The 114,567-nt window shown below is 41.1% G+C and carries 116 protein-coding genes (2 of these 116 running past the window's edge); 76 read left to right on the forward strand and 40 right to left on the reverse strand.

Annotated features, from left to right (window positions below; all coding sequences use genetic code 11):
* The 4 genes from tkt to ACSC9N_RS07010 all read left to right on the forward strand — a co-directional run.
* Positions 1-795, forward strand: the 3' end of a protein-coding gene (gene tkt, locus ACSC9N_RS06995; protein WP_010326883.1) for a transketolase. The gene continues 1,194 nt to the left of window position 1, outside the view; 795 of the gene's 1,989 nt are visible here — the last part of the coding sequence; the start codon falls outside the window, past its left edge; the stop codon is at positions 793-795.
* 116 nt (positions 796-911) lie between these two features.
* Positions 912-1,127 (forward strand): hypothetical protein, encoded by a 216-nt coding sequence (locus ACSC9N_RS07000; RefSeq protein ID WP_004696769.1) that lies wholly within the window; start codon positions 912-914, stop codon positions 1,125-1,127.
* A 114-nt stretch (positions 1,128-1,241) separates the two neighbouring features.
* Complete coding sequence (locus ACSC9N_RS07005) at positions 1,242-1,691, forward strand: GNAT family N-acetyltransferase (RefSeq protein WP_010326882.1); 450 nt, start codon at positions 1,242-1,244, stop codon at positions 1,689-1,691.
* A 123-nt stretch (positions 1,692-1,814) separates the two neighbouring features.
* Positions 1,815-2,411 (forward strand): YceI family protein, encoded by a 597-nt coding sequence (locus tag ACSC9N_RS07010; RefSeq protein ID WP_004696771.1) that lies wholly within the window; start codon positions 1,815-1,817, stop codon positions 2,409-2,411.
* Between the two features lie 103 nt (positions 2,412-2,514).
* Here ACSC9N_RS07010 and ACSC9N_RS07015 read toward each other — a convergent pair whose 3' ends face one another.
* Both ACSC9N_RS07015 and ACSC9N_RS07020 read right to left on the reverse strand, forming a co-directional pair.
* Entirely contained in the window at positions 2,515-3,216 is a 702-nt protein-coding gene (locus ACSC9N_RS07015; RefSeq protein ID WP_010326881.1) for a glutamine amidotransferase, read from the reverse strand.
* Between the two features lie 116 nt (positions 3,217-3,332).
* Complete coding sequence (locus ACSC9N_RS07020) at positions 3,333-3,896, reverse strand: TetR/AcrR family transcriptional regulator (protein ID WP_010326880.1); 564 nt, start codon at positions 3,894-3,896, stop codon at positions 3,333-3,335.
* Between the two features lie 79 nt (positions 3,897-3,975).
* Between ACSC9N_RS07020 and ACSC9N_RS07025 the strand changes: the two genes are divergently transcribed.
* Complete coding sequence (locus tag ACSC9N_RS07025; protein ID WP_010326879.1) at positions 3,976-4,743, forward strand: SDR family oxidoreductase; 768 nt, start codon at positions 3,976-3,978, stop codon at positions 4,741-4,743.
* Between the two features lie 11 nt (positions 4,744-4,754).
* Positions 4,755-5,351: a 2-hydroxychromene-2-carboxylate isomerase gene (locus ACSC9N_RS07030; RefSeq protein ID WP_010326878.1), complete on the forward strand. Its 597-nt coding sequence runs from the start codon at positions 4,755-4,757 to the stop codon at positions 5,349-5,351.
* Positions 5,352-5,416: 65 nt separating this feature from the next.
* On the opposite strand, the gene eutC is transcribed toward ACSC9N_RS07030, so the two are convergent.
* From eutC to exaC, 4 genes are all read right to left on the reverse strand, one after another.
* On the reverse strand, positions 5,417-6,232 hold the full coding sequence (gene eutC, locus ACSC9N_RS07035; protein WP_005401128.1) for an ethanolamine ammonia-lyase subunit EutC: 816 nt from the start codon (positions 6,230-6,232) through the stop codon (positions 5,417-5,419).
* Between the two features lie 10 nt (positions 6,233-6,242).
* A complete protein-coding gene (locus ACSC9N_RS07040) occupies positions 6,243-7,628 on the reverse strand; it encodes an ethanolamine ammonia-lyase subunit EutB (RefSeq protein WP_005401129.1) in 1,386 nt (461 codons plus the stop codon).
* A gap of 13 nt (positions 7,629-7,641) precedes the next feature.
* Complete coding sequence (gene eat / locus ACSC9N_RS07045) at positions 7,642-9,087, reverse strand: ethanolamine permease (protein WP_005401130.1); 1,446 nt, start codon at positions 9,085-9,087, stop codon at positions 7,642-7,644.
* Positions 9,088-9,303: 216 nt separating this feature from the next.
* Complete coding sequence (gene exaC / locus ACSC9N_RS07050) at positions 9,304-10,815, reverse strand: acetaldehyde dehydrogenase ExaC (protein ID WP_005401131.1); 1,512 nt, start codon at positions 10,813-10,815, stop codon at positions 9,304-9,306.
* 198 nt (positions 10,816-11,013) lie between these two features.
* Between exaC and ACSC9N_RS07055 the strand changes: the two genes are divergently transcribed.
* The gene (locus tag ACSC9N_RS07055) at positions 11,014-12,189 is read left to right on the forward strand and encodes a helix-turn-helix domain-containing protein (protein ID WP_005401132.1); all 1,176 of its coding nucleotides are present in this window, start codon (positions 11,014-11,016) and stop codon (positions 12,187-12,189) included.
* 29 nt (positions 12,190-12,218) lie between these two features.
* On the opposite strand, the gene ACSC9N_RS07060 is transcribed toward ACSC9N_RS07055, so the two are convergent.
* Positions 12,219-13,190, reverse strand: a complete 972-nt coding sequence (locus ACSC9N_RS07060; RefSeq protein WP_005401133.1) for an alpha/beta hydrolase — start codon at positions 13,188-13,190, stop codon at positions 12,219-12,221.
* 192 nt (positions 13,191-13,382) lie between these two features.
* Entirely contained in the window at positions 13,383-14,594 is a 1,212-nt protein-coding gene (gene mdh / locus ACSC9N_RS07065) for an iron-dependent methanol dehydrogenase (RefSeq protein ID WP_004984892.1), read from the reverse strand.
* 239 nt (positions 14,595-14,833) lie between these two features.
* Between mdh and ACSC9N_RS07070 the strand changes: the two genes are divergently transcribed.
* The 3 genes from ACSC9N_RS07070 to ACSC9N_RS07080 all read left to right on the forward strand — a co-directional run bounded on the left by ACSC9N_RS07070 (position 14,834) and on the right by ACSC9N_RS07080 (position 19,727).
* Positions 14,834-16,795 carry a hypothetical protein gene (locus ACSC9N_RS07070; protein ID WP_058869753.1) on the forward strand — a complete coding sequence of 654 codons (1,962 nt, stop codon included), beginning with the start codon at positions 14,834-14,836 and terminating at the stop codon, positions 16,793-16,795.
* A gap of 131 nt (positions 16,796-16,926) precedes the next feature.
* Positions 16,927-18,642, forward strand: a complete 1,716-nt coding sequence (locus ACSC9N_RS07075; protein ID WP_058869752.1) for an AAA family ATPase — start codon at positions 16,927-16,929, stop codon at positions 18,640-18,642.
* A gap of 101 nt (positions 18,643-18,743) precedes the next feature.
* A complete protein-coding gene (locus tag ACSC9N_RS07080) occupies positions 18,744-19,727 on the forward strand; it encodes an ion transporter (RefSeq protein WP_004984887.1) in 984 nt (327 codons plus the stop codon).
* A gap of 363 nt (positions 19,728-20,090) precedes the next feature.
* Here ACSC9N_RS07080 and ACSC9N_RS07085 read toward each other — a convergent pair whose 3' ends face one another.
* Both ACSC9N_RS07085 and ACSC9N_RS07090 read right to left on the reverse strand, forming a co-directional pair.
* Entirely contained in the window at positions 20,091-21,311 is a 1,221-nt protein-coding gene (locus tag ACSC9N_RS07085) for an MFS transporter (RefSeq protein WP_005401136.1), read from the reverse strand.
* A 245-nt stretch (positions 21,312-21,556) separates the two neighbouring features.
* Positions 21,557-22,015 (reverse strand): DUF441 domain-containing protein, encoded by a 459-nt coding sequence (locus tag ACSC9N_RS07090; protein WP_004696797.1) that lies wholly within the window; start codon positions 22,013-22,015, stop codon positions 21,557-21,559.
* 135 nt (positions 22,016-22,150) lie between these two features.
* Here ACSC9N_RS07090 and ACSC9N_RS07095 point away from each other — a divergent pair, with 135 nt between their 5' ends.
* The gene (locus tag ACSC9N_RS07095) at positions 22,151-22,885 is read left to right on the forward strand and encodes a pseudouridine synthase (RefSeq protein ID WP_005401137.1); all 735 of its coding nucleotides are present in this window, start codon (positions 22,151-22,153) and stop codon (positions 22,883-22,885) included.
* Between the two features lie 10 nt (positions 22,886-22,895).
* Here the strand turns inward: ACSC9N_RS07095 and ACSC9N_RS07100 are convergent, their stop codons facing one another.
* From ACSC9N_RS07100 to ACSC9N_RS07110, 3 genes are all read right to left on the reverse strand, one after another.
* Positions 22,896-23,336 (reverse strand): GNAT family N-acetyltransferase, encoded by a 441-nt coding sequence (locus ACSC9N_RS07100; RefSeq protein WP_004696801.1) that lies wholly within the window; start codon positions 23,334-23,336, stop codon positions 22,896-22,898.
* A 93-nt stretch (positions 23,337-23,429) separates the two neighbouring features.
* Positions 23,430-23,765, reverse strand: a complete 336-nt coding sequence (locus tag ACSC9N_RS07105; RefSeq protein ID WP_005401138.1) for a type II toxin-antitoxin system RelB/DinJ family antitoxin — start codon at positions 23,763-23,765, stop codon at positions 23,430-23,432.
* A 112-nt stretch (positions 23,766-23,877) separates the two neighbouring features.
* Positions 23,878-24,792, reverse strand: coding sequence for a pseudouridine synthase (locus ACSC9N_RS07110; protein ID WP_005401139.1), 915 nt, complete (start codon positions 24,790-24,792; stop codon positions 23,878-23,880).
* A gap of 121 nt (positions 24,793-24,913) precedes the next feature.
* On the opposite strand from ACSC9N_RS07110, the gene tsaE reads away from it, so the two are divergent.
* The 4 genes from tsaE to hfq all read left to right on the forward strand — a co-directional run bounded on the left by tsaE (position 24,914) and on the right by hfq (position 28,886).
* Positions 24,914-25,390, forward strand: coding sequence for a tRNA (adenosine(37)-N6)-threonylcarbamoyltransferase complex ATPase subunit type 1 TsaE (gene tsaE, locus ACSC9N_RS07115; RefSeq protein WP_010326867.1), 477 nt, complete (start codon positions 24,914-24,916; stop codon positions 25,388-25,390).
* Complete coding sequence (gene mutL, locus ACSC9N_RS07120) at positions 25,383-27,323, forward strand: DNA mismatch repair endonuclease MutL (protein ID WP_010326866.1); 1,941 nt, start codon at positions 25,383-25,385, stop codon at positions 27,321-27,323. Before tsaE ends, mutL begins: the two co-directional genes overlap by 8 nt.
* A 6-nt stretch (positions 27,324-27,329) precedes the next feature.
* Complete coding sequence (gene miaA / locus ACSC9N_RS07125; protein WP_010326865.1) at positions 27,330-28,274, forward strand: tRNA (adenosine(37)-N6)-dimethylallyltransferase MiaA; 945 nt, start codon at positions 27,330-27,332, stop codon at positions 28,272-28,274.
* Positions 28,275-28,367: 93 nt separating this feature from the next.
* The gene (hfq, locus tag ACSC9N_RS07130; RefSeq protein ID WP_063454285.1) at positions 28,368-28,886 is read left to right on the forward strand and encodes an RNA chaperone Hfq; all 519 of its coding nucleotides are present in this window, start codon (positions 28,368-28,370) and stop codon (positions 28,884-28,886) included.
* Positions 28,887-29,003: 117 nt separating this feature from the next.
* Here hfq and ACSC9N_RS07135 read toward each other — a convergent pair whose 3' ends face one another.
* Complete coding sequence (locus ACSC9N_RS07135) at positions 29,004-30,308, reverse strand: peptidylprolyl isomerase (RefSeq protein WP_010326863.1); 1,305 nt, start codon at positions 30,306-30,308, stop codon at positions 29,004-29,006.
* Complete coding sequence (locus ACSC9N_RS07140; RefSeq protein ID WP_010326862.1) at positions 30,308-32,767, reverse strand: LPS-assembly protein LptD; 2,460 nt, start codon at positions 32,765-32,767, stop codon at positions 30,308-30,310. The genes ACSC9N_RS07135 and ACSC9N_RS07140 overlap by 1 nt, the downstream gene beginning before the upstream one ends.
* A gap of 121 nt (positions 32,768-32,888) precedes the next feature.
* Between ACSC9N_RS07140 and ACSC9N_RS07145 the strand changes: the two genes are divergently transcribed.
* From ACSC9N_RS07145 to pyrF, 28 genes are all read left to right on the forward strand, one after another.
* Complete coding sequence (locus ACSC9N_RS07145) at positions 32,889-33,905, forward strand: aminoglycoside phosphotransferase family protein (RefSeq protein ID WP_010326861.1); 1,017 nt, start codon at positions 32,889-32,891, stop codon at positions 33,903-33,905.
* Positions 33,902-34,591, forward strand: a complete 690-nt coding sequence (gene murU, locus ACSC9N_RS07150; RefSeq protein ID WP_010326860.1) for an N-acetylmuramate alpha-1-phosphate uridylyltransferase MurU — start codon at positions 33,902-33,904, stop codon at positions 34,589-34,591. The genes ACSC9N_RS07145 and murU overlap by 4 nt, the downstream gene beginning before the upstream one ends.
* Positions 34,592-34,675: 84 nt before the next feature.
* Positions 34,676-35,308, forward strand: a complete 633-nt coding sequence (rsmG, locus tag ACSC9N_RS07155; RefSeq protein WP_004984861.1) for a 16S rRNA (guanine(527)-N(7))-methyltransferase RsmG — start codon at positions 34,676-34,678, stop codon at positions 35,306-35,308.
* Between the two features lie 25 nt (positions 35,309-35,333).
* Entirely contained in the window at positions 35,334-36,116 is a 783-nt protein-coding gene (locus ACSC9N_RS07160) for a ParA family protein (RefSeq protein ID WP_005401148.1), read from the forward strand.
* Entirely contained in the window at positions 36,113-37,000 is an 888-nt protein-coding gene (locus ACSC9N_RS07165) for a ParB/RepB/Spo0J family partition protein (protein ID WP_004696828.1), read from the forward strand. Before ACSC9N_RS07160 ends, ACSC9N_RS07165 begins: the two co-directional genes overlap by 4 nt.
* Positions 37,001-37,035: 35 nt before the next feature.
* Positions 37,036-37,689: a MotA/TolQ/ExbB proton channel family protein gene (locus ACSC9N_RS07170; protein WP_005401149.1), complete on the forward strand. Its 654-nt coding sequence runs from the start codon at positions 37,036-37,038 to the stop codon at positions 37,687-37,689.
* Between the two features lie 8 nt (positions 37,690-37,697).
* Positions 37,698-38,120, forward strand: a complete 423-nt coding sequence (locus tag ACSC9N_RS07175; RefSeq protein ID WP_004696832.1) for an ExbD/TolR family protein — start codon at positions 37,698-37,700, stop codon at positions 38,118-38,120.
* Positions 38,120-39,847 carry a lipid A export permease/ATP-binding protein MsbA gene (gene msbA / locus ACSC9N_RS07180; RefSeq protein WP_010326858.1) on the forward strand — a complete coding sequence of 576 codons (1,728 nt, stop codon included), beginning with the start codon at positions 38,120-38,122 and terminating at the stop codon, positions 39,845-39,847. Before ACSC9N_RS07175 ends, msbA begins: the two co-directional genes overlap by 1 nt.
* 3 nt (positions 39,848-39,850) lie before the next feature.
* Positions 39,851-40,855: a tetraacyldisaccharide 4'-kinase gene (lpxK, locus tag ACSC9N_RS07185; RefSeq protein WP_010326857.1), complete on the forward strand. Its 1,005-nt coding sequence runs from the start codon at positions 39,851-39,853 to the stop codon at positions 40,853-40,855.
* Positions 40,856-40,863: 8 nt separating this feature from the next.
* Entirely contained in the window at positions 40,864-41,625 is a 762-nt protein-coding gene (kdsB, locus tag ACSC9N_RS07190; protein ID WP_010326856.1) for a 3-deoxy-manno-octulosonate cytidylyltransferase, read from the forward strand.
* 19 nt (positions 41,626-41,644) lie between these two features.
* Positions 41,645-42,628, forward strand: a complete 984-nt coding sequence (locus ACSC9N_RS07195; protein ID WP_010326855.1) for a DNA polymerase III subunit delta' C-terminal domain-containing protein — start codon at positions 41,645-41,647, stop codon at positions 42,626-42,628.
* Positions 42,629-42,642: 14 nt separating this feature from the next.
* Positions 42,643-42,984, forward strand: coding sequence for a PilZ domain-containing protein (locus ACSC9N_RS07200; protein ID WP_010326854.1), 342 nt, complete (start codon positions 42,643-42,645; stop codon positions 42,982-42,984).
* 26 nt (positions 42,985-43,010) lie between these two features.
* Positions 43,011-43,784, forward strand: a complete 774-nt coding sequence (locus tag ACSC9N_RS07205; RefSeq protein WP_010326853.1) for a TatD family hydrolase — start codon at positions 43,011-43,013, stop codon at positions 43,782-43,784.
* Positions 43,785-43,829: 45 nt separating this feature from the next.
* On the forward strand, positions 43,830-44,444 hold the full coding sequence (locus ACSC9N_RS07210) for a TetR/AcrR family transcriptional regulator (RefSeq protein WP_004696845.1): 615 nt from the start codon (positions 43,830-43,832) through the stop codon (positions 44,442-44,444).
* A gap of 12 nt (positions 44,445-44,456) precedes the next feature.
* On the forward strand, positions 44,457-45,026 hold the full coding sequence (locus ACSC9N_RS07215) for a type II secretion system protein (RefSeq protein ID WP_010326852.1): 570 nt from the start codon (positions 44,457-44,459) through the stop codon (positions 45,024-45,026).
* Positions 45,027-45,060: 34 nt separating this feature from the next.
* Entirely contained in the window at positions 45,061-45,462 is a 402-nt protein-coding gene (locus ACSC9N_RS07220) for a type IV pilus modification PilV family protein (RefSeq protein ID WP_005401157.1), read from the forward strand.
* Positions 45,459-46,079, forward strand: coding sequence for a type II secretion system minor pseudopilin GspJ (gene gspJ, locus ACSC9N_RS07225; protein ID WP_005401158.1), 621 nt, complete (start codon positions 45,459-45,461; stop codon positions 46,077-46,079). The genes ACSC9N_RS07220 and gspJ overlap by 4 nt, the downstream gene beginning before the upstream one ends.
* A gap of 78 nt (positions 46,080-46,157) precedes the next feature.
* Complete coding sequence (gene gspK, locus ACSC9N_RS07230) at positions 46,158-47,108, forward strand: type II secretion system minor pseudopilin GspK (protein ID WP_010326849.1); 951 nt, start codon at positions 46,158-46,160, stop codon at positions 47,106-47,108.
* 122 nt (positions 47,109-47,230) lie between these two features.
* Positions 47,231-47,827: a 6-pyruvoyl trahydropterin synthase family protein gene (locus ACSC9N_RS07235; RefSeq protein WP_004696854.1), complete on the forward strand. Its 597-nt coding sequence runs from the start codon at positions 47,231-47,233 to the stop codon at positions 47,825-47,827.
* A 41-nt stretch (positions 47,828-47,868) separates the two neighbouring features.
* Positions 47,869-48,582, forward strand: coding sequence for a uracil-DNA glycosylase (gene ung, locus ACSC9N_RS07240; protein ID WP_004696856.1), 714 nt, complete (start codon positions 47,869-47,871; stop codon positions 48,580-48,582).
* Positions 48,579-49,700: an enoyl-CoA hydratase/isomerase family protein gene (locus ACSC9N_RS07245; protein WP_005401160.1), complete on the forward strand. Its 1,122-nt coding sequence runs from the start codon at positions 48,579-48,581 to the stop codon at positions 49,698-49,700. Before ung ends, ACSC9N_RS07245 begins: the two co-directional genes overlap by 4 nt.
* 5 nt (positions 49,701-49,705) lie before the next feature.
* Positions 49,706-50,206, forward strand: a complete 501-nt coding sequence (tadA, locus tag ACSC9N_RS07250; protein ID WP_005401161.1) for a tRNA adenosine(34) deaminase TadA — start codon at positions 49,706-49,708, stop codon at positions 50,204-50,206.
* A gap of 75 nt (positions 50,207-50,281) precedes the next feature.
* Positions 50,282-50,713: an SRPBCC family protein gene (locus ACSC9N_RS07255; RefSeq protein ID WP_010326848.1), complete on the forward strand. Its 432-nt coding sequence runs from the start codon at positions 50,282-50,284 to the stop codon at positions 50,711-50,713.
* A gap of 17 nt (positions 50,714-50,730) precedes the next feature.
* On the forward strand, positions 50,731-51,414 hold the full coding sequence (cmk, locus tag ACSC9N_RS07260) for a (d)CMP kinase (protein WP_005401162.1): 684 nt from the start codon (positions 50,731-50,733) through the stop codon (positions 51,412-51,414).
* Positions 51,415-51,527: 113 nt separating this feature from the next.
* On the forward strand, positions 51,528-53,204 hold the full coding sequence (gene rpsA, locus ACSC9N_RS07265) for a 30S ribosomal protein S1 (protein ID WP_004696863.1): 1,677 nt from the start codon (positions 51,528-51,530) through the stop codon (positions 53,202-53,204).
* A gap of 161 nt (positions 53,205-53,365) precedes the next feature.
* On the forward strand, positions 53,366-53,671 hold the full coding sequence (locus tag ACSC9N_RS07270) for an integration host factor subunit beta (protein WP_004696865.1): 306 nt from the start codon (positions 53,366-53,368) through the stop codon (positions 53,669-53,671).
* 17 nt (positions 53,672-53,688) lie between these two features.
* A complete protein-coding gene (locus ACSC9N_RS07275; protein WP_004696867.1) occupies positions 53,689-54,054 on the forward strand; it encodes a lipopolysaccharide assembly protein LapA domain-containing protein in 366 nt (121 codons plus the stop codon).
* Positions 54,055-54,292: 238 nt separating this feature from the next.
* Positions 54,293-54,973, forward strand: a complete 681-nt coding sequence (gene pyrF, locus ACSC9N_RS07280) for an orotidine-5'-phosphate decarboxylase (RefSeq protein WP_004984814.1) — start codon at positions 54,293-54,295, stop codon at positions 54,971-54,973.
* 127 nt (positions 54,974-55,100) lie between these two features.
* Here the strand turns inward: pyrF and ACSC9N_RS07285 are convergent, their stop codons facing one another.
* Together ACSC9N_RS07285 and ACSC9N_RS07290 are read right to left on the reverse strand one after the other, a co-directional pair.
* The gene (locus ACSC9N_RS07285) at positions 55,101-56,009 is read right to left on the reverse strand and encodes a lysine exporter LysO family protein (protein ID WP_010326845.1); all 909 of its coding nucleotides are present in this window, start codon (positions 56,007-56,009) and stop codon (positions 55,101-55,103) included.
* Between the two features lie 45 nt (positions 56,010-56,054).
* Positions 56,055-57,560: a flavin-containing monooxygenase gene (locus tag ACSC9N_RS07290; RefSeq protein ID WP_010326844.1), complete on the reverse strand. Its 1,506-nt coding sequence runs from the start codon at positions 57,558-57,560 to the stop codon at positions 56,055-56,057.
* Positions 57,561-57,708: 148 nt separating this feature from the next.
* Here ACSC9N_RS07290 and ACSC9N_RS07295 point away from each other — a divergent pair, with 148 nt between their 5' ends.
* From ACSC9N_RS07295 to ACSC9N_RS07310, 4 genes are all read left to right on the forward strand, one after another.
* Complete coding sequence (locus tag ACSC9N_RS07295) at positions 57,709-58,716, forward strand: AraC family transcriptional regulator (RefSeq protein ID WP_010326843.1); 1,008 nt, start codon at positions 57,709-57,711, stop codon at positions 58,714-58,716.
* Positions 58,717-58,801: 85 nt separating this feature from the next.
* Positions 58,802-59,953 carry a cell division protein ZapE gene (gene zapE, locus ACSC9N_RS07300; RefSeq protein WP_010326842.1) on the forward strand — a complete coding sequence of 384 codons (1,152 nt, stop codon included), beginning with the start codon at positions 58,802-58,804 and terminating at the stop codon, positions 59,951-59,953.
* Positions 59,954-60,315: 362 nt separating this feature from the next.
* Positions 60,316-62,478 (forward strand): malate synthase G, encoded by a 2,163-nt coding sequence (locus ACSC9N_RS07305; protein WP_010326841.1) that lies wholly within the window; start codon positions 60,316-60,318, stop codon positions 62,476-62,478.
* 260 nt (positions 62,479-62,738) lie between these two features.
* Positions 62,739-63,401 (forward strand): SOS response-associated peptidase family protein, encoded by a 663-nt coding sequence (locus ACSC9N_RS07310; protein ID WP_010326840.1) that lies wholly within the window; start codon positions 62,739-62,741, stop codon positions 63,399-63,401.
* A gap of 5 nt (positions 63,402-63,406) precedes the next feature.
* On the opposite strand, the gene ACSC9N_RS07315 is transcribed toward ACSC9N_RS07310, so the two are convergent.
* Both ACSC9N_RS07315 and ACSC9N_RS07320 read right to left on the reverse strand, forming a co-directional pair.
* Complete coding sequence (locus ACSC9N_RS07315) at positions 63,407-63,871, reverse strand: MarR family winged helix-turn-helix transcriptional regulator (protein ID WP_004696885.1); 465 nt, start codon at positions 63,869-63,871, stop codon at positions 63,407-63,409.
* 153 nt (positions 63,872-64,024) lie between these two features.
* Positions 64,025-64,342 (reverse strand): hypothetical protein, encoded by a 318-nt coding sequence (locus ACSC9N_RS07320; protein WP_010326839.1) that lies wholly within the window; start codon positions 64,340-64,342, stop codon positions 64,025-64,027.
* Between the two features lie 540 nt (positions 64,343-64,882).
* Between ACSC9N_RS07320 and ACSC9N_RS07325 the strand changes: the two genes are divergently transcribed.
* On the forward strand, positions 64,883-66,409 hold the full coding sequence (locus ACSC9N_RS07325; RefSeq protein WP_010326838.1) for a TerC family protein: 1,527 nt from the start codon (positions 64,883-64,885) through the stop codon (positions 66,407-66,409).
* A gap of 246 nt (positions 66,410-66,655) precedes the next feature.
* Positions 66,656-67,387, forward strand: coding sequence for a hypothetical protein (locus tag ACSC9N_RS07330; protein WP_005401169.1), 732 nt, complete (start codon positions 66,656-66,658; stop codon positions 67,385-67,387).
* 24 nt (positions 67,388-67,411) lie between these two features.
* Here the strand turns inward: ACSC9N_RS07330 and thiM are convergent, their stop codons facing one another.
* From thiM to ACSC9N_RS07345, 3 genes are all read right to left on the reverse strand, one after another.
* Positions 67,412-68,287, reverse strand: coding sequence for a hydroxyethylthiazole kinase (gene thiM, locus ACSC9N_RS07335; protein ID WP_005401170.1), 876 nt, complete (start codon positions 68,285-68,287; stop codon positions 67,412-67,414).
* A gap of 11 nt (positions 68,288-68,298) precedes the next feature.
* Positions 68,299-69,456, reverse strand: coding sequence for a hypothetical protein (locus ACSC9N_RS07340; protein WP_439036128.1), 1,158 nt, complete (start codon positions 69,454-69,456; stop codon positions 68,299-68,301).
* A gap of 186 nt (positions 69,457-69,642) precedes the next feature.
* Positions 69,643-69,900, reverse strand: a complete 258-nt coding sequence (locus ACSC9N_RS07345) for a hypothetical protein (protein WP_005401172.1) — start codon at positions 69,898-69,900, stop codon at positions 69,643-69,645.
* A 423-nt stretch (positions 69,901-70,323) separates the two neighbouring features.
* Here ACSC9N_RS07345 and pepN point away from each other — a divergent pair, with 423 nt between their 5' ends.
* Positions 70,324-72,933 carry an aminopeptidase N gene (pepN, locus tag ACSC9N_RS07350; protein ID WP_010326837.1) on the forward strand — a complete coding sequence of 870 codons (2,610 nt, stop codon included), beginning with the start codon at positions 70,324-70,326 and terminating at the stop codon, positions 72,931-72,933.
* Positions 72,934-73,181: 248 nt separating this feature from the next.
* A complete protein-coding gene (locus ACSC9N_RS07355) occupies positions 73,182-73,400 on the forward strand; it encodes a hypothetical protein (protein ID WP_010326836.1) in 219 nt (72 codons plus the stop codon).
* 63 nt (positions 73,401-73,463) lie between these two features.
* Here the strand turns inward: ACSC9N_RS07355 and ACSC9N_RS07360 are convergent, their stop codons facing one another.
* Complete coding sequence (locus ACSC9N_RS07360) at positions 73,464-73,907, reverse strand: universal stress protein (RefSeq protein ID WP_004696899.1); 444 nt, start codon at positions 73,905-73,907, stop codon at positions 73,464-73,466.
* Positions 73,908-73,992: 85 nt separating this feature from the next.
* Positions 73,993-74,436 (reverse strand): universal stress protein, encoded by a 444-nt coding sequence (locus ACSC9N_RS07365; protein ID WP_010326835.1) that lies wholly within the window; start codon positions 74,434-74,436, stop codon positions 73,993-73,995.
* A gap of 302 nt (positions 74,437-74,738) precedes the next feature.
* Here ACSC9N_RS07365 and ACSC9N_RS07370 point away from each other — a divergent pair, with 302 nt between their 5' ends.
* The 3 genes from ACSC9N_RS07370 (at position 74,739) to ACSC9N_RS07380 (ending at position 76,743) form a co-directional block, all read left to right on the forward strand.
* Positions 74,739-75,752 carry an alpha/beta hydrolase gene (locus ACSC9N_RS07370; RefSeq protein WP_010326834.1) on the forward strand — a complete coding sequence of 338 codons (1,014 nt, stop codon included), beginning with the start codon at positions 74,739-74,741 and terminating at the stop codon, positions 75,750-75,752.
* Between the two features lie 83 nt (positions 75,753-75,835).
* On the forward strand, positions 75,836-76,180 hold the full coding sequence (locus tag ACSC9N_RS07375; RefSeq protein ID WP_005401176.1) for a DMT family transporter: 345 nt from the start codon (positions 75,836-75,838) through the stop codon (positions 76,178-76,180).
* A gap of 5 nt (positions 76,181-76,185) precedes the next feature.
* The gene (locus ACSC9N_RS07380) at positions 76,186-76,743 is read left to right on the forward strand and encodes a TetR/AcrR family transcriptional regulator (protein ID WP_010326832.1); all 558 of its coding nucleotides are present in this window, start codon (positions 76,186-76,188) and stop codon (positions 76,741-76,743) included.
* A 65-nt stretch (positions 76,744-76,808) separates the two neighbouring features.
* On the opposite strand, the gene ACSC9N_RS07385 is transcribed toward ACSC9N_RS07380, so the two are convergent.
* From ACSC9N_RS07385 to ACSC9N_RS07400, 4 genes are all read right to left on the reverse strand, one after another.
* The gene (locus ACSC9N_RS07385) at positions 76,809-77,984 is read right to left on the reverse strand and encodes a benzoate/H(+) symporter BenE family transporter (RefSeq protein ID WP_010326831.1); all 1,176 of its coding nucleotides are present in this window, start codon (positions 77,982-77,984) and stop codon (positions 76,809-76,811) included.
* A 125-nt stretch (positions 77,985-78,109) separates the two neighbouring features.
* The gene (gene leuE, locus ACSC9N_RS07390) at positions 78,110-78,760 is read right to left on the reverse strand and encodes a leucine efflux protein LeuE (protein WP_010326830.1); all 651 of its coding nucleotides are present in this window, start codon (positions 78,758-78,760) and stop codon (positions 78,110-78,112) included.
* 70 nt (positions 78,761-78,830) lie between these two features.
* A complete protein-coding gene (gene tal / locus ACSC9N_RS07395; protein WP_010326829.1) occupies positions 78,831-79,817 on the reverse strand; it encodes a transaldolase in 987 nt (328 codons plus the stop codon).
* Between the two features lie 92 nt (positions 79,818-79,909).
* Positions 79,910-80,797, reverse strand: a complete 888-nt coding sequence (locus ACSC9N_RS07400) for a LysR family transcriptional regulator (RefSeq protein WP_063454283.1) — start codon at positions 80,795-80,797, stop codon at positions 79,910-79,912.
* A 99-nt stretch (positions 80,798-80,896) separates the two neighbouring features.
* On the opposite strand from ACSC9N_RS07400, the gene aceI reads away from it, so the two are divergent.
* Complete coding sequence (gene aceI, locus ACSC9N_RS07405; protein WP_010326827.1) at positions 80,897-81,331, forward strand: chlorhexidine efflux PACE transporter AceI; 435 nt, start codon at positions 80,897-80,899, stop codon at positions 81,329-81,331.
* A gap of 46 nt (positions 81,332-81,377) precedes the next feature.
* On the opposite strand, the gene ACSC9N_RS07410 is transcribed toward aceI, so the two are convergent.
* Together ACSC9N_RS07410 and ACSC9N_RS07415 are read right to left on the reverse strand one after the other, a co-directional pair.
* Entirely contained in the window at positions 81,378-81,929 is a 552-nt protein-coding gene (locus ACSC9N_RS07410) for a hypothetical protein (protein ID WP_010326826.1), read from the reverse strand.
* Positions 81,930-82,036: 107 nt separating this feature from the next.
* Positions 82,037-83,554 (reverse strand): acetyl-CoA C-acetyltransferase, encoded by a 1,518-nt coding sequence (locus ACSC9N_RS07415; protein WP_029575037.1) that lies wholly within the window; start codon positions 83,552-83,554, stop codon positions 82,037-82,039.
* Between the two features lie 240 nt (positions 83,555-83,794).
* Here ACSC9N_RS07415 and ACSC9N_RS07420 point away from each other — a divergent pair, with 240 nt between their 5' ends.
* The 5 genes from ACSC9N_RS07420 (at position 83,795) to dnaX (ending at position 90,394) form a co-directional block, all read left to right on the forward strand.
* Positions 83,795-85,186, forward strand: coding sequence for a 3-oxoacyl-ACP reductase (locus ACSC9N_RS07420; RefSeq protein ID WP_010326824.1), 1,392 nt, complete (start codon positions 83,795-83,797; stop codon positions 85,184-85,186).
* A 149-nt stretch (positions 85,187-85,335) separates the two neighbouring features.
* Positions 85,336-86,190 (forward strand): MaoC family dehydratase, encoded by an 855-nt coding sequence (locus tag ACSC9N_RS07425; RefSeq protein WP_010326823.1) that lies wholly within the window; start codon positions 85,336-85,338, stop codon positions 86,188-86,190.
* 68 nt (positions 86,191-86,258) lie between these two features.
* Positions 86,259-87,509: a serine hydrolase domain-containing protein gene (locus ACSC9N_RS07430; RefSeq protein WP_010326822.1), complete on the forward strand. Its 1,251-nt coding sequence runs from the start codon at positions 86,259-86,261 to the stop codon at positions 87,507-87,509.
* 72 nt (positions 87,510-87,581) lie between these two features.
* Positions 87,582-88,037: a copper resistance protein NlpE N-terminal domain-containing protein gene (locus tag ACSC9N_RS07435; RefSeq protein WP_395475125.1), complete on the forward strand. Its 456-nt coding sequence runs from the start codon at positions 87,582-87,584 to the stop codon at positions 88,035-88,037.
* A 260-nt stretch (positions 88,038-88,297) separates the two neighbouring features.
* Positions 88,298-90,394 carry a DNA polymerase III subunit gamma/tau gene (dnaX, locus tag ACSC9N_RS07440; RefSeq protein ID WP_395475126.1) on the forward strand — a complete coding sequence of 699 codons (2,097 nt, stop codon included), beginning with the start codon at positions 88,298-88,300 and terminating at the stop codon, positions 90,392-90,394.
* On the opposite strand, the gene ACSC9N_RS07445 is transcribed toward dnaX, so the two are convergent.
* Together ACSC9N_RS07445 and ACSC9N_RS07450 are read right to left on the reverse strand one after the other, a co-directional pair.
* Complete coding sequence (locus tag ACSC9N_RS07445; RefSeq protein WP_010326819.1) at positions 90,387-90,830, reverse strand: acyl-CoA thioesterase; 444 nt, start codon at positions 90,828-90,830, stop codon at positions 90,387-90,389. The genes dnaX and ACSC9N_RS07445 overlap by 8 nt on opposite strands.
* Positions 90,831-90,882: 52 nt before the next feature.
* Positions 90,883-92,043 carry an iron-containing alcohol dehydrogenase gene (locus ACSC9N_RS07450; RefSeq protein WP_439036129.1) on the reverse strand — a complete coding sequence of 387 codons (1,161 nt, stop codon included), beginning with the start codon at positions 92,041-92,043 and terminating at the stop codon, positions 90,883-90,885.
* Positions 92,044-92,157: 114 nt separating this feature from the next.
* Between ACSC9N_RS07450 and ACSC9N_RS07455 the strand changes: the two genes are divergently transcribed.
* Genes ACSC9N_RS07455 through ACSC9N_RS07470 form a run of 4 tightly spaced genes read left to right on the forward strand, consistent with a single transcriptional unit; the run spans position 92,158 to position 95,866 of the window.
* On the forward strand, positions 92,158-92,667 hold the full coding sequence (locus ACSC9N_RS07455; RefSeq protein ID WP_010326817.1) for a low molecular weight protein-tyrosine-phosphatase: 510 nt from the start codon (positions 92,158-92,160) through the stop codon (positions 92,665-92,667).
* Between the two features lie 13 nt (positions 92,668-92,680).
* Positions 92,681-93,718 (forward strand): UDP-N-acetylmuramate dehydrogenase, encoded by a 1,038-nt coding sequence (murB, locus tag ACSC9N_RS07460; RefSeq protein WP_010326816.1) that lies wholly within the window; start codon positions 92,681-92,683, stop codon positions 93,716-93,718.
* 4 nt (positions 93,719-93,722) lie between these two features.
* Complete coding sequence (locus tag ACSC9N_RS07465) at positions 93,723-94,835, forward strand: YdcF family protein (RefSeq protein WP_010326815.1); 1,113 nt, start codon at positions 93,723-93,725, stop codon at positions 94,833-94,835.
* The gene (locus ACSC9N_RS07470) at positions 94,835-95,866 is read left to right on the forward strand and encodes an alpha/beta hydrolase (RefSeq protein WP_010326814.1); all 1,032 of its coding nucleotides are present in this window, start codon (positions 94,835-94,837) and stop codon (positions 95,864-95,866) included. Before ACSC9N_RS07465 ends, ACSC9N_RS07470 begins: the two co-directional genes overlap by 1 nt.
* Before the next feature lie 58 nt (positions 95,867-95,924).
* On the opposite strand, the gene ACSC9N_RS07475 is transcribed toward ACSC9N_RS07470, so the two are convergent.
* Positions 95,925-97,595: an FMN-binding glutamate synthase family protein gene (locus tag ACSC9N_RS07475; protein ID WP_010326813.1), complete on the reverse strand. Its 1,671-nt coding sequence runs from the start codon at positions 97,593-97,595 to the stop codon at positions 95,925-95,927.
* 298 nt (positions 97,596-97,893) lie between these two features.
* Between ACSC9N_RS07475 and ACSC9N_RS07480 the strand changes: the two genes are divergently transcribed.
* Positions 97,894-98,580 carry a LuxR C-terminal-related transcriptional regulator gene (locus ACSC9N_RS07480; RefSeq protein WP_004696942.1) on the forward strand — a complete coding sequence of 229 codons (687 nt, stop codon included), beginning with the start codon at positions 97,894-97,896 and terminating at the stop codon, positions 98,578-98,580.
* Positions 98,577-100,475, forward strand: a complete 1,899-nt coding sequence (locus tag ACSC9N_RS07485; RefSeq protein ID WP_010326812.1) for a sensor histidine kinase — start codon at positions 98,577-98,579, stop codon at positions 100,473-100,475. Before ACSC9N_RS07480 ends, ACSC9N_RS07485 begins: the two co-directional genes overlap by 4 nt.
* Before the next feature lie 26 nt (positions 100,476-100,501).
* Here ACSC9N_RS07485 and ACSC9N_RS07490 read toward each other — a convergent pair whose 3' ends face one another.
* A complete protein-coding gene (locus tag ACSC9N_RS07490) occupies positions 100,502-101,668 on the reverse strand; it encodes a ribosomal protein uL16 3-hydroxylase (protein WP_010326811.1) in 1,167 nt (388 codons plus the stop codon).
* A 193-nt stretch (positions 101,669-101,861) separates the two neighbouring features.
* On the opposite strand from ACSC9N_RS07490, the gene ACSC9N_RS07495 reads away from it, so the two are divergent.
* Positions 101,862-102,284 carry a hypothetical protein gene (locus ACSC9N_RS07495; protein ID WP_010326810.1) on the forward strand — a complete coding sequence of 141 codons (423 nt, stop codon included), beginning with the start codon at positions 101,862-101,864 and terminating at the stop codon, positions 102,282-102,284.
* A 114-nt stretch (positions 102,285-102,398) separates the two neighbouring features.
* Here the strand turns inward: ACSC9N_RS07495 and ACSC9N_RS07500 are convergent, their stop codons facing one another.
* Both ACSC9N_RS07500 and ACSC9N_RS07505 read right to left on the reverse strand, forming a co-directional pair.
* Positions 102,399-102,992, reverse strand: coding sequence for a Maf family protein (locus ACSC9N_RS07500; protein WP_010326809.1), 594 nt, complete (start codon positions 102,990-102,992; stop codon positions 102,399-102,401).
* Positions 102,989-103,375: a DUF2237 family protein gene (locus ACSC9N_RS07505; protein WP_004984725.1), complete on the reverse strand. Its 387-nt coding sequence runs from the start codon at positions 103,373-103,375 to the stop codon at positions 102,989-102,991. The genes ACSC9N_RS07500 and ACSC9N_RS07505 overlap by 4 nt, the downstream gene beginning before the upstream one ends.
* Positions 103,376-103,514: 139 nt before the next feature.
* Between ACSC9N_RS07505 and ACSC9N_RS07510 the strand changes: the two genes are divergently transcribed.
* The 4 genes from ACSC9N_RS07510 to ACSC9N_RS07525 all read left to right on the forward strand — a co-directional run bounded on the left by ACSC9N_RS07510 (position 103,515) and on the right by ACSC9N_RS07525 (position 107,235).
* Entirely contained in the window at positions 103,515-104,705 is a 1,191-nt protein-coding gene (locus tag ACSC9N_RS07510; RefSeq protein ID WP_010326808.1) for a phosphoglycerate kinase, read from the forward strand.
* A 148-nt stretch (positions 104,706-104,853) separates the two neighbouring features.
* Entirely contained in the window at positions 104,854-105,129 is a 276-nt protein-coding gene (locus ACSC9N_RS07515) for a hypothetical protein (protein ID WP_004696954.1), read from the forward strand.
* A 121-nt stretch (positions 105,130-105,250) separates the two neighbouring features.
* Positions 105,251-106,288, forward strand: coding sequence for a class II fructose-bisphosphate aldolase (fba, locus tag ACSC9N_RS07520; protein ID WP_004984718.1), 1,038 nt, complete (start codon positions 105,251-105,253; stop codon positions 106,286-106,288).
* Between the two features lie 89 nt (positions 106,289-106,377).
* A complete protein-coding gene (locus ACSC9N_RS07525; protein WP_010326807.1) occupies positions 106,378-107,235 on the forward strand; it encodes a DMT family transporter in 858 nt (285 codons plus the stop codon).
* 293 nt (positions 107,236-107,528) lie between these two features.
* On the opposite strand, the gene nfsB is transcribed toward ACSC9N_RS07525, so the two are convergent.
* Entirely contained in the window at positions 107,529-108,182 is a 654-nt protein-coding gene (gene nfsB, locus ACSC9N_RS07530; protein WP_063454281.1) for an oxygen-insensitive NAD(P)H nitroreductase, read from the reverse strand.
* 301 nt (positions 108,183-108,483) lie between these two features.
* On the opposite strand from nfsB, the gene ACSC9N_RS07535 reads away from it, so the two are divergent.
* Positions 108,484-108,717, forward strand: a complete 234-nt coding sequence (locus tag ACSC9N_RS07535) for a hypothetical protein (RefSeq protein ID WP_004696964.1) — start codon at positions 108,484-108,486, stop codon at positions 108,715-108,717.
* 252 nt (positions 108,718-108,969) lie between these two features.
* Positions 108,970-109,197 (forward strand): hypothetical protein, encoded by a 228-nt coding sequence (locus tag ACSC9N_RS07540; RefSeq protein ID WP_010326805.1) that lies wholly within the window; start codon positions 108,970-108,972, stop codon positions 109,195-109,197.
* 61 nt (positions 109,198-109,258) lie between these two features.
* Here ACSC9N_RS07540 and ACSC9N_RS07545 read toward each other — a convergent pair whose 3' ends face one another.
* Entirely contained in the window at positions 109,259-109,978 is a 720-nt protein-coding gene (locus ACSC9N_RS07545; protein ID WP_010326804.1) for a UDP-2,3-diacylglucosamine diphosphatase, read from the reverse strand.
* Between the two features lie 118 nt (positions 109,979-110,096).
* Positions 110,097-110,606 carry a peptidylprolyl isomerase gene (locus tag ACSC9N_RS07550; RefSeq protein WP_004696971.1) on the reverse strand — a complete coding sequence of 170 codons (510 nt, stop codon included), beginning with the start codon at positions 110,604-110,606 and terminating at the stop codon, positions 110,097-110,099.
* Positions 110,607-110,841: 235 nt separating this feature from the next.
* Here ACSC9N_RS07550 and ACSC9N_RS07555 point away from each other — a divergent pair, with 235 nt between their 5' ends.
* The 3 genes from ACSC9N_RS07555 to ACSC9N_RS07565 all read left to right on the forward strand — a co-directional run bounded on the left by ACSC9N_RS07555 (position 110,842) and on the right by ACSC9N_RS07565 (position 114,135).
* Positions 110,842-112,560 (forward strand): glutamine--tRNA ligase/YqeY domain fusion protein, encoded by a 1,719-nt coding sequence (locus tag ACSC9N_RS07555; protein ID WP_010326803.1) that lies wholly within the window; start codon positions 110,842-110,844, stop codon positions 112,558-112,560.
* 82 nt (positions 112,561-112,642) lie between these two features.
* Positions 112,643-113,554, forward strand: a complete 912-nt coding sequence (locus ACSC9N_RS07560; protein ID WP_010326802.1) for a bestrophin family protein — start codon at positions 112,643-112,645, stop codon at positions 113,552-113,554.
* A 119-nt stretch (positions 113,555-113,673) separates the two neighbouring features.
* Positions 113,674-114,135 carry an SRPBCC domain-containing protein gene (locus ACSC9N_RS07565; RefSeq protein WP_010326801.1) on the forward strand — a complete coding sequence of 154 codons (462 nt, stop codon included), beginning with the start codon at positions 113,674-113,676 and terminating at the stop codon, positions 114,133-114,135.
* On the opposite strand, the gene ACSC9N_RS07570 is transcribed toward ACSC9N_RS07565, so the two are convergent.
* Positions 114,129-114,567, reverse strand: partial view of a lecithin retinol acyltransferase family protein gene (locus tag ACSC9N_RS07570; RefSeq protein ID WP_010326800.1) — the 3' portion only. 101 nt of this gene lie beyond the right edge of the window; the window shows 439 of its 540 coding nt (coding positions 102-540); its start codon lies off the right edge, out of view — the gene reads right to left on this strand; it ends in the stop codon at positions 114,129-114,131. The two genes, ACSC9N_RS07565 and ACSC9N_RS07570, sit on opposite strands and share 7 nt — an antisense overlap.

Genomic DNA, 114,567 nt, shown 5'->3' on the forward strand with positions numbered 1-114,567 from the left:
CAGGACAATCCTGCAGGTAACTACGTACACTATGGCGTACGTGAGTTTGGTATGACTGCCATTGCAAACGGTGTTGCGCTTCACGGTGGTTTCATTCCTTACGTTGCAACATTCCTTATGTTTATGGAATATGCGCGTAATGCAGTACGTATGTCTGCGTTGATGAAACAACGTGTAATCCATGTATATACACATGACTCAATTGGTTTGGGTGAAGATGGTCCAACGCACCAACCTGTAGAGCAAATTGCGTCTTTACGTGGTACACCAAACTTAAATACTTGGCGTCCATGTGACACGGTTGAAGCAGCTGTGTCTTGGAAGTCTGCACTTGTACGCTCAGAAGGCCCAACTGCGTTGATCTTCTCTCGTCAAAACCTACCATTCCAAACACGTACAGATGCACAAATCGCAAATGTAGCGAAAGGTGGTTATGTATTGGCTGAAGAAAAAGGCGAATTAAAAGCGATTATTATTGCGACGGGTTCTGAAGTTTCTTTAGCAATGGAAGCGCATGCACAACTTGACGGTGTGCGTGTCGTGTCTATGCCATGTGCTGAAGAATTTGTGAAGCAAGATACAGCGTACCGTGAAGCGGTTCTTCCATCAAACATTCGTGCGCGTGTTGCTGTTGAAGCAGCACATGTAGACTACTGGTGGAAGTTTGTAGGTTTAGATGGTCGTGTAATTGGTATGACGACTTATGGTGAATCTGCACCTGCGAAAGACTTATACCAATACTTCGGTATTACCACTGAAGCAGTTGTTGCTGCGGTAAAAGAATTGACAGCTTAATTTTTAAAAATTGACTGTTTGAAGGACGCTCCAGTTTAGGGGCGTCTTTTATTTTGAATGGTGTATATAATATGCAAGCTGCTGCTGAAGTAGCTGCATAAATTTTAGGTGATGATATGAGCTTGTACGATCAAATTCATGATGAAGTTGTATTGATGGATGCGGGCGAACAGAAGTGGATTGGACCAGATCTACCTTTGGAGGCGATGGTTGCTGTTGAACTGTTATTGCAAGATTTAGCAGAAGATAAGCAAATTAAGATCCGTCGTAAAAACCATGAAAAGCAGACAGGTATGAAGTTGATTGATCGGATTCTGATTGAAAAACTATGATGGTTGTCACGTCTAAAAGAAGCCTTATTGAAGCGATTCAATAAGGCTTTTTCTTTGTGGTGATTTCAGTTTAAATATAAGCCTTACAAAAATAAACATCACTTTGAGAGCAAAATGGAAGTAGCAAATATTCATATTGTGTCACTGACAGAAATCGATCAGTCGATCTGGGCTACATTATGGCAAGCTTATCAGGCATTTTATCAGGTTGATTTATTGGAGCAGATATCTAAAAACACGTGGCATAAATTGACTGATTCTAAGCGTGAGCATATGTATGGTTTTGCTGCGCTTATAGCAGGTCGGGTTGTAGGCATTGTGCATGTGATAGAGCATGATAGCTGTTGGACGTTAAAGCCTTATGCCTACTTGCAAGATCTATTTACGCATGAGGACTATCGTGGGCTAGGGGTTGCAAGAGCTTTAATCGAACACGTCAAAATGCATACCGAAAAGCGAGCATGTGATCGGGTTTATTGGCTGACCCATCAGGACAATTTGGTCGCACAACAACTTTATAATAAAGTCGCGAAGAAGACTGGTTTCATTCAATATCGGGCATAGCTAAGTTGCTACATTTAAAAACAATTATATCGTTCTAAAGTTGCAACATATCGTTTTATCTTTATAGATGTATTCGTTGTAGAACTCTATAGACTAAGCAGTATTCCAATGTGAGATAAAAACATGAACTTTAAAGCTTTAACAATCGGTTTGGCTGTTGCAACTGCGACTACATTTGCTATGGCAAAACCTGTGGCATATCAAATTGACCCTACACATACAGCAACAGTTTTCACATGGAGCCACTTTGGTTTTTCAACTCCATCTGCAAATTTCAGCGACATTCAGGGTGTGATTAATGTTGATAATGCAAAACCTGCAAATTCGTCGGTGAATGTAACGATTCCTTTATCTAGCTTAAACACTAACGTAAAAGCTTTAGATGAACACTTACAAGCGGCTGATTTCTTTGATGCAGCAAAATACCCAACCATCACCTTTAAAAGTACAAAAGTACAAGCTGTTGGCGCGAATAAGTACAAAATCACAGGTGATTTAACCATTAAAAATGTGACGAAGCCTGTCGTTTTAGATGCGGTGTTGAATAAACAAGGTGAGCACCCAATGACCAAAGCGCAGTCAATTGGTTTCAACGCAACCACTTCATTTGACCGTTCTGCTTTTGGTGTAGGTGCATACGTGCCAAATGTGGGTGATAAAATTACTGTAAATATCACCACTGAAGCATCAGTTCCACAGCCTAAAGCTGCTGCAAAATAAGCGACATCTACCAAAAAGCACCTTATCAGAGGTGCTTTTTTATGTCCGCTGTAAACTTAAAAGTTAGAGCAATAGGCGCATTGAGCGGATTATGGCTGAATTATTAAGCCAGTGCTTTTAAATACGCTGCTAAAACTTGTCCAGAGGCATGTTCTAGTTGAGCTGCAAAGCGTTGGTTGTCTGCACGCAATGCGGGAATATTGATGCTCGCTTGACGCAGTTCAGCAGTATGCCCGATTAGCCATTTTTCTAAACCGTCCGCTGCGACCTCAGGATGGAACTGTAAGCCAAGAATATTTTTGCCTACACGAAAGGCTTGGTTGGGATAAACTTCTGAGCTGGCCAACAGTTCAGCTTGAGCAGGGAGTTCAAAGGTGTCGCCATGCCAATGTAGCACTTCAGTTTCTACCAGTGCTTGCAGTGGGTTCTGTTCAACGGCATTGAGCTGTAACTGACTCCAGCCAATTTCTTTGCTATGACCTGCATATACTTTTGCACCGAGTGCATGTGCAATCAACTGTGCACCTAAGCAAATGCCTAAAGTCGGTAAATTCTTTTCTAAGCGAACTTTTAGTAAGTCTATTTCTTGTTGTAAGAAAGGGTAGTCTTTAGTTTCATATACCCCAATTGGTCCACCTAAGATCACAGTTAGACCTGTGTAATCCAACGCTTTAGCTAAGTCATCTTTGCCGGCTTCAAAATATCGTACCCGATAACCCAATTGATATAACACATCTTCCCATGCACCCAAATCTTCAAAAGCAAGATGCTGAATCGCGTAAATGGTATCGGGTAGTGTCGTCATAGTTGGCTCGTTCACAGGGGTTAAAGGAGTGTAAAAATGTACAGGGAAATGCGTAGAAGTTGAAGGCAATAAATCAGAAAATATGTAGAAAAAAACTATAAATTCAATCCAAGGTTTTACTTGAGCTGAAGCATGTTTTTAATCATCCATTTGCTTGAGCTTAAAATTTCTCTTTGTAGATGTTCATCCGCCATGCTGCGCGCCATGACGATTGCACCGACCAGTTGACACAGTACCGCCCAAGCTTGTGTTTCACTGCCTAGATGTTGTGTAAAGAGTGCGTGACCACGAAGCATTTCCTGTTGAAAACACAGTTTTGTTGTTTCACTACTACGTGCTACTTCGGCTGCAAGAGAGGGAATAACACAGCCTTGATCTGGACGTTGCACATGAGACAGCGCTAAATAACGTTCAAGTTCGAAGTCAATCCACTCTTCGAGGTTGTCATGCGGATTGGCTTGCCATGCTTGAAAGCTGTGTTGTAACTCGGACTGGATCAGTGCTTCAAATAATTCATGTTTTGATGAAAAATGCGAATAAAAAGCACCGCTGGTCATTTGAGCCGCTTTCATAAAACCATCGACGCCAGTATTGGCAAAGCCTTGCTTCTTGGCCAGTTGAGCACTAATTTTAAGCAGCTCTTGACGTTTTTCTTCTTTATAGCCTGTTTTATAGCGCATAGGAGTTTCATCAAAATAAAATTGACTGATGCTGAAAACTATAACATAGTGATCGTTATTTTATAAAGGGAGTATATTTATGGATGGATTACAGCCAGAACAGCAGTTGCAAAAGACTGATGCTAAAAAGAAAGTCGCGTTAGTGATTGGCGCAGGAGATGCTACAGGGGGCGAAATCGCAAAACGGTTTGCACGTGGTGGATACATCGCCTGCATGACGCGAAGAAATGCCGAAAAACTCCAGCCCTTAATTGCAGAAATAGAAGCCGAAGGTGGCCTTGCATATGGTTTTGCGTCTGATGCACGTAAAGAAGAGCAAGTCATCGCTTTGGTAGAGGAAATTGAAGCCAATATTGGTGAAATCGATGTTTTAGTGTTTAACATTGGGGCGAATGTGCCATGTAGTATTTTAGAAGAAACTGCACGTAAGTATTTTAAAATTTGGGAAATGGCTTGCTTCGGTGCGTTTTTGACTGGACGTGAAGTGGCGAAGCGTATGGTCGTGCGTGAACACGGCAGCATTATTTTCACGGGTGCAACTGCAGGAATAAGAGGTGCAGCAAACTTTGCCGCTTTTGCTGGGGCGAAACATGCACTGCGTGCCTTAGCCCAAAGTATGGCACGTGAGCTTGGCCCGAAAAATATTCATGTGGCACACGTGGTGGTGGATGGGGCAATTGATACCGATTTTATTAAAGACACTTTTCCTGACATGTACGCGCGCAAAGAACAGGATGGCATATTAAATCCCGTGCATATTGCAGAAAATTATTGGCATTTGTCGCAGCAACCGCGCGATGCATGGACGCATGAGTTAGATTTAAGACCTTGGATGGAAACGTGGTAAAAGGACAAAGCATGAAAAGCGTAGAATTTTATTTTGATTTAGGCAGCCCATATAGCTATTTGGCCTACTATCGTTTACTGCAAATAGCAGAGCAGCAAGAGATTCAGATTGTATATAAGCCTATTTTATTGGGCGGGGTGTTTAAAGCAACAGGCAATCGTAGTCCGATAGAGATTCCCGTCAAAGGGGTTTATTCAATCTTAGATATGCAGCGCTGGGCGGAGTATTACCAGATCCCAATGCAAATGAATCCGCATTTCCCGATGAACACTTTAACCCTAATGCGGATTTTGACAGGCGTTCAATTGTTGCATCTAGAAAAGTTTGAGCAAGTTTTGAAACTGTTATTCGATGCGATGTTTGGTACACCACAAAATCTGAATGAACCTACTGTCTTGGCAGAAGTGCTAAAACCAAGTGGCTTTTCTGTAGAAGATATTATGAGTATGGTTCAGTCGGATGTTGTGAAACAAAAACTGATCACTGAAACAGAACAGGCCATTCAACGTGGCATTTTTGGCGCACCGACATTCTTTGTGGGTGATGAAATGTATTGGGGCCAAGATCGCCTACATTTTGTAGAACAAGCGCTAAACAAAGCTAGCTAAAAACCTAAGTTAATAGAACGCATTATTTAGGATCAGCCGTAAAATAACGGCTGATTTGCTTCAAATTAAAATAAACGCTTAGGCGTATGTTCCGTGTCTAGACTGACCATTTCATGTTCATCTTTTAAGTCTACACCTGAGTAGCCGAGTTTCTTGGAGCCACGCATCAGAGACATTAGTCGTTGTACTGCAACAAGAATGCTTAAGCCCGCAGGTCGAACATTTGAAATACAGTTCCGTTTAGCATCCAAAGTGCCCGAGGCAGCTTTCCAAGTATAGTAAATGCCCATACTATCAGGTGAGCTTAGGCCAGGCCTTTCTCCAATTAGCATCACGAGCATAGTCGCGTGTAGGCACTCTGCAACTGGATCACCCAAAGCGACTCGGCTTCCAGTAGCAATAACCATCGGTGCAATGCTCCAGTGTTCTGCTTGCAGCTGCGGGATAAGGTGCTGAATAAAAGGAACTGCATTTTCTTCAATCGCCCGTGCAGATAGTCCATCACCAATCACAATACAGACATCATAGTTTTGCGGGTTACTGGCTTTAAAAACCTCTAAGCCATGTTGTGAAGCTGCACTTAACAGGCGACCTAAGTCAGGACGTTTTAAGTATTCTTGCTTATTTTCAGCTTGACTGTGTACCGTTAGACTATCCAAACCTAGTGTATTAAGACTCGCAACTAAGTGTTCGACATCTAAAGGTTGATGTACGGCATCTTGCGCTTCCGCATGCGCCAGTTGAAATTTCAGCAGTTCATGGGTCGGGATACTACAACCAGCACGACCAATGGCGATACGAGCATCGGTAAATTTCTTTAAGTTTTCCCAAGCATCCTGATGCTGTTCAGTTTGATAATTTTCTAGAGGAACAAGTGACATAAGCTGCTCCTTATATATGCAAAAGTTTTTCAAATTGTGGCGGGATATGCTCAGGCCAAAGAATGTGCTGCTGCTGTTGTTTAAAGATGCCTTGTTCAGCCAACCACAGATCAAATTCAGGTGCTGCTTTTAAGCCCAAAAGTTGCCTTAGATACAACGCATCATGAAACGACGTGGTTTGATAATTCAGCATGACGTCATCCGAACCCGGAATGCCCATAATAAAGTTCAGACCTGCTGTACCGAATAGGGTGAGTAGTACATCCATGTCGTTTTGGTCGGCATCGGCATGGTTGGTATAGCAAATGTCGCAGCCCATAGGTAAGCCTAGGAGCTTGCCACAAAAATGGTCTTCCAAGCCTGCACGGATAATTTGTTTGCCATTGTATAAATACTCTGGGCCAATAAACCCAACTACAGTGTTCACTAGCAGCGGCTTGAATTTACGAGCCACAGCATAGGCACGGACTTCCAAGGTTTGCTGATCTACGCCGTGATGCGCATTACTAGATAAAGCACTGCCTTGACCTGTTTCAAAATACATCACATTTTGTCCCACAGTCCCACGCTTGAGAGCCAGTGTTGCTTCATAGCCTTCACGTAATAATTCAAGGTTAATGCCGAAACCTTCATTGGCGCGCTGTGTGCCTGCAATCGATTGAAACATTAAATCAATCGGCACATTTTTCTCAGCCAGTTGAATCCCCGAACTGATATGCGTCAGTACACAAGACTGGGTTGGAATGTGATGCTCTTGGATCACATGATCGAGTAGTTTGAGCAGCTCCGATAAATTTTGTAGGTTATCGGTTGCAGGATTAATCCCAATGACGGCATCACCATTGCCATACATCAAGCCATCCAAAATACTGGCCGATATTCCCAAGAGATCATCGGTCGGATGATTCGGTTGTAAACGGGTCGAGAGATGACCTTTCAATCCGATGGTGTTGCGAAATTGGGTGATGACTTCACATTTACTTGCAACCAAGATGAGGTCTTGGTTGCGCATAATCTTACTCACCGCAGCCACCATTTCAGGGGTTAAACCGAGCGCAAGTTGTTGTAATTTCTGCGTAGTCGCATCTTCACTGAGTAGCCAGTTACGAAAGTCTCCTACGGTAAAATGTGAAATTGGTGCAAATAAATCACTACGGTGCTCATCGATAATCAGGCGGGTTATTTCATCCTGTTCATAGCTGATCAGCGCTTCAGTTAAAAACTGCTTCAATGGAACATCGGCCAATGCCATTTGTGCGGCAACACGTTCAGTGGCATTTTCCGCCGCAACACCTGCAAGTTGATCACCTGAGCGCAGCGGGGTTGCTTTTGCCATTAAAGTTTTTAAATCATTAAACACATAGTGCTGATGTCCAATCAATGTTTTATAAGCCATGTTATAGGTCCTTCTATAAGTCTTGTTCGGCCTTACGAATACTTTCAAATTCTTCTTCAGGTGTACCTTGAACGAGTCGATGGCGACTATGGAAAATAAAGTAGGCAATAAATAGCGCATAGATGCCTGCGGCCATAAACCAAACTTTAGGATCCACCACAAAACCAGCTATCACCGCAATACTGGCTAATACCAAAGCAATCGATGAGGTGACAATTCCACCTGGGGTTTTATAGGGACGATGTAATTCTGGACGGCTGATGCGCAGTTTAATGTGAGAAAGCATCATCAAGACATAAGAAATGGTCGCACCAAATACCGCCATCAGGATGAGCAGATCACCTTCACCTGTTAGAGACAATAAAAAACCAATGATGCCGGGAATAATAATCGCTAAATAAGGCGCTTTGTTTTTATTGGTCAGTGATAACGAGGTCGGTAAATACCCCGCACGAGATAAGGCGAAAATTTGACGTGAATAGGCATAAATGATGGAGAAGAAACTTGCAATTAAACCTGCCAGACCTACAAAATTGACAAAACTGCCTAACCAACTGTTTTGACCATAGACGGCTACCAGTGCATCAACTAAGGGTGCGCCTGATTCTTTAAGTTGTTCTGCGCCAGCAGCACCAGCACCTAAGAACAGAATAAGTAGGGCAAAAGCGGCCAAAATTAGCATCGAACCGATCAAACCACGTGGTAAGGATTTGGATGGATCTTTGGCTTCTTCTGCTGCTAGTGGTACACCTTCTACCGCTAAAAAGAACCAAATGGCATAGGGTACGGCCGCCCAAATGCCGATATAACCCATCGGTAGGAAGCTACTTGCACCGATATTTTCAGTTGGTGCAATGTTAAATAAGTTGGCGCTGTTAAAATGTGGCGCCATTGCGATGATAAAGACAAAAAGAGCGACGGCTGCAATGGCGGTAATGACAAACATAATCTTGAGGGCTTCACCTGCACCTTTAAGATGAATACCCATAAAAACCAGATAGCAGATGAGATAAATGATCCATCCACCGACACCAAATAAGGCCTCGCAGTAGGCACCAATAAAGCATGCGATAGCCGCAGGGGCGATGGCATATTCAATTAAAATCGCCGTGCCAGTGAGATAGCCACCAAATGGGCCAAATGCGGTACGCGCAAAGCTATAGCCACCTCCCGCAGTGGGCAGCATGGTGGCCATTTCAGACATAGACAGGCACATGCATAAGTACATGATGGCTACGACAACCGTTGCGATAAACATACCGCCCCAGCCACCTTGAGCAAGACCGAAGTTCCAGCCAGCAAAGTCGCCAGAAATGACATAAGCCACGCCTAAACCGACTAATAATAGCCAGCCTACAGCACCTTGTTTCAGTTGCCTTTTTTCAAAATAGTCGTCAGATGTGCTTACAGTTGAAGTAGAGAGTGGAGTCGTTGAGCTGTTAATGGGAGAATCGGTCATATGAAGCTCCATATCTTGAGTTTTTATAGATGGCTTGATGGATGCAATATTTATGATTTATGCAATTTCAGTACCAAGCGACTAGACGTCCTGTCTAATGTTTATATGACACAGTTTTGAATTATTGTTTTGATGGTTGATGGTTGATAGAGAAAATGTTTAGGGTAACGAATCACCCTAAACACATAGAGAACTATATATGAATAGACTAAGTGCTTAGAAGAAGCCCATAGGCTTAGTTGCATAGCTCACAAGTAAGTTTTTAGTTTGTTGGTAATGATCGAGCATCATTTTGTGGTTTTCACGACCAATCCCTGACTTTTTATAACCACCGAAAGCGGCATGTGCAGGGTAGATGTGGTAACAGTTGGTCCAAACTCGACCCGCTTGAATTGCACGACCTGCACGGTAAGAGGTATGTGCTGAACGTGACCATACACCAGCGCCTAAACCATAAATAGTGTCGTTGGCAATTTTAATCGCATCGTCAAAATCTTTGAATGTTGCCACAGAAAGTACAGGTCCAAAAATTTCTTCTTGGAAAATTTTCATGTCATTGGTGCCTTTGAAAATGGTTGGTTCAATATAGAAACCAGAACCCACTTCATTACGCTCACTACCACCTGTCAGTACTTGTGCACCTTCACCGCGACCTGTTGCGATACAACCCAAAATTTTCTCTTGTTGTTCAAGTGAAGCTTGCGCACCAATCATCGTTTCTGTATCGAGCGGGTGACCCGTTTTAATGCGTTTCACACGTTCAACTGCCATTTCAAGGAATTTATCTGCAATACTTTCTTGAACTAAAGCGCGTGATGGACATGTACAAATTTCACCTTGGTTAAGTGCAAACATGGCAAAACCTTCAAGGGCTTTGTCTAAGAACTCATCGTCTTGATCCATAATGTCTTCAAAGAAGATGTTTGGAGACTTACCACCTAATTCCAACGTTACAGGAATTACGTTTTCAGTGGCATATTGCATGATCATTTGACCCACAGCAGTAGAGCCAGTGAATGCAATTTTAGCAATACGTGGATTGGTTGCGAGTGGACGACCCACTTCAACACCATAACCGTTGACGATGTTTAAAATACCGGGTGGTAGTAAGTCTTGAATGAGTTCAATTAAAACCAAAATGCTCGCAGGGGTCTGTTCAGCAGGTTTTAAAACAATACAGTTACCCGCAGCAAGTGCAGGAGCAATTTTCCATGTCGCCATCAAAATTGGGAAGTTCCATGGAATGATTTGTCCTACCACGCCTAATGGTTCGTGGAAGTGATAGGCAATAGTATCTTCATCAATTTCAGAAATGCCGCCTTCTTGCGCACGGATACAGCCTGCGAAATAGCGGAAATGGTCAATGGCTAAAGGAATGTCCGCTGCGAGCGTTTCACGAATCGGTTTACCATTGTCCCATGTTTCAGCCACAGCCAATTTTTCTAGATTTTGTTCTAGACGATCTGCAATTTTAAGGAGTAAATTTGAACGTGTAGTAGGAGAAGATTTGTTCCATTGTTCTTTGGCTTTATGCGCAGCATCCAGTGCAAGCTCGATGTCTTCTACAGATGAGCGAGGGACTTTTGTAAAAACTTTACCGTCGACAGGAGAGATATTTTCAAAGTATTCACCTTTTACTGGAGCAACCCACTCGCCACCAATAAAGTTGTCATACTGTGCTTTAAATTCTACTTTAGAACCAGATTGGTTAGGGTCTACATAGCGCATATTGAAGTTCCTTTGCTTATTGATTTTTTAAAAGCATCTACAGCTTTGGTATAAGGTACATCTGTACAATATTTAAGTAGCATAACTAATATAAGGTTGGAAAAAGGTTGGAAGGAAGGAGGTTTACAAGCCTTTGACAAATGTTTACAACCAAGTAATACAGTGGACGTATATCAGGAATTGTTTTGAGAATAAGGAATGATGGCAATGCAACATTTAATACAGAAAAGACAAGAAATAGAAAAGCTTAGAACCAGTAGCAGTATTTCGACGGTACAAGCTGAACAACTGGGAAAAAGTATTGCAAGTTCATGGCAGCGCTCTAACTCCGCAGAAATTCCAAAAGATCGCTTTGCTGCGCCCATTTCTGAAGGTTCTATGTCACAAGGTTCAGCGCTACAACATGCTTTGAGTTACTGCGCAGATGAACTAAGACATATTGCACAACAGTCTTCGATGGTGGTCGCTGTAGGCGATATTGGGAGTACGATTATTTGGAGTGCGTCCAGCAGACAAATGCGTAATGCGGCAGAAAGTGTACATTTTGTTGAAGGCGGGCAGTGGCGAGAGGAATTGGTGGGGACCAATGCATTGGCCTTGTCCTTAAAAACGCAACAGTCCAGTTGTGTCTTTTCAAATGAACACTACATGAGCTCCATCCATGATTGGGTCTGTTATGCGGCGCCGATCATCGACCCTTACTCAAAACACGTCCTTGGGGTGATTGATTTATCCACCACATGGAAAAATCATAATAGCCTTGGTCTACTCGCAGCAGAGCGCTGTGCATCTATCATCCAAACGGCACTGTTAGAATATCAGCGTCAACAGTTATATATCCGTGCTTTTGGTGTGCCGCAAGTACATTTCAATGGCAAAGTGATGGTGCTCACACCGCGACAAATTGAAATTCTGACCATCTTAGCGCTGTGCCCACAGGGCATGACTTTAGACACTTTGCATCAGGCCTTATATGGTGAGCGCAAGGTAAGTGTGGGAACACTTAAGGCCGAAATGTCACAACTGCGTGACTTGCTCGGTGGTATGTTGGGATCTCGTCCCTATCGAATTTTGGCGCATATCGAGGCCGATTTTTTACAAGCCGAGCAAGCCTTAGATGCTGCATATATCGAAACCGCGTTAAAACTTTGTTCAGGTGTTTTACTGCCTAAAACGGAAAGTCCATTTCTATGTGCATGGCGCGACTGTTTGGAGTCACGTTTAAGCAGTGCGATTTTTAAAGCCAATGAAACCGATATGTTGTTTAAACATGTCGCACGTTACCCAGAGGCGATTGATGCTGTTGAGCGACTCATTGAGCTGACACCGAATGGACATCCTGCGCATCAGCTACTTGAGAAATATAAAATTTAAGAATTCTTAATTGTGTTGGAAAGGTATATTTACACTATTTTTTGCTCGAGCCATTGGAACAGCTTAGTATAAACTTCGGTACGAACTTCAGGTGCGGAGAGTACTAAGTCGTGTAAACCGTTTTGAATGGTCACGACACTGACGTCACCTTGTAAATTTTTAGCCTGCTTTTCAATGTCTTTAACATCTAAAATCACATCACTGGTTTGCGCGGCTAGGCCCCATTTCTTCGGGTTAAGCGTTTGATGTGAATGCATAATGAGTGCAGGAACAGAGAGCTTTAAACCACCGCGATGAATTTCTTTCTGTGCTTCATGAATTGCACGTACAAAGCTGATGCGAACCATAGAGTAGCTTGGTTGTTTCCACTCCAAATCAAAGTTCCATTCACCATGCTCGTTTTGATGCAGGCTCGGTACATACCATTTATTCAGTTCACTTGGAAACTTGATGTCAGGAAAATGCTTTGCGAGTCGGCTGAGCTGCGGCACGCCAAGTTTGCGCTTAATGGGATGCATATTAAAATCATAAAAAGGGCTATTGGCCCAAAGTGCTTTGATCAGCGGATGCTTAGGATTGTGTGCAGCGTATAAAGTCGTGATTAAGCCACCCGTAGAGTGTCCTGCAAGCAGCACCGTAGTATGGCCTTCATTGCCAATGATCTCTAAGGCTTGGGTAATTTCAGCATCGTATTCGCTGAGATCACGGACATTGTAGTATTTTTGATGACTTAAATAAGAGCGCCCGTATTTACGTAAATCCAGCGCATAAAAATCATAACCATGTTGGTTAAATTGTTCAGCCATTTCGGTTTGAAAAAAGTAGTCAATAAAGCCGTGGATATACAGCACAGCTTTTTGAGTATTTTTCGGGGCTTTTTTGCGCACGAGGGTTGCGCAGACTGCACCTTCATAATCGTCTGGGAAACTGAGTTTTAATTGTTCATAGCCTTCGCCGAGGACATCAGGTGTATACGCAGGATGAGTTTGATTTTCTGACATAATTTGCTCTGGTTGTTATTGTCATGAGTTTTCTTATCCTTGATGAAGTGCAAAACTTTGTCAACCACAAATAAAAAAAGACAATTTAAGTGCACGGGTAAGCAAGGATTAGGCTTACCTGAATGAAACAGTATGGACGTCTGTTTCATTCCACTTAAATTGTCAAAGCAAACTAAAAGTTAAGGAGAGAACTTATACCGCTGCTTTAAAATCGACCACTGAAGCACCAGATTTGAGTGCAGCTTTGAAGATGTCGACCACTTGAGCATGGTTTGCTTTACGTGGGTTCGTCAGCATGCAGGCATCTTTTTGCGCATTTTCAGACATAACACCCAAATCTTGCTCTTTCACACCCAGTTCAGATAAGCTCGATGGAATACCAATCGATGCAGATAGTTCACGAATCGCGTCAATGGCAGCATATCCAGCTTCTGTCACAGTTAAACCTGTGATGTTAACTCCCATCAGTTCAGCAATACGTGCATAACGGTCAGGGCAGGCAATTAAGTTGAACTCACAGACGTGTGGGAGTAGGACTGCATTACATACGCCGTGAGGTAGGTTATAGAAGCCACCGAGTTGGTGAGCCATAGCATGGACATAACCTAGTGATGCATTATTAAATGCCATACCTGCTAAATATTGTGCATAACTCATGGCATCACGTGCTTCTAAGTTTTCGCCGTTCGCAACTGCTGGACTTAACCATTCGCTAATCATCGAAATGGCTTTTTCAGCACAGGCATCGGTGATTGGATTTGCCGCTGTTGAAACATAAGCTTCTACCGCATGGGTTAAGGCATCCATACCTGTTGCTGCTGTTAAGCTTGCAGGTTTTGCAATCATCAGTTTAGGGTCATCAATTGCAATCAGTGGAGTGCAGCGCCAGTCTACAATTGCCATTTTTACGTGCGTATCTGTATTGGTAATAATACAGAAGCGCGTCATTTCTGATGCTGTACCTGCCGTGGTGTTGATGGCAATAAGAGGAGTCATTGGAACCGTACTTTTATCAATTCCTTCGTAGTCACGAATATGACCGCCACCCGCAGTCACGAGTCCAATACCTTTAGCGCAGTCATGGGAAGAACCACCACCTAAGGACACAATAAAGTCACAACCTTGTTCGTTATACGCAGTCACGCCGTTGTGGACATTGATGTCAGTTGGGTTCGGTTCTGCACCTGGGAAGATGTGGCTATCAACACCTGCATCTTTGAGATATCCTGCAATGGTGTCGGCTACGCCAAATTTAAATAAACCTGCGTCGGTCACAATCAGCGCTTTCTTTGCACCGAGGTTTTGTGCTTTGCCACCAATTTCTTTGGCACAGCCTGGGCCAAAAAGTGAAACACAAGGGATATAAAAACCGTTCGTTTGATCTGCAATATTTTTAAAAGCCATGGTGCGATTCCTTCTACCATTATTTATGTTGTTATCGGTGCTCATTACCGTTTTTAGAGTATTGAATGATTCCAAAAACTTGTGTACCTACCAAATACCTACCATGAGTAAGGGAATGAGGAAAAATGGCTTCACCGAACAAAATGGCTATCGATAAAAGGCATAGCCTGTGGTTCAGGATTTGTTTATATTGGTTTTGAAGTTGTGGTGAAAATAGCCAAATTCAAAGAGGGCCAGCCGTGGAGAAAAACGATAAGCTTAAGCAATATCAAAGTCTTGCTATACAGTTAAGACAAGTTGTTCCGAGTATTCAGCAGCTTTATCACGAGCAGGCCGCTTTTCTTTCCACACTCAATGTGCAAAACGTTTTAAGTGTCGACGTAAAAAAACAACGGATTCAAATTTTAAATCATTGTTTTCATATTCAGTTTTATATACCGACGGAACAGGCGGAGCTGTGTGTTCCACAGTTTATCTATCAAGGGCACTATGCGGAAGCACTCGAAGAGTTTTGTTTACACGACATTGTGTTTTTAGTGGGTGATCAGTCCCCACAACATTCTTTGTATTTGCGTAATAAAGTTAAACAGTTGCGTCAGCTGATTCTTCAGCAGGTGTTTGTTTTGTTCGATGGGCCGAGTCGCGTGCAAACGATTTTGACTGAAATACGGCAAACGCAATCAGAACTCTTTCAACAGCTGTGCCAGCAAGTTGAATTCAATACAGATGATCCAACCTCTGAGCGAAGTTTGCTGGCCGAGTTGCAGCGCTTATGCAACTTAGATGTAGATCAGGCGGAAGATATTTTACCCTTACAGTCGTTGATGAATAGTTATGATGAGCTGTGTTGCAGTGCCAATCAATTCTTAGAACCACATGTTTATCGCATTATACAAACGGCATTTCCTGAACGGTTTTCTTTACAAGAGTTGATGGATCATACGCACGACATTCATTTGTTGTATCCGCATGCTAAAGAGCAGCCCCATATGCTTGGCTTTGTGCGGCTTATGCATCGGGATTTTTGGACATCGCGTGATTTGTTGTCTAAGCGGCATTTTTTAAAAACTGAGACCAAGACATGGCAAAAGAAGGTCGCTAAACTCCCGATTTTTGATGAAAGCCGTACCGTAAATTGGTTATTCAAACAAAAAGCGGTGGTGACAGACTGGGTTAGTCAAAATATTCAGCACAGTAGTATACGCGTTGCCGTAACGGCTTTAAGTTATCTCGATACTCAGTCTTATCATCCTGAGATTATTGTCACGACTTTAAAGTACTTCCAACATGTTGCGGCTCGCTTATTTATACAAAGTTGCTATGAGTATGCCTTACAACAGCACTGGTTTGAGCTGGAGGCCAACCAGCATGTGGTCTTAAAAAATAGACGCCAAGATATGGATGATCAGCGGATAGCGATCAGCCCATCTATTTTGTATTTAGATGAATGGCTCGAACTGCTGCGCCGTGTGGTCGAACAACAGCCCGAACGGGGGAAACGGGTCTACACAAAATTGAGTCGTGTAATGCAGGCCTATATTCAGCATCTAGATAAAATTGCGCAGAAACTCCCAGAAGACTTAGTGACTTATTTTAGCGAAGATAAGCAACAACACCGTGATTTTTATCTTCAGTTAAAGCAACATAAACTGTATATTGAAAGCTTTAGACAGTTGTTTTATTTAAATCATCCCCCTTTACGAGTTTCGGTGTTTGATGCATATGTGCGCGATTATTTGCCTGAACATTTCGAGACGCAAAAGGAGATTTTAAAAAATGTCACGTGGAAGAGCCTATTTCATCAGGCTGTGCAGTGGCATGATCAATTGCATAGCCAAGAGCTGCTTGCGGAACTGAAACGAAAGCTTGGTTATGTCTCATGGCAACCGATCAGTCATGAAGCTTATTATTTTATTGAGAGTTGGGTGCTTGAGGAGCTCAAAGATATGGATCGTATCATTGCAGAGTCACGTCGCTTTCAACATTGTTTAGCAGCCAGTTTTGCCGAGCGAATTATTGTGCGCGAATATGCTGCATTTCATATGAGTCATACCGACGCACAGCGGCATTTGACGCTCGGTTGTCACTATATTGCAGGGCAACTGTTATTTGATCAGCTTGAATATCCAAACAACCAAAAAGCGCTACCGGATGATGTTGTCGTCGCTGAACAATTCATTGCCATGCTGAACCAAAACTAATAACCCAGCTCTTAAAAATTAAACAACAATGGACTTAATTTGTCGCACATCATTTACTGTGTGACGAGATCTGCTTAACTTTTTTGCAAAAACTCGGTAGGCTATAGCCGTTCATCAATGGTATAGGTCTTATGAAGCAAGAAACTGCACTCAAACTCTTAAAAGCGGGCGAAAATGTCTTTTTAACCGGTTCCGCTGGTGCAGGAAAAACCTATACGCTGAACCAATATATTAACTATTTAAAAGCCCGCAAAGTGCCTGTGGCGATTACTGCTTCTACAGGTATTGCCGCAACGCATATGAATGGCATGACTATTCATACTTGGGCTGGTATTGGAATTAAAGATGCGTTGGGGGAAGATGAACTCAAACGCATGAAAGAACGTAAATATTTAAAAGAGCATTTAGAGAATGCCCAAGTCTTAATCATCGATGAAATTTCGATGTTACATGCCAAGCAACTCAATTTGGTCAATAAAGTCCTTAAGTTCTTTAAAGAAAGTCAAGAGCCATTTGGCGGGATTCAAGTGATTGTTGCTGGTGATTTCTTTCAGTTACCGCCAGTTGGTAAAAATGAAGAACGCAACCGCGATAAATTCTGTTTTATGTCTGATGCTTGGGTCGAAGCCAAGTTTCGTGTGTGTTATTTGACTGAGCAGCACCGTCAGGGCAATGATTATCTCAATGATATTTTAAATGCCATCCGCAGTCAGAGTATTAACTCTCAGCACTTGCAGGCTTTACAAGCTACACGTCAGCAAGATATTGGAGAAATCTTTACACGTTTATATACGCATAATATGGACGTGGACACCATCAACTTCAAACATTTGAATGAAATTGAAAATGAAGGTCGACAGTTTGAGGCGGTGTGTGATGGCAATGACAAGCTTATTGAAACTTTAAAGTCTTCTGTGCGAGCACCTGAAAACCTAACCCTCAAGAAAAATGCCAAAGTGATGTTTGTAAAGAACAACTTTGATGTGGGATATATCAACGGTAGCTTAGGCGAAGTGGTGGGCTTTGAAGAAGATGATGACTTTGGGATCTTGCCTAAAGTCAAACTGACTGATGGCACGGTACTTGTAGTTGAGCCTGAAACATGGTCAGTGGACAATGATGCGGGAAAAACGATTGCCAGTTTTCAGCAAATTCCATTGCGCTTGGCATGGGCCATTACCATCCATAAGTCACAAGGGATGACTTTGGCGGCAGCGGAAATTAATCTTAGTCATACTTTTGAAAAAGGACAGGGCTATGTGGCTTTGTCGCGCTTAAAGACTTTGGATGGTTTAAGGTTACTAGGATTTAATGAACAAGCTTTGGAGTTAGATAGTCTTGCCATTAAGGCAGACCGTCGCTTCCAAGAACTGTCCGATGAAGCCGAGACACATTTCGAGGCCGTTGATCTTGACCCGCAGCACAAGGCATTTATCCGTCACTGTGGCGGAACGCTCAATGAAATTGAGATTGAGCGGAATGAAAAGAAAATTGCCCGTAATGCAGGTAAAGCCAACTATGCTTCTGCAACACTTGATGAAACACGTGAATTGTTTGAAGGTGGTTATGAAATTGCAGATATCGCACAAGAGCGCGGTTTGACGGCTGCAACTATTATCAACCATTTGGCAAAGTTGCATAAAGAGCAAGGCTTGGATATTTCCGTGGCACATCCTGGAGAAGAAGTAGTTGAGCAAGTGCGGAAAATTTATAAACGCTTAATGAAGCGTCAGCAAACAGAACACTTTAGCGAAGATGGTGCGATTAAGCTTCGTCCTATTGTGGAACTGACAAATCCACGTATGGGCTATGACCAAGTTCGTTTAGCGCTGTTATATATTGAATAACATCTTAAAACTAGGACATTTCGTGCAGAAATTTCTTACTTACTTTGCCCAGAACTTCAGTTAAACTGAATTTTAAGGGATAAGAATAACTTAGAATCGTAATGAAATTGACAGCTTGGTACACGCTTCGCAAATTTGTTTATAACAATTTGCATAATGAGGATTATGAGACGCCCTTAAGTCGAGGGTTAAACTATTTTCTCATTGCACTGATTATGAGTAATGCTGCTGCGGTCTTGCTGGAGTCGGTGCAAAAGTACTATGTGTTGTATCAAGACTTTTTCTATTATTTTGAAATCTTTTCTATTATCGTTTTTAGCGTCGAATATCTTTTACGTTTTTGGTCAATTGCTGAATCTAATAGTTTTGAGTCGGATTGGAAAAACCGTCTAAATTGGGTCAAAAGTGGTGGGGCGATTATCGACCTTTTGGCTATTCTACCTGCCTATTTAAACTTCTTTGTTCAGTTCGACTTACGATTCTTAAGAATTGTTCGTTTGCTCCGACTTCTCAAGCTCACCCGCTACTTTGTCTCTCTACAAATTTTATTACGTGTCATTGAGCGTGAAAAAGGCTCATTTCAAGCGGTTATTTTCATCTTAATGATTATGATCATTATGGCGGCTGCAGGGGTGTATTTGATTGAAAGTCAGGCACAACCTGAAGTTTTCAGTTCCATTCCTGCTTCAATGTGGTGGGCCGTGGTTACATTGACCACCGTCGGTTATGGCGATGTGACACCTATTACGCCGTTAGGACGCTTTCTTGGTGCGATTATTACTATCTTAGGTGTAGGTTTAGCGGCATTACCTGCGGGTATTTTGGCGAATGGTTTGGCCAATGAACTTGAGCAGCGTAAAGAAAAACTTGAACTCAGATTTCGAGAACTAATCCAAAATAGCGATATTGATTTTGTCTTGGAGACAGAAAAAATTGAAGAAGTTCGTAAAGAAGTTGGGCTGACCAAAGAGCAAACACACGATATTATTTTACAGCTCATTCGTGAACAAAAAGAAGAATCTTTAAGGCAAGAGCGTGAGCAATATGCCTATTGTCCACACTGCGGGAAAAAGCTACCTGAATGATTATGCCAGTCAGTTAAGGAGTTTCGTATTGAACTTCTTAACTGCGGAGTCTCACCGTTTTTAAGTTCAATTTTGGAGTTCTTTTTTTCGCCAAAAGAAACACATTGGTCATTTGAACAAACAGTCCATATTAAAGGCGATTACATCGCCTTGGGCTGCAAATAAAAGCTTTGCTTTTATTCTTACCGCAGCTTGCGGATGACGTTATCGCGTATCGAATAAAATTTAGAGTTTAAAAAAAATGCCATTAAGATTTTTAATGATCTGACATTAATCTGAATGATGGATTGTAAAAGCGTGCATAACAATACGATTGAGTTCTTACGCACGCTTATTGTTTTAGATAAAGTCATTTATTGGGGGTTAACAAGTCTGATTTGAATCGCTTTTACATGCGGATATCAACTTTTTCTCATGCTGAAAAGCCAACAATAAAATAATCAGCCCACCTAAACTTAGTAAAACTCCGACCCAGATTGGAGCTAGCCAACCTAAACCTTGGCTAATTAACCAGCCGCCCAGAAAAGCACCAAAAGCATTGGCAATATTAAATGCAGAATGATTCAGCGAAGCTGCTAAGCCTTGTGCATTACCAGCGACATCCATTAAGCGGGTTTGTAGTAAAGGCCCCAAGCCTGCAATACTGAAGCTAACCAAGAAGAGTGCAATAAAAGCAGTGGCAAGGTGATCCATAGACAGGGCACAAAGTACATAAGAGCAGGCATTGGAAACTAAGACCCAAATAATCGCCTTGTTTAAGTTTTTATCGGCAAAGTGTCCTGCGACAACACCGCCGACGACCAACCCGAGCCCAATACATGCCAGTGCAAACGGAATGACTTGAATGCTAGCATGGGTATATTCAGTCAAAATAGGTGATACATAACTATAGACAGAAAACAGCCCACCAAATCCAATTGCACCGACAGCAAGCGTGAGCCACATTTGTGTATTTTTAAGTCCACGCAGCTCATTTTGAATGCTGGCTGTGTGATCCAGTTGCATTTTGGGTAGGCCAAAACAAATTGCGACCACAGTCAAAAATGCGATAGATGCAGAAAACTCAAAACCTGCCCGCCAACCATACAGCTGACCCAGCCATGTCGCAAAAGGCACACCAATCACGGTCGCGACATTCAGCCCCATCATGAGCATGGCGACTGCCGAAGCACGCTTTTGTTTTCCAGCAAACTCTGCAACCACCAAAGCGGCAATACCAAAGTAAGCGCCGTGAGGGAAACCTGCAATAAAACGTGAGACCAACATAGACTCATAGCTGTTTGCGAGTGCTGTACTGGCATTGGCGATACCATAAAACAGCATGAGGCCAATTAAGAGCGTTTTACGCGGAACCTTTGCGGCCAAAATGGCAATCACAGGTGCGCCAATAGTCACACCTAAAGCATAGGCACTAATAAAATGCCCTGTGACAGGAATGCTGAGATTGAAACTTTGTGAGATCTCTTGGATGAGTCCCATCGCAACGAATTCAGTCGTACCAATACAAAAACCACCGAGTGCTAATGCCAAAATAATGACAGATAAGTGACTCGTTGGTGGGATGCTATTTTCTTGAGAGGACATAAATAGACGAGAAAATGAAAAGTATTATACGTTCTTTATCACATTAAAATTTGGTTGTTCAAAAAAGTTATAAGTGAACTAAGCAAGCGTATATTCATATGAACTCTGAAGGTTCTACACGATGAATATTTATTCATAGCGCTATATTGAGTGGACTTTCTATAAAAAGAAGTCAAATTTAAAGGCAGCAAATACAGATCAATCCAGCCTAGCTTGAGAATTTGGATTTTTTTGTATTCGCTAGGCTAGGGCTGTCCTGTACCAATGATTAGGGTAAGTAACCCAGCCGCAATGAGTGGGCCGACTGGAACGCCACGTAGTAAAGCCACTCCTGCAACGGTTCCGACTAGTAAGCCTGCAACAACATCGGGTTGGTTTGACATCAGTTTTACGCCGCGCCCGCCTAGCCATGCAACCAAAACACCAATGGCGATGGCAAGTAATGATTTGACACTTAAAAAAGATTTAAAAATACTTTCACCACTAATTCTACCACTTGCAATCGGCACTAAAACTGCAATGGTTAAAATGATGATCCCGATATTTAATCCATGTTGTTGGATGAGTGGGAAGTATTCACTCAGTGGTGTCATCCGCAAAATAATGAGTACTGCAGCAGCAATGGTTACCGCAGAGTTGTGACTGAAAATACCACAAGCCAGCAGGATCAAGAGGACGATCAGATTCAAATCTAAGTTCGGCATAGGGGAGAGACTGGTCAAAAAAACATGTGCATTGTAACGTTTTTTTAGCCACTTTGCCGAATGATCCAAGTACTTTGATTGATGTTCCTGTATTTCAGTATAAAATGAGCCTTTATTTAAAAATGTGGTGTGCTGATGCTGTTGGAAAAAATGTTGCAGTCGCAAGGATTTGGTTCGCGAAAGCATTGCCAACAGTTGATTAAAAATGCAGCCATTGAAATTGATGGGCAGATCATTACTGACCCTAAATATAAACTCAAATTGGATGCTTTGAACTACAAGGTACATGGCAAGAGCTTTGAATACCGCGAAAAAGTCTATATCGCCTTAAATAAACCTCAAGGCTATGAATGCTCACATCAGGCGACACATCATTTTAGTGTTTTTGATTTGTTTGACGATGTGCTCTTGAATCGTGGCATTCAGTGTGTAGGTCGTCTAGATCAAGACACCACAGGTTTATTGTTACTCACCGACGATGGTCAGTTTTTACAAGCATTGACACATCCTAAAAAGCATGTGGCAAAAGTGTATCGGATGAAAACTGCCGACCCTGTTACAGATGAACAGGTCCAACAGTTGGAGCAAGGGGTGGAGCTGCGAAATGAAAAAGGGAGCTTTGCTGCAACGGATGTAAAACGCTTAGCTGAATGCGAACTGCAAATGACCGTGCATCAAGGGGTATATCATCAAGTGAAACGTATGCTTGCGGCAGTGGGAAATAAAGTTGAGAGCTTGCATCGTCAGCAAATTGGAGCGCTCGACTTAACGGGGATACCAGATTTAGTCGAAGGGCATTGGATCTATTTAAATGCAGAACAAGTGGCTTTAGCCAAGACACGCAATGATCTTGAGAGTGAAGGTCTTTAGACGCTGAATGCTATAGAAAGCAATGATAGGTCTTAAATTCATTATCCGCTACAAAGCCCATTGCTTCATATAAGCTGTGGGATTGATAATTATTTTTTTGCGTTTCAAGCGTAATACGAATGGCTTTTTCGTGTCGCGCAAACAAAATCGCGGTATCAATCAATTGTTTTGCTGAGCCATGGCGACGATGCGGTGGAGAAACATAAACATCATCTAAAATATAATAAGTTGCACAGGCCACAGAAGAAAAGCCTAAATACAGCAGCACAAAACCTGTAATCACATCGTCTTTGACATGAATGAAGATGACGCTTTGTTCGTTTTCAAGGCGAAGTTTAAGGAACTTTTGGGAAAGCGCTAAGTTGGAAGATGCACCATAAAATTGGCGATATTCATCAAATAATACAGCAAGTTTTTCTAAGTCTTCTAAAGTGGCACGTCTAACGATCATGTATTACTCCATGCTGTATTTATAATATTTACATGAAGCATACCTAAGTTTTGAAAGGGATATTTCTAAAATTTGTTTAGAAATGCAACACTGTTAAGTTTTGTCACTTTCTCCCAAGATTGCCGCTAATTCTTCAAAAAGATCACTATGTTCATCGTCTGCAAATAAATCATTGGTTGCAGTTGAGTCTGCGCTGGTGATGTGATCAACCGCTTTTTGTTCTTGCTTGAGCTTACGTAGCTTAATCAGCTGTTCAAGATTGATGTTCTGGTTTTCAATTGAGAATGGGATGGATTTGGTTAAAACCACTTGTCTGAAGAACAAACGAACGGCTTGCGCAGGCGTAATTCCCAGTTGTTTAAACACTGCAAAAGCTTGTTTCTTTTCTTGGGAATCGAGTCGAATTTGATAGACTTCTGTTTTTCTCATGATTTTTTAAATAATTTGAACGACTTAAGGGTAGAAGTTATTTTAATCAATTCCATTGTAATTTCAATATTCATACAATGGAATTTTAAATTATTTTGTAATGACAAGCAGATTACAATGTCAATTCAGAATTGGAGCTAAACTGCATAAGCTGTTGAGTTACTGGATCTTTAAATGAAAGATGCTTAGCTAATAGCTGTAAAGGCTGACTAAAATCATAGTCGGCTTTATGTACAACTTTAGGATAGAACGGATCATTTTTAATCGGAAGACCTAAGAAGTTGAGGTGTACACGGAGTTGATGTTGCTTCCCTGTCTCGGGTTTAAGCTCATATTTTGCCCATGTTTCATCATGTTCTAAAAGCAAGATCTCAGTTTCACTGTTCGGTGCTTCGTCTAGGACTTGCATGGTGTAGAACGGTTCACCTTTTTGCATATGTAGTTTTACTATGCGTGGAAATTTGAGTTCGCGGTTAAAAGGTGCAATCGCATGATAGGTTTTTTGAACCTGTCGCTCTGCAAACATTTGCTGATACATCCCTCGACTGTGAATGCATTTGGAAAACATCACTAAGCCAGCGGTTTCACGGTCAAGGCGGTGGATGGGCGTTAAATGCTCAATGCCTGTTTGTTTTTTCAGGCGCACCAATAGGGTTTGTTGAACATATTGCCCCGTTGGACTGATGGTCAAAAAGTGCGGCTTATCCACCACTAAGAAATGATCATTTTCAAATAAAATCTCATGCTGAGATGGCACTTCAATTTCGTGCGCTAAAAAGCGGTAATAAAACACATGCTGATTTTCAAGATATGCCGAATCTGTATGGAGTACATTACCTACAGCGTCATAGACCAAACCATCATGAAAACGTTGCTGCCACTCAGTTGCTTCAATATGCGGAAATTGGTCAGATAAATAAGCCAATACGGTGTGTGGTGCTGGCTTTAATTTAGGCAGAAACACTTTACTTGCGCTCACGCCATTGAGCATGGGAGGGCAAAATTCAGCAGGTTTTATGGTGAACATGATGTGCAGGCAATATCTAATCGGTTGGTGCAGTTAAATACGAGATTTCAAGCTTGTGGCTTGGGCATTTTGTGAGTCCAGTGCTATCATAATTGTTCTTTTGTCACTTGTCGTGAGTATTATGCAGTATTCATTTAATTTAACGCTCAATAATGAACAAGATACCCAAAATTTAGCACAAATTTTGGCACAGCATTTTACGACGGGTGTGGTGTATTTAATTGGGGATTTGGGTGCGGGCAAAACTACGCTAACACGCCATTATTTACAGTATTTAGGTCATCAAGGTTCCGTGAAAAGCCCAACCTATACCTTGGTTGAACCGTACCAAGTTCAAGAGCGTGATATTTTTCATTTTGACTTGTATCGTTTAAACGATCCGTATGAACTGGAGCTAATGGGCATTCGTGACTATTTGGAAACGCCCAATGCATTGTTTTTGTTTGAATGGCCGTCTAAAGGGGGCAATGAAATCCCTCAGGCAGACATAATTATTGATATTCAAAAATCTGAAGATGAACTGACACGGTCTGCTACCTTAAGTTTCCATTCAGTAGCATTATTACAAGCTTTAGAGAGCCAATTAAACAATGCATGATGATTTAAAGATACGCCGTATTCATACTTTGAATCCTGCTTTAGCCAACCAAATTGCAGCAGGTGAAGTCATTGAGCGTCCAGCGTCTGTGGTCAAAGAGTTACTTGAAAACTCGATTGATGCAGGTGCGACAGAGCTGATTATTCGGGTAGAGCAAGGCGGCAGTACTTTAATTGAAATCATGGACAATGGTCGAGGGATTCACGCTGAAGATCTCCCTTTGGCGGTGATGCGACATGCGACCAGTAAAATCCAAACCGCTGAAGATTTACATGCAATTGTCAGTTTAGGCTTTCGTGGAGAGGCTTTGGCTTCTATTGCAGCGGTTTCGCGTTTAACCTTGACCAGTAGTCAGGTGGATGATGGAATTGGCTATCAAGTTGAAGTCAATGGAACTGCATTTGATCGTCAAGAGATTCAGGCTGTAGCTGCGCCTAAAGGTACGCATATTCGGGTACAAGATTTATTTTTTAATGTGCCTGCACGTCGAAAATTCCTCAAAAAACCTGGCACAGAGTTTGGTCATATTGAGGAAATCGTCCGACGTTTAGCGCTGACGCATTTCGATATTCGTTTTGTGCTTGAACATAATCAAAGCATCAAATTGAATTTGCCGATTGCAGATAGTGGTGAGCTACGTTTTCAGCGCGTACAGCAGTTGCTAGGGCGTGCATTTACTGAAAATGCTTATTGGATGGATGCAGATAGCATCAACATGCGTTTAACAGGTTGGTTGGGACATCCCTCGGATGCGCGGGCTCAGGCTGACTTACAGTATGTTTATGTGAATGGTCGAATTGTTAAAGATAAAACCATCTCTCATGCGCTGCGTATGGCTTATGATGGTATTTTGCATGGACATCAGCATGCGGGTTATTTGCTTTTTCTGGAAGTAGACCCTGAAAATATTGATGTCAATGTACATCCGACCAAACATGAAATTCGCTTTTTGAATCAACGTGAAGTACATGAATTTGTACGTCACTATGCCAAAGAGACTTTATCGCAGTTTCAAACGGCAACCGCAGATTTATCTGATGCAATGAAGATTGCAGAGAATCAAGCTTCGATGTCTGTGCAGCCTCGTTATCAAGAGCCTTTGCAGTTGCATCGTCGTGTTGAGTCTGCACAAACTGGTGAGCAAGCCCCATCGGATGTGCTCACTGACTTTAGTTCAAATCAACCACAAGGTGTCCATTATTCGGCGCAACCTTCACGCTATCAGGGCTCACAACAGCTCAATAATGCCTTGCAAAGCTATTTAGCACCTCTGCGTGATGCTTCATCTGCTGTTGATCAAGCTCAGTCTTTGGCTGATTTTACAGTGCAAAGCACTAAAGTCGATGAGCATCCGTTGGGAATTGCCATTGCACAATTGCATGGTATTTATGTGCTGGCTCAAAATACAGAAGGGCTGATTATTGTTGATATGCATGCAGCGCATGAGCGTATTTTGCTACAGCAAATGAAGTCAGCGTGGGATAAACCAGAGTTTTGGACTTCTCAGCAGTTACTTATTCCCAAAGTGATTAATATCACGCGAATGCAAGCGATACGAGTGGAAGAGCTCAAAGATCAATTGGCGCGTTTAGGTCTTGAAATTGATCAATATGGCGATGAGCAGGTCATTGTTCGTGGTGTGCCTGCGATTTTACATAAAGCCAATTTTGAGGCGCTGGTACCTGAATTACTGAACGATTTAGATCCAAATGATGAAGCGCAGGGCTTACTGCAAAAGCGTGATCAAATTCTAGCGGGTATGGCCTGTCATGGTGCTGTTCGCGCCCATCGCATTTTGGGTCTTTCTGAAATGAATGCTTTGCTTCGTCAAATGGAACAAACTGAATTTGCCAGCCAATGTAACCATGGTCGCCCAACTTGGCGTGCGTTTCCATTGGCTCAACTAGATAAGCTTTTTGCTCGAGGAGAGTAGTTTTACATGTCAACTCAATTGCCGGTCATCAATTTAATGGGGCCAACTGCAAGTGGTAAAACTGCTTTGGCATGTCAGCTCTATGAGCAAGGAAATTTTGAACTGATATCTGTAGATTCAGCATTGGTTTTTAAGGATATGGATATTGGTACAGCAAAGCCGACTAAAGAAGAGTTGCTGCAATATCCACATCACCTTATCGATATTATTAGCCCATTAGAAGTCTATTCGGCTGCAAACTTTGTTGAAGATGCATGTGGTTTAATTGATGACATGCATGCGCGAGGTAAAACTCCGATTTTGGTGGGTGGGACTATGCTCTATTTCAAGGCACTTTTAGAAGGTCTTTCAAGCAATTTACCGAGCGCAGACTATGCTGTTCGTGCTGAAATAGAAGCAAAAGGTGAGAGTGAGGGTTGGTCTGCGGTCTATGCTGAATTATGCAGTGTGGATCCACTGGCGGGCGAAAAATTTAAAGTGAGTGATAAACAACGGATTATTCGCGCTTTAGAAGTTTACAAATTGACAGGGCAGCCTATTACTAAACTTCAAGCTGAACAACCTAAAAACGTGCCTTATCGCTATAATTTTCATAATTATGCTTTGATGCCAGACCGTGCCGAATTGCACCAAAGAATTGCACAACGATTGAAAATTATGTGGGACATCGGATTTTTAAATGAAGTGGAAGCACTTATGAAAAAATACGATTTAGATGAAAATTTACCCTCTATGCGCTCAGTTGGGTATCGACAAGCACTCGAATTTTTACAGAAAGGAGATAAAACTGTCGAAAAACAACGTAAAATGGAGGATAAAGCACTTTTTGCGACACGACAACTTGCCAAACGTCAATACACTTGGTTAAGATCTTTGCAAGAGGCACATAAATTTACAACGTATTGTACTATCACGCAGGCACAAGAAGACTTGCGAAACTGCTACGGATAAAGCAAAATTTAGCTACTATCTTTTTTATAATTTTTAATTGAAAAATAAAGATAGTTTTTTGCGCTGATTTTTAAATTTTTTTGGAGTTATAACATGTCTAAAGGTCAAACTTTGCAAGATCCGTTCTTAAATTCTCTCCGTAAAGAACGTATTCCTGTCTCTATCTTCCTTGTAAACGGTATTAAGTTACAAGGTCATATTGAATCTTTCGACCAATATGTTGTTTTATTAAAAAATACAGTAAGCCAAATGGTTTACAAGCATGCAATTTCTACAGTTGTTCCTGCACGTAACCCGCGTCCTGCTGGTGCACCTGCTGGCGCTGGTCAACAAGGCGGCTTTGGCGGTCAACAAGGTGGCTTCGGCGGTCAACAAGGCGGCTTCGGCGGTCAACAAGGCGGCTTTGGCGGTCAACAAGGCGGCTTTGGCGGTCAACAAGGTGGCTTCGGTGGTCAAGGTGGCTTTGGTGGTCAAGGTGGTGGCTTTGGTAGTCAAGGTGGCTTCGGTGGTCAAGGTGGCTTCGGTGGTCAAGGTGGCTTCGGTGGTCAATCGACTGGTTTTGATGGCGAATCAAAATTTGAAGACACTCAAGATGACGAAAATAATCGTTAATTGATTGTTTAAAAAAGCCTCTCACATGAGAGGCTTTTTTTATACCTAATTTTTAGTTTTCATCCAAGTGGAAAATAAAAAACCAGCATAAATGCTGGTCTTTCTATGTATCCAAACTTATGACTTGTTGTTCTTACGGTCTAAGTTCGGATCTTTAATTTCAACATAAGCTCTGTTACGGGTTTCACGTAACCAGCTATCAAGCTCTGCATCAAATTGACGCTCACCTAAAATTTGACGTGCCATACGCTCTTGGTATTCAGCAGTCATGTCTTGTTGACGTGTTTCAGTCACTTGAAGAATATGCCAGCCAAATTGGGTTTGGAAAGGTTTACTAGTTTGACCTACCGGTGTATTTTTCATGGTTTCTTCAAACTGAGGAACCATCACACCTGGGCTGACCCAACCCAAACTCCCGCCATCACGTGCTGAACCTGTGTCATTAGAGTAGGTTGAAGCTAAGACTGCAAAGTCTTCACCTTTTTGAACGCGGTTATACAGGCTTTCGATCATTTGTTTAGCATTTTCAGGGCTAACCACTTCAGAGGGTTGGATCAAAATATGGCGTGCTTTGTATTGAGGCACAATCGCTTTTTGCTCAGCACCTTTACGTTCAACTAGTTTTAAAAGATGTACACCATCTCGTACTGTAATTAAATCTGTGGTTTGTCCCACTTGGAGTGGACTCACACGTGCTGCAAGCTCGCTAGGGATGTCAGAAAGTGCTCTAAAGCCCATATCTGCACCTTCAACTTTGGTGCCAGCAGTACTGAGCTTTTTAGCAATTGCAGCGACGTCATTGTTGTTTGCTAGAACAGTTTTGACTTGCTTCGCCACAGCGTCAGCATTGTCACCTGAAACACGCACATGTAGCACATGTACTTGATTGCCAAGTGCTGCTTGACCTTGTGGGGTATTTAAGAAGTTTTTAACATCTTGGTCTGAAATTTGGATACGGGAGGTAACGATTTGTTGGCGCAAACGATTGATTGCTAAATCTTCAGCAACGCGACTACGCAAAGAAGCATAGGTTCCCGGTGCCATTTTATCGAGCTTTTGTTGGAATGCTTCTAGGCTTGTGCTACCAGATTGTTTTGCAACATTTAAAACCGCTTCATTCAAGCTTTTTTCATCAGGTTGAATGTTGTAACGCTTCACTTGTTCAAGCTGAGTCTGACGAATAATCAGTTGCTCTAATGCTTGTTGTGCCAAATATTGCTCTGGTGGGACTTGTTTCTTTTGGCTCTCAAGTTGATGTTTGAGCTCAGCCATGCTTGCTTCTAAGTCACTCTTCAAAATGACACTGTTATCGACAACAGCAACAACTTCATCCGACGCATGTACAAAAGTTGGAATAGCGGTTGCGAGAGCTAAAGCCAAAGCACTCGCTTTAAAAAATTGTTTGAACTGTTTTGTCTTCATTAACGGTCTGTCCAAGTCTGATTAATATTGTTAAAGCCTAGAATACGATTTTCTAGTAATGATGAAAGTTTACTGTTGAGTCCGCCTAAGCCTTTAAGCGTAATTTCGGCCATAATTGCACGTTTAGGTTCTACACCTGCAGCATTGACGTCATCCAAGTCGTTATAGTACTCACGACCATAAACGGAGATCCCCCAACAGCAAGACTCGTAATTGACACCAAGGAGGTATTCACGAGCGACATTGTTGTCTAAGTCATATTGAGCGTGGCCCATAATACGCCAGTTGTTATGGATAGGTTGTACAAAAGATGCAACCACTTGGTCGTAATGTTCTTGACGATCTGCAATTTCTTTACGATAGAAATAGCCAACGTTATAGAGGTTGCCTTTATCACCCGTAAAGTAAAGTTGTAAGTCGCGTTGCGCATTATCGCCATTCGCCATCCATGCTGAGTTTGCACCGAGGGTAAAGTTTTGCGAGAGCTGGCTAGATACGCTGACAATCGGCCCAGAGTGATTTTCTCTGTCAAAGACATCTGCTGTTTGGTCAAGCGTTACGCGGCGGTCTTCGAAATAATAGCTTTGGCCCACACTGGCTTTTAAGCGTTCTAAACCCACAGTATCAAATAAGCTATAACTTAAGCCCAGTGACAAGAAGTTATTGTCTTCTAGACGGTCATGGCCATAGAAGCGATTTGCACTAAACAACTGATCATAGTTGATCGATGCTGTTGCAGAGTCAAAGTTTGGTGCGTCATCTTGATTTTTATAGGGTGCATAGGCATAGAACATACGTGGACTTAACGTCTGTAAGAAAGTGCCTTCTTTTTCAAAGGTTAAACCTGCATCAAAAGTCACCTGTGGCACGACATAAGATTTGTCGTTCGATGAGCGGTTGGTGTTGTCAAACTCATTGATGGTGTCTTGATCGTAGAATGTGTTCACATTACGAATAGATACTTCAGGAATGGCGAAAGCCCACGGTGTACGGTAGTTGTAGCGTACAGAAAAGTCATTATAGACACGGGTGCCGCTTGGTTCAAAGCTATCGTTGGTATCACCGTCGATAGCCCCAAAGTCCTTTTTAAAGTAAGCCGTATCGTTGTTGAACTCGTACTCTAAACCGAGAGCGTTGCCTGCTTTATAGTTGAGTAAGAACTGTGGTAAACGTGCATACGGACGGTCAACGTAGGGTGTAGTTTCGTCTAGTGTTTGGAAGTCTTCAACTTTCAGTTGGGCTTTTAGACCAGGAATTCCATTTTTATAGTTTAACTCCCAAGCACGACGCAGGTTTAAGTCTGTCTTGGTGTTTGGGTTATTGCTTAAGTCAGTAAAGTAGTCTTTGTCTGAAGCATAGTTATATTCAAGGTTGGTTGAGAACTGTTCATTGATTTGCCAGTTATGTAAAAAGTGCAAATCTTTACGGTCTTCATCGTCATATTTTCGGTCAGAAGCTAAGTAACCCCCCCAAATTTGACCTGAACCAAAGTTTTCGGTTAGATAGCGGAACTCACCCTCAAACATTGGGCCGCGGTCGCTGATATAGCGTGGCGTAGCAGTCGCGTCGTAGTTAGGTGCTAAGTTGAGATAAACAGGTACTGCAAGCTCGACACCACCATCATTGGTGAAGCCAAAACTTGGTGTCAAAATACCGGTAGTACGACGGTCATCAATCGGGAAGTTGAAATAAGGAACTGCGAGAACGGGTACATCTTTAACATAAAGTTTTGTGCCGCGTGTTTCACCACGGCCAGTTTCTTGATTTAACTTAATTTCGTCTGCTTGGATTTTCCATGTTGGCGATTGCTCTGGTGGGCAGGTGCTATAAGTTGCATTTTTTAGCGTGGTGGTCGTTTGTGACTCACGTAGGATTTGTTCAGCCCGCCCATGCGCATGTTGTTCTTCTGAAATATAGAAACTGTTTTTCAGATCGCCTTGTTGAGTTTTTAGGTTGTAATTGATTTGGTCGCTTTGCGCTAATAAACCACTTTGCGCCATTTGCACGCGTCCTTCAGCATTGGCAAAAGTCTGAGTCTGGTCAATGGTGATTTTATCGGCACGAATTTGACGACCTTCTTGATCAATCAGAACATTACCTTCAAGAACAGAGTCACCTTGTGGGTTGTAGTGACCATAGTCCGCTGTAATGGTGGATGTCGCATTGGCTGCGTCAGCAGCTTTGGTTTCAGGGCTTACAGGGGTTAACCATGTGCCTTGGCAATACGCGGAGCTTAAGTAACGACCTTGGCGCTGTTGAGCTTCAGGAGATGACTTATCGACATAGTATTGTTCAAAAAACTTTTGCCCAGGATAGCTTTCTTGTAGTGCTTGTTTTAGCGATTGTTGTTCGTCTGAAATAGACGTGGTTGGTGTTGCAGCATAGCTTGTGATTGAGCTACCACAAAGAAGGGTAAATATCGCAGTCGCTAAAGGATTAAATTTAAACTGATGCTTCATGTGTCTCATTTACCAAGTATGCTTAAAACGCAATTAATTATTGTCGCATCATAGAGAAAAAGTTGATAAGTGGCTACACTTAGCACTTTAAAAACTCAGCCTGTATTAGAATTTATCGCAAATGAATACACAACGTGAACAATTGATACAAACATGGATTTCATCTGTACTTGGTTCAGATCAATTTGAAATTAACTTTTTAGCAGGCGATGCAAGTTTCCGTCGTTATGCACGAATCAAGTTGAATAATAAAACATTTATGCTGATGGATGCACCACCAGAAAAAGAAGATTGTGTGCCTTTTGTGACGATTGATGAATTTTTTGATACGAACGGTGTTCGTGTACCACATATTGTGGCGAAAGATTTGGAGCAAGGCTTCTTATTGCTTGAAGATTTTGGTGATGTGCTACTGTCTACACAGCTCGATGACAAGACTGTCGATGCACATTATGAGCAAAGTTTTAAACAGTTGATTCAATTGCAATCTATTGATGGTGAAGGTCATTTCCCAGCTTATTCTTATGAGAAGTTAATGACCGAAATGTCGTTGTTGACAGATTGGTTATTGCCAAGTTTACAGATTCAACCTTCTGATGATGAGTCTGCGCTGATTAAACGTACATTTGCAATTTTAGCCAATGCTGCTTTGGCTCAGCCTCAAGTGATTGTACATCGTGATTTCCATAGTCGTAATCTCATGCTTTTGGTAGATGAGCAAGAGCAAGGCGTAATTGACTTTCAGGATGCTGTGATTGGTGCCGATACTTATGATCTGATCTCAATTACACGTGATGCGTATGTGCAATGGAATCCTGAGCGCGTTTATCATTGGTTTAAAGTGTTTTATGACCTATTGCCAGCTTCTGCCAAAGAAGGGCGTGATTTTGAACAGTTTAAGCAAGATGCTGACATGATGGCCATACAACGGCATATTAAGATTTTAGGTATTTTTGTGCGTTTATTTGAACGTGATGGAAAATCAGGTTATCTGAAAGATTTACCACGTGTGATGTGGTATTTACTCGAAGAAAGCAAACCTTATGCAGAATTACAACCTTTCATGCAATTTATTTGCGATAAAGTGATGCCGAAATTTGAAGCAAAATATGGCAAATATGAGGTTGTTGCAGCATGAAAGCAATGATTTTGGCCGCGGGGCTTGGAAACCGTATGCGTCCTTTAACATTATATAAACCGAAACCTCTGCTTGAAGTTGGTGGCAAACCACTGATCGTTTGGCATATTGAAAAACTCAAGCAAATTGGGGTCACAGAAATTGTGATCAATTCTGCATGGTTGGCCGATGTCTTGATTGGTGCACTTGGCGATGGTTCGCAGTTTGGAGTGACTATTCGTTGGACGCGTGAAGAAGAGGGGCTTGAAACAGCGGGTGGTATTATCAATGCTCTACCACTGTTGGGGACAGAACCGTTTATTTTAGTGAATGGCGATGTTTGGACCACTTTTGATTTTGCATCTTTACTTGATGTGCAATTGGACGCCGATTTTGCGCATCTCGTATTTGTACCCAACCCGACACAACATCCCAAAGGCGACTTTATCTTAAATCAAGGGCGTGCTTATACCTTTGAACAAGAGCAGTCAGGCGAAGCACTGACTTATAGTGGTGTTGCAGTTATACATCCACAGATGTTTAAGGGATTGGAAGCAGGTAAGCGTCCGTTGGCTCCATTGCTAAAAGAAGCGATGTCTGCTGGAAAAATTTCTGCCGAGAAAATGCAAGCCGCATGGGTGGATGTTGGCACACCTGAGCGATTAAGTGATCTAGATCTACAGATTCGTCAAGGTATGTACGTTTAAGTGCATAATCACTAAGCGTTAGCTACTGTTCCACGGCTGAGAAATCGGTATACTTCAGTTTAATTTTATTGAGATGTCTTCTTTATGCATCCATTTTTTCAAGACTTAAAGCAAGGTAGTCAAAAGCTTGGCTTAGATTTGAGTGAAGAAGCATTAAATTTATTGCTGAAGTATCAAGACGCACTTGTGCTGTGGAACAAAGCTTACAATTTAACAGCGATTCGCGATCCTAAAGAAATGCTGGTGAAGCATTTATTAGATAGTTTAAGTATTTTAAAAGATTTGCCGAAAGGTCGTTTGCTGGATATTGGTACGGGCGGTGGTATGCCGGGCATGATTATTGCTCTATGCCAACCTGAGCGCCAATGTGTTTTGCTCGATTCCAATGGTAAAAAAATTCGTTTTTTAAAGCAGTTTATTGCAGATCTAAAATTAACCAATGTAATTGCAGTTCAAACGCGTGTTGAAAATGAAGATAGCATCCATGATTTGGGTCAGTTTGATGTGATTACCAGTCGTGCATTTGCTTCTTTAACCGATTTTATCAATGCATCGAAGCCTTATATGCACCAAGACAGCATTATTGCGTCGATGAAAGGCTTGGTTCCGCATGACGAAGTTGAAGCATTCAAAAACGAATTTAGTTGTGACATTATTGCGTTAAAAGTTCCACGTTTGGACGAACAACGACACTTACTTTTATTAAAACGTATCTAAAAAAATTCAAAGGATTGGGCGGGTCATGGCACAAATTATTGCGATTGCGAACCAAAAAGGTGGTGTAGGTAAAACCACAACCGCAGTAAATTTGGCTGCATCTTTAGCAGTACTTAAAAAGCGTGTTTTATTGGTCGATATGGACTCGCAAGGCAATGCGACCATGGGTTCAGGCATTCAAAAAAATGACCTACTGTATTCAGTGACCGATGTTTTACTGGGTGAAGTGCCTATAGAGACTGCGATTACCAAGGCGGAAGTGGGTTATAAGGTCTTGGGTGCAAACCGTGATTTGGCGGGAGTTGAACTTGCGATTGCTGAGCAAGAAGGGCGTGAATTTATTCTGCGTGACGCATTGCAAGAAATTGAACAAACATATGACTACATCATTGTGGACTGTGCGCCCAGCTTAAGCTTGATCACAGTTAATGCACTAGCAGCGGTGGATGGTGTGATGATTCCAATGCAGTGTGAATACTATGCTTTGGAAGGCTTGGCAGATTTAACACAGACCATTGATCGCATTCAACAAGCATTGAATCCTGAGTTAAAAATTATTGGTGTTCTACGCACCATGTATGATGCACGTAATGCACTGACACGTGATGTGTCTGAAGAATTAGAACAATACTTTGGCAAAAAACTCTATGACACGGTCATTCCACGTAATGTGCGTCTAGCTGAAGCACCTGCGCATGGTTTGCCTGTGATTTATTTTGAAAAAAGCTCGAAGGGCGCAGTTGCTTATTTACATTTAGCAGCTGAAATGATTAAGAAAAGCAAAGTGAAAAAAGGAAGTAACGCATGACCGTTAAGAAACGTGGACTAGCAAAAGGTCGTGGTTTAGATGCCTTACTCGGTTCCATTCAAAAAGAGAAATTACAACTTGAAGCACAAGCTCTTGATCACGGTCAGCTAAAACAAATTGATGTGCATTTATTGCAGCGTGGTGAATATCAGCCACGTCGTTTTATTAATGAGCAAGACTTACAAGAGTTAGCAGCATCGATTGAAAAACATGGTGTGATGCAGCCGATTGTGATTCGTCCAATTGATAATGAAAAGCATCCCTATGAAATTATTGCGGGTGAGCGTCGCTGGCGTGCGGCTCAACTTGCTGGCTTAACGCAAGTCCCAGCCATTGTTCGTGATTTAACAGACCAAGTTGCAATTGCACTGGCGTTGATTGAGAACATCCAACGTCAAGACCTTAATCCGATTGATCAAGCGATGGCATTACAACGTTTTCATGAAGAGTTTGGTTTAAGTCATCAAGAAATTGCGGATACGGTAGGTAAAGCGCGTACCACAGTCAGTAATTTGCTGCGTTTATTAAGTCTAGCTGAGCAAGTTAAAGACTTTATGCAGCAGGGGTTATTGGATATGGGACATGCTCGTGCCATTTTGACTTTGAAAGGGAAAGATCAACTGAAAGTCGCAGAATTGGTGATAGAGAAAAGTTTATCCGTTCGCCAAACTGAACAATATGTTCGTGATCTCAATGCGCCGAAACAAGAAAAATCGAAAACGGAAATTGCACCAGATCTTCAACAATTGACACAGCGCTTAACAGATCGTTTTAGTGCAAATGTCAAAATTGATCATAATAAACAAGGGAAAGGCAAGCTCACGATTCATTATCATTCACTAGATGAGTTGGATGGTATTTTGAATATTTGCTTAGCTGAATAATTTTATTTTCTATTTTAAATACTTGGGGAAGTGTTATGTGGGAATTGGTAAAAGCAGGTGGGTGGCTTATGCTGCCCCTTGTACTCTGTTCGATCTTTACTGTTGCGATTAGCTTAGAGCGTTTTATTCGCTTAAAGAAATCCGCTATTTTACCGAAAGATTTGCTATTAAACCCAGCGCAAAGCGTACAAATGGTTTTGCCTAAACTTAAACAAAATCAGGATTTACAGGCAACGACATTGGGTCGTATTTTGGAAGCTGGTTACCAAAGTAAGGCACAAGGTGAACAGTTTGCACGTGCGCAGATGGAAGCAACAGCTTCTCAAGAAATTGGTTATCTTGAAAAAAATATCAATTTTTTAGGAACATTGAGCGCTGTCGCGCCTCTTTTAGGATTGTTGGGGACTGTATTAGGTATTATCGAGTCATTTTTAATGATTGATATTGGGAATAGTAGTAATCCAACACTGATGATTCCAGGGATTTCTAAAGCACTGATTACAACTGCAGCAGGAATGTTCATTGCGATTCCTGCATTATTTGCTTATCGTTATTTTCAGCGTTTGGTTCAAGAGTACGTTGCTGAATTAGAGCAGCAATCGACTTTGTTTCATGCGGCTTTATTTTATAAGAAAACAGAAACTGTGCTTGAAAACCACGATGATGTTGTTGTGAAACAAGCGAGCTAAGGTGAAGTATGAAATTCAAACGCTCGCAAGTTGAAGATGTTCATATTAACCTTACACCAATGATTGATTGCTTATTATTTATTTTGGTGTTTTTATTGCTGACCACTACATTCAATCAATTTAGTCGTATGAATTTAACCTTGCCTGATGCGCAAGGGGTTCCGCCGAAAACATTTGATCATAAAATCGAAGTGGTGGTAGATTCCACAGGGCATTATTCAATTAATGGTCAGTCTATCGCATCGAAAGATGTTTCAGAATTAAATACCGCAATTAAACAGATTTCCAATGACCGTCGTGATCTAATGTTTGTGATTGCTGCGGATGCAAAAGCAACCCATCAGGATGTGATCCGTGTGATGGATGTGGCCGGTCAGTTGGGATTTGTAAATATCAATATTAGTACCAAAGTGCCTTCTCGAGGTTATTAGTGAAACACGATTTTAAAGTTTATCTACGTCTACTGAGCTATTTAAAACCTTATTGGGGCGTAGCAATTCTTGTGGTGGTCGGTTTTGCTATAAATGCCGCGACAGAGGTTTCTGTTGCTAAATTACTTGAAAAAATTATTGAAGCTATTCAACACCGTGATCAAGGTTTTACAACCTTGTTCCCAATTTTGGTTGTTGTGGTAATGTTTTTCCGTGGGCTGGGTTTGTTCATGGGGGGGTATTTTACGGCTGTCATTTCTAGAAACCTGGTCTTTAATATTCGCCAAGAAGTTTTTGCAAAATTATTGCGTCTTCCTGCACAGTATTATCTGGATAATAACAGTGGTCATATCACTGCGAAGATCATGTTTAATGTGGAGCAGCTTACCGCTGCATCTTCAGAATCATTAAAAACTATTGTTCAACAAGGTCTAATCACCATTGCACTGTTGGGGTACCTGATTTATAGCAATTGGCGTCTGACCTTGTGTATTTTGATTTTTGCACCGTTGATTGGTTTACTTATCCGTAAAGCGGCAAAGCGCATGCGTAAGCTTTCTATTCAAGTCCAAGATACCATGGGTGATGTCAATCACGTGGTACAAGAGACGGTCAATGGTCACTTGGTGGTAAAAGGTTTTGGTGGACAGGCTTATGAACAACAACGCTTTAGAGATACATCTTTAGAGAATTTACGTCGTGGCCTGAAAATGGTGGTTGTGCAGCAGCTGAACAGTCCTGTTGTCCAATTAATCATGTCCATTGCTTTGAGCATCGTCATGTGGATCGCACTACGCCCAGAGATTTTACAGGATACGAGTGCAGGTCAATTTGTGGCTTACATTACTGCAGCGGGTATGTTGAGTAAGCCAATTAAAGCGTTGACTGACGTGAATGAAAAGATTCAACGGGGTATGGCTGCAGCACATTCAGTTTTTGAAATTTTAGATTTACCAGAAGAAAAAAATACTGGGGCTTTAACTCCTGTACTGAAAGGTAATATTGACTTTAAACATGTGAATCTGGTTTATACCGATGGCCATCACGCATTGCATGATTTTAATCTGAGTGTAAAAGAAGGTGAAACAGTCGCTTTAGTAGGGCGTTCTGGTGCTGGTAAAACATCTTTAGTGAATTTACTGGTGCGTTTTCAAGATACGACCTCTGGCCAAATTCTCTTTGATGGTGTTGATATTCATAATATTGAAATCAATAGCTTGCGTACTCAAGTGGCAATGGTTAATCAGCAAGTGGTTTTATTTAATCGCACTGTACGTGACAATATTGCGTATGGTCAGCTTGAAAATGCCTCGGATGAAGAGGTGATTGCAGCGGCAAAAGCAGCTTATGCACATGACTTCATTATGGCTTTACCACAAGGCTACAATACCAAGTTGGGTGCACAAGGTCTCAATTTATCGGGCGGTCAACGCCAACGTATAGCCATTGCTCGTGCGATTTTGAAAAATGCGCCTGTATTGATATTGGATGAAGCCACCAGCGCGCTTGATAATGAATCAGAGTACTTTATTCAGCGTGCCTTCGACGCTGCAATGCGAGATCGTACCACGATTGTGATTGCACATCGATTATCCACCATTGAAAATGCAGACCGTATTGTGGTGATGGACAAAGGGCGTATAGTCGAGCAAGGTACACACGCTGAACTTATTGCTAAGCAGGGTGCTTACTATCAGCTACATCAGCGTAATTTTGAGGAAAACTAAGTCATGTCAGGTGCACAGTTTATTCAGGATGCTTGGAACTCACAGGCAAAGTGGTTAATTGTGCTTCGTCCGCTGTCTTGGCTATATCGTGGCGGTTTTCTTTTAAACCGTAAGTTGTATCGGTGTAATATTAAAAAAGCCTATACGGCTCCTGTACCTGTCATGGTGATTGGTAATATTACCGTGGGTGGAAGTGGTAAAACTCCTCTGCTCATTCACTTGGTGAGTTATTTACAAAGTAAAAATATTCGAGTGGGTGTGATCAGTCGTGGTTATGGTGCCAAGGGCCCATTTCCGACTATGGTGGATCTGAACTCATTACCTGAAAATGTAGGTGATGAGCCAACGCTCATCGTGCAATCCACTGATGTACCGATGGCAGTGGGTCCCAACCGCCAAGAAAGTATTGAACTGCTTTTATCTCACTATCCCATTGATTTGATTATTAGTGATGATGGGCTTCAGCATTGGGCATTGAATCGTCAAATTGAATGGATTGTCCTAGATAATAATCGTGGACTAGGTAATGAAAAGTTATTGCCTGAAGGTTATTTGCGAGAGCCGAAGTCTAGACTGGATCAAGGCATAGTGATTGAACATGCAGATCATCCTACTCGTACTATGCACATGCACTTAGAAGTTGCAGAGCCTTATTTGTTGAACAGTATTGAAGCAAAAGCTTTCAATCCGCAAGATGATTTTTATGCGGTCGTGGGGATTGGGTTTCCGCAGCGTTTTTATCGTACTTTAGAGCGTATGGGGGTGCAGCAGTTCCAGTGTCATGAGTTTGCCGATCATTATGAATATGAGTTAGAGGATTTGGTCTTTGATGATGCCAATCCTATTATTACCACTGAAAAAGATGCAGTGAAAATTTTAGCGTTGCTCAAACAAAATCCTAGTTTTGCCCGTGATATTTGGGTTGTTCCTGTCGATGCAGTGTTATCGACGGCGTGTTATGACACCTTACATCAACAGCTCGCCGCTGTAGGTATTGAAATTTCTTAAGGTCTTTTATGAAGCATATTGTTATTCCTGCGCGTTTCGCAAGCACACGTTTATCTGGAAAACCACTCCTTAAAATTCATGGCCGTGAAATGATTTTACGGGTCGTTGATCAGGCGAAGAAAGTGGAAGGTTTTGATGATCTCTGCGTCGCAACGGATGATCAGCGAATTTATGACCTTTGCATGGCAGAAGGCGTGGATGTGGTGTTGACCTCAGCGGATCATCCTTCGGGAACAGACCGCCTAAGTGAAGTGGCAAAAATTAAGGGCTGGGCCAGTGAAGATATCATTGTCAATGTTCAAGGTGATGAGCCTTTATTGCCAGCGACTTTAGTCAAGCAAGTCGCACAACTTTTAGAGTCACAAGCTGAGTGTTCAATGTCGACCTTGTGCGAACCAATTCAGCAGTTAGATGAATTTAAACGTGACAGTATTGTTAAAGTGGTGATGTCGAAGTACAAACAAGCACTTTACTTTAGTCGTGCTACTATTCCATATGACCGAGATGCTGCAAAACAAGTGCAACAAACGTTGCATAACCAAGCCTTCCGTCATTTGGGCTTGTATGCTTACCGCGTGAAATTGCTCCAAGAGTATGTGACATGGGATATGGGTACACTTGAAAAGCTCGAAAGCTTAGAGCAACTGCGTGTTTTGGAAAATGGACATCGTATTGCTATTGATATCGCAGAAGCAAACTTACCACCGGGTGTGGATACACAAGAGGATTTAGATCGTTTAAATGCCATGGATGTGGCTCATTTTGCATAATAGAACTTAGGTCGTATACATGAAGCAAACGCTGCCTGAGCAGATTTATCCGTGGCATCAAAATGTTTGGGAAACTTTAACCACGCGATTTCCCAATATTGGTCATGGCTTATTGTTTTATGGAAAAAAAGGTTGTGGTAAAGAGATTTTTGCTGAGCAGTTTCTTGCTTGGGTCTTATGTGCGAAGCGGCAGCCAAATCATTTGGCTTGTGGGGAGTGTGGGAGTTGTCAGTGGTTAAAGGCGGATACACACCCCAATTATGTGCACATCACTACCGATGAAGACAATAAGAAACAAAATGCCAAGATCAAAATTGAGAAAATTCGTGATCTGCTGCCTTTTGTGCAGCAAACGGTAGATGGTTGGCGCGTCATCATTATTGAACCAGCCGAAGCTTTAAATACAGCTTCAGCCAATGCTTTATTGAAAACGCTTGAAGAACCAGGTGATCGTGTTGTTATCATTTTATTGGCAGATCATTATTTAAAACTGCCTGCAACCATTCGCAGTCGTTTGCAACATTTTGCTTTGGATCGCATAAATGAACAGCAAGCAGAGCAATTTTTAAATCAGCATTTGTCCCATAACGATTTGGCACAGCAACATTTGTTGATGAATTTGTCCAATCATATGCCGTTGCAGGCAATTACATTGTCCGAGAGTGAATGGATCCCTCAACGTGCTGAATTTTTAAAAGATTGGCAAAAGCTGGTGATGGATAAAAATATGCCGATGGCAATTGCGACCAAGTGGAATAAAGCGCTAGCATTTAGTGATTTTAGTCAAATGTTTGAGTACTTGTTGTCAGATTTGATTTGTGTCAAGCTAAATCAGCAATTAAAAAACACTGATTTGGATTTCAGTGTGCTGGCAGAACGGTATTCACTTGAAACTTTGTTTTCAATTTATGCTGAGCTGCAACAGTCAAAACAATATATTGAACAAAACGTACAAACTAATTTAGTGCTCGACCAATTGTGTATTCGGTTGATGGATGTTTAAAACAGGGGAATTTTATGCAACCACGTATGGGCGGAATCATTCAAGCCAATATTCCAGATAAAGCAACATTATATGCAAGCTATATGCCTTTTGTGGTTGGTGGTGGTTTATTTATTCCATCCAAGCAACCTGTAAAGATGGGAGAAGAGGTCTTTGTTTTGGCAACATTGCCAGAGCAAGCACAGAAAATTCCTCTAACCGGTAAAGTGATTTGGATTTCGCAAAAGCAAAATGGAATCAAACTCCAAGGATTTGGTATTCAACTTTCTGGGGAGAAAGGGGTTTATTACAAATCAGAAGCGGAAAAGTTGCTTGCAGGTCTTAAGTCTGAAGGGCGAAGTAGTTACACTATGTAATTAAGTACATGAAGTAGGAAACGCCTGTGTTTGTAGATACGCATTGCCATTTAACCATGCTAGATTTAATCCCTTATGATGGGGATTTGGATTTAGCATTAGCGCAAGCACGTGCAGCGGGCGTTCATCGCTTTATGAGTATCTCGGTTGATATTGATGATCATATTGAGCTAGCAAAAATTGCGGCACGGCATGATGATGTGGGCTATAGCGTCGGGGTACATCCTTGTGAAGATCCTGAAACCATGGCTCGTGCGACCACAGACTATTTAATTGAGTTGGCGCAGCCTGAAAAAGTTTGGGCAATTGGTGAGACTGGGCTCGATTATTTTCATAGTACAGATTTCATCGCTGAGCAAAAAGACTGTTTTGCACGACATATTCATGCTTCACAAGCTGTAAAAAAACCAGTTGTTGTGCATACCCGTTCTGCCAAGCACGATACTGTCGATATTATTCGTGCTGAAAAATCGACCCATGGAATTTTGCATTGCTTTACAGAAGACTGGGAAACGGCCAAAGCTGTCTTAGACTGCGGTTACTATGTGTCATTTTCAGGGATTGTATCTTTTAAAAATGCGCAAGACCTGCGTGATGTGGCGAAGCAAGTTCCTTTAGATCGCCTATTAATTGAGACAGATAGTCCTTATTTAGCACCGATGCCATATAGAGGAAAGTCTAATGAACCAAAGTACGTTCCTTATGTAGCCAAAGCCTTGGCAGATGTATATGATAAGTCCTTGGAAGAGATGGCTTTCATCACAACACAGAACTTTGAAAACCTTCTCAACATGAAGTAAATAAATTGAAACGATAAAAGCGTATAAGAGAGTACTAGGGTGAAAATGGATCGTCAGGCTCAGTTTCGAGCAAGAGAAGCGTTAATTTTCCAAGTGGCTGAACAGTTGCTTTTAGAGAATGGCGAAGCAGGGATGACCCTTGATGCATTGGCTGCGGAATTAGATCTAGCAAAAGGTACGCTCTATAAACATTTTCAAAGTAAAGATGAACTCTATATGTTGCTCATTATTCGTAATGAGCAAATGTTGCTTGAAATGATTAAAGATACAGACAAGCAGTTCCCTGAACATCTTGCTTTTTTTATGTTACATCATTTGCATCATCCTGAACGCACGGTGCTGTTTCATCAAATAGAAGAGCGATTATCGACAACGGGTGTTGGGATCTATCATTTATTTACTGAGCTTTATCAAATTCGAAAGCAACGTCTACGTTTAATTATCCGTATGACCGAGCGGTATTTGGAGTCGATAGAAAGTCAAATGACAGTTCGTGATTATTTGGCATCGATTTGGTCTTTAACGCATGGTGCAGCTGCGATTTTGAACTCTAGTTTTTATCAACGGTATTTGGGTTCGCGTGATACTTTGCGCGTGGCCTACATTGACCAAGCTCTGGCGATGCCTAAACAAACGGGCGCAGCAGGATATCTTGCTTAGCGGATAGGATGTATGAAACAGAAACCACCTTCAAGGATTCAAGGATTTACACTGGTTGAATTGATGGTGGTTATTGTTATTATGGCCATCATGGCGTCATTGGTGATGTTGAATATCAATGGGGTCGATCAACGTAAAGCAGCGCAAGCCCGTGATTTTTTTATCATGGATGTACAGAAAATTGCACGTGAGGCAAATGATCAAGCACGTGTTTTGGCACTAGAGGTTCATCCTGCGACCGATGTGGCTGATTTTTCTTATGCTGTTGTTGAATATAAAAATCCTCAATTTACCATACCCACAGAACAACAAAATAATGCAATGCTGAATCATCAAAAATGGCAAAAATATAATGAGTTCCCGCAGCAAGTGTTAGCCAAAAATGTTTCTTTTGCTGTGCAATCCTTAGACTATGATGTTTCCCCAGCCCGAAACGATGATTTAACCCAAGAGAGTGCACCTAAACTGATTTGGTTGGGGAATGGCGAAGCAAAACCTGTTCGTATTCAATTTTATTATGCCAATGAGCCCGTGGGTGCAGAAATTGAAATTGATCATTTGGGTAAAATAAATGCGAGCTAAAGATTTAAAGAATAGTCTGCCAGCTTGCGCTCGGATGAAACATTATTTCATTAATCCTCACTCAGGATTTACATTGCTGGAAGTGATGGTGGCACTGGCTATTTTTGCTACAACAGCGGTCGCTTTAACCAAAGTGGGTATGCAATATACTCAGTCTACTGGACATGCGATTTTACGTACTAAGTCACAATTTGTTGCCTTGAATGAAATTTCGATGATGGAAATCAATCGTGATTGGCTACAAGGCACGGCCTCTAAACAAATCACCCAACAAGGTGAAACTTGGCAAATTGATAAATCAGCGCAAGCAACGATCAGTACTAATGTGCAACGCGTCAATGTACAAGTGAGCTTGGTGAATACTGAAACTGGAAAAGTAGATTCGGGTGTTACGAGTTTAGTTTTTTTCAACCATCGTGATGGAAGCCAACCATGAAAAAACGCTCAGGCTTTACTTTGGTTGAGTTATTGGTGGCAATCGCGATTTTTGCTGTGCTTTCAGCTTTGGGTTGGAAGGTTTTTGATTATCTGATCAAGATTAAAGAGCGTAATACCCAACATGAACAGCGCTTAGGTCAGCTACAAGAAGCATATCAACAAGTGTTACGTGACACTGTGCAAATTGTACCAGTTACTGCCAATGTTGCGGGGCAGGTTCAACCCGCAGTCATGTTGCAAAATGGTCAGTTGACCTTTAGTAAAACTGGCGTGACTGATCCTTTAATGCAAGGCATACCGCCTGAAGAGCGAGTTGAATATATTTACAAAGCAGATGAAAAAAAACTGTACCGTTATAAATATAAAAATTTAAATCAAACCGGTAATGATCAACCAGAAACCAGTGTTTTACTTGATTCAGTTGATCAATTTCAAATTATGTTACTCAATCCCAATGAAATGGCACAATGGCCTGAGGTGGCATTGAGTGAAAATGATGTAACTCAGGCAAAAATACTACCGCGCGGTTTAAAAATAAACCTCACTGTCAATGAAGTGAGTTATGAATGGGTGTTTAGTTTATTAAATACAGACTTTTTAAAACAAAAAAATTAAGTTGCAGGATATGAAACTCACGGACTCTATGCAAAACCATTTTTCCTTAAATGTCTTCGTTGTAAATAGGTGGATGTTTTGAAGCGCTCTCAGCATGGCATTGCATTGATCACCATTTTGGTGATGGTGGCTTTAGCAACCATCCTTGCGGCTACGATTGCGCAACATCAGCGCAATACCGCAGAGAGTACGGGTTATTTAATGCGACAAAACCAAGCTCTGTTATACGCAAAAAGTGCTGAAGCTTTTTTTTCTGAGCTGTTGGTGGATGATGCTCAAAATGCAGCAGAGGTCGATCATCTACAAGAAACGTGGGCGAAGCCCATGCCTGCTTTTCCAGTGGAAGATGGTTTTGTTTCTGGGCGTTTAGAAGATGAGTCAGGAAAATTTAATTTAAATGCTTTAGTTAAGTCGGATAAAAAGCCGAATGAGGCTGCAAAACTTTGGTTTGAAAAACTGTTGGTACGTGTGGGGTTGCCTGCGCAACTTTCAGAAGCAGTGATTGATTGGCAAGATGAAGATGATGAAGTCAGTGGGCCGATGGGTGCTGAATCTGCTTATTATCAAAGTTTAGCTCAGGGTTACTTGGCGCCAAATCGTGCTTTTTATAATGTTGAACAGTTGAAGTTGGTGCGTGGGTTTGAGGGGCGTAACTATCAACTGATTGCACCTTATGTGAGTGCTTTGCCGAATAATGAATTAAAGGTGAATGTAAATACTGCACCTGCACTGGTGTTGGCTAGCATTGATCCTAAGTTGGATGTATCTGCTATTCAAAATTTACAAAAGCAAAGACAGGCCAATCTGGAGCATTTTTCCAATGTTAATGAACTATGGGAGGTTGATCCATTTAAACAAGTGGACGAGGCTCAGCGGGCTGCTGTTAATGATTTTCTCGGGGTTCAATCGAACTATTTTAAAGCTAGAATTGAAGTATTGCTGAGTGAGCGTAAGCGTCAGTTTAGTGCTGATTTGGTGCGAAAAGATCAGGCGGTATATGTGGCCTATCGGAGCATGTCAGCGTTTTAAAGGATAGATATAAGACTGATATGATTTACCAATTGGATTGAACAATAAAATAAATGAGCATAGGTTTACTTTTGCTTTATAATTAAAGTCAATTCTCAGAAAGTTTGATTGCATTACGGCATATGTTAATTCGTAAGTTATTTAAGTTTGAAAATGCCCATATTGTACGTAACTGTACATCGGATCGTTGTAAACGCTCCATTCATGGTCACAGTTATAAAGTTGAATTACTCCTCAAAGCATCAAAATTAGATCATGGTCAAATGGTTTATGATTTTGGCTTGCTGAAAGGGGTGATTAAAGACCTTTATGACTCTTTTGATCATGCGATTTGTTTTTGGCAAAACGACGATCCAGAATATATCCAAGCATGTAAAACATTTAGTGCACGTTGGGTGTCGCTGCCTGTTTCGCCATCGGCTGAACAATTTTCACGTATTTTCTTTTATCTTGCACAGCAAGTACTCGCGTCGACCGTGACTCAAAACGGTGAAGGCGATGTGGAAGTGTACTCGGTGATTGTGCATGAGACTGATACGGGCTATGCGCAGAGTTTTATTGAAGATATTGAAAATACACAGATGGGGCTTTTAGATTTAAGCCAGATCGAGTTTTCAGAACAAATCCAAGCGGAATGGGCGGATACTGAAATGTATACCAAATTAAAAGAAGGTATCCAATTTCACAATCCGAATGTAGAATTGCAAGTCAAACTGTGAAATTTGTCACGGAATATACAGTAAGGGAATAAGGCGCAAGTATGTCTTTAACAGAACAACAGCAAACCAAGCTTGATAAAATTCAGCTGGATGCCAGTTGGAAACATGGATTAAGTGACTTTTTGCTTAGTACTAAGATGGATGCGTTAAAGCAGTTTCTTGTTACAGAAATAAAAGCGAATAAAGTGATTTATCCGCCAAATGCGCTGATTTTTAATGCATTTAATACGACGCCTTTGGCGAATGTAAAAGTGGTAATACTCGGACAAGACCCATATCATGGGCCGAATCAGGCACATGGGCTCAGTTTCTCTGTGCAAAAGGGGCTTGCTTTACCACCATCTTTACGTAATATTTTCCATGAGTTAAATAAAGATTTAGGAATTGATATTCCTAAACATGGGGATTTAACTCGTTGGGCGCAGCAAGGCGTTTTGCTGTTGAACAGTGTATTAACCGTTGAAGCTGGTCAACCCACATCACATCAAAAACAAGGTTGGGAAGATTTTACCGATCATGTGATTGATGTTTTGAATGAACAGCGCGAACATATTGTTTTTATTCTTTGGGGAGCATATGCGCAGCGGAAAGGACAACGGATTGATCAAGAAAAGCATTTGGTGTTAAAGGCGGCACATCCGTCACCTTTGGCAGCAAATCGTGGTGGATTCTTCGGTTGTAAAGTTTTTTCAAAATCCAATAATTATCTTAAACAACATGGCATTGAGCCTATAGATTGGCAGCTGGACGCATGACATATTCTCCCGTTTCTAAAAACTACCATCCAGATTTGATTGTAGAAGAAGCAAAAAATGGTTGGCGCATTGTTCGTCTGAATAGACCAAAATCACTTCACGCTTTAGATGAAACGATTGTTTCAGTTTTATTTGAAGTGTTTCAAGATTTTCATAGCGATGACGCAGTAAAAGCCATTTGGTTGGATTCAACCACACCAAAAGCATTCTGTGCGGGTGGTGATGTACGTAAACTTCGTCAACTGGTGATTAACGATGAAGTTGAAACAGCCAATCAGTTCTTCGAGCAAGAATATGCTTTAGATTTATTACTACACAACTATGCTAAGCCTGTCTTGGTCTGGGGTGAAGGTTATGTCATGGGCGGTGGTTTAGGTCTGTTTATGGCCGCGCCATTTCGTTTGGTGACACCGCATTCACGTTTAGCGATGCCTGAAATTAATATTGGTTTGTACCCAGATGTGGGTGCAACGCGTTTCTTGGCGGATCGTGGAGCAATTGGTTTGTTCACGGGCTTAACGGGTTCAATCATGACGGCTGCGGGCGCATATGGTATTGGTTGGGCAACACACATCTGTGATGCGCAGCGTAATACGGTGCTTGAGAAAGTTATTAATATCGACTGGAGTCATTATCCAGCAGGTGATTTTAGAGCCATTGATGACACATTAAACAGTATGCATCGTCCTGTAGGTCCAGGTCCATTACAGAACTCTTTGGATGTCATTCATAGTGTATGTCGTGGTGTGAACTTCGAGCATGATTATGATGCTATTGTTGGTTTAAGTGATGCGCGTAGCGATTGGCTTCGTCAAGCCAGTGAGAACTTACAAAAAGGCTCACCAACAACTGCTGCATTAACATGGTTGCTATGGCAGTGGGGCAAGCAGGTTCATTCTTGGAATGAAGTGTTCGAGCTTGAAACCCAAATTTCGGACTGGAAAATCCGTCATGCAGACTTTGTTGAGGGTGTGCGTGCGCGTTTAGTGGATAAAGACTTGTCGCCAGCCTGGAAACAAGGGGCTAGTAATAGCTTAAAGGGTATTTTCGCTGGTAATCCACCAACAACGAGTATTGAAAGCTGGAATGAACTCCTTAAACATTACGATGTAATCTAATCTTTATGACTGATGTTTTAAAAATAGATAGTGAATGGATGCAGCTTGCTTTAGAGCAGGCTGCTATTGCAGCGTCAAAAGGTGAAGTCCCTGTTGGGGCGGTCATTGTGAGTCAAAATAAAATTATTGGTTCTGGCTTTAATGCTCCTATTACGCTAAATGACCCTACCGCGCATGCTGAGGTTCAAGCACTTCGCGATGCTTGCCAAAATACACAAAACTATCGTTTGCCTGATGATGCGGTCATGTATGTGACACTTGAGCCTTGTACTATGTGCGTGGGCGCTTTGGTGCATGCACGCGTTTCAAAAGTAGTCTTTGGTGCGACAGAGCCGAAAGCTGGCTCTCTTATAAGTGCACGTAAATTATTTGAAACGGGTTATTATAATCATCAGTTCTTGGTTGAGTCGGGTTGTTTACATGAGCAATGCTCACAGCAGCTCAGTCACTTTTTTAAAATGCGCCGCGAACAAAAGCGACTATCCCGTCTACAAGAAAAGGGATGAATCCATTCGTAAAATAATAATTTCATGTAAAATGAAATGACAATAATTATTGTCAAATAAGGCGTTGGAACCACCATGAATAATATTCAGATTAAAAAAGAATTTAATGCACCCGTAGAGCAGGTATTTGATTTACTTTCTAAACACTCAACGTATAACGTTGCTTTTGCACCAGTTCAAGTTGTGCGAGTGAAAGATTCAGCAGATCCAGAACGTCCGGATGGGCTTGGTTCTGTACGTCGTATGGGGTTTGGTCCAATTAAACTGTTGCAAGAGCAAATTACATTAATGAATGTGAATGAGCGTATTGAATACAAGATTATTAAAAATCCACTCATCAAACATCATTTGGGTATTATTGAGTTTGAGCCGATTGACTCGAATAAAACGTTAGTGACCTATACGATTGAATTACAAGCACGTGCACCTTTTGTAAGTAAATTAATCCTTGCACAGCTTAAATCTGCGATTAAACTAGGTTTTTCAAAACTCGCTAAATCTGTATAACAAACTTTGGGTAAGCAATGACAGTTCAAATAATCACAATTGATGGTCCAAGTGGTTCGGGTAAGGGCACACTAGCTGCGAAAATAGCAGCTCATTATCAATTTCATTTACTTGATTCGGGAGCGTTATATCGCTTGTTGGGCCTGTCATTGCATCAACAGGATTTGTTGGATGCTTTGTCAAGTGAATTGAGTCAATGTGTCGAAATTGCTAAACATTTAGACATACAATTTTTAAGTTCTGCACAAGGCACACAAGTCTTGCTCAATGGTGAGGATGTTAGTCAAACCATTCGAACTGAGCGAGTTGGTGAGTTTGCATCAAAAGTTGCAACAATTCCTGAGCTTAGAGCTGCGCTGGTTGATCGCCAGCATGCTTTTGCACAAGCACCGGGCTTGGTTGCAGATGGTCGAGATATGGCCACATCCATCTTTCCAGAGGCTCAAGCCAAGATTTATTTAACCGCTTCAGCCCAATCTCGTGCTGAACGCAGAGTAAAGCAGTTGCAGGGTATGGGGCTGGATGCTAAAATAAACGATATTTTAGCTAATATTGAGGCGCGTGATAAACGTGACATGGAGCGCGAAGTTGCTCCACTCAGACCAGCAACTGATGCCTACATCATTGATAGTTCTGAATTGAACATTGATGAGGTGTTTCAGCTTATGATGGCTTATATTGATAAGCAATTAGCAAACTAACGAATTTTTATATTCAGCAGAAGCATAGCTTGATCAGTTCAAAATGGACTATGTAGACGCTTAACTAAACCGGCCTTGTCTGATCCAAGACCGCTGACTTTATCAGGTATATCATGACCGAATCTTTTGCAGCCCTCTTTGAAGAAAGCGAATTAAACCTCAACGTTGAAAAGGGTGCTGTCATCCAAGGCGTTGTAGTAAACATCGATTCTGATTGGGTAACAGTTGACACTGGCCTTAAATCAGAAGGTATTGTTGACCGCGCTGAATTCTTAAATGAACAACGCGAACTTGAAGTTCAAGTTGGCGACACTGTTGATGTTGTTGTTGAAGCGCTTGACAACGGCATGGGTCAAACAGTTTTATCACGTGAAAAAGCGAAACGTGCTGAAACTTGGACTAAACTTGAAAAAATCTTTGAAGACGGCGAAATCGTTACTGGTGTTATCTCTGGTAAAGTTAAAGGCGGTTTCACTGTTGACATCGGTCCAGTTCGTGCGTTCCTTCCAGGTTCTTTAGTTGATACTCGTCCTATTCGTGATACTACTCACTTAGAAGGTAAAGAGTTAGAATTTAAAGTAATCAAACTTGATGCTAAACGTAACAACGTTGTTGTATCTCGTCGTGCTGTTATGGAAGCTGAATCTTCAGCTGACCGTGAAGCTCTTCTTGCTCAGCTTGAAGAAGGTCAAACAGTTACTGGTACTATCAAAAATCTTACTGACTACGGCGCATTCGTTGACCTTGGCGGTATTGATGGTCTTCTTCACATCACTGACATGGCTTGGAAGCGTATCAAGCACCCATCAGAAGTTGTTGAAGTTGGTCAAGAAGTTACTGTTAAAGTACTTAAGTTTGACAAAGAACGTAACCGCGTATCTTTAGGTCTTAAGCAATTAGGCGAAGATCCATGGTTAGCGATCATGAACCGTTACCCTAAAGGTTCAATCGTTAAAGCTCGCGTAACTAACTTAACTGACTACGGCTGTTTCGCAGAAATCGCTGAAGGCGTTGAAGGTTTAGTACACGTTTCTGAAATGGACCACACGAACAAAAACATCCACCCATCTAAAGTTGTTCAGATTGGTGATGAAGTTGATGTTATGGTTCTTGAAGTTGACGAAGAGCGTCGTCGTATTTCTCTTGGTATCAAACAAACTCGTGCTAACCCATGGGAAGAGTTTGCTAAGAATCACGACAAAGGTGAAAAAGTTTCAGGTACGATCAAGTCAATCACTGACTTCGGTATCTTCATCGGTTTACCAGGCGGTATCGATGGTCTAGTTCACTTGTCTGACATTTCTTGGAACGAACAAGGCGAAGAAGCTATCCGTCGTTACAAGAAGGGTGACACAGTTGAAGCGGTTATCTTGTCTGTAGACGCTGAAGGCAACCGTATCAGCCTTGGCATTAAGCAAATGAACAGCGATCCGTTCAACGATTTCTTAGCTGCTAACGAACGCGGTGCACTTGTAAAAGGTACTGTAACTGCTGTTGACGCTCGTGGCGCAACACTTAAGTTAGCTGACGAAGTTGAAGCGACTCTTAAAGCATCTGAAATCAACCGCGACCGCGTTGAAGATGCAACTAAGTTCCTTGAAGTTGGTCAAGAAGTTGAAGCGAAAATCATCAACGTAGATCGTAAATCTCGCTCTATCAACTTGTCTATCAAAGCGAAAGACGAAGCTGAAGAGAAAGAAGCAGTTGCTAACTTGAAGACAGCAACTACTGGTCAAGACAATGGTCCTAAGACTATTGGTGATTTGATCAAAGCTCAAATGGGCAACTAAGTAGATGTTTGAATTGTATTGTTAATGTAAGTTAACTAATACTTTTTACACAAATACAATAAACGGTAGCGTAGTATTCACTTATTACGCTACCGTTTTGTATTTAAACAGGTTATTATCAATCTATCTACAAGGTAGCTTGATAATTAAAGAGGTCGCAGATGACTACTGAAGCACTTAATAAGTCTGACTTAATAGAGCGTATTTCTCTTAAAAACCCGCACTTAGCAGAGCCATTAGTGGAAGAAGCTGTTAAGATTATGATTGATCAAATGATTGCATCTTTGTCTTCAGATAATCGTATTGAAATTCGTGGTTTTGGTAGTTTTGCACTCCATCACCGTGAGCCTCGTGTTGGGCGTAATCCTAAAACGGGTAAGTCGGTAGAAGTGGCTGCTAAAGCTGTTCCACATTTCAAACCAGGTAAAGCATTACGTGATGCAGTAAACGAGACTGCAGGCGAATAAAATTTATTGGGGTGCTTATGCGTTACGTATTATTCGCATTATTAATTGTACTGTTTGGCTACTGCCTAGCTTTGGTACTACAAAACGGAACTGAGCTAACCGTTGATCTGTTGTTTATACAGGTTCCAGCAATGCGTTTAGGTCTATTGTTATTATTGACAATGGCTTTAGGAATTGTGTTGGGTTTGTTAATTGGTGTTCAGGTATTTCGTGTATTCCAGAAAGGTTGGGAAATTAAGCGACTACGTAAAGACATTGATCACCTTCGTAAAGAGCAGATTCAATCCGCTCAGCTGGCTGCTGCTGAAGCTGCAGCACATACAAGACATGAGAAAACGGTGTTAGATATCAATCCTAATGATCGTCCATCTACACCGCTTTAAGCCACAATATGAATTAAGGTTTTTATCTTAGAAGTATTGAAGCAAGTTTGATTTAAACGCCTTTGGATATATAGCCAAAGGCGTTTTTTATTGTGCTTTAATATATTGATAACTATATAAAAAGTATATGAATAAAGAACTTAGTTTAAATTTTAAATAGTTTTTAGAAAAATAGTCTTGGTCGTTTTGGGCTTAATCCGTATAATGCCATAATTTTGTGAGTTTGAAGGGTCTCCCCATGAGTATTATTGTTGCCTTAGACGCAAAAAGTCATTATGACGCAATGACGATTGCTGGGCAATTAGACCCTCAATTATGCCGTGTAAAAGTCGGTAAAGAATTATTTACCCATGAAGGCTCATCTATTGTTAAAGCTTTACATGGTGAAGGCTTTGAAGTCTTTTTAGATCTAAAATTTCACGATATTCCAAATACGACTGCGCAAGCGGTATGTGCTGCTGCAGATATGGGTGTTTGGATGGTAAACGTCCATGCTTCAGGTGGCCGTAAAATGATGGAAACCTGCGTTGAGCGCTTAAAGGCTGGCAACTATAACACTCAACTAATTGCAGTAACGGTGTTAACCTCAATGGGCCGTGAAGACTTAGCTGATATTGGTCTGGATATTGAACCATTTGAACAAGTCAAACGTTTAGCAAAACTGACTAAAGATAGTGGTTTAGATGGTGTGGTATGTTCAGCGCAAGAAGCAAAAATGCTGCGTGAGGCTTTGGGTTCAGAGTTTGCATTGGTAACACCGGGCATTCGCCCTGAGGGCTCAAGTGCTGATGACCAAAAGCGTATCGTAACGCCAAAACAGGCAATGTTAGACGGTGCAACACATCTAGTGATTGGTCGACCAATTACACAGTCTGCAAACCCATGTCAGATGCTCAAAGATATTTTAGCGACGCTTTAAGCATCTAGAAATCTAAAAAGCCTTTCATTTGAAAGGCTTTTTTATGGATTAAATTTTAAAAAGAATTGTTGGTGAGCGAAGTGGCAATAGCAAAATAAAAAGACAGAATTGAATAGAGCACCATGCTTTACAGAGCCGCCAATACACTGACGACAATCGGTGCCAAAACTGACAGGATGAAACCGCTCACCATGGCATGTGGAATAAAGTCATTCCCACAGGCTTGTTTGACCATCGGAAGGGTGACATCCATTGCTGTAGCTCCTGCAGATGAAATCGCAGAGCGAGGGTAACGCCAGCCAATGATGTACATAGACACAATCGCAAAAATTTCTCTGAACAAATCATTCATCAGAGCAATACTGCCTAAATGTGCATTCTTTAACTCCGTGACCACAATGCCAGTCATGGAGTAGAAACCATAACCTTGAGACAACATAATCAGATCTTTTAGTTGAATGCTCGGCACAAAATAGCCAGTTACAAACGCCCCGATAATTGAACCTAGAATACAACCAAGTGGAACGAGCAGGATTTGCCAGTTCAACCATGAGCGATCTAGTGGGGAATAGGCTAAATCAAGCCCGATCAGGAACATGAAAACCAGTAACAAGTTCCATGTGCTGATATGAAGCATATAGCCGAAACTTGAAGATAGCTCTGCCAAACCATAACCCAAGGCCAGTGCGATAAATGCATAACTGATATTGATTAATGATTTGCTCACAAGGCTCATGTATACTTTGCCATGACTCGGTTGGTAGCCTAAAAGTTTAAATAATATGTAACAACAGATAAAAGCACCGATACTGGTCATAACTGCTAAAAGCGCTGCATGATTGAGTATCTGCCAAGGTTCGGCAATGCTATGCAAAGTCGTTGAAAACTCAATCGCAATTGCGATTAAGAGAATATACGTAAAATAGGGTAGGATTTGAAAGGCAAGTCGTTCAAGCCATTTGGGTAAACGACGCGCCAAAACAAATCCAAGTGCTAAACAAATAAGAAGCTGAAAAATCAACCAAAACGATTGCATGTCAAATAAAGTGTGAAAAAATACTAACTTATTATGACCGCGATCTTAATTTATTGCTTGACTATCTTGCTTAGAATTTAAAAAACGATAGTCTGCTGGATTGGCTTTTCGTGTTTTTAGCCAATACTTCCATGTATAGCTGGGCCATAAAGAGAAATTTTTCCCGTCCGCTTGTTGATACCAGCTGACACAGCCAGATTGCCAAATGGTATCTGTAAATTGACTTTGTACATGGTGATTAAATTGGTCTTGAGTATCTGCTTTCACAACGATTGCTTGAGATTGGGTTTTTTCTGTCATCTCGATGAGCTGTAGAATGTAATTTACTTGTGACTCAATCATAAAAATAACTGAGTTATGACCTAAGACTGTATTGGGCCCTAAAAGCTGAAATAAGTTTGGGAAACCTTTGGTGCTAATTCCATAGTAACTTTCGGCCCCATCTTGCCATGCGTCTGTAAGCTCAATATGATTCAGCCCTGTGCAGCTAAAGGATTTAAGATAAATACGAGGGTCAGTCACAAAACCTGTACCATAGATGAGGCAGTCAATTGCACGCTTTTTTCCATCTTTGGTGATGATACTGTCCTCAGTTAATTCCAAAATATCATTGGTAACCAACTCCACATTTTTACGGTTGAAGCTTGGATAATATTTGTTGGAGACCAGGATGCGTTTACAACCCATAATATAGTTGGGAATTAACTTATCTGCGGTTTCAGGATCTTTGACTTGATGGTGAATATACGTTTCTGCTAGTTTTTGTGCATATTTCATGACCTGTGGTTTCATAATGGGAACTACACGAGATTCATTTGTCCAATACAGACGAGCTCGATGAATTTTTCGAAACCAATCAAATCGATTAAACAGTGTTTTCTCAATGGGTAAATAACGACGTTCATCCCGAGGAATAACCCATGCTGCTGTCCTTTGTAGTACGTAAAGTTGTTTCACTTTTTCTGCAATTTCAGGAATATATTGAATCGCGCTTCCCCCAGTGCCAATAGAGGCAACATTTTTATTGCTGAGGTCATAGTTATGATCCCACTGTGATGAATGGAAAACTTTGCCCTTAAACTTCTTGATGCCCGCAATATGTGGAATTTGTGGTACATGCAGTGGACCAGATGCGAAAATGACAAATTGAGCGGTCAGAGTTTCATTTTGATTAAGGGTGAGTTGCCATAAACACTGATTATCTAAGTAATGTGCAGCACTGACTTCGGTGTGAAAGCGGATATAAGGCTGCAATTGATGCTCAGCGGTAAGTGTTTGCATGTATTGATAAATTTCAGGTGCTTCAGCATAACGTTTAGACCAGTCGGTCTTGGGTGAAAAAGACAAGGAGTAGAGATGTGACTGTACATCACAAGCAGCGCCCGGATATTGGTTTTCACGCCATGTGCCACCTATTTCACTGGCTTTTTCCAAAATTACAAAATCACGAATATTATTTTGCAAAAGGCGAATAGCCATCGCTAAACCACCAAAGCCTGCACCAATAATGGCGATTTTTACCTGCGGGGGTGTTGAATTTGCTGCCTGCATTTGTTTTTCCTTTTTGTTTTACTTTATTGTAGAGCAACTATCCAGAAGGTCTATGATAGCCCTGACAAGAAAATTGATAGATTCGGCAATTGTTGTACGCTAGGTGGCTGTAGTAAAACATAGGCCAATATTTTGCTTTTAATTGATTATGAAACGTTCTGTACTTGGCTTGATGTATTTGATTCAAGGAATGCGTAAAGCAGGAGTCGCAGTCGATCAAAAGTTACAAAGCATTGGCTTACGTGTGGAGTCGCTTGATCCGAATGCGATCATCCATCCTGCTCTAGAGTGGGATATTTTGAAAATCATTGCAGAGGATATTGAGCCTGAGCAAGGCTTGTTCATTGGTCAGCATTATGTCTTGGCAGGATATGGCCCTTTACTGATGTTATTGATGACCAGTCCAACGACACATACCGCGTTAGAACAGGGTATTCGCTATCAAAGTTTGACACATTTGAGTGGCTTATTGGGTTTAAAAAAACAAAATGATCAAGTCGCACTGTGTTATCTACCACGAGACTTGCAAACACCTGTGGGACAGTTGCGTGCACATTCTGAAATAGCGGGAACCTATAAGTTTTTACAAGATATTTATAAGATGATTGGGCTGGAAATGCCTGAGATTCGAATTACTTTACCTGTTGCACGACCTGATGATGCGAAAAAACTGGCGCTCTACCAGCAGGTTTATGGTCAGCAAGTCAGTTTTGGTACGCAGCAAGCTGAATTTTGGTTTGATGAATGGGTTTTAAATGTACCAATTCCCTCAGCAGATTTGATGACATTTAACGTTTATGCAGGCAAATGTCAGGTGGAATTACAACGTTTGGAAGAAACGGCAGAACAGCCGAGTCTGATTCAGCGGGTACAGGATTATTTGGAGTTACAACGTGGTTTACTGCCGACCATGGCTGAAACCGCACAAGCGTTGAATTTGCCAGAGCGAACCTTAAGACACCAGTTGCAACAGTTAAATAGCAGTTATAAACAAATTCGTGAGCAATTAATGAAAGACCGTGCACTACATTTAATGGAATATCAGGAATATTCCATTGAAATGATTGCAGAGTTATTGGGTTACTCGGAGCCTGCAGCCTTTAATCATGCATTTAAACGGTGGTTTGGTTACAGTCCACGACAATATGGGAAATAGCCTAAGCATAATTATGCCAAAGTGTTATATATTAACTTTTCCACTCCGTTATAATTGATATAGCCTAAAAACAGTATTAAATGATATGTCAGATTTTAATTCACCTACCGCATTCAGTCCCTTATCTCCTGCAGAGCGTTATGCTCAAGCCTTAGCATCCGGGCAGTTCATGTCTGATGAGGCACAAGCTCAGGCCGTTCATGAGCTGGATCGCGTATGGCATGAATTAATTCAACGTTTTAAGGCATCTAAAAAAGCATTCCGTCGTTTCCGCCGTCAAACTTCTCCCCGTGGTGTATATATGTGGGGTGGTGTAGGTCGTGGTAAAACATGGTTGATGGATCAGTTTTATGACTCAATTCCATTTCGTCGTAAAACACGGATGCACTTTCACCATTTTATGCAACATGTACATCGTGAGCTCAACAAGCTTTCAGGTCAGCGTAACCCTTTAGATGCGGTTGCAGATCAAATTTATAAAGAAGCAGTGGTCATTTGTTTCGATGAGTTCTTCGTCTCGAATGTGACGGATGCCATGATTCTTAGTGATTTGTTCCAAAAGCTTTTTGCACGTGGCATTACCTTGGTGGCAACCTCAAACATTGCGCCAGATGGTTTATATAAAAACGGCATTCACCGTGATCGTTTCATTCCAACCATTGAAATGGTGAAGCAGCAGTGTGTGATTTTAAATGTAGATGCAGGCGTGGACTACCGTTTGCGTGTTTTAAAGCAAGCGCAACTCTTTAAATCACCTTTAACACATGAGCACCAACGCTGGATCGCACAGCGTTTTAGCGCATTGACACAGACTCAAAACATTTCAGATGAGCCGATTATTATTAATAATCGTATTGTAGAAACGGTCGGTCATACTGAAGATGTTTTATGGTGTGAGTATTCAGAGCTGTGTTTAAAACCACGTAGTCCTGCTGACTTTATCGAAATTGCAAATATTTATAATACGGTGTTGGTGAGTAATGTTCCGCATTTGACCGATTATCTTTCTGAAGGCACACGTCGTTTTATTTATCTGGTCGATGAGTTTTATGACCGTGGGGTAAAACTGATTTTAACCTCAGAAGATACAATTATTGAATTGTACTCTGGTGATAAATTAGCCTTTGAAATTGAACGCACGCGTTCACGTTTATTGGAAATGCAATCAGATGATTACTTGAATGAAGCACATCGACAAATACAAGCTGAAGCAAGTAAACAACAAGAAGAAATTTAAAAATATAAGCACCCAAAAGGGTGCTTTTTTTATGTGCATTTTCATCGATTAATTTATCGACTTTTTTGAATAATCATGGCTTAATCAGGATTGAAAATAGGGAGAATATTGGTTTTAAGTGTAAAAAATATACAAAACTGCACTTAAGTCTAATTTCGGCATTTCAAAAACTTAATAAACTACTAAAGAGCATTTTGTAAATTGATAATGCTTGTGCCTTGAGCAGTATTTTATTTGGTAGTTTGTATACTTTATTAAATAAAAAATGATCACTATTTCGCACAGTGATATTACTATTCAGCCAAGTTTAAATCGGTATACTAGAATCTCTTGTATAAAAAGTAGCAATATCAGGAAAGACAATGACTGCACGTATTCAAAAAGGCAAGTTAGCGATTGCTAAAGAACTTTACGATTTCATCGAAAATGAAGCACTTCCAGGTTCAGGTTTGGACAGTGAAACTTACTGGAAAAACTTTGAACAAGTCGTTGTCGATCTTAGCCCAAAGAACAAAGCACTATTGGCTAAGCGTGACGACATTCAAGCGAAGATCGATGAATGGCACCGCAACAACAAATTTGAACTTGGAGCTTACAAAGCTTTCCTTACTGAAATTGGCTACTTAGTACCAGAAGTAGAAGATTTCCAAATCAGCACAGAAAATGTAGATGAAGAAATCGCATTATTGGCTGGTGCGCAATTGGTAGTACCTGTGCGTAATGCACGTTACTGCTTAAATGCTGCAAACGCTCGTTGGGGCTCTTTATACGACGCACTTTACGGTTTTGATGTGATCCCAGAAGACGGTGGCGCGGAAAAAGGTAAAGGCTATAACCCTGTGCGTGGCGACAAAGTTATTGCATTTGCTAAAAACTTCTTAAATGAAACCTTCCCATTAGCGAATGGTTCGCATGCTGATGCGACAAAATATGCAGTTGAAGGCAAAAAGCTAGTTGTGACGTTAAAAGACGGTTCGACATCGACTTTGGATAAAGAAGCACAATTTGTTGGTTTCAATGGCGAAGAATCTGCTCCAACAGAAATCGTACTTTTAAACAACGGCCTACACGTTGTGATTGAAGTTGATGCAAACAGCCCAATTGGTAAAACAGATGCGGCTGGCGTAAAAGATTTAGTACTTGAGTCTGCTTTAACCACAATTCAAGACTTAGAAGATTCGATCGCTGCTGTAGATGCAGAAGAGAAAGTTGAAGGCTACCGTAACTGGTTAGGTTTGATGAAGGGTACACTTTCAGAGTCTATCGAGAAAAATGGTAAAACTGTTACGCGTACTTTGAATAAAGACCGTACACACAAAAACTTGATCGGTGGTGAAACGAAACTTCATGGCCGTTCATTGATGCTTCTTCGTAACGTGGGTCACCTAATGACCAACCCTGCGATCTTGGTAGATGGTGCTGAAATTTACGAAGGTATCATGGATGCATTAATTACTCCGCTATTGTCTTTTGCAGACATTAAAGGTGAAAACGAAAACAAGAACTCTCGTAAAGGTTCAATGTACATCGTAAAACCTAAAATGCATGGTCCTGAAGAAGTTGCTTTTGCTGTTGAGTTGTTTGAGCGTTCAGAACAAGCGCTTGGCTTGCCTGCAAAAACTTTAAAAATCGGTATCATGGATGAAGAACGTCGTACTTCTGTAAACTTGAAAAACTGTATTGCTCAAGCGAAAGACCGTACGATCTTCATTAACACGGGTTTCATGGACCGTACTGGAGATGAAATCCATACCTTTATGGAAGCAGGTCCATTCGTTCGTAAGGGCGAAGTGAAATCACAAATTTGGTTCCCAGCATATGAAAACCGTAACGTGATGATCGGTCTTCAAGCGGGCTTACGTGGTAAAGCACAAATTGGTAAAGGCATGTGGCCAAAACCAGATATGCTTTTAGACATGTACAAAACCAAGATTGAACATCCAGAAGCGGGCGCAAGCTGTGCATGGGTTCCTTCTCCATCTGGTGCTGTCATTCATGCGATTCACTATCACCAATGCAACGTGTCTGAGCGTCAAAAAGAATTATTGAATACAGAGCCTTTATCATTAGATGATTTGTTAACACCACCTTTAGCGACAGATACCAACTGGACTGAAGAAGAGAAAACCAAAGAGCTTGAAAATAACCTTCAAGGGATCTTGGGTTATGTTGTGCGTTGGGTTGACTTGGGTGTAGGTTGTTCGAAAGTTCCAGACATCAATAACGTGGGTTTAATGGAAGACCGTGCAACTTTACGTATTTCATCTCAACACGTTGCAAACTGGTTACGTCATGGCATCGTATCTGCGGCGCAAGTTGAAGAAGTGATGCAGCGTATGGCGAAAATCGTTGATGAACAAAACGCAAACGATCCGCTTTACACGCCTATGGCACCAAGCTTCGATGGTTATGCATATAAAGCAGCGTATGACTTAGTGTTTAAAGGTGGTGAGCAGCCATCAGGTTATACAGAGCCACTTCTGCATGCTGCACGCTTGAAGTTAAAAGGTTATACAGGTGACTAATCTGTAAATCTAAAAAAGCCTCTTCGGAGGCTTTTTTATTGGACGAAATAAGTCGTACTCTATCCTTAGAGGAAAACAATAAGACTGATTTAATTTTGGGTAATAGTGATCTATAGATTGGCGCTTGCTTAGAGCTATGAATGGGTTTAAGCATAGGGCTAAACAAGTATTTCAGCTAGACGCTGCGGATAAAAGCCTTATACAATTCATTATATAAAGCTCGTCATACTATTGTTAACCATCAAGTTGGATGAAAATCCATGTGCGCTAATTTTAAACCTCTAACCCTTGCTCAAGTACAACAGTTTGGTCTCCCTGAAATTCCTTTTGATTATGTCGAAGAAGTCTATCCTGGTTATGAGTTGCCTTTATTGTTCAAATCAAATTTAGGATTTGAGTGGTGTAAGGTACATTTTGGTTTAATACCGAAATGGGCCGAAGATAAGAATATTGCAAGCAAAACCTATAATGCTCGAAGTGAGACACTTCTGCAAAAGGCCAGTTTTATTGAAGCGACTTCCAAATATCAGTTTGGGGTGATCCCAGTTTTTGAATTTTATGAGTCAAAATATATAGAACAAAAGCCACAGAGATGGGGTGTCAGACGACAGGATGGGCAAGTGATATTTGTTGCTGCACTTTATGAAATCTGTCGTATAGCAGGCGAGGTAGTGCCTTCAGCAACCATGCTTACAATGGATGCTATAGACCACCCAATGATGCGGGAGTTTCATGAGCCGGGTGATGTGAAGCGTTCAGTAATCGTGATTCCACATCAACGCTTAGAGGAGTGGCTCAGCTGGAAATCACCAAATATTCAATCCTTTGTACAAGGCTTTCCTGTTAAAGAGTTTGAATGTTCACATGTGCCGAAAATAAAAGTCGAAAAAGAGAGTCCCCAACTCAACTTTTTCGACTTTTAAGCGGTTTAGCGAGCTAAATTTTTAAACACGTGTTTTAAGCTTTCCATCATTTTTTCAATTTGCAAAGGTGTTAAGCCTTCAAATGATTGCTCAAGCACAACACTGGTGAGATCATTAATCTTATTGGTCATTTCAACACCTTTTTCGGTGAGAAGGACGCGGGTGATACGAGCATCGTCTTCACAAGAATAAGTTTCAACCAATCCTTCATCTTTTAAACGATAAACAATTTTGGTGGTTGTCGACATTTTAGAGACCACCATGTCAGATAAATCAGAAACACTGGCATGTGGCTTTGAATCTAGAGCTAGTAAAATACGACGACGTGAGTTATCTAAACCATACTTTTTTAAAGCGTGATCGACATTGAGTACATACTGTGCATGTACTTGTGTTACCCAGTAAAATGGAAAACTTTCTAAAGAAAAATCTTCAGAACCTGGTAGGAACTTACTGTACTTTTTGGTCATGTGACGGATTCCCCGTGAATCGTATTTTTATTTTATAGATCATTTGAACACATTTTATGTGAACACTCATACACTTATCAATACAAAATTACTGGATTTATCACCATAAACGAAATTTGTTAATGGATAACCTTGGCCAGTAATCAAGAAAATTTAAGCGTGGCTGTTTAGAAGAGACAGGGCATAACTGTCTTTATCCTGATGGAAGCTCACAATACTTTGCGCAAATTGTACAACTTCATCTTCGACTTCAGCATTCTGGTGAGAATCCAAAGAAAGTTTAGCCATCGGAAAACCGTCCTGTAGAACGATAGGCAAGTGCATTTCAAACTTTTGGTTATTATGCGAAACCAGAACTTTAACTTGATGCTGATCAAATGAGGAGTCTAAATGCAGATATACGCCTTCATAGCTAGTATTCGCAAGCATCTTTGACGTCTTACTGAAGGTCAATGCTTTTTCATTGTTCATAGCGATGAATCCTGTCTTCGATTATTTTGATCGGACTATCAATCCGTACATCCTTGGTTCGAGCAACTGACCAATCTTACAATAATGCTGGTCGTGTTTCATTTTAGTGAAAAAAATGGATTTGTGAACTAGCGTTTTTAACAAAAAGTGTCATTCATAGGAGCCATAAATGTAGTAAATTGATGTTTTTTAATTATTATTAAAATAAATAATTTAATAAAAACAATTGTTTGCTTTTTGTTTTAAGGTGCGTTTAATTAGAAAAACTAAAAAGTGACCGCCGCGTCTAATCTTTATTGAATGCGACAATTGGCATTAAGTGACAAAATTTCGAACAGAGATTTCGATATTTTTATGTATTTTTTGCATAATAAGTGGTCGAATATTAAAATTTTGTTAAAAACTATAAAAAAATTATTACAAGCCAAATATCTCAGGCATAATTATTTCATCTTTAGTTGAACAGGTCATAAATATGGATCCGTCGCCGTGCAGGTCTATGCTTTTAAAACAGAAACATAATTCTGGGGTAATAAAATAATGGAATTTTTATTAGATCCGGGAATATGGGTAAGTTTACTTACACTTATTATATTAGAAATTGTTTTAGGTATTGATAACCTAGTCTTTATTGCCATTTTGGCCGAAAAACTTCCTCCTGAGCAACGTGATAAAGCGCGTGTCATTGGTCTGTCGCTTGCACTTTTAATGCGCTTGGGCTTGTTGTTTATCATTACTTGGTTAGTCACGTTGACTCGACCGCTGATTACTGTCTTAGATTGGACATTCTCTGGGCGAGATCTCATTCTTTTATTTGGTGGCTTGTTCCTAGTCTATAAAGCCGTTACCGAATTGCATGAAAAAATTGAAGGTAAGCCCGAAGTTAAGCTGACCACCAATGTGGTCTACGCAGGTTTCACCGCAGTTGTGGCACAGATTGTGATCCTTGACGCGGTGTTCTCACTGGATTCGGTGATTACCGCGATTGGTATGGTCGACAACATTAATGTGATGATGGTGGCTATGGTCGTTGCCATGGTGGTCATGCTGTTGGCGTCGAAACCATTAATGACTTTTGTAAACCGTCATCCGACTGTGGTCATCTTGTGTTTAAGCTTCTTACTCTTGATTGGTATCAGCCTGATTGCGGAAGGTTTCGGCTTCCACATTCCTAAAGGTTATATCTATTCGGGTATTGGTGTTGCCATTGCGATTGAAGCCTTTAACCAGTTTGGTGAGCGTAATGCGGCAAAACATGAAGCGAAAATTCCACTACGTCATCGTACTGCGGATTCTATTTTAAAACTCATGGGTGGCAAGCTCCAAGCTGAAGACCCTGATCAGCTTCAAGCACAAGAAACTTTTGCGGATGAAGAACGTTATATGATTGGCGGTGTATTGACATTGGCTGAACGTTCGGTCGCGTCGATCATGACACCGCGTAGTCAAATTTCGTGGGTCAATCTTGATGATTCACCTGAGAAAATTCGTGAACAGGTACTGTCTGTGCCGCACAGTTTATTTCCAGTGTGCCGCGGTAGCTTGGATAAAGTGATCAGCATTGCGCGCGCCAAAGAATTGCTCGATGTCTTAGATGATGAAGAGCAATTGAAAGACCTGATCAAACGTCATCGTCCAATTTACATTTTTGAAAAAATGAAAGTCATTGATGCGATTAATACGTTAAGAACGTCTAAAGGTTCATTGGTTTTGGTGAGCGATGAGTTTGGTAATGTGCAGGGCCTTGTTTCACCGCTTGACGTATTTGAAGCGATTGCTGGTGAATTTCCCGATGCCGATGAGCAACTTGATTTGGTGAAGGTTGATGATCAGACGTGGAAGGCGACAGGCATGCTGGATTTATATCAGCTTGAACTGGAACTTGGGATGATCGATTTGGTTGAAGAAGATGCGGGCTATATTAGTGTTGCCGGTTTAATCCTAGATAAAACTCATGGTGATGTACACGTTGGGACTCAACTGGACTACCGTGGTGTTCACTTTGAAGTGCTTGAGTTGGATTCAAACCGAATTAAGACCGTGAATATTAGCTATCGTACTGCTTAATCATTGCAATAATAGATTGTGAGAAAAAATGCCAGCTTTGTGCTGGCATTTTTTCTGCTTATAAAATAAGCGCTATGCACTTAAATAAAAAGCAGTTATTCTATGCCCGCAATTGGGTTGTCGTATTGCGTACTTGAAATTACCTGTTTGGTGAAGACAGCTTGTTTCTATCCCTATGGTTATCAAAGCATTGCATTTAGACTATAGCAGTAAAACAAGTGATCAAAATAAGAACGGAAATACTTCATGCAACTTATGGAAAAGGTCGTTGATTTTAAAAAGCTTTCAGTAGAGAAAAAACAAGTTCTATTTGAAGAGCTTGAAACTTTTGATCGACAAATTTTCCCAAATGCAATCCAAGAAGAACTACATCAATTAGTATATAACCCTGATGTAGTGGCATTACCAATTATTCGTTTTTATCATCGCGGAAAAATAGTTGGGCAAAATATTATTGCTATATTGAAGCTTAAGACAGCGCATCAACCTTTATATATTCTTAGCTCGCGTGCAGCTTTTTTACCTGATTACCGAAATCAAAACAGAACACTTTTATCCGCAATTCGAGTGACCTTGGGTTATCGTTTAAAATATCCCACGCGTCAGTTATGGTTTGTTTCGAGTTTGATGCAGCCAAAAGTATATCGGCTGTTTGCTTCACGTTCAAAACGCTTTTATCCGCGTGCAGAAGTGCCAATGCCTAAGGATTACTTACAGGTTCTTGATCTAATGCAAAACCGTCATGTGAATGTGCAACAGCGCAGTGAGGATGTGTTTGTGCATCCTTGTGTACTGCCGCAGACCACGCCTGAACAATTGATTCGGCTTCGAAATCGAGCCAGTCGTCATATCAACTTTTATATGCAACATACGCCTGATTATTTTATTGGTATGGGTTTAATGTGTATCTGTAAATTAGATGTGCTGACTCTGCTAGAAGCGGCGATGAACGTGCTTTTAGGGCGAGAAGTTACCTAAGCAGAAACTCTCGCCATACTTTATTTAGGCTGAGGTACGGATAAGCTGTATATCCGCATATTTATAAATGGTTTCAGCTTTCATTTGATGAATGTGATCCATAAACGCTACATTAAAACTTCCTGTGCTTTGGCTTCGGGCATATGCAAGCTGCCCAGCAATGGCAAAGTGGACATGCGCAGACAGCGCTGCAATGACAGGATTGGTGACTGCGCTATAGGCTGCAATTAATGCACCAAGGGCACAACCTGTAGCAGTAACTTTGGGTTGTAAATGTGAACCACCATTGACTTGGATTACAGCATCAAGTTGTTTGGAGAGAATATAGTCAGACTCACCAGAAATGGCAATGACTTCAGCCTGCGCTAAAAGTGTTTTTGCTTGATGGTAAACATCAGCACTGCTTGCAGTACTATCAACGCCTTTGGTTTCGATCTGGTTTCCCGCAAGTGTGCTGATTTCAGATGCATTTCCACGAATAACCGTGGGTTGAAAAGCTAACAGCTGATTCACCATTTCAGAGCGCCACTTTAAAAACGGCCCATATCCCACAGGGTCTAATACCCACGGAATGTTTTGCTGCTGCGCGGTTTGTGCCGAGATTTGCATGGCTTGCATTTGTTCAGAGGTTGGCGTACCTAGATTAATACTGAGCGCTGCACTAATGCGTGTGAAACTTTCAGCTTCAAAGGGATTATCAATCATGGCAGGTGAGGCGCCTGCAGCCAATAAAACATTGGCTGCATAGTTGGCAGCCACACTGTTGGTGATACATTGTACCAAAGGTTGTTGCGTTTGCAGGGCAGTCCAAGCTTCAGCAACATATGCCACCAAGACATCGGTTTGGTCTTGAATCGATTGTTTTGTGTTAAGCAAGGACAGGTCTAAAAGCTGGGTCATAGTGGATGCCCTTATTTGGTGAAATAGTGGTCTTGATGCTTACATTTGCGACAAAATAAAGTCACATATTGGTCGGCATCATAATCTACGGTGAGCTCATTTGAACCGCAGTACATACAGCGTTTTTGTGAGTAGAAACTTAAACGTGGTTCAATTTTTTGCCATGAACGAGAGACAGGCTGAAAGAAAATGGCTTCGTCATAGCCTAAAAATCGGAAAAATAAGACTTCGCTCATTTTGCTGAATGGTAGGTTATGTGGTCGAGGCAGAGTTGATGTTTCCCATTTTTCAGCCACACTGCGTTCACGGTATTGTTGTAGAGTTTTTTTCAGTAAGTTGGTGTTAATAAAGTTTTCATTTCTGGGTTGTAAGGCTTTACGTTCATATAAATACTCCAATGCAGTTTGGATTAAATAATAAATTTGTCCGACCGCGAGTACATCGAGTAAACGATAACAAAACACTTGGAAACTGTTATTTCCTGCAATTTGAATGCCCCAAGTACGACAGTAAAACTGCATAAATTGGATAATTTCCTGATAGAGCAATTGGTACAAGGCATTTTTGACTTCATCCGCGGTCTTAAAAGGCACACCAAGGCTAAGGTTTTCATAAAACCAATAGCGTAACTGCTGCGTAACACTAAATAGGCTGGGTTCAGAGTAGCCGTCCAAACGCACATTAATATAATACTGATGGACTTCACTGGCAAAATCTTTGGCAACGAGGATTTGTTCTTTTACCAGTTGTTTGACGAGACTATTTTGAAATAGATAATTGGGGGTGACACTAAAATATTTGATCTGTTCCCAATCAATAAACTCTTGATGCTGTGTATGTTCTTGTGCGTAGCCATCTAACAGGGCCAATAAAAATAATTTATGCATAAAACTGAGTTGACCCAGTTCAAACTCATAAATGTCCTTGGTTTTGGTTTTATGCTGTTCTTGCTGACGAGTTTCTTTCAATATTTTTTTGCGCTGGGCTAAACAACTGTCGCAGTGGCAATTTAGATTGGAATTGCTAAAAACACGATGTTGGCAGTGGCTACATTCATGAAAGTTAATTTCTTTGTCGTATTGTTCAGCATCCACCCAAAACATGGCCGCCTGACAAAGTGGACAAGGCGTGCTCTCATCAAGTTGTTTGTGCAAAATTTGAAGCGACATAAGATGAATTTGAAACTCAGGATTTTCTCAAATTATACACGCTAAAATTTCAGAAAGGCGTTGTAAATTGCAGTGTAATTGAACAAGTAGAGGTGCTTTGTAAACGCTAGATGGGTGAAGCAACGCAGTGGCGAATATAGGGCAAAAAAAATACGGCATGCACCGTATTTTTTGGACTAGTAGAATTTAAACGGGGCAAGGTAGAGAGTCATCTTCCATACCTAGTTTTTTAGCTTCAATCATGGCTTGAACTTTTTTGCTCGGCAACTTTTTGCTCCCTAGTGTGTCGTAGTGATTTAAAATGCTACTGACATCGTGTGCTTGTAAAGGTATTCCTTCACAGCTCATGAACAGGGCAATGACTTTATGATCAATTTTTGCAGCATGCATTGCTTGCAGCATTTTTATATTTTCGACGCGGACGATATGGTCTTTTAAGTACATCTCACACCTCTTTTATTTTGCTTAAGTTTTATCATGCGCTATGCATATTTAGATACAAGCAAAAACTGTGCACAAAATGTAGCCGATTTGAAAATTAAGTTGGATATTTGAAAAGAGCTGGCTTTAGATCTTATCGATGTCTTTAAGTTTCTCAGCGTTTGAATGGCGGAGAGCTAATGGCACTGTGCAAGTCTAAAGGCTGGTGCAAATATTGCTAGACAAGCACGGCACGATGTGAGGAGTTGTCTGTTTCTTATTCACTTGGTGCAGTCATATGAGCGGGATAAGAACAATAGAATTGAAAAGCCTGTTCAACGTGCCCATATAAATATCATTCAACATACACAGACAGTATGGCAAACTTGTCGTATGATCAAAACATACACAATATAAAGCTGTAGACCAATAGCATTAGGACATGACATGAATATTGCGGCAAATCCAATTATTGAAGCAGATCAAACCGTCTATTTAAAAGACTATCAAAAACCATCTTTTTTAGTAGACAGCATTCACCTCGATATTCAAGTCTATGATGAGCATAGCCAAGTTGATGCTGTACTGGAGCTGACGCGCCAAACCGAGGGTGATTTGGTTTTACTCGGTCGTGATTTAGAGCTGAAAAGTTTAGTGCTGAATGGTCAGCAACTTAGCCAAGAGCAATATGCGCTTGATGCAGAGCAGTTGGTGATTCGTAATGCACCAAATCAGATCAAGCTTGAGACATCGGTGATCATTCATCCTGAGTCAAATACACAACTTGAAGGTTTATACCAAGCCGCATCAGATTTGTTTGTTACCCAAAATGAGCCTGAAGGATTCCGTAAAATTACCTTTTACCCAGACCGTCCTGATGTCCTTTCAGTTTTCACCACACGTGTAGAAGCCGATAAAAAATATCCAGTGCTCCTTGCCAATGGTAACTTGATTGAAGCGGGCGAGGCAGGCGAAGGTCGTCACTATACCATTTGGCAAGATCCAACCAAAAAACCAGCGTATTTGTTTGCTTGTGTGATTGGTGATTTGGCTGTTTTAAAAGACCGTTATGTGACCTCGGAAGGCCGTGATGTGGCTTTAGAAATTTATGCCGAAGAAAAAGATATTCCGAAATGTCATATTGCAATGGAAGCCTTAAAGCATTCAATGCGTTGGGATGAAGAACACTATGGTCGTCCCTATGATTTAGACAACTATATGATTGTGGCTACCAGTGCGTTTAACATGGGTGCGATGGAAAATAAAGGTCTAAACATCTTTAATACGTCATGTGTTTTGGCGGATGAAGAATATACGACAGATGCCGCGATTATGCGTGTACAGTCGGTAATTGCCCATGAGTATTTCCATAACTGGACAGGTAACCGCATTACTTGCCGTGATTGGTTCCAATTGTGTTTAAAAGAAGGCTTAACGGTTTTCCGTGATCAATCTTTCTCAGAAGATTTGCAGTCTGCTGCGGTTCAACGTATTGATGACGTTGCGGTACTCAAAGCGCATCAGTTCCCAGAAGATTCAGGCCCATTGTCTCATCCACCGCGTCCTGATCATTTTGTGGAAATCAATAACTTTTATACTGCAACGGTCTACGAAAAAGGTGCGGAAATTAACCGCATGATGGCTACCTTATTGGGCAAAGAAAAATTCCGTAAAGGAACTGATGAGTACTTTGAACGCCATGATGGTCAAGCTGTGACCGTTGAAGACTGGGTAGCCGCTTTAACCGCAGGTTCAGGCGTAGATTTATCCAATTTCTTAACATGGTATAACCAACCTGGTACACCAAAGTTAGAAGCGGAAGGTCATTATGATGCTGCTGCGCAAACCTATACTTTAAACTTTAAGCAAAGTTTAAAAGCACATCCTAAGTATCCGAACCTAAAAGCTGTTCCAATTCCTGTCGCTTTAGCACTGTTCGATGCTGCAACAGGTGAGCAATTGGTTTTAAACTCAGACAGTTTATTTGAAAATGCAGTCAAAGACGGTGTGTATCTTTTTGACCAAGACCAAGCCAGCATTGTGTTTAGCGGTTTAAGCACGAAACCTGTCGTGTCATTACTGCGTAATTTTTCTGCGCCCGTCAACTTAGAATTTAACTATACCGATGAAGAGTTGGCGTTCCTGATTCAATACGAAACCAATGGTTTTAACCAATGGCAAGCAACGCAAACACTGCTTGAGCGTATTTTACTCAATGGTCATGATGCGCATATTTATATTCAAGCCATTAAAAACACGCTACCAGATCTTTTTGAACAAGATCCACTCTTGGCATCACGTTTATTTGATGTGCCAAGTGAAGGTTATTTAGGTAGTCGTATCGACACTGACTACGAACCAGCGAAGATTCAAGAACAACGTAATGCTTTGATTGAAAAATTAGCACGTGAGTTAGGTGCGTTCTGTAAAGACACTTATTTGGCTTTAGACCCAGATTTGCAAAAAGAGTTTTCACAAGCCATGGGTGTCCGTGCGCTGAAAAACATCATGCTTAGTATGATGGCGCGTCAAGGCGATGAAAGTGCTTTTGAGCTGGCATATCAGCAATATGAAGCCACAGGCAATATGTCTGAACGTTTAGGTGCACTACGTGTCTTGGTTTGGAATGATGCACCGCAAGCAGAAGCGGCTTTACGTGATTTTTACCTACGTTTTAAAGATGAGGCTTTGTCACTAGATCAGTGGTTCACACTTCAAGCGGCACATCCTTGTGCTACGACGGAAACCATTCAATACCTCACTTCACATGCCGATTATGATTTGGGCGTGCCGAACCGCATTCGTTCAGTGAGTGGTGGTTTAAATGCAAACCCAGTGAACACATGGAGTTTTGGTGTGGATCATTTCATTGGGCTGGCAAAATATTTAGATGAGAAAAACCCAATTGTTGGCTCTCGTTTACTTCAGGTTTTGTCACGTTGGTACACATTGGCAGAGCCACAGCGTAGCGAAGTGAAAGCGAAGCTTGAGGCTTTAAAACCACAAGTGAAATCTAAAAATGTCAGTGAAACTTTAAGCAGTATGTTAAGTATTTAACTGATCTACGCATAAAAAAAGTCAGTCAGTAGACTGGCTTTTTTTATGTAAACTGAAGAATGACAGCATGAAGAGTGCACATTGGTATTTTTATAAATAATGAACATTCATGTGAATAGTGTGAAATAAATCGCATTTTATGGGTATAATGTTATGGCATAACAGATGATTAGCTCAATATTCTGTATTTTTTCGGCTTCTGTATACAGGCTATTGGGCAGACAAACATGTAGAGTGTAAAAACAGATATGTTAGTTAAAATTGAAGATGGGTTTTATTTAAATACCGTTCATATTATTGCTATTCGTATTGCGAAAAGTGCTGAACTGGGAACATTTCAAGTCAATGTTGAATATAGTCCGCATAACCATCAGGCTTCGGGTTTATTTCAAAAAACTTTTATGCAACAGTCGGCAGCAGAGCATTATTTGCAAAATTTGCATCAGCAGATTAGTAAAAGCAAATGAAGTGAACGAGTTCTGCCAAATAAAAAAGACTGCTTCGGCAGTCTTTTTTATTTAAAACAATACTTAAACTTTTACGATCAGCACAGGTATTGGAGACTGCGTTAGAACATTTTGCGCCACACTACCTAACATCATCTTTTTAAAACCTGTACGGCCATGTGAGCCCATCAGAATCAGATCTGCACCGACTTCATCGGCCACATGAATAATACCTTCAGAAGGAGAGATGCCGCGGATCACTTTGGTATCCACCTCAATTTCATCACGGTCAAATGAGAGCTTTACTTCGGCTAAACGGTCTTGAGCGACTTTTTCAGCATGTAGAAAATAGTCGGTGATAGCTGGTGCTACTTTATAGAAGTCGACTCCGACAAATGGATCGACTGCAATCACGCTCATGAGCGTTACGCGACTATTTAAATCTTTGGCCAACTCAAGTGCTTGTTCAACAGCAGCATAAGACATCGGTGATTCATCGACGGCAACCAAAATGTGTTTGTAGCTCATTATCTTCTCCTTAATGGTACGTCTTTATGCGGATCATTTTGCAGTACATGCGAAATCAGCTCACATAAAGACGCGTTATAGTTGATTAAGCTTTAACAATGAGAACTGGGAGCTCAGTAGATTTGAGAACATCTTGAGCAAAGCTGCCTAATAGGAATTTTTGAAAGCCTTTGCGACCATGTGAACCCATTACAATCAGGTCATTTTTCAGTGAAGTTGCTGTTTCGACCACAGCATCTTCAGAGACTTCACCTTTAATGATTTTAGACTGAGCTGTTACACCTTGTTCTTGTGCAATTTGAACCGCATCCTGAAGGGCTTTCTCAGCATTGTTATAGGCTTGTATGAAATAGTCTTTCATGATTGGAGAGGTATAGTAAAAATCGGCATCTTTGAGAGGGTCTTCAGCAACTAAGCTAATCAATGTAAGTTGACTGCCAAAAACTTTGGCAATTTCAGCCGCTTGCTTAACCGCAGAAAAAGAAATTTGTGAACCGTCAACAGGGACTAAAATATGTTGGTAAGCCATCAGAGGGACTCCTTTTTGTATAAGATTTAGTTCTTGATTTATTGATAACACACTGCCATTAAATGTTCAATTTTGATCGGGCTAAAAATTGAAAATTCATGAAATTAAAAGAAAATAATTCAAGAAAATGCTGATTTTCGTGTCCAAAATCTTGAGTGAAAAACTCAAGTTTCAGATTTAATACGATATTCTTTAAAAGATACTTCTGGTGTTTAAATGAAGCTGAAATGAGATCTGTTTAATCATGCGATGTGATAGAGACTGTATTAGAATCATTTGAAAAAAGGATGGGGCCGAACAGTATGATTTTTCAACCAATAATAAAAGTACTTAGTACTGTTTTCATGATTGTGCTTTTGAGCGCGTGTCAAAGTGTAGAAAAGAACACCAAACTAATTGCGGGTACATTTAACACAGCAACCAATATTCAAATGAAAATGCTAGATCGCTTTGCGCCTCCCGATGTCATCGTACACAATAATATTACATATCAAGCTAGTCCTGAGCTGAATGTTGACATCTATCAACCCCAAAATATTGAACAATTAAACGCAGTGCCCACGGTGGTTTGGATTCATGGCGGCGGATGGGTTTCGGGCTCAAAAGAGCATGCGCGAGGTTATTTTAAGCTTTTAGCTAATCAAGGCTTTAACGTGGTCTCGGTAGAGTATCAGTTTGCACCTGAGGCTATTTATCCCACTCAGTTACAGCAAGTCGATCATGCACTGAATTTCTTACAATTGAATGCTGCTCAGTATCATATTAACCCGAACCAACTGTATCTAGCAGGAGACTCTGCTGGAGCCAATATTGCCAGTCATTATGCTGCGCTTTTGACGAATCCCGCATTTGCTCAAGCATCCAATTTTAAGCCGAGCATTCAGCCGAAACAGCTTAAAGGGCTAATTTTGCATTGTGGTATTTATGACTTATATCGCTTTGTAAACACCGCTCCTGAGGAACTCAGGCTCATTGAATGGGGCGTTTATAACTTGGTTCAAGCGTATACAGGAGAGCGTAAAGAGGATGCAGCTTTTTTAAAGGCAATTTCAACCAGTGAGCATATTACGCCACAGTATCCACCTGTCTTTATTAGTGGAGGAAATAAAGACTTTTTAACCAATAGCCAGTCTTTACCTTTCGTCGAGGTGTTGAAGCAGCATCAGGTTGCAGTCACGGAGGCTTTTTATCCAGACTCTAAGGAGTTTTTGGTGCATGAATATCAGTTCATGATGAGCAAACAAGCGAGTCAGATCACCTTTGATCGAACCATTGATTTTATAAAGCAAACCTCAAGGCCGACTGAAACAAAATAAAAAAGTATGCAGAAAGCCTTGTTTAATTTTTGCTATTTTAATAACATACCGACCGATTGGTATGTTTTTTTGTTGAGTTTCTGATGAATCCTATATTAATGGCTTATGCTTTGCTGGCGATGGCAATTATTTCTGAAGTGATTGGTTCGACTTTTTTGGTAAAGTCGGAAGGTTTTACCAAGCTATTGCCTTCTCTGGCCGTAGTCGTTCTATTTTCGTTGGCATTTTATTTATTGTCTCAAGTGATTAAAGTGATTCCATTGGGTATCGCTTATGCGATTTGGGCGGGTGTTGGTATTGTTTTAACCGCTCTGATTGGTTACTTTGTTTTCCGACAAAGTCTAGATTTCGCAGCAATGATCGGTATTGCACTGATTGTTTCTGGTGTGGTCGTGATTAACTTATTTTCAAATTCAACAGGGCATTAAGTTCGATGCAACAAGCAAGTCCACGTAAAAAGGCACCAGAACAGGTTCGCCAAAGTATCCTACAACATGCGATCTGTTTGGCTGCTGAAAAAGGCGTGACTGGGGTCTCCATACAAGCAGTGGCTGATTTGGTTGGCGTGAGTAAGGGTGGTGTTTTCCATCATTTCCCAAACAAACAAAAGCTACTTGAAGCGATGGTTGTGGAACAACTTGAACAATTGGATCGTGTTGTTGATGAGTTGATTAGTCAAGACCGTGATCGTTATGGTTGCTTTACCCGAGCCTATATTGAAATTACTCTAGAAAAGCAGGTGCTAGGCTTGGAGCATTCTTGGTCAGCTATTTCGATGATTATGCTGACGGATCGTACCTTTAATGAGTATTGGATTGAGTGGCTAGAAAAACGTTTAGCGCGACATCAGGATACAGATAATAATTTGGAGCTTAAAATTTTACGCTATGCTGCAGATGGCATTTGGCTCACAGCATTTACCGAGGTGGAAAATCTGTCTGAGACGATGCAGCTTAAGCAAGAATTGATTCAACGAAGTTATCAGCATTAAGTTTTCAATTTAGCAATATTTAAAAATGAAAAAGCACCCATCGAGGGTGCTTTTTGTATGAGGGCTTAAACTTTTTTGGCTTTAAATTTAAATATAAGCATAACTGCAAAACCAAAGAGTAGTCCCCAAAAGGCAGAGCCAATACCAAAGAACTGTACCCCAGATGCGCTGAATAAGAAGGTCATGAGGGCTGCCTCACGGTCTGATACCGCTTCAAATGCAATCGCGATGTTATGACTAATCGTGCCAAACAAAGCAATACCAGCCAATGCTGTAATAAAGATTGCAGGGAAAGACAGTAAAAGGCTGGTCAGGGTGGCTGCGAATAGTCCCATTAAGATATAGAAGAAACCGCAGCTCATGCCCGCAATATAACGTTTTGATGGATCAGGGTGAACTTGTTCATCTAAACTGACAGCTGCACTAATTGCTGCGGTATTGACACTATAACAGCCAAAGGGTGCGAGTAAGGCTTGAGCGGTACCCGTCCATCCAATCAGTTGATTGACGTGGGGGTTATAGCCATAGCTTTTAATCATGGCAATACCGGGTAAGTACTGCGATGCCATATTGATCACAAACAAAGGTAGCGCTAAACCTAAAATAGCAGACATGCTGAACTCAGGTGCCATCCAAACAGGTTGCGCTAGGCTCCATGTGATTTGAGGCGTATGGAAGTCTAAGAATAACGGGCAGAGTAACAAGCCTGCAATCACTGTAATGACAATGCAGTAACGTGGAGTAAGTCGCTTAGAAACAATATAAGCCGCCAGCATGGATAAAATAAAACCCCAATGGTCTTGCATACTAGCGAACAATGAAATACCAAACTTCAATAACACACCAGCTAGCATGGCACTGGTTAGGCTTTGCGGGATATACGTCAGAACTTTTTCAAAGATACCGAAAAAGCCCAAAATGGCAGTAACTAAACCACAGACCAAAAATGCGCCAATCGCTTCATGCAAACTATAACCACTGCCTGTCGCAATAATTAAGGCCAGTGCTGCCGTAGACCATGAGGTCGATACAGGATATTTAAGTTTCCAAGATAAAAGCAGCCCACTTAAACCAATACCCAGACCTAAAGCCCAGAACCATGAGTTGATTTGTGCGGTATTTGCACCTAAGACTTGGGCGGATTGAATGACCAAGACTGAAGACACACTAATGCCAATGAGGAAGGTAATAAAACCTGCGAATACTGCTGGAACTGAGAAATCTTGAAATAATTTTTGCATGAAGATCAAAACATAATTTGAATGAGTGAAAATAGCGATTGTTCAAGGATCATACGCTGGTTCTTGAAAAAGAAAACAGCATACAATGGTTTTTTTATCGAAAATAACGAGATTATTCACGAGAATTACAGGGTGGAAAGTGCGAGCTTTAAACCAAAACCACAAAACAGTAAACCAACAGTTGCCACTGCGACAGCGGCAACTTTAAACTGACGGTTAAAGTAACTGGCCAATTTAATCCCTGAGAAAATCAAAATGCTAAGATAAGCCATGCTAATGATCTGCAAGATGACTGAAAGTAAAGTAAAGCTGAGTGCAGGATAAGCGTATTTAGGGTTAACAAACTGCACAAAGAAAGACAAATAGAACAAAATAGCTTTAGGGTTTAAAAGACTAATGGTCAGCGCTGATCTAAACGGGTGTAGCGTTTGCAAAGTATTCTGGTTTGCACTTGCTTCAAGATGCTGTGGGGATGAATGCCACGTTTTGACGCCAGCAAATAAGAGTTTTCCACCTAGGTAGGATAGGTACAAAGCACCTACAATTTTTAATAAAATGAACAGCCAAGGAAAAGTATGTAAAAGAGATGCTGCGCCTAGTACCGTGCATAGAATGAGAATCAGGTCACCTGTGAAAACGCCTAATGCTCCCCAATAGCCGATCTTCGGACCAAAACGTGAGGCAATGGACATCACATAAAGAGAATTTGGGCCTGGTAGAATCACAATTAAAATTGTACCGATGATATAGGTACCGATGTCGATAATCCCAAACACAACATATTCTCAATAAAAAAGCCGATATTGCATGATAGCAAAATCGGCTTTTAAAAGAAGAAAAATCAAGTTAAGCTGAAATTTCTTCATCTAGACCAAAAGACTGACGCAATAGTGTGTTCAGCTGTTGACGGGCTTTAATAAATCCATCAATACCGCCTTGTAACAACTGCGTTGCCATCAAGTCATGTTCAATTTGATTCCTAAACTCAGTTTCACTGAGTGTGTTAAGTGCAGTTGTCGCTGGCGCAATATCACTTGCTGACAGTTGGGCTTTAACTTCACGTGTGTCTTGTTCAAGAGCTGCCAATAAGTTAGGCGCAACAGTAAGAAGGTCACAACCTGCAAGTCCTAAGACTTGGTCAACACTGCGGAAGCTTGCGCCCATAATTTCTGTTTTGATCCCATGTGCTTTATAGAACTGGTAAATTTGCTTCACAGAAAGTACGCCAGGGTCTTTCTCAACTGGATAGCTGTCCACGCCTTCGGCTTTTTTGTACCAATCTAAAATACGTCCAACAAAAGGTGAAATTAAAGTGACATTTGCCTCCGCACAAGCATGGGCCTGATGCACACCAAACAAAAGCGTTAAGTTGGTATGGATACCTTCAGCTTCTAACACTTTCGCTGCTTGAATACCCGCCCATGTTGAAGCGATTTTAATTAATATACGATTTTGATCTACGCCGTAGTTTTTATATAGCGCCAACAGCTCTTTGGCTTTTTCAATGGTGGCATCGGTATCGTATGACAGTGCAGCATCCACTTCTGTAGATACACGACCCTCAATCAATTTGAGAATTTCCACCCCAAACTTGACGGTAAGAATGTCGATTGTGCGTTCAATGAGTAAGTCTTCTTTATAGCCCTCAGTTTTGGCTTGAGCAAAAGCATCCTCAATCAACTCTTTATTTTCAGGTTGAATAGCAGCCGCTGTAATCAGCGACGGATTAGTCGTTGCGTCAAGCGGGCGAAATTGGTTAATCGCCGCTAAATCGCTACTGTCAGCAACAATGGTGGTTAAGCTTTTTAATTGGTTTAATGCAGTTTGTGTCATTGATCGTTAGTTCTTAAAGTTATTACCCATAAAATATTTATAACACAAACTGCTTCTAACCCAAGTGGATTCGGATGTTTTAACAGCAGTTATCACGATTTTTTACGTTGATTTCGGATGTATTGGATTAAAAAACGTGCAGCTGCACCCAATTCACTTTCACGACTCCAGACCAAATCGACAAAATATTCAAACTTTGGGGTGAAATCCAGCAGATCTAATATTTTCAACTGGGTTTTGAGCTGAGGGTTTTCATTCAGCATTTCCAAGGGTAAAACACCCCAACCGAAATTTTGCATAATGAGTGCGCAGGCAGAGTGATGATTGTCAGTCCGCCAGTATTCTTTAGAAAAAAGTAGTTCAGGTTTAATGCTTTTATCTCGGCTGGCAACCACGATCTGGCGACTGTGTTGAATTTGTTCAAAGCTGACTTGTGAAAATTGCGCCAGCTCAAAGTCTTTGTTTGCGACAGGGACTAAAGTTTCCATTTTTAATTCAACAAACTGTTCGCTGCTTTCCAGCTGTTCACGTTCGAACATCAGTGCAAGTTGCGCTGTACCGTTGAGTAACATTCTTTGCGCATCTTCCTGAGGTGCAGAAAAAATGTTGATCTGTAGACTGGGAAATTCAGCTTCTAATATTGCGATGTAGTCGATCCATTGCATATGTAGCAGTTCGGATACAACGACGATATTGAGCGAGGACTCCAAACCGTGGCTTAGGGCATGAGCATGCTGTTTCCATTGATTCATTTCGGTCAGTAGTTGCTCGGTCTTTTCATACAAGGTTAGGGCTTGCGCTGTTGCTGTAGGCTCACGTCCTTCGCGTAAGAAAAGTTGTAGGTTTAAGTCTATTTCCAAGTTGGCAATTGACATACTCACGGCCGATGGCACTTTGCCCAATTTTCGTGCGGCAGCTGAAAATGAGCCTGACTCAATCACGGTTTTAAAAATGATCAGTTGCTCTTGATTGATATTCATAATTTTCTATCTTTCAGTTTTACTGAAAGAACCTGACTCGATTAATCAATATTATAAAAATAAAATAGCCAACATCCAATCATGAAAGAGTAATTAAAAATGTTGATTTCCAAAAGAAGGATTATTCATGCGCTCAGCTATGAAATCATCCTATTGGTGATCATTGCTGTAGCTTTAAGTTTCATATTCCATATGCCTTTAGAGGTCACAGGCGTACTCGGTATTGCCATGGCAGTCACTTCGGTCATATGGAATATGGTGTTTAACCATTTTTTTGAAAAGTTTGAAGCAAAAAGAAAACTCAAAAGAACCATCGGCGTACGTGTTCTTCACGCGATTGGTTTTGAAGGTGGTTTGATGCTTGCAACCATTCCAATGGTCGCATATGCAATGCAAATGAGTATTTGGCAAGCCATCGTACTCGACTTCAGTTTAACCATGTGTATTTTGGTTTATACCTTTATTTTCCAATGGTGTTATGACATGGTGGAGGCCAAATTGGGTATTCAACCTGAAGCGCAATATTCAAATTAAAAATTAAGCCACGCAATGTCGTGGCTTTTTTAATGTGATGCGATTCTTATTTGAATTTTCTGACGTTTAAAATATAAGGGATCATTAAGGCAAAAAATACGGTGATGGCAGCATGAAAACTATTTGCTATAGCGCTTATATATGGATGCGCAAAGCCTTTGAGATAGATCATGGTTGCGCCTTTCTTTGTACTGGAATTTGTGTATGGGATTTCATCACTGATCAAAAACCAACTTAAGCAGAAAAAGAGCAACATAAAAATAAAAAACACTAAGCCTAGTGGATTAAACATTGAGCGTTGTTGTGTATTCAGTTTTGCGTAGTGTTGCCTGATGTGCTGAACTTGTGGTCGGTTGAGTTGTACACGAAAATAATTGATCAAAATAAGGGCAAGACAGATGAAAGTACAAATAGCAAAAAAGTCATTGAGAAATTTATGCGGGCTGGACAAGTTGGATGCAATGCTGGTTGGAAACACGCCTTGAAAGTGGAAGTCGAAGCTGACAATCAAAAGCGCTATGACTAAGGGAATGAGGTAAAAATAATAATAGCGAATCGGGGTATTGAGATAAACAATAAAGGGCGGTGAATTTCGCATAGTTTGTATTTGGTTATTTTATGTTTTTATCTATAGAGTAAATTGATGGTTTTGACCAGTAAAAAAAAGCACCTCAAAAGAGATGCTTTTTTACAGCGAAGGCGAGATTATTTCTCAATAATTGCTGTCACACCTTGACCACCTGCAGCACAGATTGAAACCAGTACGCGACCTGAACCTTTTTGGTTAATCAACTTCGCAGCAGTGGCAATGATACGACCACCGGTTGCAGCAAATGGGTGACCTGCTGCAAGTGAAGAACCTTTGACGTTGAGTTTAGTGCGGTCAATTGAACCGAGTGGAGCATCTAAACCTAAACGGTCTTTACAGAATTTTGGATCTTCCCAAGCTTTCAAAGTAGAAAGAACTTGTGACGCAAATGCTTCATGAATTTCGTAGTAGTCGAAGTCTTGAAGTTTAAGGCCAGCACGCTCAAGCATACGTGGAACTGCATAAGCAGGTGCCATCAATAAGCCTTCTTTTTTCTCAACGAAATCAACAGCAGCCGTTTCTTGGAAGGTTAAGTAAGCAAGGACTTCGTGACCGTTTGCTTTCGCCCATTCTTCAGATGCTAAAAGCACACAAGATGCACCATCCGTAAGTGGTGTTGAGTTACCCGCAGTCATGGTACGTGCATCGCCTTTACCAAAAGCTGGTTTGAGCTTAGCAAGTTTTTCAACCGTAGAGTCAGCACGTAAGTTGTTGTCACGCTCTAAACCTAAGAATGGTGTGATCAGGTCATCGAAGAAGCCTTCTTCGTAAGCCGCAGCCATTTTTTGGTGTGAAGATGCAGCAAGTTCGTCTTGCGCTTCACGTGCAATACCCCATTCAAGCGCGGTAATGGCTTGGTGATCACCCATAGACAAACCTGTACGTGGCTCACCATTTTTCGGCGCATCCATCAAGTCTTTTAGGTTGATTTTGGTTAAAGCTTTTAAACGGTCTTTACCCGTTTTTGCAATGTTGAGTTCAAGTAATGCTTTACGTAAACCATCACCAAACGCAATTGGTGCATCAGAAGTCGTGTCTACACCACCAGCCACACCCACTTCAATTTGGCCCAGTGCGATTTTGTTGGCAACTAAGAACGCTGCTTGTAAGCCAGTACCACATGCTTGCTGAATATCGTAAGCAGGTGTTTCTGGCGCAAGTGCAGTGTTTAGTACACATTCACGGGTCATGTTAAAGTCACGGCTGTGCTTAAGAACAGCACCAGCAACCACTTCACCAAGGCGTTGGCCTTGAATATTAAAACGTTCAACAAGACCGTTTAGCGCTGCTGTGAACATATCTGTATTCGAAGCGGTGAAATATGCGCCATTTGAGCGAGCGAAAGGAATACGGTTACCACCGATAATAGCCACGCGGCGAACAGTGTTTTGACTCATGGTTTGATCCTGTTGAACAGCAGTTTGAGTTTTTGGTTTTGAAGCATTTGTAGAAGAAGCAGGGCTTTTACTACGAGTTGACGCAGCACGAGTGCGAGTCGGCTTAGTCGTGTTATTTACTGATTGGGTTGTCGTGCCAGTACTTTTAGTTCTACGCGGTGTACTTTTTGATGTATTTGACACGGTTTCCGTAGCAGAATTTTCCACTGCTGGATTTTCTTGAGTTGTTTTGCTCATAAGGCTTTTCCAAGCATGTTAATCTATTCTTAGGGTGTACATTAGCATATTATAAAAAGGGCTGAATTGACTAGAATGACATTGCAACAGGCTTTCAGGTCAAGACATATCCTCTATAACTCAAGTATGATTCTACTGAAACCGATGGAACTATTGAAATATAAGACTCTAGACATCACTTTGAAGTTAAAAGGATATCTTTGAATCCATCAACAATTCATTTGTATGAGAGATAAAAACATGACTGATCAATACCAAACATTTGCAAAATCTCCTATTGGTAAATTTGTCATTAAAAATTTGGGTTTACCTGCACCAACTTTTTTAGACCGTTTTGAGTCAGCAACGCCTGTGATTAAAGGTGCTGTTTTACTGGGTGCAGCAGCAAACAGTTCACTATCTGGTGCAATTGCGCAAGTGTTGGCAAATGTCCACGCCAATAGCTATGCGGGTAACAATGCGCAACTACAACAAGCTGCGGCTCAAGTGGGCTTAAACTTAAGTGCATTTAATGCAGGCGACAAAGAGTCTAAATTCAAAGTTGTTATTTTTGATGCATCTGGCATTGAGTCATCAGAGCAACTCAATGAGTTATATAACTTCTTTAACCCGATCGCACGTCAAGTGGCAGCTTCTGGTCGTGTGATTGTGTTAGGCACGACCCCTGAAACTGCGGGTAGCGTGAAAAAAGCGATTGCACAACGCGCGCTTGAAGGCTTCGTGAAGTCAGTCGGTAAAGAATTTAAAAAGGGGATTGCAGCACATTTGATTTATGTGGATGCAGGTGCGGAAGAAAATCTTGAGTCAACTTTACGTTTTGCAGCATCTCCACGTTCTGCTTATGTCTCCGGTCAAGTGATTCGTGTTTCTAATGCTGATATTGTAGATGTGGACTGGGCGAAACCACTGGCAGGAAAAACGGCTGTAGTAACAGGTGCGAGCCGTGGTATTGGTGAAGCGATTGCACATGTCTTGGCACGCGATGGCGCGCATGTGATTTGTTTAGACGTACCACAGCAGCAAGCAGATCTTGACCGTGTTGCAGGTGAGATTGGTGGTTCAACACTGGCGATTGATATCACTGCAAACGATGCTGGTGAGAAAATTAAAGTTGCGGCAGCTGCTCAAGGTGGTTTAGACATTATCGTGCATAACGCAGGTATTACTCGTGACAAAACTTTGGCAAATATGAAGCCTGAACTTTGGGATTTGGTGATTAACATTAACTTGTCTGCGATTGAACGTGTAAATGATTATTTACTTACGAATGACGGTTTAAATGCCAATGGTCGTATTGTTTGTGTATCATCAATTTCAGGTATTGCAGGTAACTTAGGTCAAACCAACTATGCTGTGTCGAAAGCAGGTGTCATTGGTGTGGTTAAATTTACTGCTCCAACGTTGACGAATGGCATTACGATCAATGCGGTTGCGCCAGGTTTTATTGAAACCCAAATGACTGCTGCTATTCCATTTGCAATCCGCGAAGCGGGTCGCCGTATGAACTCGATGAGCCAAGGTGGTTTACCTGTAGATGTTGCTGAAACCATTGCTTTATTTGCAGCGACAGCATCGACTGGTTTAAACGGCAATGTGGTACGCGTTTGTGGTCAAAGCTTATTGGGTGCTTAATTTAAAAGCTTGAATTTATCTCTCCTTTAGAGGGGGAGATAAATTCTTTATATTATAAATGGGATGGCATTTTCCCTCATCCCAACCTTCTCCCTGAGGGAGAAGGTGCTTTCAAAAATATTGAAATAAAAACTTCTCAAAGGTTCAGTATGAAGACTCGCCATTTTAGTCAACTTCCAAAACCATATATGGCTTATCCGAAAGTCATTCAAGGTTTGATCTTTAAAAAACCAAAAGGTGAAAAAGTCTTACCGCAGGTTGAGTATGTGGTGGATTCTTTTAACGTCGATCAAAAGCATTTGAAAGCCTATAACGAAGTATGTGGCTTTAAAAATAATGGTTATATTCCTGCGATTTATTTGGCCGTATTATCGCAAAGCCTACAAATGCACATGATGGGGCAAGAGCCGTTTCCATTTCCTGTGCTAGGTTTGGTACATATTCGCAATCAAGTCAAACAAATGCGTAAAGTTGGTGTCAATGAAACCCTCACTTTATCATGTAAATATGGCGCGCTTGAGCCACATGATAAAGGTGTTCAGTTCGATTTTATTACCACGGTGAAAGTTGGCAATGAAGTGGTGGTTGAAGCATTGACCACGTATTTAGCACGTCAAAAGACTGATGGTAAAACAGCACCAAAATTAGTTGAAGCAACGACTCCAGATTATCAGCCAAATGCAGTCTGGGAAGTCTCTGAAAACACAGGCCGTCGTTATGCAATGACCTCGGGCGACTTCAACCTCATCCACATTCATGCGGTGACAGCAAAAGCCTTTGGTTTCAAACAAGCCATTGCGCACGGCATGTGGAGTAAGGCGCGAGCGTTGGCTTCGATCACATTGCCTGATGCTTATGAAGCGGATGTTTGGTTTAAACTGCCGATGTATTTGCCGTCAACAGTCGATTTTATGACCGCGACAGAAGGTGCAAATACCGCTTTCTTCATTCGAAATAGTAAGAATCAAAAACCGCATGTGACGGGACAGGTGAAAGCACTATAATTTTAAAAAGCCCAGTTTAGATTACACTGGGCTTTTTTATGCCAGCTTAAAAATACAAGGATGTGTAAATGAAAATTTTAAAACAATATTTACAAGAGAATCCGAACCATTACCAAGGCTATGTTGACCCACGTTTTCAAAGTGTTGCCCATCTGTTTAGCCGCTTACAGGATGCTCGTTTAGCATATGGTGGTGCAGCCTGTGTTTTATATTTTCAAAGTGAAAAAGTTGTCGATATCTATACGGGGTTAGCAGCGGTAGATTCTCCTTGGCAGGCCAATACCATGTCGGTGTGTTATTCGACAGGCAAAGGCGTGCTCGCAACCTTGGTGCATATTTTAGTCAGTCAAGGTGTGCTGAGCTATGACCAACCGATTGCGGATTATTGGCCTGAATTTGCCCAAAATGGTAAAGGAAAGATGACGCTAAGACATGTGCTGAGTCATCAAAGTGGATTATTTGATATCCGTAATAACATTGCCGATGCGACAGAAATGTTGGACTGGACGCATATGTTAGACGTATTTGAAAAGGCACAACCACGTTTTGCAATTGGTGAAGATGCTGCCTATCAACCTTTGTCATTTGGTTGGCTAGTCGGTGGTGCTTTGGAAAAAGCAACGGGCAAACCTTTAACTGAGCTCTTCCAAACCTATTTAGTTGAGCCACTTGAGCTTGATGGGGCTTACTTTGGTGCACCCAGTGCTGAATTAAAACGTATCGCGAGACCTATTACTCGTCCTGTGCCTAGCCAACCAAATCAAAAAAGTCCAACGAAAGTGCGTAAAGTTTCATTGCTGGCTAAAGCGATGCAGTGGTCAGGGCAAGATCCACAAGACTTTCAAGATGGCATGATTCCCAAAGGCATGAAAAAGGTCAGCTTTTACCATGATGATGCGATTCAGGCGATCATTCCCGCAGCAAATGGTGTATTTACAGCCAATAGTTTAGCCAAAGTGTATGCGATGCTATCTCAAAAAGGGATTTGGAAAGGTCAGCAGTTGATTCATCCTGATGTGTTTTCTGAGTTGAGTCGAGTGCAATATAGCTATCGAGATCGCGTGATGCCGATACCTATGCATTGGCGCTTGGGGTATCACCGTATATTAACCTTAGGAAAAACAGCAGAGCAGGGCTTTGGTCATATGGGCTTTAATGGTTCAGGGGCTTGGGGCGATAGTGAGCGAGGCTTAAGTTTTGCCTATACACATAACTTTGCTACAGGTTCTTTGACTGGGGATTATCGACTTTGGGCTTTGAGTCAAGAAAGTCTACGCTGTGCAGATGCGGTCTTAAAAGGCAAAAAAGGCTGGTTTTGACAGAACTGAGATTTAGTCAGCGTCTAAGATATGTTATGTTCGTCGCGGTTTAGATTTTTGAATATTTGTGACATGAAGGCTCCCATTCTTATCCCGCTGGTCGCTACAGGATTACTCTTAGGCTGTTCCGAGGCAAATCAAACGCAACATGATCAGTCTAAACTTCAAGTGGCAGAACAAAAGCAGATTATTCCTGCGTGGGTTGGGAGTTATCAGGGGACAACGCCGTGTATGGGGTGTTTGTCCCGTTGTGAAGACTGTCCAGGTATGGCAGTAGCACTAGAGCTGCATGAAAACATGACCTACAGCCTAAAACGAGAAAGTTTGAGTGGCCATAATGAAATCGAAACTTTGACTGGAGCACTTCGTTTTAATGCTCAAGATCAGCACAAGGTAGAGTTAGTCAACGTGACAACGCGAAACTTACTTTATGTCGATTTAGAAGATCGTGTTTTAGAAATACGTGAAGATGTGACTGGAAAAAAATATCAAATGCAGAGTGATTTTATTTTAGTGAAACCAGCTTAATTCCCTAAATAGCTGTATTTTAGAAATTCATTTTAATATTTACACCTTTTTACTTTTCCAAAGCTCTCACTTTATTTCAAATCCATAATCTAAATACATAAATAGCTTGAGATAGAGAGTGGGATAAAAATGGAGCTAATGGTTTTTTAATTATTGATCTAAATCAGCTTTATAGCTTAGAAATGCGAGAACGGAGTGAAGTAATTCATTCACTCTTTGGCAAAAAAACAGTATGCTTAGGCCTATAAAAAGGAGCATACATGTATCAAGTACTTGCACGGAAATATCGTCCTCGTAATTTTAATGAGCTAGTGGGTCAAAACCACGTCTCTCGAGCGCTAACCAGTGCTTTGGAGCGCGGACGTTTGCACCATGCTTATTTATTTACAGGAACGCGTGGGGTCGGAAAAACCACCATTGCCCGTATTTTGGCGAAGTGCTTGAACTGTGAAACAGGTGTGACTTCGACGCCGTGCGAAGTTTGCCCAACCTGTACTGCCGTGAATGAAGGCCGTTTTATTGACTTGATTGAAATCGATGCGGCATCACGTACTAAAGTTGAAGATACGCGAGAACTTTTAGACAATGTTCCTTATGCGCCGACACAAGGTCGTTTTAAGGTCTATTTAATCGATGAAGTACATATGCTGTCTACGCATTCTTTTAATGCTTTACTCAAAACATTGGAAGAACCACCTGAACATGTGAAATTCCTTTTTGCAACGACAGATCCGCAAAAGCTCCCAATTACTGTAATTTCGCGTTGTTTGCAATTTACACTACGCCCGTTGGCTGTAGATGAAATTACCGAGCATCTGGGGAATATTTTAAATAAAGAAAGCATCCAAGCCGAACAAGATGCAATTTGGCAAATTGCAGAGTCTGCCCAAGGCTCATTACGTGATGCGCTTTCTTTGACAGATCAGGCAATTGCTTACGGTCAGGGCGCTATCCAGCACCAAGATGTCAAAGAAATGTTGGGTTTAATCGACCGTACCATTATTTATGATCTGATCCTTGCGATACATCAAAACCAAAAACAACGGGTGAGTGAGTTGCTGATGCAATTTCGCCAGCAAGCACTGGATGTATCTTTAGTTTTGGATCAGCTGATTTCGACTTTACATGAGTTGGCGCTATTACAATATTTGCCTGAACTTAGTCTCAAATATAGTGCTGAAATTAATAAAAAAATCATGCAATTGTCTCAGCAAATTGCTGCGCAAGACTTGCAACTTTATTACCAAATTGCATGTAAAGGGCGTGCTGAATTACAGCTAGCAGTCACCCAAGAGCAAGGCTTTGAAATGTCAGTGCTGCGCATGTTGGCGTTCCGTCCATTACAACCAAATGAAGTGTTGGTGGCTCATGCCAATAGTGCTGTAGTTGAATCTGTACAACAAACGGCAATACCGAGTGCTGCTCCAGAAACGGCTTTGCAGCAAGATGCTCAAACTGTAGATGTTGATGCGGCATTTGAAGACGCTGCAATAACTCAGAATGCAGAACCTGAGTTTAAACCTGAACTTGATGATGTCGATCTTTCAGAAAGCGCCGAAGATAATAAACCACCAGTGGACTCATCTCAGCAATCTGATCAAATCGTATTCGACCCTTCAAGCGATGAAGTGTTGTTCGATTTAGATGAAGCAGACGAATTTAATGCGCAAAGCAATGACGATGAACCAAATAGTGATGATTTCTTATTTGATGAAATTGTACCGCTAGATATAGAAAGTCAAAATAAAGCATCCGTTGAACCTGCCGCAGTAATAGCTGAACCCGCTGTGCGAGCAGAGTCTTCTGATTTAGCAAATGAAGTGCTGTCTGCTGATAGCGTACAGGACACCCAAGTTGTAGAAAATGAAAGCCTGCAAACTGTTGCTGCTATTGTAGAGCCCGTTCAACCTAAACAGGTTTCAACTGCATCAGGCGATTTAATGCCGCAAGATATTTTGCAACTTCAACCGCAGCAGTTAGTCGGTGAGTGGACGGTGGAGAAGTGGGAGTACTGGTTCAGAAGCAGCGGCTTATCGCCCGCGGTACAAGAATTGGCTCAGCAAGGTTTAATGGCTGGACAAATTAATGCAGAGTCTGTGTTTATGATTCCACAGCGTTATGAGCAGCTCCTCACCCAATTACGTCATGTTTTAGAAGATGCACTCAAAGCTGAATGGCCTCAGACGCGTTTTGATGTGAAATATGCAGAAGTTGAAACGATTACGCCGTACACCATGCAGGCGCAGCGCAAGCAAAAAGCATTTCAACGTGCGCATGAATTACTACAAAATGAAGACACGGTCAAAGGCCTTGTACAAACTTTTGATGGTGAATTGCAGAATATCCAACTTAAGTAATGTCATGGCTTAAGTAGTGGCACAAAGCACCCCGCATTTCAGATGGAATCGGGGTGCTTTTTCGTGTTTCACGGTCTACAAAGACATGAACAAAATGTCCTTGAGCTGAAGCCGTTTCTTGACCAAATTTGAAAATGGCAAGTTCGTAAGTGAGTGACGAGTTCCCTATTTTGGAAATAGTCACACCAACGTCAATAATCTCAGGATAAGACAACTCATGTAAGAAACTGCATGCTGAGTCGACCACTAAACCAATAATAGGGGATTGGTGAATATTAAAATTTGCTTTTTCAATCAGTAAGGCATTTGCGGCAGTATCAAAATAACTATAGTAGGTGACGTTGTTGACATGGCCATAGAGGTCATTGTCCGACCAACGTGTTTGAATCGGTAGAAAATAATGAAATTGATCACGTGTCTTTGCAGCTTGTCTCATCGATATCATCCTTAAAAATCATCTTATAAGTAGCCTAAGTTAATTATATGGCTTAGCTGTAAATGGCTTGATAAATTTCGCGTGCCTGTTGCCACTCTAGTTCTCTTGGGTTGTTTTGTAGTAGGCGTGTTTGCAACATGGCATCGGTTGCAAGCTGATCTAGACTGTGTTCAGAAACATTTAATTCTTTGAGTTTTAAGGTTAAACCACTGCGGTCTAAATGGTTTTGCATATGATCGACGAAAAGATCAGAAAGACCATCGGTACAGCCTGTACTTTTTGGGTCGAGCCAGCAGATCAGTTCCGCATAATGTTGCTTAGCTTGGGGGAGGTTAAACTTTAAAACCTCTGTCAGTACTAAGGCATTACTGTGTCCATGAGAAATGTGAAAATGTCCACCCAATGGATAAGCTAGCGCATGAACAGCACCTACTGGGGCATTGGCAAAGGCTTGTCCTGCCAACATCGAACCGACTAACATATTTTGTCGAGCTTCTAAATTTCGACCATCTTCTAGCACCAAGTTGAGGTTTTGATTCAGCAGTTTTAAAGCCTGTTTTGCTAACATGTCTGCATAGGGGTTTTTCTTGATTTTAGAGGTATAGGCTTCAATCGCATGTACCATCGCGTCAATGCCTGTGGCAGCACTAATATGACGCGGCAGGTTTTCAGTAAATGTCGCATCCAAAATCGCTACATCGGCAAAAAGAACGGGTGCTACGATGCCAGTCTTTGTCATTTCACCTGTGGTAACGATCGAAATTGGTGTGACCTCAGAGCCTGTCCCTGCAGTGGTAGGGACTAAAATTAAGGGTAGACGAGGTGCTTGGGCATTATTCACCCCATAAAGATCTGATAACTTTTGCTGCTGTGCAGGATGGCTGAGGATGGCAATAATTTTTGCAACATCCATAGAGCTGCCGCCACCAAAACCTAAAACGATATCTACCTTTTGCTGTTTGGCATAATCAACCGCATTTAAAACAATTTGTTCACTCGGATCTGCTTCAACCTCACTGTAAATACTGTAAGTGAGTGAGAGATCTTCTAAAATTTCTAAGATGGGAAGGTGAAGCTGATGCTTTAACATGCCTGCATCTGTAACCAATAACAGATGTTGATAAGGGCGTGCTGTTAAAATTTCTCTGAGCTGTTGAATGCTGCCTAAGCCTGAAATAATATTCGGCACAGTTTGAAATTGAAATTGGTTCATAACAGCATCCTTTTTTATATCTTATCCAACAATATTGTTTTGTACTTCTATAGGATTCATCCTCTAAATAACTTAACATAAGACACTTGAAAATAAAGCTGTTTCGAGGTGGTTATGTCATTCACAGCGCCCTATAAGGTGTTATGTGTCTGTTTAGGAAATATTTGTCGTTCTCCCACGGCAGAAGTAGTTCTCAGACATTTTTGTGATGCACATCAGCTCAACATCGAAATCGATTCGGCGGGAACCAGTAATTACCATCCCAACAAAGCACCTGACTTGCGTAGTCAAGAACATGCTTTAAAACGGGGCTATGATTTATCCAGTTTACGCGCACGACAGTTGCAGACCCGTGATTTTGTCCATTTCGATTTAATTTTGGCGATGGACTACAATAATTTTGACGATATTCAAGCGTTGTATCAAACAGCGCAAATTGAATTTGGTGCTCAACCTCTCCGCGCTAAAGTTGCACTGATGTCTGAACATGATGCGCAGTATCCGCAGCAAGCATTACCTGATCCTTACTATGGTGGCTTTGATGGTTTTGAACGTGTTATTGACCAATGTGAGTCAAGCAGCCAAGCGTGGGTCAGTATTTTTAAACAACAATTTGAACAGTAATTAAGGTTCGTGCATGCAAATCGAAACACAAAAACAGCTTAAACCTTTTAATACGTTAAGCTTAAATGCGATAGCCTCTCATTATGTTCAAATTCACAGTCCAGATGAGCTTGTAGAAGCATTGGATTATGCACAGCAACACGCTTTGAATGTCATGATTCTATCTGGTGGAAGTAATATGCTGCTTCCTGCACAAATTAATGCTTTGGTTGTGCATATGAACATTCTAGGCGTAGAAAACCTGTCTGAAGATGCAACTACCAAAACTATACGGGTCGGTGCGGGTCAAGTTTGGCATGACTTTGTGCTTTGGACGACAGAACACCATTTATTTGGCTTACAGAATTTGGCGTTGATTCCAGGCCTCGTGGGTGCATCTCCTGTACAAAATATTGGGGCTTATGGTGTAGAGGTCGGTGAGTTCATCGAAAGCGTGCAAGTCTATGACCGACAGTTGAAAACATTTAGCGATATTCAAGCTAAAGACTGTGCATTTAGTTATCGTCATAGTATTTTTAAAGATGATCCAAATCGCTATGTGATTACGCATGTGACCTTCAAGTTGTTGAAAAAAGAAGATTTGAAAATTAGCTATGGTGACTTAAAACAAGCCGTAGGTGATGAGCTAACAGCTTTTAATTTACAACAACAAGTGATTCAGATTCGTCAAAGTAAACTGCCTGATCCGAAAGAATTTCCAAATGTAGGTAGTTTTTTTAAAAATCCAATTATTAGTCAGCAAACTTATGACCTTTTAGCCGAACAATTTGAAAAATTGCCACATTATCCGCAGCCGAATGGTGATGTTAAAATTGCAGCAGGTTGGTTGATTGATCAATCAGGCTGGAAAGGTAAGCAGCTTGGTGTGGTCGGGATGTTTGCCAAACAAGCCTTGGTTTTAGTGAATTATGCCAATGCAGATTTGAACGATGTACAGAGCACATACCGTGCAGTACAGCAGGATGTGTATAATAAATTTAAAGTTTTGTTGGAACCTGAGCCTGTGCTATTTAATTCAGCGGGTCTCATCCAATCTTATCAGGATCGTTAAAAGTATGAGTAAAACCCATAAAATGGTACGTTTAATGCAAATCACTTCGGTGCTGTTTGCATTTTTCGGCTGTTTAATGATTTTTATTTATACGCCTTTTTATTCTAAGCTGATTGTGGCGACATTGAATACCTTTGTCCCTGTAGACGTCAATGAAGTTGCAGCACAAAGTCAAAAAATGGCGGCACTCAGTGAGCAAGAAAGCTTAGAACCGGGCTCTGATTTGTGGATTGCCCGTCAAGCGTACTTACAGTTGATGGAAGAGCAAATCAAAGAACATAATTCGCAAAACCTAACCACGATTCAGGCACGTTATAAAGCACTACAACAGTTAATTATTTCTGAACAGCGTGAAGAGCAAGAAAAAGAGCAAAAGCCTCAAATTCCTTTGGTGATTGAGACAGCAAGTTCTGAGGTTGACCCGACTGAAAATGTCAAAGAACTGCTAGAGCTGAATAGCAAAGAAAATAAAGCCTTGATGGAAAATTATCTCGACTTTTTAAAAACGCATAAAGTAGAGACTGTAGAGGAAGAGCCGATAGATGAACAAATCTATCAGGACATCGCACAAATACATGCACAAAATGAAGAGAGAAAAGCGGCATTAAACATGCCGAATGCCATAGTCGTTTTGGGTGGTGGATTAACTTTAGATAAAAACCGTAAAGATATTGTGGTGAATGAATATACGCGACTACGTCTTGAAACCACATTGCAGGTCGAAAAACAGTTCAAGCTGCCCATTGTGCTTAGCGGTGTCGAAGCCCCGTATATGCAAAAATGGTTAAAGGCACGTGGAGTCGATGCGAAACTATTGGAAGATCGTAGTATGAATACCTGCGAAAACTCGCGCTTTAGCTCTTTGCTGTTGCAGAAAAAAGGTGGTGCGCCTAGAGTGATTTTAATTACAGATCAATATCATATGCCACGTACACGCCGTTTATTTGCTTTAAATGGTATCGAAACACAGCCCATTGAGGCGCCTATGCCGACTCAATTAACCCAATGGCGTCCAAGTGAACAAAATTATGATCATAGTCGCCGTGCCAATTATGAAATGCTCGCAACGATACGCGATGTACTGTTGGGTTCGAGTGACTGTAGGGAGATTCCATAATGCCTGAACTTCCTTTTTTAAATCCATCTGTACTCAAACAGCTTGAACTTCCTGTGCCGAGTCGTGAGACGACACCACAGCTTCTAATGCCTTTGAATCTAAACCAGCCGTATGAGGCATCGGTGGAGATGGTGTCTTATCGTCGTTTATATGGTTTAGACGCATTGGACTGTGACCACTGGCAAGGTTATGTTCAAATGCCTTTGTTTAAGCTGCATGTCCAAGTTTTTGCACCAAAAATCGAAAAAATTAAAGGTACAGTCTGTCTGTTGCATGGTTATTTAGAGCATAGCGGAATTTACCAACCCATTATTAAAGAACTACTTGACCAAGGCTTTAGTGTACTGACCTATGATCTTCCAGGGCATGGACTCAGTGATGGATCACCCGCGAATATCCAAAATTTTGATCATTATCAAGATGTGTTACATGCTGTGGTGCGCTATGTCAAACATGCAGAACAGCTACCGCAACCGTGGCTAGGCATAGGGCAGAGCACGGGTGGTGCGATTTTGATGCATCATTTGCTTGAGTTTGCCGAACGCCGTGAAAACCCTTATGTGCAACGTGTTTTGTTGTTGTCGCCACTCATTCGGCCTGCAAAATCCGCTTGGTGGCATAACTCGGTTGGATTAGGCATTATTCGTCGGATTAAACGCCAAGTACCGCGTCATTTTAGGCGGAATAACCATAACCCTGAGTTCTTACGTTTTGTCCGTTTAAAAGATCCGTTACAACCTCGCATGATGGGTATGGACTGGATTTTGGCTATGTCCAAATGGATGTTGGAAATGGAGCAACGCCCAGCCTGTCGCATTCCTGTCTGGTTAGCTCAAGGTGCGCTGGATCAGACGGTAGACTGGCGTTATAACATTGAGTTTATTCGTGAAAAGTTCCGCTTACAAACTTTATTGATGTTGGAGGAAGGTTCGCATCAATTGATCAATGAACGTTCGGATATTCGTGCGGCCTTAACAGGACTAATCCCAGCCTTTTTACATGCACAGGGTTCATCAAGTGGATATTACTAACATTCTGTGATTTCTGTTATCGAAAATAAAAAGGAGGCTAATAGAGCCTCCTTTTTATTTAGAAATGTTCTAATTTGGACATATTCCACATACGGAAATAGAAGTTCTCTTCATCTTTATTTTCACAAGACAGCAGCTCACCATCTTTTAACCAAAAATGTAGCTGCGCATAGTTTCGAATTTCTCGGTCATTAATGCGCTGCGCTAAATGGCGCGCTTTAATTTCTGCTGGATGTTTTAAGCCCGCTGAAGCAATCATTTCTGAAAGTGCCTTTAATGTGTTGTCATGAAAATGCAGCACGCGTTCGGCTTTGGTGGGCACATGTAGTGCTTTTTGACGCTCTTTGTCTTGTGTCGCAACACCGACTGGGCATTGGTTGGTATGACAACTTTGCGCTTGAATGCAGCCCACTGCGAACATAAATCCTCGTGCAGAATTGACCCAATCTGCACCAATTGCCATGGTACTAGCAATATCAAAGGCACTAACCAATTTGCCACTGGCACCAATTTTGATCTGATCACGTAAACCCGCACCGACCAGTGTGTTGTGTACGAAAAGTAAGCCTTCACGTAGTGGTACGCCCATATTGTCTATCAGTTCGATAGGTGCTGCACCTGTACCGCCTTCGGAACCATCTACAACAATAAAATCAGGAATAATTTGAGTATGTAGCATGGCCTTAACAATACTCATAAACTGCCAAGGCTGACCAATACACAGCTTGAAACCGACTGGTTTACCTTCAGATAACTCACGCAGTTTTTGAATAAAATGCATCATCTGAATTGGCGTTTTGAAGGCAGAGTGACTCGAGGGAGAAACACAGTCATGATCGCGACTGACGCCACGTATTTCAGCAATCTCTTCAGAAATTTTATCTTTCGGTAGAATCCCGCCATGACCGGGTTTTGCTCCCTGAGAGAGCTTGATTTCGATCATTTTGACTTGAGGTCGTTTGGCTTGAACGGCAAATTTTTCAGGGTCAAATTGGCCATCTAGAGTACGGCAGCCAAAATAACCACTGCCTAACTCCCAAACAATATCGCCTCCATACTCAAGATGGTACGGACTTAAACTGCCTTCGCCAGTATCATGGTAAAAACCACCCATTTGCGCTCCTTTGTTTAAAGCGCGAATGGCATTGGCACTCAGGCTGCCAAAACTCATGGCTGAAATATTGAAAATAGAAGCACTATAAGGTTGTGAACATTGCGAATTGCCCACCAAAATACGGAAGGTTTTAGGGTCAGCAGGTGTGCATGGGCTCAGTGAATGAGTCATGAAGCGGTAGTTGTCTGCATAGACATCGATAATGGAGCCGAAGGGTTTATCTGCATTTTGGTTTTTTGCACGTTGATAGACCAAACTGCGTTGCATACGCGAAAAAGGCAGTGCGTCTTGATCGGCCTCAATAAAATACTGGCGAATTTCAGGGCGAAAATCTTCAAAAATAAAACGAAAATGCCCCATAATCGGGTAGTTCTTTAAGATCGAATGTTTATTTTGTAAAACATCATGCAAGCCAACAAGACTCAGTAAACCTGTTATCAGCCAAATACTGTTTAGTAAAGTGTCTGAAATAAAATAATTAATATAGATGGGGGTATGACTATAATGAAAAAAAGAAATGCTCAAAAAAATAAAAATACACAGTAGCCAAATGGAGTGCCGTGAAAAAAAAGTATTGAGTAATTTATGACGTATGGATTGAGCAGGGCTAGACATATGGCTGGGCATCCTTCCAGATTGTTTAAACCTAATGTGCCAAGTCTCTGTTTCATCTACAAGTAATAAATTGTTGTTACGCCCGTTATTATTTGCTGTGGGAATCCAATATTAAAATTATGGATAAATTTTATACAGATTGATATCTTTCAGAATTTAAAGTATATAAAATGAATATGAATAAGCGCTTATTGTTCAAAAGAAAAAATTATAAATTACTTACTTCTAGGGATAGGTTAGGCCAAGTTTGCATCGGTATAGTGTGGTTGAAGAATGATAAGAAAGAGGGGAAGCTTCAGTGAAAAATAAGGAAACTGTTTTGCCTGCACCTGTTTTAATCGTGGAAGATGAAGCCATGATTCGCTCGCGCCTAGATCTGATCCTGTCGGAACTGGGCTATAGTCAAGATATGCTGATTTTTGCTAAAAATTTAGCTGAAGCCATGCAAATTATTGCATCACAACCGATTTCTTTAGCTTTAGTTGATTTAGGGTTGCCTGATGGAAATGGCATCACCTTAATTGAAAAACTTAGAGAGATAGACGAAAGCGCCTTAATTTTGGTGATTTCTGCATGGAGTACACAGCAAAGTTTATTTGCCTCAATTAAGGCAGGAGCAAATGGCTATGTATTGAAAGAACGTGATGATGCCGAAGTGCTGATGTCCATACGGAGTATTTTGCGCGGCGGAGCGCCAATTGATCCCTTTATTGCTCGCGAAATTTTAAATCAAATCTCAACCTCAAATACCCCCCAAACTGAGCGTGTAGAGCAGTTGGATGGTCAGGACTATGATCAACTGACCAATCGAGAAACTGAAATTCTCAATTTGGTGGCACAAGGCCTGAGTAACCGCGAAATTGCTGAGCAATTATTTGTTTCGCGCTATACCGTTGAAAGCCATATTAAGCATATTTACCGCAAGCTTTCTGTTTCAAAAAGAACCAAAGCAGTCAGCACTGCGCGTTCTTTAGGTATTTTATGAGAAATGGCTGGCTGAGCATTTTTGTCACACTGTGTTTGTGTGTGCTTAGTTTTGCCAGTTCCGCACAAACCAACTTTGCTGTTAGTCCAACTTGTAAAGTGAATGTCGATAAAATTTCTGCGGTGAAAACAAGTTCTATCGATGTTGTTCCGAAGACGGGATGGGTAGAGGTCAAAAACCCTGACGTGTGGACAGAACGCTGGCCACATTACGATGGCGGCGTTTGGTACCATTTTAATTGGCATTGGAGTTGTAACGACAGTAATGAACTGAAGCAGCCTTTAGCATTTTCTGTGGAAGGCATGAGTAGTGCAGGCGCTGTTTTTTTTAATCGAAACCTGCTTTGGAAAGATAAGCATTTAGTTGAACCCCTATCAAAAAGCTGGAATACTCCGCGTTTTTGGATCCTTCCTGTCGAAAGCTTAAAACAAAAAAACAATGACATTTGGGTGTATGTGGTTGGTAATAGTTATGAAAGTCCGGGTTTAGGCAAACTAGAATTTTCTGATATCACAACAGCATATGATAAACAACAAAAAAGAATTTGGAACAAGAGAGCACTGTTTCAAGTCAATTTAGTCATTTCCACCACCTTAGGTTTGGTGTGCTTTGTCATTTGGTTTTTTAGACGCAATGAAACGACATTTCTGTGGTTTTCTGTTAGCTGTTTGTTTTGGGTCTTGTTTATTTGGAATGTCATCAACCGAGAAGTGTTTCCTTATCCAAACTCCCTGTGGGTCATGAAAACTAACCTGACTTTTTTTGTTTTATACAATGTTTGCTTTTGCATTTACCTGCTGCGTTTTGTAAGAACAAAGTTTGCTGAGTTAGAAAAAACCTTATTTTTAGTTGCTGCGGTGTGTATTGTTACCATCTTATTTATCCCGAGCTTGATGGTTAATATCGTAACTGCGGTGATTTTCTTATTGTGCATTGTGCTCTTTATCGTATCATTCTTTTTTGTGATTTATCGTGCTTATAAAACGAAGCGCCCTGATTATATTTTATTGGCTGTTTGTTTAAGCGTGATTCTTATAGTTATGCTTTACGATATTTCACTACTTTTTGATGGGCATATTAATGACCATCAGCCTTTGTCGCCGTATACCTCACCGGTGATCACTTTTTTTATTGTGATTATTCTCGCAACACGGTTAGATAAAAATATCAAAAAAATACAAAGATTTAATAGTGAACTTGAGCAACGAGTGAGCTTTGTGACCAGTAACCTGTCCTCTAGTTTATATGCTCGACACCAATTAGAGCTTGAAAATGTCCGCTTACAAGAGCGTATTCATTTAGCACATGATTTGCACGATGGTTTGGGTGCATCTTTGGTTCGTTCCATGATTTTGGTGGATCAGAGCTCCAGCACCATGTCGAATCAACAATTTTTATCCATCCTCAAATTGCTTCGAGATGATTTAAGACAAATTATTGACAGCGGGTCTTTAACCAATAACAAAACGCCAGATAATCCTGTGTTATGGATTGCTCCTGTTCGGCATCGGTTTAGTCAGATCATGGATGAGTTGGACATTGAGGCGACTTGGAGCATTCCAGAGGCATGGGAAATACAACCGACAGCACTACAATGTTTGACTTTAATTCGTGTGCTTGAAGAAAGTTTGACCAATATTATGAAGCACAGCCAAGCACGGCATATTGATGTAAAAATGTATTATCCAAGTACAACTCACTTGGTCATGATTATTCAGGATGATGGCGTAGGTTTTAATGTGGAGTGTGTGCTTAACCACGGGATGGGCATTGGTATGCGCAGTATGAAAATGCGTTTAGAAAAAATTGGTGCTGAGCTCAATATCGAATCAGAAAAAGGCTGTACCAAAATTATTGCCAGTTTAAGGTTTGGTGAGGGAGAAAGTGCTGAGTAGATTAGATTCCTCAGCACTTGGTTTGCTTAAGCTTCGTCAGGTGGGAGTAGCATTAAGACGGATTCGTTCATCAGCATTGCAATGTCTTCTAGAATATCGGCATCATATAAGCTTTCATCAAGTAACAGTGCTTCACCATCTGCTAAATTCTTGAGTAATGGTGCAAATTGCTCCGAAATGCATAGCCCTTCACCGTTGGCCCAAAATAAGAATTCATCTTCATCGTGAGTATAAAGTAGGCGAGAAGCAGGTTCTAAGATCAGCTGATAGCCTTGGTCTAAAATACCTTCTAAATCTCCTGTGCCAATTTCTTCAGCTTCAGGAATATTTTCAGGGTATTTCGGCTCTGACATCAAGGTCATAATAGCATCTTCAAGTAAAGTTGAGTTTTGCAGCTGAGCCAAAATTTCTGCCTTTAAATAATCCAATTCGTTTTGTGTTAATTGACCGATCGGACTTTGTTGGTCACGAACAATATCGAGTAAAGGATTACGTAGCAGAGCGTTATCAGACAGTTTGTCGCCTACACGGTCTACCATGTCGGTGACGTTTGGCATACGGAAGCCAAAAGAGAAAGTCAGGCAGTCATCTTCGGCTACACCAAAATGTGATAAACTTGGTGGTACATAAAGTAGATCACCTGGTGCTAATACTTCGTCAAAATGTACGTCAATTTCAGGTAGTAATTTTAAAGGTTGGCCTGCAACAATCTCAGATTCAGCATCGCACATTTGACCCAATTGCCAACGACGGTGTCCATAACCTTGAACTAAAAAGACATCGTAAAAGTCAAAATGCTTTCCGACAGAGCCACCTTTAGGCGCATAAGACACCATGATGTCATCACGGCGCCACTGCGGAATAAAAGGAAATTTTTTCCACAGTGCTGCTAAGTCAAAAGAGTAGTGATCTACGGCTTGAACCAATAAAGTCCAGAGTTTTGGCATCTTTTGGAAATCAGCTTTTAACAGCGGTGAAGACTTTACCGACCACTGATTTGGGTCACGGTCTTTTTGTTTGATGAGACGAGCTGTGACATTTTCATCTAAAGCCAGTTCCATAATATCGCTAGGTTCTAAAATATTGATAATTTCAGGCAGCGCGTTACGGACCAGTAATGGCTTTTTTTGCCAATATTCGGCAAGGAATTGTTCAGCTGTAATACCGCCAAGAACATCAAGAGATTGGGACATGAAAATAGCCTAAGCAAATTTAAAACAATATTGTGACTATTGTCTTATGATCGAAGGCCTATGTGCAAGTATCGTTAGATTTATTTAAATGCGCTTGGTTGATTTAAATAAATTGAGTTTGTCTGAGTCGTTATGATTGCAGGCATCAAAATTTTTACAGCATAATTGGTCTAAAATATAGTGAAGAAAAATAATGTTAAGTAAAGAAGATGCCGAGAAAATGGCGAATGAGATATTGCAAAAAGAAAGAGAGAAAAGTCAGTCCAAATTAGCGAAAAAATCATCCTCAATCGATAGGATATACAAAACAAAAGATTTGGCTAAGGTGCCGCAATATCAGCATATCTTACTTTTTAGACAAGCCAAAAGTCTCGCTGAAGATCATCCGCTATATAATAAAATGTGGTATGGCTATTTGGTATTGGCATTGTTATTTGTCAAATATCTCTTTAGACAGAGGGAAAGTGTGAGTAGCTTTGACCCTAATAATATTGGTCTATTTTCCTTTCTTATTCTTTTTATGCTGATTACGCTGTACCGTAGTCTATTAATTCGAATGTATTTTAAACGACTCATTCAAGCTTATCTCTCAGTAAATTCGTCTAAAAATCTTTGAGCGATTGGTCATATATTAATATTTATGCTGTTGTTAAATTTAATGCTCATAAACGAACAGCAACACCTGCTGCTGTTCAATTTATTGGGAATTAACTAAAAATACTTCTAATAATTATGGCACAAGCACTTTTAATTCACGCAGAATATGACACAACTGAATCATAGGCATACCCATCAACGTGGTTTGATCTTGTCCTATCATTTGTTCAAATAAGCTGATACCAAGGCTTTCACACTTGAAGCTTCCTGCACACATCAGTGGCTGTTCAACGTCAACATAACGCTGAATTTCAGGTAGTCCCAATTTACGGAACTTAACTTTATAATGTTCAACCAGACTACGCTCAAAACCTGTTGAGTGTTGCTGCACGCTGAGTGCGGTACTGAAGTAGACAATTTTGTCCGAATTGGCCTGTAGCTGTTTAATGGCTTTTTCAGTACTCAAAGGCTTACCAATAAAAATATCGGGTGCACCTTCACGCCATGCCACTTGATCTGAACCAATCACGATTGCTTCAGGATTTTGTGACGCAATGACATGCGCTTTTTCAAAAGCAAGTCGCTTGGCTAAATCATCGGCATGGCTTTCACCACGAGGCGATTCGTTTATATCAGGGACAACGCAGCGGTAGTCTAGACGTAAACGGTTCATGAGGTCTTTACGAGTTTGACTGCTTGATGCCAAGATAATTTCTGAAGTATTCATTCGACTGCATATTCCATAAGCACATTCAGCGGGACATAGGACAGTACAGCTTGATGGCAAGCTTGAACTTTAACAGGAGGCGCAAAACCGGCCTGATAAGCTTCTACCCAACGGGTCACACAGATACACCAAAAATCACCAGGTTGTAGACCTGGAAAGTCAACTTCAGGCACAGGGGTAATGAGATCATTACCTACACGCTGCGAAAAATTTAAAAACTCAGAGGTCATTTCGACACAGATCGTGTGTTGTCCCAAATCAGAAGGTGCTGTATGACAAAAACCATTACGGAAATATCCAGTGATCGGGGAATAACAACAGCTGGCTAAAGGTTCACCCAAAACGTTTAAACGGTTTAGATTTGGATCAGGATGAATAGACATAAATGCTAAATCTAGTGAGACTTTTCACTATGATAGCAAAACTTTGCCTTTCGTTTGCTTTTCTGCAAAAGAAGCTAACCTTTTTCTGCATAATCATTTAAAATCGATGCGATTTTTATATATAGAAAGAGAGCTCTACATGAATTTTCAGCGTATGACTGACCTCGATTTAACGGGTAAACGTGTTCTTATTCGCGAAGATTTAAACGTTCCTGTTAAAAATGGTGTGATTACAAGCGATGCACGTTTACGCGCCGCTTTACCAACAATTAAAGCAGCGTTAGCACAAGGCGCAGCCCTAATGGTTTATTCTCACCTTGGTCGTCCAGTTGAAGGTGAGCCAAAACCAGAACAATCATTAGCACCTGTTGCTGCGTATTTGACTGAAGCATTGGGTCAAGACGTTCAATTAGTGACGGACTATCTCGATGGTGTTGAAGTTACAGCAGGTCAAGTGGTACTCCTTGAAAACTGCCGTTTTAACGTGGGTGAAAAGAAAAACAACCCAGAACTTGCTGCAAAATATGCAGCACTTTGCGATGTATTTGTGATGGATGCATTCGGTACAGCGCACCGTGCAGAAGCATCAACTGAAGGTGTGGCACGTTTAGCGAAAGTTGCAGCGGCTGGTCCTTTATTGGCAGCTGAGTTAGATGCACTTGGTCGTGCATTACAAACACCTGAAAAACCAATGGTTGCTATTGTTGCGGGTTCTAAAGTATCGACTAAGTTAGATGTGTTGACATCACTTTCTGACATTTGTGATCAATTGATCGTGGGTGGTGGTATTGCCAATACCTTCTTGGCAGCAGCAGGCTTCAATGTCGGTAAATCATTGTGTGAAAATGATTTGATCGATACAGCAAAAGCGATTGCTGCAAAAGTTTCTGTACCTCTTCCAACAGATGTTGTCGTGGCAGATGCTTCTGAAATCGATTTTGCAGACTTCTTGGGTTCATTGGCTGCTGCTAAAGCAGTCGTGAAAAAAGTTGAAGATGTGACTGACAATGACATGATTTTGGATGTAGGTCCAGAAACAGCAAAAGCATTTGCAGACATTTTAAAAACGTCAAAAACGATTCTTTGGAATGGCCCAGTGGGCGTATTTGAGGTTGATCAATTCGGCGAAGGCACAAAAACTTTATCTTTAGCGATTGCTGAATCTGCTGGCTTCTCTATTGCAGGTGGTGGTGACACTTTAGCTGCTATTGATAAATACGAAGTTGCAGACAAAATTGGTTATATCTCAACTGGTGGTGGTGCTTTCCTTGAGTTTGTTGAAGGTAAAACACTTCCAGCAGTTGCAGCGCTGATAGAGCGTGCACAATAATTATTGTGTGCTAGTGCTGTTGTAAAAAGGTTGACTTCGGTCAACCTTTTTTATGAGCTTAACAAATCTATTCATCATTCAGTCATGAAAATGAAATAATGCTGAAATAAACTACAGGGCATTAAATCATCTGTTCTAGGAAAACATTATGAATTTAAAAATGACCCTTGCTGCACTTTTGTTAGCACCATTGGCACTGACTGCTTGTAAGAAAAATGAAGCACCAGAGCAAACCGCTGCGGCATCTGAAACAGCAGCAGTTGAAGAAGCTGTAACGGCTGAACAACAAGCGGCAATTGATGCGATTGATCAGCCAGAATTGGATGAAAAGAACAAAGACATTCCTGCTGAAGTTGCAAATGCACCTGCAGATGCTGCAACTGCCGATCCTGCGGTAGAGGCTTCGGCTGCTACAGCACACTAAATACACGCGAATTTCGTAAAAAGTCCCTGCAATTGCGGGGATTTTTTTTAAATAGTGTTATTTGTTGCTGAATTGAAACCTTTGAGCATGTAGAATATGTCGCATCAACTGGGAGGACATTATGGCTCTTATTTCATTGCGCCAGCTCTTGGATCACGCCGGCGAACATGCTTACGGCGTACCAGCATTCAACGTAAACAACTTAGAACAAATGCGCGCAATCATGCTTGCAGCAGATGCGACAAATTCACCTGTTATCGTACAAGCATCAGCGGGTGCGCGTAAATATGCAGGCGCTCCATTCTTACGTCATCTTATTTTGGCTGCAATTGAAGAATGGCCACACATTCCAGTGGTAATGCATCAAGACCATGGTACAGATCCAGACGTTTGCCAGCGTTCAATTCAATTGGGTTTTTCATCTGTAATGATGGATGGTTCATTGGGTGCAGACGGTAAAACACCAACAACGTATGAATACAACGTTGATGTAACACGTCGTACAGTACAAATGGCGCATGCATGTGGTGTTTCAGTTGAAGGTGAAATCGGTTGTTTAGGTAGCCTTGAAACTGGTATGGCGGGTGAAGAAGATGGCGTAGGCGCTGAAGGTGTTCTTGATCATTCTCAACTTTTAACTTCAGTTGAAGAAGCACGTCAGTTTGTTGCAGATACCAATGTAGATGCACTTGCAATTGCGGTGGGTACTTCTCACGGTGCATATAAGTTCACTCGTCCACCTACAGGCGATATTTTGGCGATTGACCGTATTAAAGAAATTCATGCGGCGCTGCCAAATACCCACCTTGTGATGCACGGTTCAAGCTCTGTTCCGCAAGAATGGTTAGCGATCATTAACCAGTACGGCGGCGACATCAAAGAAACTTATGGTGTTCCTGTTGAGCAATTGGTTGAAGCAATCAAGCACGGTGTACGTAAAATCAACATCGATACCGATTTACGTTTAGCATCTACAGGTGCAATGCGCCGTATGATGGCTGAACAACCAAGCGAATTTGATCCGCGTAAATTCTTTGCAAAAACTGTTGATGCAATGAAACAGATCTGTGTTGATCGTTATGAAGCTTTTGGTACTGCGGGCAACGCCGACAAGATTCGTCCAATTTCTTTAGAGAAAATGGTTGATCGTTATAAATAATTCTTTTTGAATGATTTATATTGGAAAAGCCCACCCTGATGTGGGCTTTTCTATGTGTGTAATCCAAGTGACAATAATAAGAGTGTGCTATGGAACTGATATTTGCTGCGGCCTGTTGTAGTGTGGTGGTCTCCATTCTTTTAAAATGGGGCAAAAACAAAGGATTTGATCCGATCCAGATGATCAGCTGGAACTATGCTTCAGCCAGTTTACTGTGTTACGTCTGGTTTAAACCTGACCTAAGCCACGTTTCTGTTTCAAATACTCCGTGGTGGCTGATTATAGCACTTGGTGTCTTGTTACCGAGTGTATTTTTATTTTTAGCCAAGTCTTTGCAATATGCAGGCATTGTCAAAACAGAAATCGCACAGCGTTTGTCGGTGATTTTATCTTTATTGGCGGCTTATTTTATTTTTCAAGAACAGTTTAATCAGCTCAAAATTATCGGGGTAGTCTTGGGGCTTGCCGCCGTGATGTGCATTTTATTTACCAATGCCTCTGGTGGTGGAGAAGGTCAAAAACAGGCTGTGTGGTATTTAGCACTAGTCTGGTTTGGTTATGCGCTGATTGATGTCTTACTCAAATATACAACAGGGCTGGGTGTGCAGTTTTCCGTTGCGTTAAACCTGATGTTTATTTGCGCGTTTTTATTGTCAGTCGGTTATGTTGCTGTGACCACGAAAAATATCGGCTTAACCAAGAACGTCTTGGCAGGTTTATGTCTTGGCGTGTTGAACTTTGCCAATATCGCACTTTATGTCAAAGCTCATCTGTTACTCAAGGACAGCCCAGCGGTGGTCTTTGCAGGCATGAATATTATGGTGGTGCTGTTAGGCGTATTCAGCGGACTACTGTTCTTTAAAGAGAAGCTCAAACTCGCAACAGCAATCGGATTGGTGTTGGGTATCACAAGCGTGGCTTGTTTAGCTTATGCAATGTCTGTTTAAAATAGATCTGCACAAAGGAAAAAGGGTGTTTGAGTAGATCCTCAATCACTGCAATTCCCAATAACAGCCCTGGTTGCTCACAATTGGGGCAATCGGGATAGTGAGGGCGCATGATATGTTGATACTGACCTAAATAGATTTTATTGCAATGTGCACATTCAAATTTCATCGGTATATTGGGCTTAACAGACATCAGCAACCTCACTTTTTTTGTTTTGGCATTGAACATGATGAAGCAATTTTCAGGCCCAAAATATAAAAGGGACTGAAGTCCCTTTTATAAACAAATAGCATTACAGCTGCGTGAAAATATCTTCTTTGCTTAAGCGAGACTTTGGCAATTTTGCATTGAAGTCAGCATCACTACGATAGCCTAGTGTGAGCAATACAGAAGGGATTAGACCTTGTTCGGCTAAACCTAGCTCTTCACTAATAATGGATTCATTAAAACCACCAATTGGCGTCGCATCAATTTTTTCAATACCTGCAGCCAATAGAATTTGACCTAAAGCAATAAAGGTTTGGTTTTCGGCCCAACGCTGCACATCACCTTTTTCATTGCGGTAATAGTTGACATAACCTGAACGACTGTCTTTTTGGCCTTGCTTAGCGGCATCATCTTTAAAACGACCATGTAGGTCATCTTGATGCAATAAATTTTCCAAATGTTGCTCAGAAATATCGGCTTTGGTACAAAATAAAATTGTATGTGATGAATCTAGTACTTTGGGAGCATTGTATGCGTATTTACCCACCAGTGCTTTTGCAATTCGTTCTTTGGCGTTTGTGTTTTCTGCAATGAAAAAATGCCAAGGTTGGATGTTGATAGACGATGGCGTCAAGCGGAGAATTTCTAATAATCGAGCAAACTGTTCATGAGGGATCTTTCTATTTGGGTCATAAGCTTTGGTGGTATAACGACTTTTTGAAATATTTAGCAGATCCATAATCGCACTCGATTTATTGTTGATGTCTGATTCTAACCGATGAAAGGAGACTTGTGATCACGCTACAACTCGAACAGACTTAGATTTTAGTTGAAAAAGGCATACAGACTTAGTTCGTTATCATTATTGAATAACGAGTGTGTTACTCAATTTCTATGGGGGAGAGGCAGTTAGTATGTAATCAAAGCTGGGTGTAAGTTACTCGTTTTGTTTTTATGTGACATTGAGATAGTAATTGCGTTGCAATCAAATCTATAAAGTGGTTGAATTACTTCTTTAAAATAATGAACATACTGTATAAATGTTTGATCTAGAACCTAAAAATATCAAAGCTAAAATCCGACAACAGTCTTTAACGAAAGTTTTTACGGTGTTGATTTTTGGTTTGAGTATTTTAATTATTGTGTCAGAATATCAAAAATATAGTGAATGGAATTTTAAGTTTCTAGTGATTGCTGTGGCTGTCATGGTTTGGAATTATAAGTTGGCTCGTGAAATTAAAAATTTAAAAGATCAAAATACCGATGTGCCTTAAACAAATCATTTTCTGGTTTATGCTAGTATTTACCCAAAGTGAGCTACTTTTGCTTAAATCTTGACAACCTAGTATAATGAAGACTACGAGTAGGTATTGTTCCTACTTTTCTATGATATAGCTGATTGTGATCTATCTGAGTTCAGGCATTTGACTTGAATATCATCATTGTAACTACAGAATTATTATTCAAAACCCGTTTTATTAATCTCTTTGTTCCATCACAAAAAGCTCACTTAGTGAGTTAAAATTTTGACAACTTTAAATACATGGCGTGTTGCTACAGCCGTAAATGGTAGTGAAATCAATGTAAAATTGGTGCCACTTAAACGTCAACAGAATACAAATCAGGGTTTAATCTGGGTTGAAGTGGGGCATATGATTCAACTTGAATCTGGCGAAACTCTTCCAATGAACTTAGATGGTTTGAGCTTTTATACTGGTGTTAATCAATTGTATCGTCTAAATGAGTTGAACTAAGGCGATAAGTACTTGAGTTAGCATTATGTATAATATTGATTGGTATAGTAAAAAAATGGCATTAATACTGCCATTTTTTTAATGCCAAATTTTGTAGATGATTATTCGCATTAATTTCTAAAATCTGAGCGGAATCTTCTTTCCAGTCACCAAGTACAATTCTCTTTTTTCCATCGACATCATGAATATTGGCGCGGTGGGTGTGTCCGTGAATCAGTAAATCCACATTGCTTAATGCGACCTGAACTGCGCTTGGGTTAACATCCATAACTTCATAGCTTTTAAACTGTTGCGCTTGACGGCTTTTTTTACGGAATCCATTGGCCAGTTTTTGTCTAAAGCCAAGCGGTGTACTTTTTAAAAACTTCAACAGAAGTGGATTACGGATAATTTTACGAAAGCGCTGATAGGATACGTCATCCGTGCAGAGCAAATCACCATGTTCAATACGAATGGTGTAATCTGAAAGTTCGAGTGTGCATACTTCGGCTAACAGTTGACCATTAAATTGGTCGAGGAACTGTTGTCCTAGGGCAAAATCACGGTTACCTGTTAAGAAATAGATGTGATTGCCTGCATTTGAAAATTGTTTTAAGGCGCGAATGATTTCATCTAGCCAAGGGGCTGTGTAGTCGTCGCCAATCCATGCATTGAACCAGTCGCCTAAAATATACAGCTGAGTGTTCTTGTTTTTATAAGCCTCTAATAAATCTAAAAACCCCCGAACGAGTCGAGGGTGATCTGGTGACAAGTGTAAATCAGCGATAAACAAATAGGTCACGGAAGTTTCCTTTTAAAAACCCCTCCCGACCTCTCTTTAATAAGGGAGGATAATCTCATGTTCGAATGAGAGTCTAGCTCCCTCCTTTATCAAAGGAGGGCTGGGGAGGATTTAAAAATTACTCAGAAATGATCTTAGCAGATTCAATCACAACGTTCTCAAGCGGAACGTCAGCGTGGTAGCCACGGTTACCAGTACGAACACCTTTAATTTCGTTTACTACGTCTAGGCCTTCAGTTACTTTACCGAAAACTGCATAACCCCAACCTTGTGCATTTTTGCCAGAGTGGTTAAGGAAAGAGTTATTACCCACGTTAATAAAGAACTGAGCAGATGCAGAGTGAGGTGCTTGTGTACGCGCCATTGCAATTGTACCAAGGTCATTGGTTAAGCCGTTATCAGCTTCGTTTTCAATTGCATCACGTGTTGCTTTTTCTTTGAAGTTTTCATCCATACCACCACCTTGGATCATGAAACCATCGATCACGCGGTGGAAAATTACGCCGTCATAGAAACCGTCACGTACGTATTCTAAGAAGTTAGCAACAGTGATTGGTGCTTTTTCGTTGTTAAGTTCAAGAACAATACGACCTTTATTGGTGTTTAATTCGACTTGAGGAAAACTCATTGTGTAATCTCCTAATCATGGACATCAAAGCCATGGGTTTTTTGGTTGTGAGAAGCATAAGCAAACTGTAAACTACAAGGCAAGTAAAAACGTTATTTTCTTTGTAAAATAGATCAAATATCGTTTAAGGGGCTGTAAAATATTCATAAATCGACTGATAGATCAGTTAGAATTATGCTCGTATAGCAGGACCCTATTTTTCCTTAATTTTTTTCATCAAAGTGATTTTTAAACTATGAAGCCGAATGATGTTGTTTCAACACTGCCAAATAACCCGACACCAAGTAACAATGCCTCTGTCGCAGCGCAGCAAGAACAACAGCCAGGCTTAGATTTTGTTCGCCAAGTGATTACCGAAGATTTGGCTGAAGGTCGTACGCAAAAAGTAGTCACGCGTTTCCCGCCAGAGCCGAATGGTTATTTACACATTGGTCACGTGAAAGCAATTTGCTTGAACTTTGGTATTGCCAACGAGTTTGATGGTTTTTGCAACCTACGTTTTGATGACACTAACCCAGATGCAGAAGAACAAGAATATGTAGATGGGATCGTCAATGACGTTAAATGGTTAGGTTTTGAGTGGAATGGCGAACCACGCTATGCGTCAAGCTATTTCGATCAACTCCATGCATGGGCGGTTCAACTGATTAAACAGGGTGATGCTTATGTTGATTTGCAGTCACCTGAAGAAATTCGTTTGAACCGTGGTAACTTTATTGAGCCGGGTAAAAACTCGCCTTACCGTGATACTTCAGTTAAAGAAAACCTTGCGCGTTTTGAAAAAATGAACAATGGCGAGTTTGCAGAAGGCGAAGCTGTTCTGCGTGCCAAAATTGATATGGCATCTCCAAATGTGCATATGCGTGATCCTATTTTGTACCGTGTACTCCATTCAGAGCATCACCAAACAGGTGATAAATGGAAAATGTACCCAATGTACGACTATGCGCATCCATTATCCGATGCAATCGAAGGCATTACTCACTCATTATGTACTTTGGAATTCCAAGATCACCGTCCGTTTTATGACTGGGTGGTTGAGAAAGTACACTCGGAAGCAGTACCACGTCAGTATGAATCTAGCCGTTTAAATATCGACTACACCATTACCTCTAAGCGTAAATTGCGTAAATTGGTTGAAGGTGGTTATGTTAATGGGTGGGATGACCCGCGTATGCCAACTGTTGTAGGTATGCGCCGTCGTGGTTTTACCCCAGAAGGCCTACGCGACTTCTGTAAGCGTGTTGGTGTGTCGAAGTCAGACGGTATTGTTGATGTTGCAATGCTTGAATATTGCATCCGTCAGTCTCTAGAAAATGTTGCGGCGCGTGGTATGGCGGTGTTGAACCCACTTAAAGTTACGCTCACCAACTTGCCTAATGATATGGATTTAACCCATTCACGTCATCCAAATGTAGATATGGGTGAGCGTGTGATTCCGTTAACATCTGAAATTTACATTGACCGTAAAGACTTTGAAGAAGAGCCACCAAAAGGCTTCAAACGTTTAATTCCTGGTGGTGAAGTGCGTTTGCGTCATGCTTATGTCATTAAGTGTGATGAAGTAATTAAAGATGAAAACGGTGAAGTTGTTGAGTTGAAATGTTCAATCGACCCTGAAACTTTGGGCAAAAATCCAGAAGGTCGTAAAGTTAAAGGGGTGATTCACTGGGTATCTGCGACCAAAGGTATTCCTGCAGAAGTCCGTATTTATGATCGCCTGTTTACAGAGTCGGACCCTGAAGTGGGAGATGATTTCTTAGCGAACTTGAACCCTGATTCGTTGAAAATTGTACACGCGGTGATTGAGCCTGCATTGGCGCAAGCACAGCCTGAAGACCGTTTCCAATTTGAACGTGAAGGTTATTTTGTTGCAGATCAATACGACCATACAGCAGAGAAGCCTGTGTTTAACCGTATTTTAGACTTAAAAGACAGTTTTAAGCCTAAATAAGCGCTGTTTGCTTGATGTGGATATAGATATAAGGCTCAACCTCGGTTGAGCCTTTTCGTAGCGAAACCAATAGGAATACACTGTGATCGTTCGAGATAAAACCAATAGCTTTGCATTACTCTTTGCTTGGCGTGGCACCATTTTACCGAAAGTGTTTCCTGCGCTGATGGTTGGTGTTTTAATTTCAACTCTGTTGGTTTATCTAGCGACTCAACATTACGTGACAGCTCCTGCAGTGCCTGTCATTGGTTTTACTGTATTTGGCGTCATTCTTTCGATTTTCTTAAGCTTTCGAAATACAGCGTGTTATGACCGTTGGTGGGAAGGACGTAAGCTATGGGGCGCAATGATTGCCAACGCACGGCATATGATCCGTGATAGTTATGTCTTAAATGATGCAGAGCGTACAGTTTTGATGTATCGCGTGATGTTATTTAGCCATTTGCTTCGAGATCGTTTACGGCAGCAAAGTCATACCTATGACCACTATCAAGCCAAAGTTCAACTGACGGTAGAGCAGTGGAAAATATTGGATACGCATATTAATCCACCGCAATATCTATTAGAGCTTACGCAGAAAGATCTGGCGGCGTTGTATAAGCGTGGTGAGATTAGCGATATTATTTACAGTATGCTGACCAAGCATACGGTGGCAATGGGGGATATTCACGCTGGTTGTGACCGTATTTCATCTACACCTCTGCCATTTTCTTATTCGGTTTTGTTACACCGTGCCGTGTACTCTTTCTGTCTCATTTTACCTTTTAGTTTAAGTTCCAGTCTTGGTTTTTGGTCACCTGTGATCGTGGCCTTAATTGCCTATCTCTTATTGGGTTTAGATGCGCTAAGTGCAGAGTTAGAAGAACCTTTCGGGCTTCAGGAAAATGACTTGCCTTTAGATGCTATTGTGCGGGGCATAGAGCGTGAAATGCTCAGTTCTTTAAATGAATCCTTGCCAGAACCAGTAAGTGCGCATAGAGCCAATTTAAGTTAAAGCAGTAAACAAATCCATAACAGAAAATGAGTGGATTGCCTGAGCCATAACAAATTTTCGATATGATTGGTTTGTTGAGATGTGCTATCACTAAGTTTAAAAGTGATAGGGATATAACAATGACTACCGTGATCGAAACTCAGATGTTGATTCGGCGTTCTGTCAATATTGTGTTTAATGCTTTTATTGATCCACTCATAACCACCAAGTTTTGGTTTAGTCAGTCTTCGGGCTATTTAGAAAAAGGCGCAATGGTCGATTGGACATGGGATAAATACCAAATTACACACTCGACTCATGTCCTACAAGTCGTTGAAAATGAGCTGATCTGCATCGAATGGGGCACGCCTAAAACTAAAGTAGATTTTGTATTTGAAAAAATCGACAGCATGAATACCTATGTGATCATTCGAAACTATGATATTGAGTTACAGGGTAATGAGCTGATTCATTATGTGATGGATGCAACAGGTGGCTTTACTACAGTGCTAGATGGTGCCAAGGCATGGCTTGAATACGATATCCAGCTCAACTTGGTTGAAGATAAATTTCCACCTTTTGAACTGCGTTCACATCAGTGATCTTTTTTAGAGCGCTCTTCTTTAAACTCAAAATAGTTCCCAAGCTGCTGTTTGGCCTTATCACGTAATTTCTTTTTGATATACAGCACCAAGGCAAAACAGGTGGTGGTCAGCGTTAACATTAGGCTGTTCATGAAACTCATCATAGAGCTAACATAGCCAATAGTAGTAAGTCGGTGCATCATCTTGATGACTTGTGGGCTACTTTCAACGCCTGTAATGGCCCACGTGCACAAGTGTTCACAGTTATTGATAATAAGATGGTAGTTGTTTTCATGCATGCGTGAGCGCATACGGCGAACCACTTTACGGCCTTTATATTTGGGGTCTTGGTACTGATTGACTGTAATTTTACGTCCGTGGCTAAAGTTCTCGATGGAAGTGATTTCAATCGGATGCTTTTTAAAAAGATGTGCAAAACCTGAATAATGG

The sequence above is a fragment of the Acinetobacter sp. PC34 genome (assembly GCF_051789135.1).
Taxonomy (GTDB): domain Bacteria; phylum Pseudomonadota; class Gammaproteobacteria; order Pseudomonadales; family Moraxellaceae; genus Acinetobacter; species Acinetobacter johnsonii.

Excerpts from the sequence above, each read along its gene's own strand:
- ACSC9N_RS07110 (WP_005401139.1), bottom strand. The coding sequence starts at position 24,792 with ATGTTCACCATAAAACCTGCTGAATTTTGCCCTCCCATGCTCAATGGC.
- ACSC9N_RS07415 (WP_029575037.1), bottom strand. The coding sequence starts at position 83,554 with ATGAGCAAAACAACTCAAGAAAATCCAGCAGTGGAAAATTCTGCTACG.
- tadA (WP_005401161.1), top strand. The coding sequence starts at position 49,706 with ATGACTGATGTTTTAAAAATAGATAGTGAATGGATGCAGCTTGCTTTA.
- eat (WP_005401130.1), bottom strand. The coding sequence starts at position 9,087 with ATGACCGATTCTCCCATTAACAGCTCAACGACTCCACTCTCTACTTCA.
- rpsA (WP_004696863.1), top strand. The coding sequence starts at position 51,528 with ATGACCGAATCTTTTGCAGCCCTCTTTGAAGAAAGCGAATTAAACCTC.
- miaA (WP_010326865.1), top strand. The coding sequence starts at position 27,330 with ATGTCAACTCAATTGCCGGTCATCAATTTAATGGGGCCAACTGCAAGT.
- pepN (WP_010326837.1), top strand. The coding sequence starts at position 70,324 with ATGAATATTGCGGCAAATCCAATTATTGAAGCAGATCAAACCGTCTAT.
- ACSC9N_RS07140 (WP_010326862.1), bottom strand. The coding sequence starts at position 32,767 with ATGAAGCATCAGTTTAAATTTAATCCTTTAGCGACTGCGATATTTACC.
- ACSC9N_RS07290 (WP_010326844.1), bottom strand. The coding sequence starts at position 57,560 with ATGCAGGCAGCAAATTCAACACCCCCGCAGGTAAAAATCGCCATTATT.
- ACSC9N_RS07470 (WP_010326814.1), top strand. The coding sequence starts at position 94,835 with ATGCCTGAACTTCCTTTTTTAAATCCATCTGTACTCAAACAGCTTGAA.
- murB (WP_010326816.1), top strand. The coding sequence starts at position 92,681 with ATGCAAATCGAAACACAAAAACAGCTTAAACCTTTTAATACGTTAAGC.
- ACSC9N_RS07465 (WP_010326815.1), top strand. The coding sequence starts at position 93,723 with ATGAGTAAAACCCATAAAATGGTACGTTTAATGCAAATCACTTCGGTG.
- tal (WP_010326829.1), bottom strand. The coding sequence starts at position 79,817 with ATGACACAAACTGCATTAAACCAATTAAAAAGCTTAACCACCATTGTT.
- cmk (WP_005401162.1), top strand. The coding sequence starts at position 50,731 with ATGACAGTTCAAATAATCACAATTGATGGTCCAAGTGGTTCGGGTAAG.
- ACSC9N_RS07445 (WP_010326819.1), bottom strand. The coding sequence starts at position 90,830 with ATGAGACAAGCTGCAAAGACACGTGATCAATTTCATTATTTTCTACCG.
- ACSC9N_RS07135 (WP_010326863.1), bottom strand. The coding sequence starts at position 30,308 with ATGAAGACAAAACAGTTCAAACAATTTTTTAAAGCGAGTGCTTTGGCT.
- mutL (WP_010326866.1), top strand. The coding sequence starts at position 25,383 with ATGCATGATGATTTAAAGATACGCCGTATTCATACTTTGAATCCTGCT.
- lpxK (WP_010326857.1), top strand. The coding sequence starts at position 39,851 with ATGTCAGGTGCACAGTTTATTCAGGATGCTTGGAACTCACAGGCAAAG.
- ACSC9N_RS07320 (WP_010326839.1), bottom strand. The coding sequence starts at position 64,342 with ATGAACAATGAAAAAGCATTGACCTTCAGTAAGACGTCAAAGATGCTT.
- ACSC9N_RS07485 (WP_010326812.1), top strand. The coding sequence starts at position 98,577 with ATGAGAAATGGCTGGCTGAGCATTTTTGTCACACTGTGTTTGTGTGTG.
- ACSC9N_RS07095 (WP_005401137.1), top strand. The coding sequence starts at position 22,151 with ATGCTGTTGGAAAAAATGTTGCAGTCGCAAGGATTTGGTTCGCGAAAG.
- dnaX (WP_395475126.1), top strand. The coding sequence starts at position 88,298 with ATGTATCAAGTACTTGCACGGAAATATCGTCCTCGTAATTTTAATGAG.
- ACSC9N_RS07375 (WP_005401176.1), top strand. The coding sequence starts at position 75,836 with ATGAATCCTATATTAATGGCTTATGCTTTGCTGGCGATGGCAATTATT.
- ACSC9N_RS07285 (WP_010326845.1), bottom strand. The coding sequence starts at position 56,009 with ATGCAATCGTTTTGGTTGATTTTTCAGCTTCTTATTTGTTTAGCACTT.
- ACSC9N_RS07420 (WP_010326824.1), top strand. The coding sequence starts at position 83,795 with ATGACTGATCAATACCAAACATTTGCAAAATCTCCTATTGGTAAATTT.
- ACSC9N_RS07325 (WP_010326838.1), top strand. The coding sequence starts at position 64,883 with ATGGAATTTTTATTAGATCCGGGAATATGGGTAAGTTTACTTACACTT.
- ACSC9N_RS07055 (WP_005401132.1), top strand. The coding sequence starts at position 11,014 with ATGATGGCAATGCAACATTTAATACAGAAAAGACAAGAAATAGAAAAG.
- ACSC9N_RS07245 (WP_005401160.1), top strand. The coding sequence starts at position 48,579 with ATGACATATTCTCCCGTTTCTAAAAACTACCATCCAGATTTGATTGTA.
- ACSC9N_RS07370 (WP_010326834.1), top strand. The coding sequence starts at position 74,739 with ATGATTTTTCAACCAATAATAAAAGTACTTAGTACTGTTTTCATGATT.
- ACSC9N_RS07400 (WP_063454283.1), bottom strand. The coding sequence starts at position 80,797 with ATGAATATCAATCAAGAGCAACTGATCATTTTTAAAACCGTGATTGAG.
- ACSC9N_RS07275 (WP_004696867.1), top strand. The coding sequence starts at position 53,689 with ATGCGTTACGTATTATTCGCATTATTAATTGTACTGTTTGGCTACTGC.
- ACSC9N_RS07105 (WP_005401138.1), bottom strand. The coding sequence starts at position 23,765 with ATGAGAAAAACAGAAGTCTATCAAATTCGACTCGATTCCCAAGAAAAG.
- murU (WP_010326860.1), top strand. The coding sequence starts at position 33,902 with ATGAAAGCAATGATTTTGGCCGCGGGGCTTGGAAACCGTATGCGTCCT.
- ACSC9N_RS07060 (WP_005401133.1), bottom strand. The coding sequence starts at position 13,190 with ATGTCAGAAAATCAAACTCATCCTGCGTATACACCTGATGTCCTCGGC.
- ACSC9N_RS07515 (WP_004696954.1), top strand. The coding sequence starts at position 104,854 with ATGAATTTAAAAATGACCCTTGCTGCACTTTTGTTAGCACCATTGGCA.
- ACSC9N_RS07495 (WP_010326810.1), top strand. The coding sequence starts at position 101,862 with ATGTTAAGTAAAGAAGATGCCGAGAAAATGGCGAATGAGATATTGCAA.
- ACSC9N_RS07075 (WP_058869752.1), top strand. The coding sequence starts at position 16,927 with ATGAAGCAAGAAACTGCACTCAAACTCTTAAAAGCGGGCGAAAATGTC.
- ACSC9N_RS07010 (WP_004696771.1), top strand. The coding sequence starts at position 1,815 with ATGAACTTTAAAGCTTTAACAATCGGTTTGGCTGTTGCAACTGCGACT.
- ACSC9N_RS07535 (WP_004696964.1), top strand. The coding sequence starts at position 108,484 with ATGTTTGATCTAGAACCTAAAAATATCAAAGCTAAAATCCGACAACAG.
- ACSC9N_RS07505 (WP_004984725.1), bottom strand. The coding sequence starts at position 103,375 with ATGTCTATTCATCCTGATCCAAATCTAAACCGTTTAAACGTTTTGGGT.
- hfq (WP_063454285.1), top strand. The coding sequence starts at position 28,368 with ATGTCTAAAGGTCAAACTTTGCAAGATCCGTTCTTAAATTCTCTCCGT.
- ACSC9N_RS07555 (WP_010326803.1), top strand. The coding sequence starts at position 110,842 with ATGAAGCCGAATGATGTTGTTTCAACACTGCCAAATAACCCGACACCA.
- ACSC9N_RS07100 (WP_004696801.1), bottom strand. The coding sequence starts at position 23,336 with ATGATCGTTAGACGTGCCACTTTAGAAGACTTAGAAAAACTTGCTGTA.
- ACSC9N_RS07490 (WP_010326811.1), bottom strand. The coding sequence starts at position 101,668 with ATGTCCCAATCTCTTGATGTTCTTGGCGGTATTACAGCTGAACAATTC.
- nfsB (WP_063454281.1), bottom strand. The coding sequence starts at position 108,182 with ATGGATCTGCTAAATATTTCAAAAAGTCGTTATACCACCAAAGCTTAT.
- ACSC9N_RS07310 (WP_010326840.1), top strand. The coding sequence starts at position 62,739 with ATGTGCGCTAATTTTAAACCTCTAACCCTTGCTCAAGTACAACAGTTT.
- ACSC9N_RS07080 (WP_004984887.1), top strand. The coding sequence starts at position 18,744 with ATGAAATTGACAGCTTGGTACACGCTTCGCAAATTTGTTTATAACAAT.
- thiM (WP_005401170.1), bottom strand. The coding sequence starts at position 68,287 with ATGACCCAGCTTTTAGACCTGTCCTTGCTTAACACAAAACAATCGATT.
- ACSC9N_RS07295 (WP_010326843.1), top strand. The coding sequence starts at position 57,709 with ATGAAACGTTCTGTACTTGGCTTGATGTATTTGATTCAAGGAATGCGT.
- ACSC9N_RS07330 (WP_005401169.1), top strand. The coding sequence starts at position 66,656 with ATGCAACTTATGGAAAAGGTCGTTGATTTTAAAAAGCTTTCAGTAGAG.
- ACSC9N_RS07040 (WP_005401129.1), bottom strand. The coding sequence starts at position 7,628 with ATGGCTTATAAAACATTGATTGGACATCAGCACTATGTGTTTAATGAT.
- ACSC9N_RS07360 (WP_004696899.1), bottom strand. The coding sequence starts at position 73,907 with ATGAGCTACAAACACATTTTGGTTGCCGTCGATGAATCACCGATGTCT.
- rsmG (WP_004984861.1), top strand. The coding sequence starts at position 34,676 with ATGCATCCATTTTTTCAAGACTTAAAGCAAGGTAGTCAAAAGCTTGGC.
- ACSC9N_RS07270 (WP_004696865.1), top strand. The coding sequence starts at position 53,366 with ATGACTACTGAAGCACTTAATAAGTCTGACTTAATAGAGCGTATTTCT.
- exaC (WP_005401131.1), bottom strand. The coding sequence starts at position 10,815 with ATGCGCTATGTAGACCCTAACCAATCTGGTTCTAAAGTAGAATTTAAA.
- ACSC9N_RS07430 (WP_010326822.1), top strand. The coding sequence starts at position 86,259 with ATGAAAATTTTAAAACAATATTTACAAGAGAATCCGAACCATTACCAA.
- eutC (WP_005401128.1), bottom strand. The coding sequence starts at position 6,232 with ATGTCACTTGTTCCTCTAGAAAATTATCAAACTGAACAGCATCAGGAT.
- ACSC9N_RS07165 (WP_004696828.1), top strand. The coding sequence starts at position 36,113 with ATGACCGTTAAGAAACGTGGACTAGCAAAAGGTCGTGGTTTAGATGCC.
- ACSC9N_RS07380 (WP_010326832.1), top strand. The coding sequence starts at position 76,186 with ATGCAACAAGCAAGTCCACGTAAAAAGGCACCAGAACAGGTTCGCCAA.
- ACSC9N_RS07550 (WP_004696971.1), bottom strand. The coding sequence starts at position 110,606 with ATGAGTTTTCCTCAAGTCGAATTAAACACCAATAAAGGTCGTATTGTT.
- aceI (WP_010326827.1), top strand. The coding sequence starts at position 80,897 with ATGTTGATTTCCAAAAGAAGGATTATTCATGCGCTCAGCTATGAAATC.
- ung (WP_004696856.1), top strand. The coding sequence starts at position 47,869 with ATGTCTTTAACAGAACAACAGCAAACCAAGCTTGATAAAATTCAGCTG.
- ACSC9N_RS07385 (WP_010326831.1), bottom strand. The coding sequence starts at position 77,984 with ATGCAAAAATTATTTCAAGATTTCTCAGTTCCAGCAGTATTCGCAGGT.
- ACSC9N_RS07200 (WP_010326854.1), top strand. The coding sequence starts at position 42,643 with ATGCAACCACGTATGGGCGGAATCATTCAAGCCAATATTCCAGATAAA.
- ACSC9N_RS07160 (WP_005401148.1), top strand. The coding sequence starts at position 35,334 with ATGGCACAAATTATTGCGATTGCGAACCAAAAAGGTGGTGTAGGTAAA.
- ACSC9N_RS07510 (WP_010326808.1), top strand. The coding sequence starts at position 103,515 with ATGAATTTTCAGCGTATGACTGACCTCGATTTAACGGGTAAACGTGTT.
- ACSC9N_RS07355 (WP_010326836.1), top strand. The coding sequence starts at position 73,182 with ATGTTAGTTAAAATTGAAGATGGGTTTTATTTAAATACCGTTCATATT.
- ACSC9N_RS07145 (WP_010326861.1), top strand. The coding sequence starts at position 32,889 with ATGAATACACAACGTGAACAATTGATACAAACATGGATTTCATCTGTA.
- ACSC9N_RS07020 (WP_010326880.1), bottom strand. The coding sequence starts at position 3,896 with ATGCGCTATAAAACAGGCTATAAAGAAGAAAAACGTCAAGAGCTGCTT.
- tsaE (WP_010326867.1), top strand. The coding sequence starts at position 24,914 with ATGCAGTATTCATTTAATTTAACGCTCAATAATGAACAAGATACCCAA.
- ACSC9N_RS07315 (WP_004696885.1), bottom strand. The coding sequence starts at position 63,871 with ATGACCAAAAAGTACAGTAAGTTCCTACCAGGTTCTGAAGATTTTTCT.
- ACSC9N_RS07345 (WP_005401172.1), bottom strand. The coding sequence starts at position 69,900 with ATGTACTTAAAAGACCATATCGTCCGCGTCGAAAATATAAAAATGCTG.
- ACSC9N_RS07365 (WP_010326835.1), bottom strand. The coding sequence starts at position 74,436 with ATGGCTTACCAACATATTTTAGTCCCTGTTGACGGTTCACAAATTTCT.
- pyrF (WP_004984814.1), top strand. The coding sequence starts at position 54,293 with ATGAGTATTATTGTTGCCTTAGACGCAAAAAGTCATTATGACGCAATG.
- gspJ (WP_005401158.1), top strand. The coding sequence starts at position 45,459 with ATGAAAAAACGCTCAGGCTTTACTTTGGTTGAGTTATTGGTGGCAATC.
- ACSC9N_RS07305 (WP_010326841.1), top strand. The coding sequence starts at position 60,316 with ATGACTGCACGTATTCAAAAAGGCAAGTTAGCGATTGCTAAAGAACTT.
- ACSC9N_RS07025 (WP_010326879.1), top strand. The coding sequence starts at position 3,976 with ATGGATGGATTACAGCCAGAACAGCAGTTGCAAAAGACTGATGCTAAA.
- ACSC9N_RS07455 (WP_010326817.1), top strand. The coding sequence starts at position 92,158 with ATGTCATTCACAGCGCCCTATAAGGTGTTATGTGTCTGTTTAGGAAAT.
- ACSC9N_RS07175 (WP_004696832.1), top strand. The coding sequence starts at position 37,698 with ATGAAATTCAAACGCTCGCAAGTTGAAGATGTTCATATTAACCTTACA.
- ACSC9N_RS07170 (WP_005401149.1), top strand. The coding sequence starts at position 37,036 with ATGTGGGAATTGGTAAAAGCAGGTGGGTGGCTTATGCTGCCCCTTGTA.
- ACSC9N_RS07195 (WP_010326855.1), top strand. The coding sequence starts at position 41,645 with ATGAAGCAAACGCTGCCTGAGCAGATTTATCCGTGGCATCAAAATGTT.
- ACSC9N_RS07000 (WP_004696769.1), top strand. The coding sequence starts at position 912 with ATGAGCTTGTACGATCAAATTCATGATGAAGTTGTATTGATGGATGCG.
- ACSC9N_RS07085 (WP_005401136.1), bottom strand. The coding sequence starts at position 21,311 with ATGTCCTCTCAAGAAAATAGCATCCCACCAACGAGTCACTTATCTGTC.
- ACSC9N_RS07220 (WP_005401157.1), top strand. The coding sequence starts at position 45,061 with ATGAAACATTATTTCATTAATCCTCACTCAGGATTTACATTGCTGGAA.
- ACSC9N_RS07565 (WP_010326801.1), top strand. The coding sequence starts at position 113,674 with ATGACTACCGTGATCGAAACTCAGATGTTGATTCGGCGTTCTGTCAAT.
- ACSC9N_RS07475 (WP_010326813.1), bottom strand. The coding sequence starts at position 97,595 with ATGTCTAGCCCTGCTCAATCCATACGTCATAAATTACTCAATACTTTT.
- ACSC9N_RS07450 (WP_439036129.1), bottom strand. The coding sequence starts at position 92,043 with ATGAACCAATTTCAATTTCAAACTGTGCCGAATATTATTTCAGGCTTA.
- fba (WP_004984718.1), top strand. The coding sequence starts at position 105,251 with ATGGCTCTTATTTCATTGCGCCAGCTCTTGGATCACGCCGGCGAACAT.
- ACSC9N_RS07410 (WP_010326826.1), bottom strand. The coding sequence starts at position 81,929 with ATGCGAAATTCACCGCCCTTTATTGTTTATCTCAATACCCCGATTCGC.
- ACSC9N_RS07015 (WP_010326881.1), bottom strand. The coding sequence starts at position 3,216 with ATGACGACACTACCCGATACCATTTACGCGATTCAGCATCTTGCTTTT.
- ACSC9N_RS07425 (WP_010326823.1), top strand. The coding sequence starts at position 85,336 with ATGAAGACTCGCCATTTTAGTCAACTTCCAAAACCATATATGGCTTAT.
- ACSC9N_RS07090 (WP_004696797.1), bottom strand. The coding sequence starts at position 22,015 with ATGCCGAACTTAGATTTGAATCTGATCGTCCTCTTGATCCTGCTGGCT.
- ACSC9N_RS07340 (WP_439036128.1), bottom strand. The coding sequence starts at position 69,456 with ATGTCGCTTCAAATTTTGCACAAACAACTTGATGAGAGCACGCCTTGT.
- ACSC9N_RS07215 (WP_010326852.1), top strand. The coding sequence starts at position 44,457 with ATGAAACAGAAACCACCTTCAAGGATTCAAGGATTTACACTGGTTGAA.
- ACSC9N_RS07005 (WP_010326882.1), top strand. The coding sequence starts at position 1,242 with ATGGAAGTAGCAAATATTCATATTGTGTCACTGACAGAAATCGATCAG.
- ACSC9N_RS07030 (WP_010326878.1), top strand. The coding sequence starts at position 4,755 with ATGAAAAGCGTAGAATTTTATTTTGATTTAGGCAGCCCATATAGCTAT.
- kdsB (WP_010326856.1), top strand. The coding sequence starts at position 40,864 with ATGAAGCATATTGTTATTCCTGCGCGTTTCGCAAGCACACGTTTATCT.
- ACSC9N_RS07435 (WP_395475125.1), top strand. The coding sequence starts at position 87,582 with ATGAAGGCTCCCATTCTTATCCCGCTGGTCGCTACAGGATTACTCTTA.
- ACSC9N_RS07235 (WP_004696854.1), top strand. The coding sequence starts at position 47,231 with ATGTTAATTCGTAAGTTATTTAAGTTTGAAAATGCCCATATTGTACGT.
- ACSC9N_RS07525 (WP_010326807.1), top strand. The coding sequence starts at position 106,378 with ATGGAACTGATATTTGCTGCGGCCTGTTGTAGTGTGGTGGTCTCCATT.
- zapE (WP_010326842.1), top strand. The coding sequence starts at position 58,802 with ATGTCAGATTTTAATTCACCTACCGCATTCAGTCCCTTATCTCCTGCA.
- ACSC9N_RS07210 (WP_004696845.1), top strand. The coding sequence starts at position 43,830 with ATGGATCGTCAGGCTCAGTTTCGAGCAAGAGAAGCGTTAATTTTCCAA.
- mdh (WP_004984892.1), bottom strand. The coding sequence starts at position 14,594 with ATGGCTTTTAAAAATATTGCAGATCAAACGAACGGTTTTTATATCCCT.
- ACSC9N_RS07255 (WP_010326848.1), top strand. The coding sequence starts at position 50,282 with ATGAATAATATTCAGATTAAAAAAGAATTTAATGCACCCGTAGAGCAG.
- ACSC9N_RS07500 (WP_010326809.1), bottom strand. The coding sequence starts at position 102,992 with ATGAATACTTCAGAAATTATCTTGGCATCAAGCAGTCAAACTCGTAAA.